The organism is Mycobacterium seoulense, assembly GCF_010731595.1.
GTDB classification, from domain to species: Bacteria; Actinomycetota; Actinomycetes; order Mycobacteriales; family Mycobacteriaceae; genus Mycobacterium; species Mycobacterium seoulense.
In genome coordinates, this window is sequence record NZ_AP022582.1 from 3,379,832 (window position 1) to 3,492,673 (window position 112,842).

Here is a 112,842-nt window from a genome sequence, read left to right on the forward strand (position 1 = left end):
TGTTGACCGGCATCGAGCCGTGAATCTCGGTCGCGCCGTCGGCCACCAACTTCTCCTGCTCGCCGTCGGCGCACAGGCCGGTCTCGGCCATGTGGATCACTTCGGCGCCGGCGTCGGTGTCCTGCAGTTGCGCGACGTCGACGTCCTCGGGCCCGATGCCCGCGGCCTCGTACGCGGCCCTGGCGGCGTACACCGTGGGTGAGGCGTCCTCGTCCAGCGGGGCCGACGTGGCATGCACCTCGTAGGCGCCGTACCGCCGGGTGCGGATCTCGCAGGCGCGCACGTAGACCGGCTTGTCGGTGAACTTGTGCGCCATGTCGGCGCGGCACATGATCACCGCCGCGGCGCCCTCGTCGGGGGCGCAGAACATGTACTGGGTGAGCGGGTAGTTCAGCACCGTCGAGTTGAGGATCTCGTCCTCGGGAATCGGCTTGCGCCGGAAGGCGTTCGGGTTCAGCGCACCGTTGCGGAAGTTCTTGGCCGCCACCTTGGCCAGCGTGGCCTGGGAGATGTGGTGGTCGTGCAGGTATTTGTTGGCCTTCATGCCGAAGAACTTGGTGGTGACGAACTGCCCGTTCTCGCCGTACCACCGCGGCAGGCCCAAGCAGGACGGTTCGTCGGTGAACGCACCGCGCGGATGCTTGTCCATGCCGATGGCGATGCCGAGGTCATACTTGCCCAGCCGGATGGTGTCGGCGGTCTGCTGGATGGCGCTGGCCGCGGTGGCGCAAGCGTTGAAGACGTTGGTGAAGGTGATGCCGGTCAGTCCGACCAGCCGCGTCACGGCGTCGGGGTTGGAGATCTCGTGGCTGCCGCCGAATCCGAACTGGATGTCCTTCCAGGACACGCCGGCGTCCTGCAGCGCGGACTGGACGGCCTCGGCGCCCATCTGCATGCAAGTTTTGTCGAACCGGCCGAAGGGGTGCAGGCCCACGCCGATGATGGCGACATCGTTGGTCATCGTTCTCTCCTTATGCGACCGGCCGGAACGCGAACGTCATGATTTCGGCGCCCTCTTCGTCGGTGGTGAGCGGCACCATGGTGAGCTCGACCTCCTGCCCGAATTGCAGCTTGGCGGGGTCGTTCTCGGTCAACCGGCCCTCGACCCGGATCACGTCGTCGAGCTGGACCAGCCCGACCCCGAACGGAACGAAGTCCTTGCCGGTCGGGCCGGCGTACGGCGCCCCGGGCGGAAAGCCCTGAGTCGTCCACGCGACGAGCGTTCCGCGGCGCGGCAGCAACACGTCGGTCATCTCACCGACGCTGCACCGCGGGCACCACTGCTGCACCGGGAAGGTGGTGGCGCCGCAGCCGCCGCATCGGCTGCCGATCAGCTGTGGGCTCTCATCGGGCCAGGTCGAGATCTCGGGGGCGAGTGCCTTTTGCATCGGGGATCCTCCAGAAGCGTCCACGGGCCGCCAACAGAATGTTGCTCACTGAACCGTATAACAGCTTTCCGGAAAGTGGAAACCGCATTCTCATTCGTTGCGCCCCGGCCGGTAGGGGCCCCAGGGGAGCGATATCTTGGGCGCTATGCCAGTCACCGTGATACTCGAATTGAAGTTCAAGCCCGACGCGGTGCCGCAGGCGCGCGACGTCATGGGCCGGGCGCTGCGGGACACCCGGGCGTTCGCCGGCAACCTCGGCACCGACGTGCTCGTCGACGAGGACGACGAAGCCCACTGGCTGATCTATGAACTGTGGGACACGGTCGAGCATGACGAGGCCTACCGCGCGTTTCGTGCCGGCGAGGGCCGACTGACCGAGTTGCCGCCGCTGTTGGCCGAGCCGCCCGTCAAGAAGAGGTACACCACCTCCGACATCTGACGGCTAGCTCAGGGCCGGAATGACCTCGCGCTCGAACAATTCGATGCCGGAGCGGTCGTATGCGGCCTCGGGGAAATAGCAGATGGCGTATTCGCACCCCAGGTCGCGGAGCCTGGCGATCCGTTCGACCACCTGTTCCGGTGTGCCCGTCGCCGAATCGGGACCGCTGCCGGCGGCGAGCATCGCATCGGCCGCCGCCTCGGGCACGTAGCGGACCACGCGGTCGCGGACGCGCCGTAGCCGGTCCTTGACGTCGGCGTCCGACGTTCCGACGACGGCGTTGAAGTTGGCCGACCGCACGATGGCATCGAAGTCGGTGCCCAGCCGCCGGCAGTGCTGCGCAAGCACTTCCGACTTGTGGGCAAAGGCCTCGGGTTCCGGCGTGAAGTTGGTGTATTGCGCGTATTTCGCGGCGATGCGCAGGGTCACCTTCTCGCCGCCGCCGGCGATCCACAACGGAATCCCGTTGTCCTGCAGCGGCTTAGGGGCAACGATGGCCCCGTCGACCTGGTAGTGCCTGCCGTCGAAGCTGACCATGCCGTCGCGCCAGGCGTCACGCATGATCTGCACGCCCTCGTCCAGCCGGCCCAGCCGCACGCCGGCCGACGGGAAACCGTAACCGTAAGCGCGCCATTCGTGTTCGTACCATCCGCCGCCGATGCCCATCTGGATCCGGCCACCGGAGATGATGTCGGCGGTCGCCGCGACCTTGGCCAGGTATACCGGATTCCGATAGCTCATCGCGGTGCACATCTGGCCGAGTTTGATCCGCGAGGTGACCGCCGCGTAGGCGGCCATCAGCGACCACGCCTCGTGGGTGGCTTCGCCCGTCGGCATCGGGACGGTGTGGAAATGGTCGTAGACCCACAGCGAGTCCCACGCGCCGTCGTCGGCGTAGACGGCCAGGTCGCGCATCACCGCCCAGTGCTTCTCCGGTTCGATGTCGACCAGATCCATTCGCCAGCCTTGCGGGATGAAGAGACCGAAGCGCATAGCAACGGACTCTAGCCCGATCGGTCGGCCAGGCCCCGCTAGGCTTACCAGTCGTCAAGCAAGCGGGAGGTCGCCGTGCGGGTCCTCGTCTCCGGCGCCAGCATCGCGGGCCCGGTGCTGGCCTACTGGCTGAGCCGTCGCGGCTTCGACGTCACCGTCGTCGAGCGCGCGCCCACACTGCGCAAGACCGGCGGCCACGCCGTCGACCTGTTCCGTCCCGCTATGGAAATTTCGGCGAGCATGGGCGTCCTGCCCCAAATCGAGGCGCGCGCCACCGGAACGAACCACATGACCATGCATCGGGAGGGCCGGTCGCGGCCCTTCGAGATCGACCTCACCAAGATCTACGCCGCCACGTCGGACCGGCATGTGGAAATCATGCGCGACGATCTCAGCGAGATCTACTACACCGCAGGGCGCGACGACGTCGAGTACCTGTTCGGCGACTCGATCACCGCGATCGAACACGACGGCGAGGTGACGTTCGAGCATGGCCCCGCCCGCCGGTTCGACGTCATCGTCGGCGCCGACGGGCTGCACTCCAACGTTCGGCAGCTGACCTTCGGCGCGGAAGCCGACCTCACGCGGTTCCTCGGCGGCTATCTGGCGGTGGTGTCGGTCCCCAAGGCGCTGGCCGCCCGCGGCGAGATGACCTGTCACGTCGGTGTGGGCCGCCTCGCGGCCATCTACACCGCCGAGCACCTGGACGACGCGCGCGCGGTCTTCCTGTTCCGCGCCAAACACGAACTCGATTTTGACCATCGGGATGCGTTGCGGCAGAAGGGCATTCTGCGCGATGCGTTCGCGAACATGCACGAGCAGGTGGACGGTTGGCTGGGCGAGATCGACGATACGCCCGCGTTCTACTTCGATTCGATCAGCCAGCTTCGGCTGGACAGATGGTCGCGGCGGCGGGTCACCCTCGTCGGTGACGCGGGATACTGCCCGGGCCCCGCGGTGGGCGGCAGCACCAGCCTTGCGGTGCTCGGCGCCTACGTGCTGGCCGGCGAGCTCGCTGGGGCCGACGGCGACCTCCTGCGCGCGTTCGCGGCCTACGAACTGCAGATGCGCGAACCGGTGCACCGCAGCCGGGCCTTCGCGCGCGGGGCCGCCAGGGGCATCATTCCCGGCTCGCGGCTCGGGGTGTGGGCGCTGACCCGTGGCGCCCAGCTAGTCTCACTGATGCCCGGCTCGCTGTCCCGGGCAGTGGCGAAGCTCAACACGAAGGGCGTGCGCATGCACGACTCGATGCCGGTGCCCGACTACAGCGCCACCGATCCCCACGCCGACGAAGGGAACTACCGCCGATGGAACTGACCGGCGTGGGGATCTGGAGCAGTCAACTGCGCTACGGCGATCCGTCCGAATCAGCCGAGGCGGCGGCGGAATTGGACGAACTGGGCTTCCCGGCGCTGTGGATACCCGACGTCGGCGGTCCGGTGTTCGACGCCGTCGGCAACCTGCTGGCCGCGACGCGGCGGACCGTGATCGCCACCGGAATCCTCAACCTGTGGATGCATGCGCCGGCGGCCGTCGCCGACTCCTACGCGACGTTGACCGCCGAGCACGGGGACCGCTTCCTGCTGGGCATCGGCGTCAGTCACGCACCGCTGATCGACGCCAGCCAACCCGGGCGATACCGCAAACCGCTGGCGGCGACGGCGGCATTCCTGGACGGGCTGGATGCCGCCCCACGGCCCGTACCCGCCGAAAACCGGGTGCTGGCCGCGCTCGGGCCGAAGATGCTGGCCCTGGCCGCGACCCGGTCCCGCGGGGCGCACCCGTACCTGGTCACGCCCGACCACACCGCCTCCGCCCGTGCGACTTTGGGTGACGGCCCCCTGCTGCTGCCGGAACAGACGGTGATACTGACCGACAGCGCCGACGAGGCACGGCGCATCGGAACCGACTGGCTGCGCGCGTACTTGGCGTTACCCAACTACGCCAACAACCTGCTGCGCAGCGGGTTCTCCGAAGAGGACGTGGCGCAGGTGAGCGATCGGCTCTTCGACGCCATCATCGCCTGGGGCGACGAAGAGGCGATCATGCGCAGGGTCGCCGAGCATCATTCGGCCGGCGCCGACCACGTGTGCATCCAGGTACTGCTGGCCGACCCGAAGGCCTTCCCGCGCGAACAATGGCGCCGCATCGCCGCCGCCACGCAGGGATGACCCGCCGCCTCACTCGCGCTTAGGGTGGGGTATGGCTTCCAAGCAGACCCTGTTTCGGATCTTCTACCGCATCGGCTTCACGCCGTGGGACGGCCATCCGCTCGCGCAGAGCGTGCGGGACCTGGTCGAGGGAACGGTCGACGCGCCGGCGCTTCCCGCGGGATCGGCCCTCGAGGTCGGCTGCGGGACCGGTGACTGCTCGATCTACCTCGCCCAACACGGCTGGAAGGTCACCGCGGTCGACTTCGTCGCCAAGCCGCTGGAGCGGGCGCGCACCAAGGCCCGGGGCTCCGGCGCCGCGGTCAAGTTCGTCCAGGCCGACGTCACGCAGCTGAGCCAGGCCGGCATCGGCGGGAACTTCGGCTTGATCGTCGACAACGGCTGCCTGCACAACATGAGCGACGACGACCGCGACGCCTACGTCCGGGAGATCAGCGCCGTGGCGGCTCCGGACGCGCGGCTACTGGTCGTCGCTTTCGTGCCCGGCGGCCGCATCGGCGTACGCGGCGTCGCCCGCGACGAGATGGAACGACGCTTCGCACCCGCCTGGAAGCTGCTGTCGGCCGGCGCGGAACGCGAACTGGACCGCGCCGAGAAGACCCCGGCGCGGTACTACCTCTTCCAGCGCCGCGACACATAACCGGCGCGACGACACGCCCGCGAAAGCCCCCGAAGACAAGCGCTTCGGGGGCTTTCGCGATTGGCGAACCTACGTCAGCGACGCCGGCGGCAGGAAACGGTCGCCGTACTTGGCGGCCAGCTCACGGGCCCGGGCCACGAAGGCTTCCTTGCCCGTACCGCCCGGACCGGAGTAGCCGACGATGAACTGCGCGCTACCACCGGTGTACGGCGGGAAGCCGATGCCCATGATCGACCCGATGTTGGCGTCGGCGGTCGACGTCAACACGCCCTCGTCGAGGCACTTCTGGGTCTCGAGCGCCTCCGCGAACAGCATCCGGTCGATCATGTCCTGCAGCGGGGGCTGCGACGAACCGGACTTGAACGTCTCCCGCAGCCCCGGCCACAGCCCGGCGCGCTTGCCGTCGACGTACTCGTAGAAGCCCGCGCCCTTCAACCGGGACGGCCGGCCGATCTCGATCATCTTGTCGACGACGGCCTCGGCCGGGTGCGGCTCGTAGGTGCCGCCGGCATCCTCGACACCCTTGCGGGTGGCGGCCGCGATCTTGTGCATCAGCTCGAGGTTGAGCTCGTCGGACAGCTGCAGCGGCGGCGCCGGGTAGCCGGCCTGCGAGCCGGCGTGCTCGATGCTCGCGGGCTCGACGCCCTCGCCGAGCATCGCCAAGGCCTCGTTGACGAACGTGCCGATGACGCGGCTGGTGAAGAAGCCGCGGCTGTCGTTGACCACGATCGGCGTCTTGCCGATGGCCAGCGTGTAGTCGAACACGCGGGCCAGTGCCTCGTCAGAAGTCTTCTCGCCCTTGATGATTTCGACCAGTGGCATCTTGTCCACCGGTGAGAAGAAGTGGATCCCGATGAAGTCCTCCTGCCGCTTGACGCCGGTCGCCAGACCGGTGATCGGCAGCGTCGAGGTGTTGGACCCGAGCAGCGCGTTGGGCTCGACGATGTCCTCGATCTCCTGGAACACCTTGTGCTTGAGTTCCTGGTTCTCGAACACCGCCTCGACGACGAAGTCGACGCCCTTGAAAGCGGCGGGGTCGGCAGTCGGCGTGATCCGGTCCAGCAGCGCCTTGCTCTTCTCCTCGGTGGTCTTGCCCCGCTGAAGCGCCTTGGCCTCAAGCTTTTCCGAGTAGCCCTTGCCCTTCTGCGCGGCCTCGAGGCTGACGTCCTTGAGCACCACGTCGAAGCCGGCCTTGGCGGACACATACGCGATACCGGCGCCCATCATGCCGGCACCCAGCACACCGATCTTGTTGATCTTGACCGGCTCGATGCCCTCGGGGCGGGAGCCTCCGCCGTTGATGTGCTGCAGGTCGAAGAAGAACGCCTGGATCATGTTCTTGGCGACCTGACCGGTGACCAGCTGGGTGAAATAGCGGCTCTCGATGCGGCTCGCGGTGTCGAAGTCGACCTGCGCGCCCTCGACGGCCGCGTCCAGGATGGCCCGCGGCGCCGGCATCGGCGCACCCTTGAGCTGCTTCTTCAGCAGCGCCGGGAACGACGGCAGGATGCCCGCCAGCGCCGGGCTGGACGGAGTCCCGCCAGGCATCTTGTAGCCCTTGGCATCCCACGGCTGGGTGTGCGCGTCGGGGTTGGCCTTGATCCAAGCCTTGGCGGCCGGGACCAGTTCCTCGACCGAGCCGACGAGCTCGTCGACCAGGCCCATCTCCTTGGCCTTGTCCGGCTTGAACCTGGTGCCCTGCGACAGGATGTTCATGAACGCGTTCTGGATGCCGAACATCCGCACGGTGCGGGTCACCCCGCCGCCGCCGGGCAGCAGGCCCAGCGTCACCTCGGGCAGACCCACGACGAGGCCCTTGACGTCCGCGGCGATGCGGTGATGACAGGCCAGCGCGATCTCCAGGCCGCCGCCGAGCGCGGCGCCGTTGATGGCGGCCACCACCGGCTTGCCCAGGGTCTCCAGGGCGCGCAGGTCGCGCTTGATGTCCTCGACCTCGGTGAAGACGTCCCCGGCGTTCTCCGGGCCGGCGGTGATCATGCTCTTCAGGTCGCCGCCGGCGAAGAACGTCTTCTTCGCGCTCGCGATCACCACGCCGGTGACCGAATCCTTCTCCACGACAAGGCGTTCAACCGCCTTGTGCATCGATTCCTTGTAGTGCTCGTTCATCACGTTCGCCGACCCGGTGGGGTCGTCGAGCGTCAGCGTGACGATGCCGTCGGCATCCTTGTCCCACGCAATGGTGTTCTCTGCCATGGTCTTAAACCCTCTCGATGATGGTGGCGACACCCATGCCGCCGCCGATGCACAGCGTGATCAGCGCGCGACGGGCGTTGCGGCGCTCGAGCTCGTCGACCATGGTGCCGGTGATCATGGCGCCGGTGGCGCCCAGCGGGTGGCCCATCGCGATGGCGCCACCGTTGACGTTGAGCTTCTCGTCGGGAATGTTGAGGTCCTTCTGGAACTTCAGCACCACCGACGCGAACGCCTCGTTCAGCTCGAACAGGTCGATGTCGTCGACGGTCAGCCCCGCGCGGTCGAGGACCTTGCGGGTGGCCGGGGTCGGGCCGGTCAGCATGATGACCGGGTCGGCGCCACTGGTCGCCGTGGCAACGATGCGGGCGCGCGGGGTCAGGCCCTGCGACGCGCCCGCCTTCTCCGAGCCGACCAGCACCAGCGCCGCCCCGTCCACGATGCCCGAGCTGTTGCCGCCGGTGTGGACGTGGTTGATCTTCTCGACGTAGTGGTACTTCTGCAGCGCCACGTCGTCGAAGCCGCCCATTTCGCCGATGCCGTCGAACGCGGTCTTCAGCTTGGCCAGACCCTCCATCGTGGTGTCGGGCCGCATGTGCTCGTCGTGGTCGAGGATGACCAGACCGTTCTGGTCGCGCACCGGCACGACCGACTTGGCGAAGTAGCCACCCGACCAGGCCTCGGCGGCCTTCTGCTGCGACCGCAGCGCGTAGGCGTCGACGTCCTCGCGGGAGAAGCCCTCGATGGTGGCGATCAGGTCGGCACCGATGCCCTGTGGCACGAAGCCGATCCGGTAGTTGGTCTCGGGGTCGGTCGCCCAGGCGCCGCCGTCGGAGCCCATCGGGACGCGGCTCATCGACTCGACACCACCGGCCAGCACCAGGTCATCCCAGCCGGAGCGCACCTTCTGCGCGGCGGTGTTGACGGCCTCGAGGCCCGAGGCGCAGAACCGGTTGAGCTGAAAACCACCGGTGGTCTCGGGCAGCCCCGCCACCAGCGCCGCCGTCCGGGCGATGTCGCCGCCCTGGTCACCGACGGGCGAGACGCACCCCAGGATCAGGTCGCTGATCAGGTTCTCGTCCAGGTCGGGGTTGCGCCGGCGCAGCTCGTCGACCAGCCCGACGACCAGGTTCACCGGCTTGACCTCGTTCAGCGAGCCGTTTCTTTGCTTGCCCCGCGGCGTGCGGATGGCCTCGTATATGAAGGCTTCTTCGGACATGTCGAGTTCCTCTTCGCGAGTGGGTTTCGGATCCGTATTAAAGGTAGGTCCGGATACCGCACCCTAACAAAGTGCCCGGCCAACCTGTTGGTTGGGCCGATCGCCGCTGCTCATCGGCAACGGTTCGGAGCGCCCCGTGGCATGTGGCCAGCCGCACACCCGCGGATCCGCGCACCCTAAGCTCGACCAGCATGACGGTGTCGCGACTGCGTCCGTACGCGACGACGGTGTTCGCCGAGATGTCGGCGCTGGCCGCGCGGGTCGGCGCGGTCAACCTCGGCCAGGGGTTCCCGGACGAGGACGGGCCCGCGGCCATGTTGAAGGCCGCCCAGGATGCCATCGCCGAGGGCAACAACCAGTACCCGCCAGGCATCGGCGTCGCGTCCCTGCGGCACGCCATCGCCGCCCAGCGGCAGCGGCACTTCGGCATCGAATACGACCCCGACACCGAGGTGCTGGTGACCGTCGGGGCGACCGAGGCCATCGCATCCGCGGTGCTCGGCCTCGTCGAGCCCGGCTCCGAGGTGCTGCTCATCGAGCCGTTCTACGACTCCTACTCGCCGGTGGTCGCGATGGCCGGCGCGCACCGGGTGGCCGTGCCCCTGGTCCCCCATGGCCGCGGGTTCGCCCTGGACGCCGACGCCCTGCGCCGCGCGGTGACGCCACGCACCCGCGCGCTCATCGTCAACTCACCGCACAACCCGACCGGCACGGTGCTCAGCGCGGCCGAGCTGACGGCCATCGCCGACGTCGCGGTCGCCGCCGACCTCTTGGTGATCACCGACGAGGTGTACGAGCACCTGGTGTACCCCTCCCCCGGGGACCACCGGCACCTGCCGCTGGCCGGCTTCGACGGCATGGCCGAGCGGACGATCACCATCTCCAGCGCCGCGAAGATGTTCAACTGCACCGGATGGAAGATCGGGTGGGCTTGCGGCCCAGCACAACTCATCGCCGGGGTGCGTGCGGCAAAGCAGTATCTGAGCTACGTCGGCGGCGCGCCGTTCCAGCCCGCGGTGGCTCTCGCCCTCGACACCGAGGACGCGTGGGTGGCCGAGCTGCGACGCTCGTTGGGGGCCCGCCGCGACCGGCTGGCCGCCGGGCTGGCAACGGTCGGCTTCGAGGTGCACGACAGCGCCGGCACCTACTTCCTGTGCGCCGACCCGCGTCCGCTGGGCTACGACGACAGCACCGCCTTCTGCGCGGCCCTGCCGGAAAGGGTGGGGGTGGCGGCCATTCCGCTGTCGCCCTTCTGCGACCCGGCCGCCCCCCACGCCTCGGCGCAGGCCGAAGTGTGGAATCACTTGGTGCGCTTCACATTCTGCAAACGCGAGGACACCCTCGACGAGGCGATCAGGAGGCTGGCCGCGCTGCGGTGACCGGCCGGCTCACCCGACCGGACCGAAGCCCTCGGTTACCCGCTTACGCAGACCCTCGAGCGCGGCCTGAAGGATCTTCTTGCGGGCCCGGTTCACCCAGAACTCCGGCAGCGGGGCCCACGGTTCGACCGTGATGGTGAATCGCACCAGGGTCTTGTCGTCGCTCACCCGGCTCAGGTTGTACTCCCCGTGTTGGCCGTGTTGCTGGGCGGTCTTGGCGGCGTCCCACACCATCCAGTCCGGGCCCCAGTGGTATTCGAGCAGTTCCGTGTCGTGGATGCCCGTCACCGCGATGGTGACCTTCACGTGGTGGGGTCGCCCATCGGGGTGCTTGTCGATGACCTCCAGCCGCTTGTGCACCGACGACCAGGTGGGCACGGCGTCCATATCGGCCAACGCCTCCATGATCACTTCCGGAGGCGCGTCAATCACGGTTTCCGACGATGCTTGAATGGCCACTGCTAATAAGTTAGCAACCGCTCAGCCACTGACGAAGCAGAAAAAAACGGGACTGCGGAACTATTCCGCGTCGGCCGAACCGTTGACGCGTTTTACCAATTCGCACAGCCCCTTTACCGCCGAGTCGAGGACGCTCTCGCTGGCCCGCCGGACGATGAACGCGGGCATGGGCCTGCCGGGCTCGACCGTGACATCGAAGCGCACTCGGGTCTTGTCGACGCCCTCGGGTCTGAGGTTGTACTCGACGTGCTGGCCGTGCTGCTGGGAAGTCCCTTTGGCGTCGTAGACGACCCAATCGGGACCCCAGTGATATTCCAGGATCTCCTTGTCGACCAGACCCAGAATCTTGATCGTGGTGGCGACGTGGTGGGGGCGACCGTCGGGGTAACGGTCGATCACTTCGATGTGTTTGTGCAGTGGTGACCACGAGGCCAGGACGGCGACATCTGTCAGCGCCTCCATGACCACTTCTGGCGGCGCGTCGACGACAAATTCACGTGATGCTTTTACGGCCACTGGTTTCAACCTAGCAATGCCGGCAGACCCGTGGCGTCGGTTCGGTGTAAAAGGCGGGCTACCAGTCGATTTCGCCGAGGGGGGTGGTGGCCGCCGGCGGCGGTCCGACCGGTGTGGCCGGGGTGCGCGAGAAGCGGGGGGCGGGTGCGGCCTGGTCGACGCCGTGGGCGGTGATCACCGTGCACCGGCGCCTCAGGTGCTCGTCGGCGGCCGCCTCGTTCCACGTCAGCACCGGAGTGACGCACGCATCGGTGCCGGCGAAAACGGTCGTCCACTCGTCACGGGTCCGGCTGGCGAACCGTTGGGCGAACACGTCGTGCATCTGCGGGTAGGACCCGGCGTCGAGCTGCGCGGGCACCTCGTCGGGGGACAGGCCGAGCCCGCTCAGCAATGCCGCGAAGAATTGCGGTTCGATCGCGCCGACGGCCATGTATTTGCCGTCGGCGGTTTCATAGCAGCGGTAGAACGGGGCGCCCCCGTCGAGCAGAAACGATTCACGCCGGTCGCGCAGCGCCCCCGTCGACTTCATGGTCCACATCATCTGCGCGAGCAGGCTGACGCCGTCCACCATCGCGGCGTCGATGACCTGCCCCCGGCCCGAACGTTCCCGCTCATACAGCGCGACGGCGATGCCGAGCAGCACCAGCATCGAGCCGCCGCCGAAGTCGGCGACCAGGTTCAGGGGCGGCATCGGGGGCCGGTCGGCGTAGCCCAGCGCGGAGAGCGCGCCGGTCCGCGACAGGTAGTTGATGTCGTGGCCCGCCGTCTGGGCCAGCGGCCCGTCCTGTCCCCAACCGGTGATCCGCGCGAAGATCAGCCGCGGATTGACGGCCTCGCATTCGTCGGGGCCGATGCCGAGTCGTTCACAGGTGCCGGGCCGGAAACAATCCAGCAGCACGTCGGCCTTGGCGGCGAGATCGAGCAGCGCCCCCGGCCGCGCCTTGACGTCCAGGTCGACGATCCGCTTCCCGCGATGCAGCAGATCGCGGTCCTCGGCCGGCATCGTCAGGCCGCCGGGCCGCCGCACCCGCACCACGTCCGCGCCGAGGTCGGCGAGCATCATCCCCGCGTGCGGCCCCGGGCCGATCCCGCCGAGCTCGATCACCTTCACCCCGGCCAGGGGCCCGCCGTCGCCCACCGCGATTAGTTGCCCTTCTTCACTTTCAGCACCCGCTCGCGCAGCGCCTTGGTCGCGGAATCGATCGTGCCCTTCACGGCGCGCTTCAGCACGAAACCGGGCAGCGGCACATTCGGGTCCGCGAGCAGCTCGAACTTGACCAGGGTCGCCTCCCCCTGCGGCACCAGGGTGTACTTGCCGTCCTGCGCCTTCTGCTGCGATGAACTCACCAGCTTCCAGCTCACCGAGTCGTCGGCCCAGGTGTAGGCCACCACCTGTTCGTCGGTGATGCCGGCCACCCTCACTTTCATCTTCACTTGGCTGGGCCGCCCGTCGTCCCCCGTCGAGAGGATCTCCGCGCTCTGATGCGGTTCGGACCACTCGGGCATCGCTTCGAAATCGGCGATGACGTCCAGAATCTCCTTCGGAGTGGCTTCGATGACGATGTCGCGGGATTCTTTGAGTGCCATGGCCCGCACGATACTGAAACGGCGTCCGGCCCGGTACTGATTCGGCCGAGGTACCGTCGTCCTTGTGACTGACGCCGCCAGCCAGCCCGTCTACACCGTCGGTGACTACCTGTTGGACCGCCTCGCCGAGCTCGGGGTCACCGAGATCTTCGGCGTTCCGGGTGACTACAACCTGGAATTCCTGGACCACATCGTCGCCCACCCCAGCATCCGCTGGGTGGGCAACGCCAACGAGCTCAACGCCGGATACGCCGCCGACGGGTATGGTCGGCTGCGCGGAATGTCAGCCGTGGTAACGACTTTCGGCGTGGGTGAGCTGTCGGCGGCCAACGCCATCGCGGGCAGCTATGCCGAGCAGGTGCCCGTGGTGCACATCGTCGGCGGACCCTCGAAAGACGCGCAGGGCACCCGGCGTGCGCTGCACCACTCGCTCGGCGACGGAGACTTCGAGCACTTCTTTCGGATCAGCCGCGAGATCACCTGTGCCCAAGCCAACCTCATGCCCGCGACCGCCCGCCGGGAGATCGACCGGGTGCTGTCCGAGGTGCGCGAGCAGAAGCGGCCCGGATACATCCTGCTCTCCACCGATGTGGCCCGCTTCCCCACCGAGCCGCCCGGCGGCCCGCTGCCCCGCTACACCGGCGGCACCAGCCCGCGCGCGCTGTCGCTGTTCGTCGAGGCCGCCTCCGAGCTCATCGGCGACCACCAGCTGACGGTGCTGGCGGACTTGCTGGTGCACCGGCTGCAGGTGGTCAAGGAACTCGAGGCGCTGCTGACGGCCGACGTGGTGCCCTACGCGACGCTGATGTGGGGCAAGAGCCTGCTCGACGAAAGCTCGCCCCACTACCTGGGCATCTACGCCGGGTCGGCCAGCGCCCCGGCGGTGCGTGCGGCGATCGAACAGGCGCCGGTGCTGGTGACCGCCGGGGTGGTGTTCACCGACATGGTCAGCGGCTTCTTCAGCCAGCGGATCGACCCGGCGCGGACCATCGACGTCGGGCAGTACCAGAGCTGCGTGGCCGGCGAGGTCTTCGCACCGCTGGAGATGGGCGCCGCGCTGGAGGCGCTGGCCTCCATCCTGACCCGGCGACCGGTCACGTCACCGGCGGTGGTGTCGCCGCCCGCCGACCCCCTGCCCCCACCCCCGCCGCGCGACCAACCGCTGACGCAAGAGATGTTGTGGGACCGGCTGTGCACAGCCCTCACGCCGGGCAACGTGGTCCTCGCCGATCAGGGCACCTCCTTCTACGGGATGGCCGACCACCGCTTACCCCAGGACGTGACCTTTATCGGCCAACCCCTTTGGGGCTCAATCGGTTACACGCTGCCCGCAGCGCTGGGGGCCGGGGTGGCACATCCGGACCGCCGAACCGTGTTGCTCATCGGCGACGGCGCAGCGCAGCTGACCATCCAAGAGCTCGGCAACTTCTCACGCGAAGGCCTGTCCCCGGTCATCGTGGTGGTGAACAACGACGGCTACACCGTCGAGCGGGCGATCCATGGCGCGACGGCGCCGTACAACGACATCGTCAATTGGCGGTGGACGGACGTCCCCAGCGCGCTGGGGGTCGCCGACCACCTGGCGTTCCGGGTGCAGACCTACGGTGAGCTCGATGACGCCCTGACCGCCGCCGCACAGCACCGGGACCGCATGGTGCTCGTCGAGGTGCTCTTGCCGCGGCTCGAAATCCCGCCGCTGCTGGTCGAACTCGTCCAGCCGGTGTCGCCGGACGGCAGCGTTCGCCGCTAGCGCCGCCCGCATCAGGATCGCGTGGGTGCGCCGGTCGGGCCCGCCGATCGCAGTATCGCCTGGACGGTGCGCCGGCAGCGGCCGCAGTCGGCGCCCGCGCCGCAGGCCTTGGCGACGTCCCTGGTCGTGCACGCCCCGGCCTCGACCGCCTCGGTCACCGTTTGGCTGGTGACCCCGTTGCACAGGCACACGAACATTCCAGGTGGCCGCTCAGTCCGCCTCGATGCGCATCATGTTGGTGAATCGGCCGACGAACACCGGCGGGTAGGGCCCCACCCCGGCGCCGGACATCCACTCGGCCGCGGCGTCGGGATGCTCGATCCATCGCCGCGCGCTCTCCTCGTCGGGCAACTCCGACATGATCAGCACCTCGTGCTCATCGTCGAAGGCCTGGAAGATCCACGTCTTGCGGATGCCGGCCGCGACGAATCTGTCGGTGGCCGAGGCGACTTCGGCGGTGAGGGCCGACACGTCGTGGACCGAGGCGATGGTGGCGACGACGACGCCCGGCGCCTCGGGGGCCGCGGTGGGTGCCGGGAGAAATCTGTCGACGATCTCACCGGCGAAGACCGCCGGGATGTCGTCGACGCCGGCCGCGTCGAACCAGTCGAAGAAGACCCGCGAGCGCAGCAGCTCCACGATCGGCTCGCGGCTGTGGACGCCGATCATCACCAGCACGCGGCCGTAATCATGCGTCGAGGTGTACACCAGGACGTGATGGGCGCCGATGTCGGCCAGGGCCGCCTTCCTGCGCTCGAGCAGCGGCCAGACCCGGCTGGGATCCGGAACGCGGTAGTCCGACGCGATCACCATCGAATGAATGTCGCCGTCACTCAACGGAGTTGATCCTTCATCACTTTCCCGGTGGCATTCAGCGGCAGCTCGTCGAGGAACTCGATGGACCTCGGCGCTTTGAAACCAGCCATCCGCTCTCGGCACCATATCAGCAGGTCATCCTCGGCCACCGGTGTTTTCGCCACGACGAAGGCCTTGCCCACCTGGCCGAGCCGGTCATCGGGGACACCGATGACGGCGGCTTGCGCCACCGCCGGATGCTCCAACAGATAGCCTTCGATCTCCGCGGGGTAGGCGTTGAACCCGCCCACGATGAACATGTCCTTCTTGCGCCCGTCGATGCGCAGCCGGCCCGCCGCATCGAGGCGGCCCAGATCGCCGGTGTGCAGCCAGCCGTCGGTGTCGATCGCGGCGGCGGTGCCCTCCGGGTCGTCGAGGTACCCCTGCATGACGCCGTAGCCGCGGACCAGCACCTCGCCGTCGTCGGCGATGCGCACCTCGACCCCGTCGCACGGCAGGCCCGCCGTGGTGGCGACGTCCTCGAACGAGTCGCCGGGCCGGGACAGGGTGACGTTGCCGGCCTCCGTGAGCCCGTATCCGGTCATCAGCGTCCGGAAGGGCAACTCGCCGTGTATGCGGCGGACCAGTTCGACGGGGATGTCGGCGGCGCCGGTCACCCCCGCCCGCAACGTCGCGAGCTTGGCTTTGTCACCGACCGTCAGCAACGAGTGATACAGGGTCGGAGGGCCCGGCAACATCGTGATGCGTTCGCGTTCAATGAGATCGACCACCGTGTCGACGTCGAAAACCGCGACCGGCAGCATCGTCGCACCGCGCAGAAACGACGTGACGAGCCCGGCTTTCAGGCCGAACGTGTGAAAGTACGGGTTGATCTGCAGGTAGCGGTCGCCCTCGCGCAGGTCCGCGAGCGTCGCCCACTCCTCATACATCCGCAGGGTCTGGCGATGGTTCATCATCGCGCCCTTCGGGCGGCCGGTCGTGCCCGAGGTGAAGATGACGTCGGCGATGTCGGTGCCGCTCACCGCGCGCTCGAACGGGGAGCCGCCGGAGAGGAAGTCGGATTTCACATCGATGACCGGTATCCCGGCGGGCGCGGTGTAGTCCTGCCCCAGGAAGCCCTTCTGCACCAGGACGGCCTTCGCGTTGCTGCGGGTGATGATGTCGCCCGCTTCGTCGGTCCTGAATCGCGTATTGACCGGAACCAGGACGCCGCCCGCGGTGAGCAGCCCGAAGGCCGCGATGATCCACTCCGCCGAGTTGGGTGCCCAGATGGCGACGCGGTCGCCCTTACCCACCCCGAGGTCGGCGAACGCGCCTGCGGCGCAGCGGATTTTGTCGACCACCTCGGAGAAGGTGAGGCGCAGCGGACCGTCGACGACCGCTTCCGCGTCGCCGAAGCGGTCCGCCGCGCTCAAGACCATCTCGGGGATGGTCTGCCATGCCGGTACTGACCGGTGCGTCACACCGTGACGAGCCGGCCGAGGTTGCCGCCCATGATCTTCGCCTGGTCGTCGACCGACAGGTGCGACAACGCGTTGACGTAGAACGTCGGCTCCGCCAGCCCCTCCGGGTGGGGCCAGTCGGAGCCGTACAGCACCTGGTCCACACCGACGAGGTTGATCAGGTCGTCGATGCCGTCCTCAAAGAAGGGGCTTACGTGAATCCGGTTCTTGACCATCTCGACCGGGTCGCTCGGGAACGCCTCCGGGGCCTTGCGGAAGACCTCGGCCAGGCCGTCGAGCAGCGGGGTCATCCACTTCGAACCGGCCTCGACGATCGCGACTTTCAGCTTCGGGTGGCGGTACAGCGCGCCGTGGATGACCCAGGAGCCCACCGCGTCCTGGATCGGCCGCCACTCGTTGAGGATGCCCATCGCATTGGTCTGGAACGGCAGCATCTCCTGCTCGGCGCCGTCCCACTCGGAGGTGTACCGGGAGTAGCCGCTGTCGCTGGAGTGCATGCCCACCAGCAGGTCGTGCTCGACGACCCGCTCCCAGAACGGGTCGAACTCGGGCAGCGCGAACGACCGGGGGCCGCGGAATCCGGGGACCGGAGCCGGCCGGATCAGGATGCAGCGCGCCCCGCGCTTGACCGCCCACTCCAGCTCCTCGATCGCCTTCTCGACGATCGGCAGGGTGATGACCGGGGTGGTGAAGATGCGGTTCTGGTAGTTGAAGCCCCAGACCTCGTCGAGCCACTCGTTCAGCGCGTGGATCAGGACGTGGATGGCGACCGGATCGTCGCGCAGCCGTTCCTCGAGCAGGCTGGCCAGCGTCGGGAACATCAGGGTGCGGTCCAGCCCCAGCTCGTTCATCTTCTCCAGGCGCGGGCCGGGCTCGAAGAACGCCGGGATCGCGCGCATCGGCTCGCCGAACAGCTCGCGCTTGGTCTTGCCGTCCGGGTTGCCGTACTTGAAGTACTCCTCCCAGGCGCCCGGCCGGGCGACGACCTCGAACGTCGGGTTGGGGATGTAGTTGCTGATGTGGCCGCGGATGGCGATCTTGGTGCGCCCGTTGATCTGCACGTACTGGACGTAGTCCTTGTAGGCCTTGGGCAGGAACTTGGTCAGCGCCTCCGGCGGCTCGTAGAGATGGTTGTCCGCGTCAAAGATCGGAAACGGGACATCCTCCCGATGTGACAACTGGCCCATGAGATCCTCCTTCGCAATTTACGAGAATACTATTCTCTCGGGGCGCCGAACCGCAACGGGGCCCCGGCATCGTCCGGGAAGCGGTCAGCAGGCGACGGTGACTTTGAAGGTGGCGGTGTCCGGTTCGTTGGGCTTGTCGGACTTATAGCCGTGCGCGGTGCCGGTGATGGTGAACCGATCGCCGCTCAGCCTCGCGTCCGCGTCGCCCTGTCCGCCCCGCGAGTACATGCCGGTGAAGCCGCTCACATTCCGGAGGCGTACCGATTCCGCGCTGACGGACTCCGCTTGCTCGTCGACGACGATCCTGGCTCCGGCGAAATCACCGCCTATGTCGATCGTCCGGGTCCATTGCACTTGACCGCATTTGACGACGTTGAACTTCGTTTCGTTCCCATTGACCGTCACGGAGGCGGTGCTGGCCAGCCGGGTAGGCGGCTGCGGAGTGCACGCCCCGACGACGGTGACGGCGAGCGCCGCAGCGACCGCGGCCGTGATTCGATCCCGCACGGGTGCCCCTGTCTTCGCTGACGGATAGCGCTTCGGCCTGCAGCGACGATGTTATTCTCGCACTTCAGACAATGCCAATATCGTCTGTTCTCGTTGTTCTCGTCCAAGGAGCGATGCCGCATGGTGGACCTGGAGATCGACGACGGGCTGGCGGTGCTGACCATCGATCGCCCGCACGCGCGCAATGCCATCGCGCTGGACACCATGCAGCAGCTGGAGAAGGCACTCGATGCGGCGGCGGGCGCCAAGACCCTCGTGATCAAGGGGGCGGGTGATCGGGCCTTCGTATCCGGCGGCGACCTCAAGGAGCTGCGCGCGCTGCGGACGGAGGAGGACGCCGCGGCGATGGCCAAGCGGATGCGGGCGATCTGCGATCAGCTTGCCGGCTTCCCCGCTCCGGTGATCGCCGCGCTGAACGGTCACGCCTTCGGCGGTGGCGCCGAGGTCGCCGTCGCCGCCGACATCAGGCTGGCCGCCGACGACGTCAAGATCGCGTTCAACCAGGTCGAGCTGGAGATCATGCCGGCCTGGGGCGGTGCCGAACGGCTGGCCGAGCTCGTCGGGAAAAGCCGGGCGCTGTTGCTGGCCGGCACCGGGACCGCCCTCACCGCGGACGAGGCCGAGCGAATCGGCTTGGTGGACCGGGTATTCCCACGCGCCTCGTTCGACGAGGGGTGGCTATCCGTCGCGAGGTCGCTGGCTCGCCACCCGGCGACCGAAATAAAGCGCGTAATCAGCGGAGTTTCGGCGGACGAGGCGATAGCATCCTTTGCGCGGCTGTGGGTTGCCGACGCGCACTGGCGGGCCGCGGAGCGGGTGATGAACCGCACCATGAGTGCGCGACGGGCCGGAGGAGCGAGATGACGGGCAGGCTGGCGGGCGCGGCGACATTGTCGGTGCTGCTGGTGGGTGCGACCGGTTCACTCGTGAGCGCCGGCCACGCCCAGGCGGACCCGGTCATGCATCACGTCAAGTACACCGTTACCGCGAACAACCCGATCTACACCGACATCTATTACCTCGACCATCAGCCGGAGAAATTCTCCGATTACAGCCACAACCCCTACTCGTTCACACCGCACGTCGATGTCGACCTCGGCCCGGGCACGCCGTGGAGCTTCGATCTGGACATGTCGAACCCCGACGATTACGCGATGGTCGTGGCGAGCACGGGGACAGAGCCCGGCACGCCGGGGCTTCACTGCGATCTGGCGGTCGACGGAGCCGTGGTCGTGTCCAAGGACGGCCCCAAGGGCGTGCTCTGTTCGCTGCGGAGTTGGTGAACGACCCAGGTCTGCGGCACATCATCGATCGGCTGCGGCTCGCCTTCCAGGCGACGCAAGTGTTCTTCGACTAATTGCACGGTTTCGGCATGACCGCTGGACATGCCGATCGCCCGCTCGAGCACCAAGAATCTCGACAAGCTGGACATCAGCACGGTGACCACGACCGGCGGCATCTCGTCTTTGGCCACCCCATACCGCTGCAGGGCGGTCGTCACCGCTTGCCGCTCCCCTTCACGCAAACGCTCTGCGTAATAAGCGATTTCGGCTCGCAATTCCTTGCGGTGGTTGGCCAGCGCCATGAATTCCATCGAAATGCGCGTAAATGCGGGATCGGTACCGAATCGCCACAGCGCCCACAGCGGCTGCGGCGACTTCATCAGCTGAGCGTGCACCGCGAGAGCTTCCTCACCGCGGCGGCGGAAGACCTCGAGGAATAGCTCCTCCATGGTGCGGAAGTAGTAGTGCACGAGTTGAGGCTTCAGCCCCGCCTTGTTCGCGAGGCGGCGCGACGTGACTGCGGCATAGCCCTCGTCGAGCATCAACTGCTCGGCCGCGTCGAGCAACAGACCGCGATTCTTCGCGTCCGGCGCCCCGATCCTGCGGACCGATGTCATACCGCTACTCCGTCCCTCCCGATCGCCTGCCGACCAGGGGAATCGTATCGCGGCACGGCGTTGCGACCTTGACCACGACATTACCGTCATGCTAAGCAGGTGCTCAGCAGATCGTGGAATTGGGGGGCGGTACCGCATGCCGCCGAACCCCGCCGGTACACCCAGCCCAGGGAGACGCACATCCGATGAGTAACTACGAGTCGATCGACTTTTTCACCGATCCGTCTCTGGTCCCCGATCCCCACCCCTACTTCGACTACCTGCGCGGTCAGAATCCGGTGCTGCGTCTGCCCCACTACGGCGTCGTCGCCGTCACCGGTTACGACGAAGCCTGCGAGATCTACAAGGACCCGGAGACGTTCTCCAACATCGTCGCCCTGGGCGGGCCGTTCCCCCCGTTGCCCTTCCGACCCGAGGGCGACGACATCAGCGCCCAGATCGAACAGCACCGCAGCTTTTTCCCGATGCACGAGCACATGGTCACCATGGATCCGCCGGACCACACCAAGGCACGATCGGTGCTGGCGAAGCTGCTGACCCCGAGCCGGCTGAAGCAGAACGAGGAATTCATGTGGCGCCTCGCCGACCGTCAGCTCGACGAGTTCCTGCGAAACGAGGAATGCGAATTCATCGCCGAGTACTCAAAGCCGTTCGCCACGTTGGTGATCGCCGATTTGCTGGGCGTCCCGGAAGAGGACCACAAGGAGTTCCGCAAGGTCTTGGGCGCCGACCGTCCCGAGGCGCGGGTGGGCGCCCTGGACCACGAGTCGGTCGGCATCAATCCGCTGGAGTGGCTCGACGAGAAGTTCTGCACCTACATCGAGGATCGGCGACGCGAGCCGCGTAACGACGTCCTGACCTCGCTGGCGTCGGCGAAGTACCCCGATGGTTCGACGCCGCCCGTCATCGAGGTCGTCCGTTCGGCGACGTTCCTGTTCGCCGCCGGCCAGGAGACCACGGCCAAGCTGCTCAGCGCGGCGCTGCAGGTACTGGGCGACCGGCCGGACATCCAGCAGCAGCTGCGCGAGGACCGCAGCCTGATTCCCGGGTTCATCGAGGAATCGCTGCGGATGGAGAGTCCGGTCAAGAGCGATTCACGGCTGGCCGTCAAGAAGACCACCATCGGTGGGGTTGAGATCCCCGCCGGCACCGTCGTGATGGTGCTGCCGGGCGCGGCGAATCGCGACCCGCGCCGGTTCGAGAATCCGCACGAATTCGACTTGCACCGACGCAACGTGCGCGAGCACATGGCTTTCGCCCGCGGCGTGCATTCCTGCCCCGGCGGCCCGCTGGCCCGCGTCGAGGGCCGGGTCTCGATCGAACGGCTGCTGGACCGGATGTCGCACATCGAGATCAACGAAACCCACCACGGGCCGAGCGCCGATCGTCGCTACACCTACGAGCCGACGTACATCCTGCGCGGCCTGAGCGAGCTGCACCTGAGGTTCACGACCGCGGACGCCGTCGCGGTCGCGGGCTGAATCAGAGGTTCATGCCGACGAAGTAGCAGCCGAGCAGGGCGGCGGCCATGACGACCACCCACGCGTCGGTGAGCCGGCATAACAGGACCGGAGCGTTCCGGACCTCCATGAACTCGCGAAAAATGATGCGCACCTTGACCAGTGCGATCACGATGACGCTCGACGTGACCACCGCGCTGGATCTCAGCGACCCACCGGCGGAATGGTCTATCCATAGGTAGGCCAGCGTCAGCGAGGCCAGGATCAGCCATACCACCGGCAACCGCTTGTTGAGCCTGATTCCGATCACCTCACCACATAGAGCAGCGCGAAGATGAGCACCCATAGGAAATCGACGGTGTGCCAATAGGTCGCACACGTTTCGACGAGCTCCTGCGAGCGTCGCGCCGGGCTGCGCAGTTGGTAGACGACGACACCGAGGGCGACGAATCCGATCAGCAGGTGCACGAAGTGGATGCCGGTGAGGAAGAAGTAGTAGGTGAAAAAGTCGTTGCTGTCCAACCCATGCCCCGCGTGCACCAGGCGGGCCCACTCGAACACCTTGAAACACAGGAACATTGCGGCGAATGCGGCCGTGACGAACACGTCGCGCAGTGCCGCACGGTAGGCGCCGGCGCGGGCAGACTGCACACACTGCGCCACCGACCAGGAGCTCAGCAGCAGGACAAGGGTGTTGAAAACCCCGATGCGCAGGTCGAGCTGCGCCTGCGAGTGCAGGAAAAGCTCGGGGCCACGAGCGCGGGAGAACAGGTAGAAGCCGAAATACGCGGTGAAGACCAGCGTCTCGAATAACACGAAGGCCCACATGTCGGGCTGGCCGGGCACGAATCTGGTCCGTTGACCCTCGTCTGCGACGCCGGTCATCACGCAGCCGCCTCCTTTCGCGGCAGATCGGGCAGTCGCCCGGTACCGAAGTCTTCGCGGCGGATCATGTGGAACAGCATGACGATGAAAGTGACTTGGTAGATCCCGAATACGACCATGTCCAGCCACCAGGCGATCTCGCCATCCCACGCGAACACGCCACGCCGGAAGATCCAGCAGGGTGCCACCACCACCTCGGTCAGCGCGTTGCACAGGTTCAGATAGCCGAACCACTTGGGGAACACGCGGTTCTTGTCGAGCAGGATCGCAACCATCCAGATCAGCGAGCCGATCAGGAACACCCCCATCGTGCCGTCGAAAGACAAGAAGGCGAAGTCGTACAGCCAACCGATCGCTTCGGGGTCACGCCCGGGTCGCAGCGTGCCGACGATCAGCGCGATATTGAGCAGCAGCATGCCGGGAACCGCACTGAGCGAATAGATGAGCAGATACGAATATCCGAAGGCGCGGCTGACCGACATGCGCCGCATCGAGTACGCGATCAGGGCGTTGTTGACCGCGATCATGCCGCTGATGGTGAAGATGACGCCGAAGCCAACAGGTATCCCGAGATGGCGCTCGGAGAACCAGTGCAGCTGCGTCGCGAGGTCCCAGCTGGGCTCCGGCGGGGGCTGGACTTGCGCGACGATGAAGAACATCGGGAAGAAGACGGTGTAGAACAACATGAGCGTCCCCCATGCGAACCACAGTTCTCGTTTGGGGTCGTGCCTTACATGCCAGCGGATTCGCCGATGCAGAGCCCCCGGGGGAGGGGGCTGCGGGGACGCCGGCGATGCGATCACCGCGCTCATGCGTTGACCAGTTCGTCTGGCTGCCCGTGGTTCTCGGCCCGCTCGCGATAAACGGCCCGCCCCAAGGCGACGCCCATCACGACGATCCAAACGGCAATCGCAACGTTTTTCACCCAGAACGACAGGAAGCCGTCCCATGCCAGCGGTCCGGTCAGCGAGACGCCGACGAACGCCGCGGGCACCAGCGCGGCGGCCACGAGAAGATTGAAGTAAGCCACCCACCGGCTGAACACCGGGCGCGGCTGATCATCGAAATAGATTGCCACGGCGAGGATCACGCTTTGCCCGATCAGAAACGGCACCAGGATCGTGAAGGTGATCCAGCCGAAATCGTTGAGCAGCTGAGTCAGCCCCGGACTGCGCTCCGGACGGAACGCGGCCAGCAACCAGCAGACGTTGGCGATGAGAAACAGGGTCGGACCGCCGGCCGCGCAGCCCAGCATCGCATAGGAGAAGATCGGCGTTCGGTGCGCCATCCTGCGGATCTGCAGCACGATCAAAGCCAGAATCGGGACCAGGCACACCCCGAACCAGTTGAACACGATCATGCTGTACCGGACCTCGGGAATATGCGCCGGATCGCGGTAGAACGCGGCGACCTGTTCCGCCGGCATCGTCGGAGACATCGGCGGGTTGAAGCCCGGGAAGAGAAAGAACGAGGCAATCCAAATGATCAGGGCGACGGGCAGACTCCACAGCAGGATCAGCTCACCGTCGGTCCGCCGCAGCGGCGGCCGCGTCACCCCCCGACCTTGTGTAACGCCACCGTCGACGTCGGACATCAGCACCCCTCCCCCTACCAGGTCGGCTACCCACACGCGGCTAGTCAGCGAAGCTAGCCGATCGGCTAGTTTGGGTCAAGAGCATCGTCTAGTCTCGGTGCGTGGGAACAGCACGGGAACAGGTCACCGGTGGGCAATTCCGGCTGATCGAGCACAGCGCGGCCCGGACGCGGGTTCTCGATGCCGCGTTGGAACTGTTCGCCGCACACGGAGTCAGCGGTACGTCGCTGCAGATGATCGCGGATGCCGTCGGGATAACGAAAGCTGCTGTCTACCATCAATTCCGGACTAAGGAGCAGATTGTCATCGCCGTGACCGAACGCGAACTCGGCCGGCTCGAGCCCGCCCTCGAGGAGGCCGAAGCATACGACGACGGGCCTCAGGCGCGAGATGCCCTATTGGTGCGGGTGGTTGAGATGGCCGTCCGCGACCGCCGGTTGGTGCGCACGCTGCAATTCGATCCCGTCGTCGTCCGATTGCTGGCCGAGCACAAGCCGTTTCAAGTTTTCATGGACCGTCTGTACCGGGTGCTGCTGAGCGATGCGGGCCTGGACGGGCGGATCGAGGCGGCCATGTTCTCCGGCGCGCTCAGCACAGCTGTCATGCATCCGCTGGTTGCCGACATCGATGACGACACACTGCTCGACCGCGTTACCGATTTGAGCCGGCGCCTGCTCGGTCTGCCTCGACAGGCCCGCAAGTGAGCGATATGTCAACCGGCTGAACAGTAACGGTGCGGCTAGGTATCGGCGCGGACCCAGGTCATGACGCCGTCGTGGGCGAAACAGATCAGGAACAGGCCGTCGGGCGCCTGCGCGACGTAGTTCTGGTAGTTCTGGCAGTCGGCGCCTTCCTCCTTGACGCCCGCCATCGGCGGTGACCGGAACCATCGCGGCTGGTATCTCCTCGGCGAGCCGCAGAACATCAGCCGTCCGGGCTCAGAGGCGAACGAAACATAACCGTCGGCCACACCGAAGGCGTAGTAAGTGGTGTTCTCACACGGCGCACCCAGAACCTGATGCGGCATGATGCCCGGCGTGCAGGCGGGGTAGTCGCAGACGGTCGGCCCAGCCGACGTCGGCGGGGCCACCAGCACACCGGCTCCGAGCAACGCGGCAACCATCGCCACGATGAATCGCACCCGATTACTTTGCCACATCTGAAAAGAAAATTCTCCTGGTCGGAGAAGATCACCCGACCACACCACCGTCGGTGCCGAGCCACACCGAACGCCACCCCGCCCCGTACTCCGGCAAGTGCGCATTTCCGCATGTAAGAGGCACGAATGCAGCTGCCCGATGGCGGCGTTGAGCCCCAACCCAAGTGATAAGCTCCTTCTCCGTGCACGAACCGGAGGGGCCCGACGCCGACCAGTCTGATGGGCCGGCGGACGTGACCGGTCCCGACGGACCACGGCCGCGCTCGAGGGCCGACGCCGACGCCATCGCGCCCGTCCCCGACGTAAGCGCGGAAGACGAAATCGCCGAGGCCGAAGCGCGCGCGGCGGCGGCCCGGGACCGCCTGGCAAGGCTGCGCGCGGCAGCCGAAGCCGGGGAGGGGCACGACGACACAGCTTCCCACGATGGCGAGCGGCGGCCCGCAAAGTCGATTCGGGCACGACTGCGGGCGCCTCGCCGTCCGAGGCGACCGGGGTGGCTCCGACGCCCGAGGCGGAGAACCATAGCCGCCGGCGTCGGCGTCGCGCTCGCCTCCGCTTCCCTCGCAGCGAGCGGTTACATGGTGTCGCTGCACCACACCACCGTGCACAAACAGCAGCTCGCGGTGGAGTTCGCTGCCGCGGCGAGGCAAGGGGTCACAGCGCTGATGTCAATTGACCCGGCGCATGCCAAGAGGGATGTCCAGCGCATGATCGATGCCTCGACGGGCGACCTCAACAGCCAGCTGTCGGCGATGTCACTCCTCATGGTGAAGAAGGCCGAGGACACGAAGGTTGGCAGCACGGTCACCGTGGAAGCCGTCGCCGTCGAGTCAGTGAGCGACACTTCGGGAGTCGTGCTTGTGGCGGCGAAAACCGTTGCCATCGGGCCGGATAACGCTAAGCCGCCACCGGCGTTATTTCGGCTCAGCGTCAATATGGACCGCGAACGCGGCCAGCTCAAGATGTCGAAAGTTGATTTCCTGCAATGACTGTCGAGCATGGCTCGTCACTGGACCGCGGGGAATCGACGCCGTCCGACGAGGGCGGGTCGCCAGCCGCTTCCCCGGGACCGGCCCGGACCAACGGACTGGCCACGATCAAGCGCTGGATCCGCCGGTGTGTGACGCGGTGGCGTTCGATAGTCGCGACACTGTTGGTCCTCACCGCGATGGGCGTCGCTGCCGGTCTCTACTTCGTTCTGTACCGGCCGGATCAGCAGGTCGGCGACGCGGCGGCGCACCGTGCGATCCAGGCGGCGTCAGAAGGTTCCGTAGCGGTGTTGTCGTACGCTCCCGACAACCTCAACCGTGATTTCGCTAAGGCCAAGTCATATCTCACCGGTAATTTTCTCGCCTACTACACCAAGTTCTCAGAACAGATCGCGGCGCTGGCACAGCAGAAACACGTCACGCAGACCGCCAAGGTGGTTCGGGCCGCCGTCTCGGAGTTGCACCGAGATTCAGCCGTGGTGCTGGTGTTCCTCAACCAGACCGCCACAAGCAAGGACAAGCCGGAACCGCAGTCAACCTCGAACAGCGCCCGGGTGACGTTGACGAAAGTCAAGGGTGCCTGGCTGATCTCGGAGTTGGATCCGCTGTCGTGACCGCTTTCCATTTTGGTTCAATCGCCATTTTGTCGGAGCCGAAGCGGTGTTAATCTCATTGCACGAAAAGCCGCAAGCAATGTCGATAGCGCATTAATAGCGTCGGCTAATTGAAGCGGGTCGAGGAGCACCTGATGCGATCAGTTCGAACACTCACCACCGCAACGCTGGTCGCTGCCACCGTATTCGGCGGTTTGGGCACGGCATCCATAGCGCGGGCAACAACCAAGGAAGAAGTGGCCGTCAACGGGACGTTCCGCGCCACGTCCATCGGCGATTGGGCCCAGAGGAATGATCAGTACTTCGGCGAGCCGACGGTCGTCCAGACATGGACGATCAGCTCGTCGTGCGTCACGTTTCAGGAATGCCACGGCACGGTGACCAGCGACCAGGGATGGAGCGCGCCCCTATACATGAATGACGGGGAAATGTGGAAGGTCAAGCGCGAGGTGCCCAACTGGGAGCGGTGCGAGGACGGCACCGCGTTCACCGGGCAGCAAACGTTCTATTTCTATCCGGTGAACCAATACGGCGGATATCAACTCGGGTCATCAACCTACGCCGGAAAGGACAAGACGATCGGACCGTCTGGTGCCTGCGGCCAAAATCAGTGGCTTGATATCACGATGCCGTTACGCCTGGACCAGCTGAGCTGACCGGGCGTTCACGCTCACTCTCCCACTAGCCACCGGACCGCTGCGCGGCCAACCGTCGCGGGGCCGCTTCAGGTGGGAAGCATGTCCTGCCACGTCTTGGGCGCCTTCGGGGCAACGAGATCCGACTGCTGGTACAACTTCCCGTCCGGACCGACATAACGACCCGTACGCGGGTCGTACCGGGCGATGGTGACCGACGGCACTGGCTTACCGACCCCACCCCCGAATGCGCTCGGCGCGGCCTGCGGCCCTGCGCCGCCGGCGGTGTCGGGCGGTGCGGCATCGGGAGGCGCGGGCGCCGCGGGCGCGGCGGGTGGCGGCGGAAGGTCCCCGGCCGCAGGGACGTCGAGCGGCGCGATGGGCGGAAGGTCAGCCGACATTCTCGACATGGGCGCCAGCGGAGGTGGTCCCGACGACGGCACGGGCGGTACGGCCGCTCCGACCGTGCCCGGTGGTGGATTTTCTCCCCGGGGCCCCGCCGGTGCGCCGCGCGGCACCGCCCCCGGCGGCAGCGGCGTTCCCTCCACCGGGCCGAAGATTCTGTCGTTGGAAGTAATCCGGTCGTCGGGCGGGACACCCTGGGAGAGCAGGTTCGGATCCAGTGGGTAGGGACCGAGGACGTGCTGGCGCATCGCCAACGGCATGTACGGCTTGTCGCTGTTGCAGATTTCGACGGTGGGCGCGCGCTTGCCCGGGTGGCCCATACAGGGATAGTTGCGGGCACCGCGAACCCCGATCGGCGAATCCTGCGGGAGTTTGCAGTACAGCCCGTCCGGGGTGTCGATGTCGGTGAGGTCGTCCGGGGATCGCCATGTGTTGGGTGGCATGAACCCGACCGTGCAAATCGGCGGATCGTCGATCGTGAGCGCGAAGTCGCCTTGGGCCGTGCCCTCGGGGTGGTTTGGCGCCGCGGCGGCCTGCTCGATGGCAACCGCCGACGGCAGCAAGACCAGCAGCTGCTCCAGCGAGGGGTGATAGGTGACGCCGATCTGACCGATGGTGGTGAGGTTGGCGAGCAGCACCGGCAACGTAGGTTTGATCTGTTGGAGAAGCCGGGACGCTTCGTTGGCAGCCTCGGGACCGTTTTGCAGGATGGTGCGGAAGTGGGAATCGTTGTTCGCCAGCACATCCGAGATGCCGGCGAAACTACGTGCCCACGTCCTGATCGAATCGGTGGTGCGTGCTTGCGTATCCAGAAGTGGCCCAGTGTCTTCCGTAAGGGCTCGGGTGCGATCGACGACGCCGTTGGCGTCGCGGGAAATCGTCTGTGACGAATCGATCAGTGACCCCAGGTCGTAGCCCGAACCGTTGAAGCCGTGGAAGGACTCGTCGAGCAACTGGCCGAGTTTGGTCTTCGGGATGCTTTGGACCAAGGCGTTGAGCTGGTCGAGCATCGGCCCGACCGGCTGCGGAATCGTCGCGTCGCGCACGGAGATGACCGAACCGTCGTGCAGGTAGGGCGGCGAATCGGTCTTGGGCTGCAAGTCCACGTACTGTTCACCCACCGCGGAGACACTGAGCACCTTCGCCGTCAGGTCCGCGGGGACTTTCGGTGAAGTGCTAAGCGACAGCGTCGCTTTCGCGCCGGTCGCCGTCAGGCCCACCGAGGTGACCTTGCCGAGCTGAACCCCTCGGTAGGTCACGTTGGAGAACCGGTACAGGCCGCCGGTGGCCGGCAGCTCTAGCGTCACCGTCATCCGACCGATGCCCAGCAGGGTCGGCGCCTGGATGTAGAAGAGGACCATCGCGATCACGCCGACGGTCCCGGCGATCGCGAAAACCGCCAGCTGGATCCGCACGAAGCGCGTCAGCATCTACCCGCCACCTTCCGTCGGTGCCGTTGCCGGCGGCGGTGTTTGACCAAGAGCCGCGTCGGACTGCGATGCCGCGGCGGGCGGCGGCCCGGGCAGCGGGGCCGCGGCGGGCGGCGGCCCGGGCAGCGGAGCCGTGCCCGGACGAGGCCCGGGGAGCGGCGGCAGCGCATTGGGGTCGACCCACGGTGGCCGCAGGGGGTCGTGCATCGGATCGTGGGTGTACTGCAGGTAATACGGGTCCCCGGGCAGCGGCACCAACGGCTGATCCAGCTGCCCCCAGTGCGTTCCCAGCATCAGTCCTCGCTTGAGCCGTGGAATCGACAGGTCCAGATCGACGTGCAGGTTGAAGTAGTCGCCCCGGACCGCGCGGTCGACGAAGTTCTGGGTGAACGGGAACACGAACGCGGCCGCGATCGCCGTGCCCAACTCCGGCCCGACGTCGGCGAGCGCCTTGATCGTCGGCTCCAGGTTTTGGAGATTCTTGACCAGGTCGGCCTGCGAGTCGTTGATCAACCGGGTGGCGGTGTTGCTGAAGACGCGGAGTTTGTCCAGGGCGGCGGTGAGCCGTGGGCGCTCCTTGACCAGCACATCGAGAGCGGGCGGAATCTTCTGCAGCGCCTGGGTGAGCACGTCGCGCTGGTCGGCGAACGTGGCCGCCAGCCGGTTCAGCGCCTGGATGGAGTCAACGAGGTTGTCCCGCTGATCGTCCAGCGTTCCCACGAACGTGTCGAGGCGAGTGATCAGATCACGTACCGCGCCCTCCCGCCCGGACAGGGCGGCGGAGAAATTGTGGATGATCTCCCCGATCTGCCCCAGCCCCCCGCCGTTGACGACCGCTCCCAGCGACGACAGCGTCTGCTCCGTCGACGGGTAGGCCGACGATCGGCTGAGCGGGATGGTGGCGCCCGGCTGAAGCCGACCGCTGCCCTGCTGGCCAAGCGGCGTATTGAGCTCCACATGCATCGACCCCAGCAGGCTGGTCTGGCCGACGGTGGCCACCACGTTGGCCGGGACGACGACATCGCGCTTCACCGAGATCTCGACGTCGGCGTGCCAGCCGCGCACCCTCATCGCGCCGACACTGCCGACGACGACATCGTCGATCATCACCGGCGAATTCGACTCCATCGTCCCGACATTCGGCAGCTCGACATGGTAGATGTTGGCCCCCGGCCCGCGTCCGACCGCGCCCGGCAGCGGCAGCGAGTTCAGGCCGTGGAAGGCACATCCCGTTGCCGTCAGCACCACGCAACAGCCGACGGCGAACACCCGCCGCGCCGCTACCCGGGCGATCATTGTTGTGGCCCGTCGGCCGGCAGCAGCATGTCTGACGTGCTCTGCGCTGGGGGTGGGGGCGGCGGCATCGGGGTGGACGGCGGGGGCGGCAGCGGCATCGCCGCGCCCGGTATCCGCGCCGGCGGCACTGCCCCCGGCGGTCCAACCGGATCACCGGGCAAGCCGGTGTAGGCCGATACCGCGGGCGGGATCTCGGGTGGTCCGGGTTTCGGGCCCTCGCCGCCGGGCGCCAGCCGCGGTTCGGTGTAGAGGATGTTGGAAGGATCTACCGACTTCTGCAGGAAGATATTGATCGGAATCGGCAGGTTGTTGAAGTTCAGTAGTCGCAGGCCGGGACCGAGGAACAGGGCACACAGCTTCCCCGATTCAACCGCGGTGACGTTCTCGATGGCGCCGATTTGGTCGCAGCCTGGGAAGGACAGCAGAAGCTGGCCCCCCCACGTCGGATTCGCGAAATTCATGATCCCGAACCCGCCCACGATGGTTCCGGTGTCGGCGTTGTAGTCATTGAAGAAGTTGCCGAGCGCGTTCGGCGCCGCGTGCAGGATGTTTTCCAGGTCCATGTGGTGATCGACCAGAGTCTGCGTGACGTCGGCCAGCCGGGCGATCTGCTCGCTGGTCTGGTTGCGCGTCCCGGCGATGAAACGCCGCACTTCGCCGACCGCCGTCGACAGGTCGGTGAGCGCCGCGTCCAGGTCGGACTTGCTGTCGTTGACCACGCTGGTCAGCGTGGCCAGGCGTTCGTTGAACTGCACGATCTGCACGTTGCTGTCGCGCAGCGCGCCGACGAAGGTCTGCAGGTTCTTGATGATGTCGACGATGTTGCCGCTACCGTTGGCGAGGATGCGGCCCACCCCCGACAGCTGACCGAGTGTCTGCCGCAGCTTGTCGCCGTTGCCGTCGAGCGCATTGGCGGCGCTGTCGATGAACCGGCCCACCGACGTGCCCGATACACCACTCTTGGGCCCCAAATCCGTTGCCAGCCGCATCAACTGGGCTTTGACCTCATCCCACTCGACCGGTACTGCGGTCCGTTCAACCGGGATAACTGCCCCGTCCGGCATGACCGGTCCACTATCTCGATAGGCCGGCGAGAGTTGGACGTAGCGGGCAGACACCAGATTCGAGGCGACGATCACCGCCTTCGCGTCCGCCGGAATCGGCACGTCGCGGTCGACCTTGAGGGTCATCTTGGCCTGGGTGCCCTGTGGCTGAATGGATTTGATGTTGCCGACTTTGACACCCGATACGCGCACCTCGTCATTGGGATAGATCGCGGTGGCGGTGGTGAAGTAGGCGGTGATCGTCTTCGGGCCGAAGACCGTATTGCGGACGAGCACGGCTGCGCCGGCAGCGATGAGGCAGACCAGGACAACCGCCCCGAGCGCGGCCACCCTTTTGCGGGGCATACCGGAAATCATTGCGACCCTCCGATCCTGCCGCCCAACGTGCAGGCGGGGCACACCGGAATGCCGTTGTACGGCCAGGGGGTCAGCGACCGAGGTACCGGCGACGGGTAGCCGGGACCGCGAGCCGGGTCGAAGGTGCGGAATCCCCAGAGGTAGTCGAAGATCGGTTGGAAGAGTTGTGGGGCAAGGAAGTTCGGAACGAACGCCTGATAGGCGTACATGCTGGAGATGCCCTCACCGACGGTGATCTGGAATTTCTTGAGACCCGGCAGCGCCTTGCTGATGTTGTCGCGGTTCTTCTCCAGCACCGCAGTCACCGAATTCAGCCTCTCCAGTGTCGGTGCCAGTTTGCTTTCGTTCTCGTGCACCAACGCCGTCAGCTGTTTGGCCACCGCCGACGTGTTGGCCAGGAGGTCCACGATCTCTTGCCGCCGCGCCACCAGCACTTGGAGCAGAGAGTCGGAATTGAGGATGAGCTTGTTGACCTGCTGGCTGCGCTCGGAAAGGATCCCCGTCACGTCGCCGGCGCTCTTGAACAGCTCGCCCAGGTTCTTGTTGCGGCTGTTGAGGGTGCGCGACAACCGGGTGAGTGCGTCGAAGGCCGGCCCCATTTGTGGCGCGATCTGGTCGAGCGTCGCCGCGAGCGTGTCCAACGACTGGTTCAGCGCCGTGGTGTTGGTTCCGGCGGTGTCGGTTGTCAAGTCGCTGACCGCTTCCGTCAGTGAGTACGGAGACGACGTGCGCGAGACGGGAATGAGGGCCATCGGGTGCAACGTGCCGCTGCCGGCGGACTCCACCGTCAGCATCCGTTCACCCAACAGCGTGCCGGTGCGAATGTGCGCGGAAGTCTCCGACCCCAGCAGGATGTTGCCCTTCATCGCGAACGTCACCAAAGCATCGCCGTGGTGCAGCTTCACATCCGACACCGTGCCGACCTTCACGCCCGACACGATCACGGGGTTGCCCGTCGCCAAGCCGCCGGCTTCCGTAAACAGCGCCTGGTACCTGACCATCGTCGCCCACGAGATGAACCGGTCGGGTGACAGGCCTACCAGGATGACCATCACTGCCAGGACGACGCCGATGAGTCCTGCCTTGACGAGCCCAGCTCCGCGATACTTGAGCATCAGGGTTCCGTGCACCTTCCAGCTTCTGACCTAAATATGGGGGCTCTTACCGTCCTGCCCTGAAGATCCGTGCCGCGAAGTGTCAACTGGCACAGGTAGTACGGGATGGTCGCGCCGGCTACGCCGAGTCGAACCAGCTTGCGGTAGTTCTTTGGCGCCTTTCCGAGTGCGGCGTCGAGGCGGTCCTTGTCGTTGTCCAGAATCGGCGCCAGCCGACTCAGCTGATCGATCGTGCCGGACAGCGACGGCCGGGCGCTGCTCAGCAGATCCGCCAGTGAGGCGGTTCCGCTGTCGAGGGCCTCGATGGCGGAGCCGATGGTGTTGCGGTCGTCCGACAGCCCGCTGACAAGCCGTTCGAGGCGATCGATTGCGCCGGAGAACTTGGTGCCGTCCTTGGAGATCGTGCCGATCACGATGTTGAGGTTGTCGATCAGTTGCTGCACGGTCTGATCGTTGTCGGCCAAGGCGTTTGAGAACGACGTCGTCTTGGCGAACAGCGACTCGAGAGTCCCGCCCTGCCCCTGGAAGACCTGTATCAATCCTGAGGTCAGCGCGTTGACGTCACGCGCATTCAGGCCCTGGGTAACGGGTTTCAGTCCGCCGAGTAGCAGATCGAGGTCGAGCGCCGGCGCTGTGCGGTTGACGGGGATCTGACCGCCGGCCGGCAGGTGCTTCGTCGGGCCCGGACCATCGACGAGCTCGAGGTAGCGATCGCCCACCAAGTTCAGGTAGCGCACCGCCGCCCTGGTCCCCTCGGTGAGGACGACGTTGCGGTCGGCGTCGAACTTCACGACAACTTTCTTGTCCGGCTGCAGCGAAACGCTGTTGACAGTGCCGACCCGGATACCGGCGACCCGCACCGACTGCCCCGCCTTGAGACGCGAAACGTCGGTGAACACCGCCGAATACCCGTTGGTCGCACCCGTCCGGTACTGGCCGAAGATGAAGAACAGGAAGGCGGTCAGCATGGCCATCACGACCGTGAAGATGGCGAACTTGATCAGCGTGGCGCGCGTTCTCATCCGGGCATTCCAACCATGGCGGAGTTGCGGGGCGGGCCGGCGATCGGCCCGTACAACAGCTGTTTGAGGAGATCGGAGTTGATCAGCAGCTGCGGGTTTCCGTAGCCCACCGGGTCGGCGCCGATATCTGCAATCAGCTGCTTCGGATGTGTGTTGAACGGCAGGTTCGGCAGACCCATGCACTGGGGGCCGCCCGTCGCCGCAACCTTGGGCAGGTTAGTCGGATACCGATAACGTTCGCCGCCCCACGTGAGGCTCGCCGAGATATTGATGCTCGGCTCCGACAACGGCGGGCCGTGCGCGATGTTGATCATCCCACCGAAACCGCAGGTGAACACCTCGTGGTACTCGTTGGTCAGATCGGTGGTCGGCACCAGCAGATGCAACACATCCGTCAGTGGTTGGCGGTTGGTCGACAACACGTCGTTGCCGATGTCGGCCAGGCCGATCGCGCTGATCAACAACGCATCCAGGTTGTGCTGCTCGTCGACGATCGTCTTGCTGATCCGGGTCGCATTGGCCGCGGTCTTCACCAGGTTCGGCGCCGCGTCGGCGTAGGCGTTGGCCACCACCGGTAGGACAGAGAGGTCATGCCTGAATGCGGGCAGGCTCGGCTCCAGCTTGGCCAGAAACGAATCCAGGTCGCTCAGCGACTGGCCGAGCTGTGGGCCCCGCCCACTGAACGCTTGGGCGAGCGCGCCCAGTGACTCGTTGAGCTTCGGCGGGTCGATGTGCTCGAGGACCGACACCAATTCCTGGAATACCGTGTTGATTTCGACCATGACGTGCTGGCCCTGCAGCGTCTGACCACCGTGCAGCCGCTGGGCCGACGGCTGGGCAGGTTCGACCAGCTGGACGGACTTCGCGCCGAATACCGTCGACGACGCGATGTCGACGAGCACGTTGCTGGGAATGAAGCGCAACTGCGACGGGTCCATCGCCAAGTGGATGGCCGCTTGGCCGTTGGGCAACGACTCGACCGAGGCGACCTTGCCCACCTGCACGCCGCGCATCTTGACCTTGGCTTCCGGGTTCATCACCAGGCCGGCGCGTTGCGAGATCACGGTCACCGGCACGGTTTCGGTGAAGGAGCCCTGAAAAAGACCCACCGCCACGGCGAAAATCAGGCCAATGATGGCGACGGTGAACAGCCCGAGCAGAGGCGGCAGGTAATTCCGTCCCGCCGGCGGCCGTGCGTGGCCGGCGCGCGGAGGACGGCCACCGACCGCACCGCGACCCGCTGGCACACTTTGCGTCACTGCCGTTCCACCTCCTCTGCTAACCGGACAGGTTGAAGTTGCCGTTCGTACCGTAGATAGATAGCGAGACCAACAGCGTTACGGACACCACGACGATGAGCGAGGTGCGCACCGCGTTGCCGGTCGCGTTGCCGACACCCGCCGGTCCCCCCGAAGCGAAATAGCCGTAGTACGTGTGGATCAGCAAGATGGTCAGCGCCATCAAAATGGCCTGCAGGAACGACCACAACAAGTCGATCGGGTTCAGGAACGTGTTGAAGTAGTGCTGGTACAAGCCCTGCGACTGTCCGAGCAAGAATGTCGTGGTGAACTGACTGGCCACGAACGACAGGATCACGGCGATGGCGTACAACGGCGTGATGGCCATCATTCCCGCCAGGATCCTGGTGCTCACCAGGTAGGCAACCGGCCGGATGGCCATGCTCTCCAATGCGTCGACTTCTTCGTTGATCCGCATCGCCCCCAGCTGAGCGGTGACACCGGCGCCGAAGGTGGCCGCCAGGCCGATCCCGGCGACCACCGGTGCCGCGATGCGCACATTGATGAACGCGGACAAAAAGCCCGTCAGCGCCTCGATGCCGATATTGCCCAGCGAGGTGTACCCCTGAATCGCCAGGGTGCCGCCGGCCGCCAGGGTCAGGAAGCCGACGATCACCACGGTTCCGCCGATCATCGCCAAAGTGCCCGCACCCATGCTGATCTCGGCGATCAGTCGAACGACTTCGCGCGTGTAATGCGTGGCCGCGAAGGGCACCCCCGCGAGCGCCTTACCGTAGAACAGGGTGTGGTCGCCGATCCGACCCAACGAGGCGACCGGCCTCTCGAATTGGCGGAATAATCGCGGATATGCGGCCCTCAGCGCCATTGGCAGCCCCTACTTCGCCGTCATCTTGATGCCGATCGCGGTGACGACCACGTTGACGACGAACAGGGACATGAACGCATAGACCACGGTTTCGTTCACCGCGTTGCCTACGGCCTTGGCGCCTCCACCGGTGATCGACAGGCCCCGATAGCAGGCGACCAAGCCGGCGATGAGGCCGAAAAGCGCCGCCTTGACGCACGAAATGATCACCTCGGGCACGCCGGTGAGCAGGGTGATACCCGCCGCGAAGGCGCCGGGATTGACGTCCTGCACAAACACCGAAAAGGCGTAACCGCCAAGGACGCCGATGATGACGACGAGGCTGTTGAGCAAGAAGGCGACCAGGCCCGAAGCCAGCATGCGCGGCGTGACCAACCGTTGCACCGGGTTGATGCCCAGCACCTCCATCGCGTCGATTTCTTCACGAATGGTTCGCGCGCCCAGGTCCGCACACATTGCCGTAGCGCCCGCGCCCGCCACGATCAACACCGTGACCAGCGGTCCGAGCTGGGTGACCGCACCGAAGGCGGCGCCCGCACCGGAGAGATCCGCCGCGCCCAGTTCGCGCAGGAGGATGTTGAGCGTGAAGCTGACGAGGACGGTAAACGGTATCGCCACCAACAAGGTGGGGGCCAGCGACACCCGCGCGACAAACCAGGATTGCTCGAGAAACTCGCGCCACTGGAACGGCCGGCGGAACAAGAACTTGACGGCATCGGCCGACATGGCGAAGAGGGCCCCGACGGCCTGCATGGATCCGGACAGATTCTTGAGTCTCAGCGAGGGCAATCCGGGTGACCAGCGGTCGTTGCTAATTGCCATCGGGCTCAAACCCTTTCCTGAGTTACGAGACCGACAGTCTTGTTCTCGCGTACTGACTGCTGTAGATTCGGTTGAATCGACGGCCATGACGGCGTGCTGACGACGACGAAACGCCCTGTGGGCGACCGGAATCCGGCATCCGCCTCGGGCATGACAGCGCTGTCCATCCTCACGCCAGGACCTCCGTTCTGTCGCGTGAGTTGACGCTCCAACACGTGGGGCCCCATGTGTTGAAGCGTCCGGCGATTATGACTCATGCCGAGTCCGGACGGAATGGAAAACGCATAACCGTTATCCGACAAGCAATCAGCACTCCGCTTAGCCGGGGCGAGTGCGTCGCCACCGCCGCGACGGTCGGCTCGAACATCGACGAGACCTCCGGTCCTAGGTGACGGCGCCGGCCGTCTTGAGCTCGATGATGCGGTCCCAGTCGAGTCCGAGTTCCATCAAGATCTCGTCCGTCTGTTCGGCGAATCCGGGCGCCGGCCCCGTTTGTGGCGCCGCGACGTCGAACTGAACCGGGTTGGCGACCAGGTCGAGCTCGCCGGCGTGCACCATGTATTCGTTCGCCCGAACCTGCGCGTCGTCGGCGGCCTGCAGGGTGTCCTGGACGGGCGCCCAGGGGCCGGCCAGGGTGGCGAAGCGTTCGCTCCACTCGGCCAGCGTGCGGGTTGCGATGGCCTTGGTCAGCATCTCCACTGCCTCCGCCGTGTTGGCGGCGATCTTCTCCACCGTTTCAAAGCGCGGGTCGTCCGCCAGTTCCGGTAGGTCGACGTGCCGGCACACGTCGGCCCAGAACTTGGTTGGCTGCATCATCACGAAGGAGATGTAGCGTCCGTCGGACGTCGTGTACAGCCCCACCAACGGGTTATTCGGGGCACCGTGCACGCCCGGTGGCGGCGACTCCATCCGTTGGCCCAAATGCTTGGTGAGCGCGACCGTGTGTCCCATCGACCACAGCCCGCTGCCCAGCAGCGACACGTCGACGATGGACGGTTCTCCGGTGCGCTCCCGTTTCAGCAGGGCCGCCGCGATGCCACCCGCAAGATTCGTGCCGGAGATGGTGTCGCCGTAAGCGGGTCCGGGCGGCGCGATCATCCCCGGCATTCCCGCCGGCGTGATGGTCGCGGCGGTTCCGGCCCGGCACCAGAAGGCGGTCATGTCGTAGCCGCCCTTGGTGGCCTCCTCGCCGCGCGGGCCGAGCGCGCTTCCGCGCGCGTAGACGATGTTCGGGTTCACCGCCCGGATGTCGTCGACGTCGATCCCGAACTTCTGGCGCGCGTCGGGCAGGAAGCTGGTGAGGAACACATCCGACCGGCGGGCCAGCTCGTAGAGCACTTCCTTGCCCTCGGGCACCGACATGTCCAGGCCGATGCTGCGCTTGCCGCGGTTCGCGTGTTCGATGTTGGGGTTGGGGTCGCCGTCGACGCGCAGCATGCCGGTCTGCCGGAGACCGCGTTGGGGGTCCCCGGTCACCGCGTGTTCGACCTTGACGACGTCGGCGCCCCACTCGGCGAGCACGGCACCCGCCGACGGGACGAACCCGTACATGGCGACTTCCAGGACGCGGATACCCTCGAGCGGCCTCACGCCGGGGCTCCCGGCGCCGGCACGGCAAACGTTTTGCGCTCCAGGAACTCCTCCAGCCCGGCCACACCCATCTCGCGCCCCACCCCCGATTGCTTGAAGCCCCCGAACGGGCTGTCCGCACCGAAGTAGTTGCCGCCGTTGATCGAGAAGGAGCCGGCCCGGATCCGGCGCGCCACCGCGAGCGCCCGGTCCTGGTCACGGCTGAAGACGGCACCCGCGAGTCCGTAGATCGAGTTGTTGGCGATGCGCACCGCGTCGTCGTCATCGTCGAACGCGATCACGACTAACACCGGCCCGAAGATCTCCTCCTGCGCGATCTCGCTGTCGGGATCGACGTTGGTGAGCAGCGTCGGCGCATAGAAGTAGCCCGGGTCCAGCCGCTTGCCACCGGTGACCAGGGTCGCGCCCGCGGCGACGGCCCGCTGGACCATGCCGTCGACCTTGTCGCGCTGGCGCTCGTTGATCAGCGGGCCCATATAGGTTTTCGGATCCGCCGGGTCGCCGTGGCGGACGTGGGCGAAGTTCTGCGCGATCAGTTCGACGATCTCGTCGTGGTGCGACCTCGGCACCAGCAGCCGCGATGTCAAAGCGCACCCCTGCCCCGCGTGGGTCACCATGCTGAACGCCGCGAACGTCGCCGCGCCGGCGAAGTCGGCGTCGTCGAGCATGATGGCCGCCGACTTGCCACCCAGCTCCAGGAAGACGCGCTTGACTGTCCCGCTCGCGGCGGCCATGATCTTGCGCCCGACGGCCGTTGATCCGGTGAAGGTGACGACGTCGACGTCGGGACTGGTGGTCAGCGCCTCGCCCGCCCCGGGACCCGAGGAGCTGAGCACGTTCACCACGCCGTCGGGCATGTCGGTGTGATTCGCGATCAGCTCACCGAGCGCCAGCGTGACCAGCGGCGTGTCCGGCGCGCCCTTGAGGACCACCGTGCACCCGGCGGCCAGCGCGGGGGCCAGCTTCGCCAACGCCAGCTGGTTCGGGTAGTTGTAGGCGATGATCGCCGCGACCACCCCGGCGGCCTCCTTTTCGACCCAGCGGTGATGCAGCATCCCCCGCGATTCCTTCTCGCCGAGGTCCTCGGAGAACCGGTAGCTGCGAAGCAGGTCCGCGTAGAAGCGCACGATGCCGATCGGCTCGTCGAGCTGAGCGCCCTGGGTGAGCGCGCGCGTGGCGCCGACTTCGGCGATGGTCAGCTCGCGCAATTCGTCGGCGTGGTCGACCAGCGCCCGATGCAATTGGTCGAGGCAGCGGATGCGCAACTCGACGTCGGTCGGCCAGTCGGTGGTGTCGAACGCATCGCGGGCCGCCGCGATCGCCGCTTCGGCCTCACCGACACCGGCATCCGGGGCATGCCCGATGACCGCGCCGTTGGCCGGATTGATCGAGGGGAAAGTGTTGCCGGTGGTGACCAGCCGGCCACCGATCAGCAGTCGGCGGTCGACGTGTGACTCAGGCGCGGCATCCGCGATGGTCACTGCGGTCGCAGTGGCGGCCTCCGCCGTGTCCTGGGCAGGCATTCCGAACTCCCTAACGTGGTGACGGTCACGATAATTTCATTCTCTTCCCCGGCGAATCTTACATTCGAGTCTCGATAATTCAAGAAACTCTCAGGAATGCGGGCGGGCCGCTGACCAGCGACGCAAACGCCGGCGGGGCGCCGCGCCGAGTAGTTTGACGCAGGCCGAACAGGGTTTCCAGAGCATCTTGCGACCCGCTCCGGCGTGAGAGTAAGGTTCTCATAATTGTAAGCGTGATTCTTTGTGACTGAGACGGTCACCCGTTGAGCAGAGGTCTGACGTGAAGACTGCGGTGGTCACCGGTGGCGGATCGGGCATCGGTCTTGCCGTCGCACAACGTCTGCGCGCAGACGGTCTCGACGTCGCCACGATCGACCTCCGGCCGTCGGACGACGACCACTCCTTCACCGCCGACGTCACCGATCGGCCGCAGGTGGATGCGGCCTTCGCGGCGATCCGCGCCGAGCTCGGGCCCGTCACGGTCCTCGTCAACGCGGCGGGCCTGGACGGATTCAAGCGCTTCAACAACATCACGTTCGAGGACTGGCAGCGGGTGATCGACGTCAACCTCAACGGGGTCTTCCACACGATTCAGGCGGTGTTGCCCGACATGATCGAGGCGAAGTGGGGACGGATCGTCAACATCTCTTCGTCGAGCACGCATTCCGGGGCGCCCTATATGAGCCACTACGTGGCGGCCAAGTCCGCGGTCAACGGGCTCACCAAATCGCTGGCACTCGAGTACGGCCCCGCCGGCATCACGGTCAACGCCGTTCCGCCGGGCTTCATCGACACCCCCATGTTGCGCGCCGCGGCGAAGAACGGCTTCCTGGGCGACATCGACGAGACCATCGCGCGGACCCCGGTGCGCCGGATGGGTAAGCCGGAAGACATCGCGGCGGCATGCGCCTTCCTGGTGTCCGACGAGGCCGGCTACATCACCGGTCAGCTATTGGGTGTCAACGGCGGTCGCAACACCTGAGACGTCGCGACGGCCTTCGGCGACCATTTGGAAGGAGAACCGGTGGGAGACGGCGCACACGTGCGCGTGCAGGGCAAGGTCGCCTTCGTGACCGGCGCGGCGCGCGGCCAGGGCCGCAGCCACGCGGTGCGATTGGCTGAGGAAGGCGCCGACATCATCGCCACCGGATCCACTGCGGCGCTGATGGATACCGGCAAGAAGGACGTCCCGGGTAACGATCCGGGCGGCATGGCCTACACGCACTCCAAGCGCGCGATCGCGCACTACGTGCACGACCTGGCAACCGAGCTGGCGCCGTTGGGAATTCGCGCCAACGTCGTTCACCCACGAACACGAACACCCCGATCCTGCAGAGCGACCCGATGTACCGCTCGTTCCGCCCGGACTTCGAACACCCGACCCGGGCGGATGCCGAGCCCGTCTTCGGCGTGCAACAGGCGACGAGGATTCCCTACGTCGAACCGGAAGACACCAGCAACGCCGTGCTGTGGCCGGCGTCCGACGAGGCCAGGTACGTCACCGGCATGCAGCTGCGAGTCGACGCCGGCGGCTATCTGAAGTAGCGCCCCAACTCGAGCCCCACAACGAACCACGCAAGGAGACACCGTGAAGGTCTGGGTTGATCCAGAGCGCTGCCAGGGTCATACCCTGTGCGCGATGATCGCGCCGGAGTCGTTTCAGCTCAGCGACATTGACGGAAGTTCGTCCGCAGTCGACGAAGTGGTGCCCGCCGATCGGCAGGACCAGGTTCGTGAAGCCGCCCAATCCTGCCCGGAGCAGGCCATCATCATCACCGAAGACGCCTGAACGGTGCCCGGGTTGACCGACGAAATATGCAGGGAGACAGAGCTTTGAGTGTCGACGACGTCGTCAGCGACAGCGACCGCAAAAAGAACCAGTACCACTTCGATCGGCATTCCGCGGAGTACCGGTCGCAGTTCACGGCAATCACCAAGGAGATGCACGCCAAGTGCCCGATGGCGTGGAGTGACACCTATGGCGGCCATTGGGTGGCGGCCGGCAGCCACGAGGTCTTCGAGCTGGCCCGCTGCCCCGCCGTGTCCAACGACCACGACCTCCACGGCGAACGCCGTGGCTACAAGGGCATTTCGATCCCCACCGCCAGCCGCGTCAGCGCGGTGCGCGGCGGCATCCTGGAGATGGATGACCCCGAGCACCGCATCTACCGCACCGTGCTCAACCCTTACCTGTCGCCGGCCGCGGTCAAGCGCTGGGAGCCGTTCATCGACGACGTGACACGCGCCTGCCTCGACGAAAAGATCGAGGGGGGCGGCATCGACTTCGTCGACGACTTGGCCAACATCGTTCCGGCCGTCCTGACTTTGGCGATGATGGGCATCCCGCTGAAGAAGTGGAACATGTACAGCGAGCCGGTCCATGCCGCGGTGTACACGCCCGAACACTCCCCCGACATCGAGCGCGTCACCGAAATGCACAAGCAGATGGGCCTCGACATGGTGAACAACATGCTCGAGATCCGCGAGAATCCGCGGCCGGGAATCGTGAATGCCCTGCTGCAGATGCGCATCGACGGGGAGCCGGCGCCGGACTTGGAAATCCTGGGCAACCTCGGCCTGGTGATCGGCGGCGGGTTCGACACCACGACCGCCCTGACCGCCCATTCGTTGGAGTGGCTCTCCGAGCATCCCGAACAACGGGACCTGCTCAGCAGGGAACGCAAAACGCTGCTCGACGCCGCGACCGAGGAGTTCTTGCGTTACTTCACACCGGCCCCTGGCGACGGTCGGACGTTCTCCGACGACGTCGAGCTCGACGGCACCCGGTTCAAAGAGGGCGAGCGGCTGTGGATCTCGTGGGCGATGGCCAACCGCGACCCCGCGGTGTTCCACGACCCTGACGAGATCGTCCTCGATCGTAAAGGCAACCGGCACTTCAGCTTCGGGCTCGGTGTGCACCGGTGCGCCGGGTCGAACGTGGCTCGCACCGTGTTCAAGTCCATGCTCACCGCGGTGCTCGACCGGATGCCGGACTATCGCTGCGACCCCGAGGGCACCATCCACTATGAGACCATCGGCGTCATCCAGGGCATGCGCAAGCTGCCGGCCACCTTCACCCCCGGCCGCAGGATCGGGGCAGGCCTGGACGAGACGCTGGAGAAGCTGCAGCGCATCGTTGACGAGCAGGAACTCGCCAGGCCGATCACCGAACGCAAGGAAGCCGCCGTCATCGACTGACATCCGGCGTCGCCAGGTGCGAGGAGGCTGTCGTTGACTGGGCCAATTTTTCCGAGTATGCCTGTTCAGCGCGGCCGCGCTCTATATTCAGGCCAGGCGCGTGCGCAGAGACGGGAGACTCATCGGTGAAGACTTTCGCAATAGGCCTTGCGCTTGCCACGGCCGCGCTGACTGCCACGCCGACCGCCCACGCGGACGTCCAGGTCGGCAACTACAGGGTGGACACCAACCGGGACCCGGGCCACAGCTGGATTTGGGCGATCCGGCCGTGCAGATATGATCAAGGGCCGGAATGCCTGACCGTCCAAGCGATTGCGCAACCCAACGGGCAGGCGGCGCCCTGGAAGGCGGACGCTCACCTGACCAACGGCCGCTACATCATGGCCGTTGACGTGCCCGACGGTGTGCGCTGCGTGGTCCAGTTCTTTCCCTCGCATGACGTTTACTCCTGGGATCCGGTCACGCTGGCGGGTCAGGTGGACTCGACGTTCGACACGGGTTGCGGTGGCGGACCCGGGGGTACCGCCAGTTACCCGTTCTCGCTCGTGCGATGGTAGCCGCGACCGGGAGTCAGTCGATCATGAAAGTGACGGACAGTAAGCGCGATGGCTGAGGCGAAGGAACCGCAAGATTCGGCCACCTCCAAAGCCGACGTGCAGGCGTTGCTCGAGGAGGCCGAGGCGGAAGCGGCCGAGGCCGAAGCCCTGGCGGCCGCGGCGCGTGCGCGCGCCCGTGCCGCCCGGCTCCGTCGTGAAGCGCAGGCCCAAACGGAGAAGGACGCCGAGGTCAAGACCGCCGAGGCGGCCCCGGATGCCGACGAGGACGCGACCGGCACCGCCGAAGCTGAAACCAAAGACGACGTCACCGACACCGTCGAGGCAACCGACGAGGAAGCGGAGACCGAGGAAGAAGTCCCCGAGGAGTCCACCGAGAACGCAGAGCCGGAATCCACGCCCGCCCGCTCCCGGCGACGCCTGCGGTTGCCGCCGTTGTCCGTGACATGGAAAGCGGCCGCCATCATCCTCATCTGTGCCTTCGCCGCGGCCAGCGGATACATGATCTGGGAACGCCACGAAACCACCGACCGCAACCAGCGCACCGCGAACTTCATCGCGGGCGCCAGACAGGGTGTCGTCAACATGTTTTCGATGGACTTCAACCGGGCCAAGGAGGACGTCCAGAGGGTGATCGACAGCTCGACCGGCCAGTTCAGGGACGACTTCCAGCAGCGCGCAAAAGATTTCACGACCGTTGTCGAGCAGTCCAAAGTGGTCACCCAGGGCACCGTGAACGCGGCGGCCGTCCAATCCATCGACGGGAATTCCGCGTTGGTACTCGTCGCGGCGTCATCGCGGATCAGCAACGCCGCGGGCGCCAAAGACGAACCGCGCAATTGGCGGCTCAAGGTGACCGTCACAGACGACGGCGGGCAATACAAGATGTCCAAGCTGGAGTTCGTTCCATGAGCGAGGACGACCGCGGCATCGACGTCGCCGACGACTCTCCCGAACAGACCGAACGCACTGGACCCCGCCCGGCTCGCGCGGGGCGCAAGGTGAAAGTCGTTCCCGTCGCCCTGATTTTGCTCCTGCTGATCTCCGGTGGCGCGGCGACGTGGCTGTACTTCACGCAGTACCGGCCAGACAAGCAAACCGACGCCGGCGTCGCGAACTCGGTGATCACTGCGGCGTCCGACGGAACCGTCGCGTTGCTGTCCTACTCGCCGGATTCACTCGACAAAGACTTCGCAGCCGCAAAGTCGCACTTGTCGGGAGATTTCCTGTCGTACTACAACCAGTTCACCGAGCAGATCGTCGCACCCGCGGCCAAACAGAAGTCACTGAAAACCAGCGCTCGGGTGTTGGGGGCCGCGGTTTCGGAACTCCACCCGAATTCGGCCGTCGTGCTGGTGCTGGTCGACCAGAGCACCACGAGCAAGGACAACCCGGAACCCGCGATGGCTTCCAGCAGCGTGCTGGTGAGTTTGACCCGCGTCAACGGCGCTTGGCTGATCTCCAAATTCGACCCGGTATAGCGACTCGGTTCACCCGCCGGGCGTGAAGCCGGCCGGCACTCGACAGGGAGCTAACCCCGCGGCAAGCCGAGCACGCGTTGGGCGATGATGTTGCGCTGGATCTCGGAGGTGCCCCCGGCGATCGTCCCCGAAAAGCTGCGGGCATAACGCTCGAACCAACTCGCGAAATAATGGTCGAGGTTCATGTGCGCATAGGGGCCGGTCAGGCCCGGCTGAATGAGCCCGTCGGCTCCCGCCGATGTCAGCGCGATCTCCATCGCACGCAGCTCGGCCTCGGACCCGAGCAGTTTGAGCACCGAGATCGCCGCCACGTCGTCTTCGCCGCGCGCCGCGCGGGCCAAGGCCACCGAGCCCAGCAGGCGCAGCGCCTGCTTGTCCATGATGGTGGTCGCGTACTGGTCGCGCTCGACCTCGGTGCCGGGATGGAAGTCGTCGATCATGTTGTCGAGTCGATCGGCGAAGCCCAGCCACATCATCGTGCGTTCGTGCCCCAGCGACCCGTTGGCGACCCGCCATCCCTGGTCGAGCTCGCCGACCAGATTCTCCGCCGGCACCCGGGCGTCGGTGAAGAACACCTCGTTGAAGTCCAGGTCGTCGGCGCCGCAGATCGACGGAAACGGCCGGCGCACGACTCCCGGGGTGTCGGTGGGGATGATCAGCACGCTGATTCCCTTGTGCTTGGGCGCATCCGGATTGGTGCGCACAAAAGTCAGCAAGACGTCGGCGTCGTGGGCGCCCGACGTCCACACCTTCTGCCCGTTGACCACGAAGTGATCCCCGTCGAGCACGGCGCGGGTGCGTAACGACGCCAGGTCCGAACCCGCGCTGGGTTCACTCATTCCCAGCGATGCGGTGATCTCAGCCCGCAGGATCGGCACCGCCCAGCGCCACTTCTGTTCCTCGCTGCCGAACGACAACAGCGACGCCGCAACGATGTTCACGCCCTGCGGATTGAAGCTGTGGTAGATCCGGCGGCGGCTGAGCTCCTCTAGATAGACGAACTGCTGAATGACCGACGCGTTGCGGCCGCCGAATTCCGGTGGCTGGCTCGGCAGCAGCCAGCCGTTGTCGAACAGCAGCCGTTGCCAGTCGCGCGCCCACTGCGGCATGTGGGAGACCGACCGGGGGCGCTCCAGCGTTTCGCTTGCGTCAGGCAGGTTTTCGTCGAGGAATGCCGCGAACTCCGCGCGGAACGCCTCGACGTCGGAATCAAAAGTCAGCTGCACGGTATTCCTCCGCGATGCGCGCCCGGTGCTCGGCCGCGCCGCCGAGCATCAACTCACCGGCCTTGGCGCGCTTCAGCGCGAACTGCAGATCGTTCTCCCACGTGAACCCCATTGCGCCATGGAGCTGTAACCCGTGCCGGAATACCAGCGACTGGCATTCCCCCGCCGAAGCCTTGGCCATCGCCGCGGCGAGCCGGCGACGGGGATCGTCGGCGGCGATCGTCAGCGCAGCGAAATACGCCAGGGCCCGGGCCCGTTCGACCGCGACGTGCATGTCCGCGGCCTTGTGCTGGACGGCCTGGAACGAGCCGATCGGCACACCGAATTGCTGACGGCTGCGGACGTGTTCGAGCGCCAGATCAAGGATGCGCTGGCACGCGCCGACCATGGTGATCGCCATGCCCGTCAATGCCATGTGGTGCGCGCGCTCCCGGTCGACGGTGAGCCGGGCGCTGTCGGGCACCCGGACTTCGCAGAACGACAGGTCGGCCACGTGCAAGACGGGATCGAAGACCGCCGTGCGCCGCGCCGACACCAGGTTCGCCGCGATGGCGAACACCCCGGCGTCGGTCACCACCGCCAGGCGATCGACGCGGTCGCCGTCGAGCACGTGCCGTGCGGTGCCGTCCAACACCCAGCCCTCGGCGTCCCGGTGTGCCGCCACCCGCCGTAAACGGCGGTACCCGATTCGTGCGGGTCGAACTGGTCACCCACCAGCGGGGCGAACTGGCTCATCGTGGCAAGAAAGGGGGTGGGGTCGGTCGCGTGGCCCAGTTCTTCGAGCACGATGCCCAATTCGACGGCGCTGGCGGGATCGTTCAGCTCGGTCCAGCCCTGGTCCACATACGACTTCCACAAGGGGCTGGGGTCGACGCCGTCTTCGGCCACGCTGCGCACCAACGCCGGTGGGCACTGCTTGGCGACGGCGTCGCGTACGGTCTTCTGCCACAGCCGCTGATCGGCATCGAACTCCAACAGCATGAAGGGCCGCCTCCTGTCGTCACCGCCTTTGCGAGAATAACATTCTCCAACACGGAAGCGATAATCTCGAAAACCGGTTATGGGGTACCCAAGCGCTAGATCGTGGCCACCAGCTCGTCGGCCGGCTCGCCCCAGCGATCGAGGTTGACGAACTGGGCAAGCGGCCGTCGGCGCAGCGGCCCGTGCCTGCCCTTGGGCCACCCGACCACGACGTGCCCGGCGATCAGCCAGTCGTCCGGTACGCCGATCGCCTCCCGCAGCAGCCGCTCACCGCCATAAGACGCCCAGCTGGTGAGGCATGCCCCGAGCCCCTGGGCGCGCGCGGCCAGCAGAAAGTTCTGCATGGCGGGAAAGATCGACCCGCCGAGCAAGAGCTCGGACGCCGTCGGATAGTGCTGCTGGGCAAACAAGACGGAGGTGAACTCGCCGGCGCGGTCGTGCAATTCGTAGGTCGCGCGGTAGGTGCGGGCACGCCGACTGCTGTCTTCGGCGGCGGGGCGGGCCATGCCGTAGACGGGTTCGATCACTTGCAGCGCCTGGGCCGCCGCCTTGGCCACCACCGCGCGCTGCTCGGGCGACCGCAGCACGACAAAACGCCAGCCCTGTGCGTTGGCGCCGGACGGCGCCCACCTGGCCGCGTCCAGGCACCGCGCCAGCGAAGCGTCGTCGACCGGCTGGTCGGTGAAGCGCCGGATCGTCCGCGCGGTCGACATCACTTCCCACACGTCGCTGCTCGCTCGGGTCATGGCTGCTCCTTGGCAATTTTCGTTGCGGCACAGACTGATTCGGCGCCAGCGGAGTCGGATGGGCGTCCGGCGCGAGCCAGGGGAACGATCTTCAGAGCCCGCGTCGAGTGTCGACTGTAGACCGCGCGGATCGGTCGCGATGCGAGACTGCGCTCAGGACACCGCGGGGCCCGCGGCCCCGGAACGAAGGAGAAGGCCTTGGATCGCGAAACCTATCAGCGGGGGCTACACATCCGCTCCGCCGTGCTGGGCGAGGAGTATGTCGACCGCGCCCTGGCCGACGCGGACGATTTCACCGGGCCCCTGCAGGACCTCGTCACCGAGTACTGCTGGGGGGCGGTGTGGGGCCGCGAGGAGCTGTCCCGGAAAACGCGCAGCATGCTCAACCTGGCGATGATCTCCGTGCTGAACCGGCCGAACGAACTGCGCACGCACGTCAAGGCGGCACTGACCAACGGCGTCACCCGCGAGGAGATTCGCGAGATCTTCCTGCAGGTCGCCATTTACGCGGGCGTGCCGGCCGCGGTCGACAGCTTCCGCGTCGCCCGCGAGGCATTCGCCGAACTAGAGCGGGACTAGGGGATGGTCGTGCCAGTCGGGTTCGTCGGGCTCGGGAACATGGGTTTTCCCATGGCGCGCCGGCTGATTCAGGAAAACCATGAGGTCGTCGCCTTCGACACGCGCGAAACAGCGCTCGAACGCATCGTCGCCTTGGGCGCACGCCCCGCGTCCTCACCGAAAGACGTCGCCGACCGTACCGCAACGGTGCTGGCCAGCCTGCCGACGCAGGGCGCCTCGCTCGACGTGGCGACCGGTGCGGCGGGCGTGATCGAGGGCGGGCGGATCGAGCGCTATGTCGACCTGTCCACGGTCGGCAGCCGCACCGCGAATCAGATCCATGACCGGCTCGCCGAGCGGGACATCATGGCGATCGACAGCCCGGTCAGCGGCGGCGCCGGCGGCGCCGAGCAGGGGGCCCTCGCGATCATGGTGTCCGGTCCGCGCGCCGGTTTCGAGGCCGTCCGACCCGTGCTCGAGGCGCTCGGCCGGCCCATCTACGTCGGACCCAAACCCGGTTCGGCGCAGACGATGAAGCTGGCCAACAACATCCTGGCGGCCAATGTCCTGGCCGCGACGGCCGAGGTCGTGGTGATGGGCGTCAAGGCCGGGCTCGACCCGGGGGTGATGATCGAGGTGCTCAACGCCGGCTCGGGCGCGACGAGCGCGAGCCGGGACAAGTTCCCCCGCGCGATCCTCCCCCGGACATTCGATTACGGGTTCGCCACCGGGCTGATGGTCAAGGACGTGCACCTCTATCTGGACGAAGCGGAAGCACTCGGCGTGCCGACGGACGTCGCCGCAACCATCTGCCGGTTGTGGGAGAACACCGCGGACGACCAAGGCCCCGAGTCCGACTTCACCACGGTGATCAAACCGCTCGAGAAGGCCGCCGGCGTGACCGTCGGCCCGCATCCCGCTTAGCCAGTCGCCTTCTTCTGCATGAGGCGGATGGCCCGTATCCATCGGTCGGAGAATGGTATTATCCGGATTTAAGAACGATACTTGCAGCGACTTCCGAAAAACGGCCCTTACCAGGGGCGATGACTAAACGAAACGCTTACCGAAAACCCGTTGATCGACCGTTGAGAAGAATGTTAGGTTATCTATCATATGACCCGACTGGGCTCGCGTTGGTCGCCCGAGTCGAAGGATGGCTTTCGTGATCGAACACGCTGACGGAACCCGCACCCCGCTCATCGATGCGAGCGTGCACATTTTCTTCCCGTCCAACAAAGCGCTGCGCAAGACCCTGCGTGAGCCGTTCAAGAGTCGCGGCTTCCCCGATTACGAGATGGACTGGTACGGCGCCCCGGGCGGTGAGTACGCGCCCGGCACCGAGGGCCCAGACCGCCAGTACCCCGGATCCGATCCGGAATTCGTTGCCAAAGAACTCTTTTCGAAGCGCGGGGTCGACATCGCGGTCCTGCATCCGATGGGCCGCGGCATCATGCCGGACCGGCACCTGGGCACTGCGCTGCATGCCGCCCATAATGAGATGATGGTGTCGGACTGGCTGGAGTCCAGCGAGTTCGGCGACCGGTTCCGCGGCACCATCCGGGTTAATCCCGACGACATCGCCGGCGCGTTGCGGGAGATCGAGAAATGGCGTGGGCATCCGCGCGTGGTCCAGATCGGCGTCCCGCTGCAATCCCGCGAGCTGTACGGCAAACCGCAGTTCTGGCCGCTGTGGGAGGCCGCGGTCGACGCGGGTCTTCCGGTTGCCGCGCACATCGAAGTGGGAAACGGAATCATGTTTCCGCCGACGCCGTCCGGCAACACCCGCACCTACGAGCAATACGTCAGCTTCATGGCGCTGAATTACATCTACCACCTGATGAACATGATCGCCGAGGGAGTGTTCGAGCGCTTCGCCGGACTCAAGTTCGTCTGGGCCGACGGCGCCGGCGACTTCTTGACCCCGTTCATCTGGCGGATGGACACATTCGGGCGGCCGCACCTGGAGCAGACACCGTGGGCGCCGCGCATTCCCAGCGACTACCTCCCCGGCCACGTGTATTTCGTGCAGGGCAGCCTCGACGGCCCCGGCGACGTCGAGTTCGCCGGTGAATGGTTCGGCTTCACCGGCAAGGAAGACATGGTGATGTTCGGCTCCAGCTACCCGCACTGGCAGTTCGGCGACGCCACCAAGCTGCCCGGCGCGCTCTCCGCCGAACAGCGCGAGAAGGTGTGCTGGCGCAACGCGGCGCAGCTCTACGGCATAGACATGCCCGCCGGGGTGGGCGCACAGTATGAGTAAGACGCAAGACCGAGGAGTTCGAAGATGACGTTGACACATTCGCAGGAGCGGGTACCCGCTGCCGAGCGCATAGCCGTCCGGTGCGTCGACTCGGATGTCCACCCGGCGCCCAAGCGGGGCGAGCTGCTTCCGTACATCCCCGAGCCGTGGCGCAGCAAGTACTTCCTCAACCGCAACGTCGGTGAGCTGATCTTCTACGACGCCCCCGACTATGCGCACTCCTACGCGATGCGCGTGGACACGTTCCCGCCCAACGGCGAGTTCCCCTGCAGCGACCCCGACTTGGCGTTCCGCCAGCTGATCATGGAGGCGGGCTCCGACATCGCGATCCTGGAACCCGCCGCCTACCCGGCCCGCCTGCCCGAAGCGCAACACGCGATGTCGTACGCGCTGAACGACTGGCAGGCCAATCACTGGCTGGACAGCCACAACAACTGGCACGAGCGGTGGCGTGGTTCGATTTGCATCGCCATCGAGGAGCCGCAAGAGTCCGTGCGCGAAATCGAGCGCTGGGCGGGGCATCCCTACATGGCGCAGATCCTGATCAAGGCGGAACCCAAGCCGTCGTGGGGCCATCCCAAGTACGACCCGATCTGGGCGGCGGCGACCAAGCACGACATCACCGTGAGCTGCCACCTGTCGCGTAGCCAGTTCGACGAATTACCGATTCCGCCGGTGGGATTCCCCAGCTACAACCACGACTTCATGGTGACCTATTCGCTGTTGGCGGCCAACCAGGTGATGAGCCTGATCTTCGACGGCGTCTTCGACCGCTTCCCGACCCTGCGGATCGTCTTCGTCGAGCACGCGTTCACCTGGATCCTGCCGCTGATGTGGCGGATGGACGCGATCTACGAAGCACGCAAGTCGTGGGTGGACATCAAGCGCAAGCCGTCCGAATACGTCAAGGACCACATCAAGTTCACCACCCAGCCGCTGGACTACCCCGAAGACAAGACCGAGCTGACCCGCGCGCTGGAATGGATGGAGTGCGAGAAGATCCTGCTCTTCTCCTCGGACTATCCGCACTGGACGTTCGACGACCCCCGCTGGTTGGTCAAGCACCTCCCCAAAGCGGCCCGCGACGCGGTGATGTACAAGAACGGCATCGCGACCTATCACCTGCCCGAGACCGTTCCGGTCCTCGAGGGTCAGACCCGGGTGCTCTGAGTTGACCGTTGAACAAGAAGGGGCGACCAAACGGCCCGAGCCCCGCCTCGCCCAGGGCCGGGAGCATGTCGTCGCGACCGTAGACGAGATCCCACCGGGCAAGCACAAGCTGGTACCCATCGGGCGACACGGCGTCGGTGTCTACAACGTCAACGGCAGCTTCTATGCGATCGCGAATTACTGCCCCCACCAAGGCGGTCCGCTGTGTTCGGGACGTCCCCGGGGACGGACGATCGTCGACGAGACCGCTCCGGGTGACTCGGTCATGGTGCGCGACCTGGAATACATCTATTGCCCCTGGCACCAATGGGGTTTCGAGCTCGCGACCGGCACGACCGCGGTCAAACCGGAATGGAGCATCCGCACCTACCCGGTGCGCGTCGTGGGCAACGACGTTCTGGTGCAGGCCTAACCACAGGAGAATTGCGTGCCTTCTATCGAGATCAACGGGGGAAACGTCGTCTACGAAATCCTCGGTGACTCAGGTGATCTCATTGCGCTGACGCCGGGTGGGCGGTTCAGCAAGGAGATCGAGGGCCTGCGTCCGCTTGCCGACGCACTCGCCGACGGCGGCTATCGCGTGTTGCTGTGGGACCGGCCGAACTGCGGCGCTTCCGACGTGCAGTTCTACGGGCAGAGCGAGTCGCACATGCGCGCCGAGACGCTGCACAAGCTGGTGACCGGGCTGGGCTTCGAGCGCTGCATCCTCGCCGGGGGATCCGGCGGCGCAAGGGATTCCATGCTGACCACGATGCTCTACCCCGAGATGGTCACCAAGCTCGTGGTGTGGAACATCGTCGGCGGTATCTACGGCAGCTTCGTGCTGGGCTCCTTCTACATCATCCCGAGCATTCTCGCGGTGCGCGGCACCGGAATGGACGGCGTGATCAAGGTGCAGGAATGGCGCGATCGCATCGAGGAGAACCCCGACAACAAACAGCGGTTCCTCGACTTCGACAAAGACGAGTTCCTCAAGGTCATGCTGCGCTGGCTCAACGCGTTCGTGTCCAAACCCGGGCAGACGATTCCGGGTGTCGAGGACGAGATGTTCGACCGAATCAAGGTTCCCACGTTGATCATTCGCGGCGGCGAGAACGACATGGATCACCCCAAGCGAACGTCGCTCGAGGTCAGTTGCTTGATCAAGGGGTCCAAGCTCATCGATCCGCCGTGGCCGGAGGACGCGTGGGAACGTGCGTCCGAGGACCGCGCGGCCGGGCGGGTGCAGCACTTCAACATGTTCGACACGTGGGTGCAGGCCGCGCCCGCGATCCTCGAGTTCCTGGGCTCGTGATGTTCCTACACCGTGCGAATGTGAACCTCGCAGTTGAGCGACGCCTCCAGCGCCGTGTGGATTCGGCTTTCCGGGAGGCGTTCGAGATCCTCCTCGCGCAGCGTCACGTACACGATGTCGAAACCGTCGTCACCCGGGGTCCGCTCGATGTCACCGGTGAGCCCGAAACCGGACAGCACACCGTGCGCGTCAGCGTCGGTGCCCCGGCTGATGAAGGTGACCACTCCGGGAACCGGGGAGCCGCCGAACACATTGGCGCACAACTCGATCGCCGCTTTCTTGGCGTCGTCACCGTGTTCGGCCGCGATCAGCACTTCGACCTCCCGGCGGCCCACCGGCATCGCCGCAAGGTCGTTCGCGACCACGTCGGCACCCGCCTCACGCGCAACCCGAAGGAGCGCTGCCATGCCGCCTCGTAGCTGCGCGGGCGTGTATGCGCTTTCCGGGTCAACATTGACGCGCACCACCGCAGTTCGCATGGACGCAAGCCTAACCAAGACGATGGCGGGCCAGCCGTGAACACCGCGCAATCCACCAGCATCACCACCGCCACCTGGCCCGGCTGTGAACCCCGGTTGTTGGTCGAACGGACAGGTAAGTCCGGCGAAGACCTCACGGCGTATCGACGGCTCGGCGGATACCGGCCGCTCGTCGACGCGGATGCCTTGCTGCGCGAGGTCGAAGCCGGCGGGCTGGTCGGCCGCGGCGGCGCGGCCTTTCCACTCGCGACCAAGTTGCGCGCGGTACGCGACAATGGTCGCAGCGCCGGTGGCTCGGTCGTCGTCGCGAATGGCGAAGAGGGAGAACCGGCTTCGGTCAAAGACCGCTGGTTGCTGCGCAACCGCCCCCACCTGATCCTGGACGGGCTCCGGCTGGCGGCCGCGGTCATCGACGCGGACCGCGCCTATGTCTACGTGTCCGACCCGGAATCGGCGCACAGCGTCGAGGCCGCGCTTCACGAGCTCGATCCCGACGCGTTCGGTGGCGTCACGGTCGACATGTTGACCGTGCAGCCCGGGTACGTGGCCGGCGAGGAGACGGCCGCCGTCCGCGCGATCAACGGCGGCCCCGCCAAGCCGACGGACAAGCCCCCACGCCCCTTCGAGACCGGCGTCGGTGATCGGCCCACACTGGTGAGCAACGTCGAGACTCTGGCCAACCTGCCGTACCTGCAGGGCCACGGCGCTGCGGCGTTCCGTTCGCAGGGCACATCGCTCTCCCCGGGCACCTTCCTGGCCACCATCACCGGGGCCGGCCGGCCGGCCGTCCTCTACGAGCTTCCGCACGGTATGCCGTTCACCGAACTTCTCGCGCTGCACGGCGTTCCGGTGGATCAGGTGCGCGGGGCATTGATGGGCGGTTACTTCGCCGGTTTGCTCAACCGCACCGTGCTGGAAACGACGTTGGACCACGAGACGATGCGGCGGCTCGGCAGCGGGCTGGGTTGCGGCGCGATCTCGGTGATCACCGACGACTGTCCCGTCGCGATCGCGGCGTCGGTGCTGGCCTACTTCGACCGGGAGAACGCCGGGCAGTGCGGATCGTGCTTCAACGGTACGGCCGCGATGGCCGCCGCCGCCGGCGCGCTGCGCGACGGCGCCGCGACGACAGAAGACGTCGAACGACTGCGCCGCTGGTCGGTGCTGCTGCGCGGACGCGGCGCGTGCGCAACACTGGACGCCGCTACCAACGTCGCCGCCAGCCTGCTCGGTCAATTCCCCGGCGAAGTCGCCGCCCATCTCGCCGGCACCTGCCCGGACTGCACCCGTGGCGCGTTCCGCGCCGACCGTCCCTACGAGGCGGAAGCTGTGAGGCTCGCATGAAGATCCGCTTGGACCGCACCGTGTGCGACGGCTTCGGGATCTGCGCGAAATTCGCGCCGGGATACTTCTCGCTGGACGACTGGGGCTACGCGTCCCTCATCGGCGACGGCACCGTGGCGGAGTCGGATCGCGATGCGGTCATGCGCGCCCTGATGGACTGCCCGGTGCACGCCATCGCCGAGATCGGGGAACGCACCTCGCCCGCCCCGCACCCACCCCTCACCGATGCCGAAGATCCGGCCGCGTACCTCAAGACCGAAGAGAACGAGGCGGAATGGGGATTCACCCGCTGAGCCGTGGCTCCCGAAGAGCCGTGCTGTCGCCCCCGAATGCGCTCGACCTGGTCGCGGCGGTCTCGACGGAATAAGCTGACAGCAGCCAAAGTCAGGACGGCCCCGAATGGGAGGCCCACCATGAGATGGTTCGTTCGTCGTCTGACCGCCCTCACAGCGGCCGCCTTCGCGGCGATGGCAGTCGCGGTGATCGCGACGCCGGCAATCAGCTCGGCGGAGTGCGATCACAACATGTCGTTCAATCCGGCGACCCGCGAGTGCAAGCCGCCGCCGGCAGCGCCGGCGTGGTACACGCCCCCGCCGCCATACGCCCCGTCATTCGCCGGGCAAGACGTGCCGCCGCCTCCGCCACAGCCGTGGTGGACATCGGAGCCCCCGATGTGGAGTGTCGGGTTTCACCAGTGGGGCATTTACTTGGGCGGCGCCTGGGTGCCGCTGTGACGGGTCGGCCGGCGCCTCACCTGGCGTGCACGACGAGCCCCGCCAACACCGTCCCGATCGCGCCGGCCCGCAGGTGATAACGTAATTCTCCGATTCGTATAACGGCCCTACCGAGTTTGCACTCGGAGGACCGTTCGACGCGCGGAGGTGACGTGCCAGCAGCACCGGGACGACCGTTGCCCCTGATCACGCAGGACAACGAATTCTTCTGGACCTCGGGCGCCGACGGCGCGCTGCGGCTGCAGCAATGCAATAGCTGCGAATCGCTGATCCATCCGCCGGCGCCGGTGTGCCGGTACTGCCGCTCACTCGACGTCGGGGTGCGAGCGGTCTCCGGCCGGGCGACGCTCGCCGGGTTCACCATCAACGAACGGTTCAGTTTGCCCGGGCTGGTCGCGCCCTACGTGATCGCGCAGGTGGCGATCGCCGAAGATCCGCGGGTTCGGTTGACCACCAACATCATCGAGTGCGAGCCGGATCGGCTCGAACTCGGCCAACAGGTCGAGGTCGTCTTCGAGCAGGTCGAGGACGTGTGGTTTCCGCTGTTCCGGCCGGTACCAGACGCCGGGCCCGGTCCACTGCCCATCGACGAAATAGCGCCGGAGCGCTTCGGCGAGCACGTACGCCCGATGCTGACCCAGGAGAAGTTCGAAGACAAGGTCGCGCTGACCGGGATCGGCATGTCGCCGATCGGTCGCCGGCTGATGCAGCCGCCGTTGGCGCTGACTGTGCAGGCGTGCGAAGCGGCCATCGCCGACGCCGGTCTGACGTACGCGGACATCGACGGCCTGTCGACCTACCCCGGCGCGATCAACGTCGGCGGCTTCGGGGAAGGCGGGGTGACCGCGCTGGAAGCGGCGCTCGGCATCCGGCCCACGTGGCACAACGGCGCCATGGAGACATTCGGCCCGGGCGGATCGCTGATCGCGGCCATGCAGGCGGTCGCCTGCGGCCTGGCCCGTCATGTGCTGTGCTTCCGCACGCTGTGGGAAGCCACCAATGGCGAGCTGATGAAGCAGGGAAAGATCAGCCCGTCGATGGGCCGGATGTCGGGCTGGCAAATGCCATTCGGCGCAACATCTGCGGCCCACACCTTGGCGATGAACGCGCAGCGGCACTTTCACCGCTACGGCACCACCAAAGAGACTCTCGGCTGGATCGCATTGAACCAGCGGGCGAACGCCGAACTCAACCCCACCGCCATCTACCGGTCACCGCTGACAATGGACGACTACCTGAACGCGCGGCCTATCACCACGCCGTTCGGCCTCTACGACTGCGACGTGCCGTGCGACGGCGCGATAGCGGTCATCGTCTCGGCCGTCGACGCCGCCCGTGACCTCGCGAAGCCGCCCGTCCTGGTGGAGGCGGTGGGCACGCAGATCATCGAGCGAATCGACTGGGACCAAAGCACTTTGACTCACGAGCCGCAGGTGCTGGGCCAGGCCGCACACGTGTGGACCCGCACCTCGCTGCGGCCCGCCGACGTCGACGTCGCCGAACTCTACGACGGCTTCACCATGAACTGTCTGTCGTGGATCGAGGCGCTGGGCTTCTGCGGCATCGGCGAGGCCAAAGAGTTCCTCGACGGCGGCAAGAACATCGCCCGCGACGGCCAGCTGCCACTCAACACACATGGCGGCCAGCTCTCGCACGGCCGCACCCACGGCATGGGCCTCGTCCACGAGGCGGTCACCCAGCTGCGCGGGGAGGCCGGGGCCCGCCAGGTCGCCGGCGCCCGCGTCGGCGTGGTCAGCAGCGGCGGCCTCACCCCCAGCGGTGTGTTGTTGCTCCGGGCCGATACATGAGTACGCCCCGGCCCAGGCTGGTGATCGTCGACGGCGTGCCGATGTCGGCGCTGATCGCCGAATCCGCAGAGCCCAAGGCCGTGATCGTCGCCATCCACGGCGGAGGCACCACCGCGGTGTATTTCGATTGCCCGGGCCACCCGTCGTTGTCGCTGTTACGGACCGGCGCGGCAGCCGGATTCACCGTGGTGGCGCTCGACCGGCCCGGCTACGGCAGCTCCGCGCCCTATCCGGAGGCGATGGCCCTGCCAGAGCAGCGGGTCAATCTCGCCTACGGGGCGGTGGACCGCATCCTCGGTGATCGGCCACGCGGCGCGGGGTTGTTCCTGATGGCCCATTCCGGCGGGTGCGAACTCGTGATGCGGATGGGCGCCGACGAGCGCGGTGCCGAGCTGCTGGGCATCGAACTGGCCGGGACGGGCCGGCGCTACCACCCGGCGGCCCGGGACATCCTGAAAACCGCGACACGCGAACGCCGCCCGGCCGGCCTGCGTGAGCTGCTGTGGCACCCCGAAAACCTTTACCCGCCCGAGGTTCTCACCGGCGCCACGGTGTCTCCGACCGCGCCGTCCTATGAGGACCAGATGGTCTCCAACTGGGCCCGCCAGGATTTTCCGGCGCTCGCGCCCGCGGTGCGCGTCCCGGTGCAATTCAGCATCGCCGAACACGAAAAGGTCTGGCAGAACGATCCTTCCGCGGTGGCCGAGATCGAGGAGCTGTTCTCCGGCTCGCCGCGATTCACCGTGCATCGGCAGCCCGACGCGGGACACAACATGAGCCTGGGTCACACCGCGGCCGACTACCACGCGAAGGTTTTCGCGTTCGCCGACGACTGTGTGGCGGCGAAGGTGAATCCCGTTGATAAAGAAGGCGACCTGGAGGCCGGATGAGGGTCGGGTTCATCGGTCTGGGCAGTCAGGGCGCCCCCATGGCGCGACGGATCGTCGAGGGCGGCTACCCGACGACGCTGTGGGCGCGCAGGCGCGCGACCCTGGATCCGTTCGCCGACACCACGGCGAAGGTCGCCGAGTCACCGGCCGGGCTCGCGGCGGCCAGCGATCTGGTGTGTCTCTGCGTCGTGGGCGACGCGGACGTCAACGAGCTCGTGGACGGCGAGTTGTTGGCGGCGATGAAGCCGGGCGGTGTGATCGCGGTGCACAGCACCGTTCACCCCAACACCTGCCGCGAACTCGCGAAGAAGGCGGCGACCAAAGGCATTTCGGTCATCGACGCGCCGGTGAGTGGCGGCGCACCGGCGGCCTCCGAAGGGCGCCTGATGGTGATGGTCGGCGGCGACGCCGACGTCGTCGAACGGTGCCGCCCGGTCTTCGCAACCTACGCCGACCCGATCGTCCATCTCGGGGAGCTGGGTTCCGGTCAAACCACCAAGCTGCTCAACAACCTGCTGTTCACCGCCCACCTGGGCACCGCGGCCAGCGCGCTGTCGCTGGCCGGCGCCCTCGGCGTCGACCCGGACCGCCTCACCGAAGTCGTCTCACGCAGCAGCGGGAACAGCTTCGCGCTCAACGCCCTTGGCGGGATCGGCGGATTGGACCGGCTCGCCGGCGTGGCCGGGACACTGCTGCAAAAGGACGTCCGCCTGGTGGTCGACTTGGCCGACCGGGCCGGGGTGAGCGGTGGCGCCGTGCTGGAGGCGGCCGATGCCGCCCTGGCCCGCATGGGCCATCCACGGTGAGGGTCGGGGTCGTCGGCGCCGGCCGAATGGGCCGGCCCATGGTGGCCCGCCTGGTAGCAGCCGGGCACGAGGTCCGGGCCCTGGGCCGGACGTCCGGAAATCGGACCGACCTCGAGCGGCTCGGCGCGCGTGCGGTCCGCGACGTCGCCGATGCCGCCGCGCAGGCCGACGTCGTGCTGCTCTGCGTGTTCACCGATCAGCAGGTGCGAGAGGTATGCCTGGACGGCGGGTTGCTGTCCGCCATGCCGCCCGGCGCGGCGCTGGTGGTGCACACCACGGCCAGCCCGAAAACGATCGACGCCCTCGCCGCATTCGTCGACGGGATCGACGTCATCGATGCCGCGGTCAGCGGTGGCCCACACGACGCCGCCGCCGGCCGGCTCACGCTCTTCGTGGGCGGCGCCGACGACGCGATCACACGGGTGCGGCCGGTGCTGAGCAGCTACGGCGATCCCGTCTTGCACGTCGGCCCGCGGGGCTCCGGCCAGAAAGTGAAGCTCGTGAACAACGCCCTGTTCGCGGGTCAGATCGGGCTGCTCGCGGAGGCCACGCGATTGGGCGGGCGGCTCGGCGTGCCCGAGTCGACGCTGCTGACCGCGCTCGCGCACGGCAGCGCGGCCAGCCGCGTCCTGGACCTGGTGGCGGCGGGAGGTTCCGTCGCGTCGTTCATCGACGTTGCCGGTGAATTCGTGAACAAGGACGTCGCCGTCGTGCGCGGCATCAGCGCAGAACTCGGCGGCGATCTGGGTGCCCTCGAGGGGCTCATCCAGTCCATCGACGTCGCGAAGAGGGTTTGAGAAGCTGGCGTTTCGCTCTTTCCGGTTCGTCACGAAGGTATTACCGTTACCGTTACAGTCAACGACTCGGCTGTAACGGTTCAGCCCACCCTCGCCGCTGAGGAGGAATCAGTGACAAAACCGAAGGTCGTCTTCGATCCGTACTCCGAGGACTACTTCAACAACCCGTTCGACATCTATCGACAGATGCGCGAGGAAGCACCGCTGTATTACGACGAAAAAGAGGACTTCTACGCGCTGACCCGCCACGAGGACGTCGCGGCCGCCTTCAAGGACTTCGAGACATACTCCTCGGCGCGCGGCTGCGACCTGGCGATGGTGCGCAGGGGCATCGCCCCGGAGCAGAAGTCGATCATCTTCATGGATCCGCCGGAGCACCGCCACATGCGCAGCCTGCTCAACAAGGCGTTCACCCCCCGCGCGATCCAGTCGCAGCGCGAGACCATCATCGAGGTGATCGACAAATACCTGGGTGCCGCCGACCCCGAGAACTTCGATGTCGTGCAGGACTTCTCCGGGCCGTTCCCGGTGGAGGTCATCACCCGGATGGCCGGGGTGCCGGAGGAGTACCGACAGCAGGTGCGCCACTGGATCGACACCAGCCTGTCCCACGAACCGGGCCAGATCGAGATCAGCGAAGCCGGCATGCAGGCCAACATCGATACGGCGATGTACTACTTCAGCCTGGTGCAGGAGCGGCGCCAAGAACCGCAGGACGACATGATCAGCCGGCTGATCGCGGCCGAGATCCCCGGCCAAGACGGCCAGCTGCGCAAGCTCGACGACATCGAGATCTGCGGATTCGCAACCCTTCTGGGCGGGGCGGGCGCCGAGACCGTCACCAAGCTGATGGGCAACGCGGCGGTGATCTTCGCCCGTCACCCCGACCAGTGGCAGAAGCTGCAGGAGGACCGCGACAAGATCCCCGGGGCGGTGGAAGAGCTACTGCGCTACGAGGGTCCGGTGCAGTACAACGTCCGCTACACCCTCAGGGAGGCACACGTCAGCGGCGGCGTCATTCCTGCCGGCAAGCCGGTGTTCCTGTGCGGCGCCGCGGCGAACCGCGACCCGGAGGCCTTCACCGACGCCGACACCTTCGACATCGAGCGGGACCAGACCGAGGCGCAACACCTCGGGCTCGGGTATGGGATCCACAGCTGCCTGGGCGCCGCGCTCGCCCGCCTGGAAAGCAGGATCGCGCTGGAGAGGCTGCTCGACTTCATGCCCCGCTACGAGGTGGACTGGGCCGGGTGCAAGCGGGTGAACATGCAAAACGTCGCGGGCTGGAAGAACGTGCCCGTCAAGGTCCTTCGATAAGGGGGTTGCCGTGACGAAGAAAATCGAAGTCGATTGGGGACTGTGCGAGAGCAACGGCGTCTGCATGGGCATCAATCCGGAGATCTTTCTCCTCGGCGACGACGACATGCTGACCGTCTTGCAGGAGGAAGTCACCCCCGAGAACGAACATGACGTGCGCGAGGCCGTTCGTCAGTGCCCCCGGCAGGCCATCTCCATCGTGGGCGAGTAGCGATCAGAACCCGGAGAGGATGACGGCGTTGCAGTCGGCCGCGGCCTGCCGCAGTTTTGCCGCTTCTTGATAGGCCTCGGACTCGTACCACGCGCGGGCCGCGTCCACCGATTCGAATTCCAGCACGACGGTCTGGTCGCCGTGCCAGGTGCCTTCGATCACCCTGGGGGTGGCGTCCACCGCCAGAATCGTGGCGCCGGCCATGGCCGAACCGGCGGCCCGGGCATAGGCTTTCATGCCCTCCGGATCCTTGATGGCCTCCGTCAAAATGACGTATCCCTTAGCCACTTCGTGAATCTCCTTGTTTCCCTGCGGTGCTGATCAGATCTCGCCGATGGCCTGCTCGGGACACGACTCGATCGCCTCGCGAGTGGCCGCCTCGAATTGCGGTGGGACGTCCGACGGTATCGCCTCGGCGTATCCGTCGTCGGTGAGGCTGAACACCTCCGGGCACAGCGTCGTGCAGACGCCGTGGCCGCGGCAGCGCTGGTCGTCGACTGTGACTTTCATGCCGGGGTGAACTCCAGGTGCAGCTCCGTCAGTCCGCGCAGGATGTACGTCGGAACGTATTGGTAGCGGCGGTCATCCGCGGGACCGTGCCTGCGCTCGTCGATCCGGATCTCGGAGGTCCGGTCGAGCAGGCGCTCGATCGCCACCCGGGTTTCGGCACGCGCCAGCGGCGCGCCGGGGCAGCTGTGGATTCCGCGCCCGAACGAGATGTGCTGGCGGGCGTTCTTGCGGGCCGGGTCGAACGTGGTGGGGTCGTCGAACCGGCGGGGATCACGGTTGGCGGCCGCCTGCACGACCATCACGGTGGTTCCCGCGGGCAGGTCGACGCCGCCGACGTTGACGGGCACCCGATTCAGCCGGAAGTCGCCCTTGACCGGGCTCTCGTGGCGCAGCGACTCCTCGATGAAGTTGGGGATCAGGCTGCGGTCCTTGCGCAGCTGCGCCTGGATGTCGGGCCGCTCCCCGAGCGTCTGCAGGGCCGCACCCAGCAACCGCACCGTGGTCTCCTGCCCCGCCGAGAAGACGTTGCTGGCGACACGCGCCACGTCCTCGACCTCGGGGACGGAGCCGTCCGGGTACGTTGCGGTCGCCAGGCCGGTCAGCACGTCGTCGCGGGGGTCGCGGCGGCGGTCCCGGACGTAGTCGGAGAAAAGACCGTAGAGGAACTCCAGCGGGCTGTGCGCCAGCGAGCCCTTGGTCCCCCCGACGCCGCCGCCCGAGTGGTCGCGGATGCCCTTGACGAACTTGTCGCGATCCTCCTCGGGCACGCCGAGCAGGTCGGCGATGACGAGCAGCGTGAACGGGCCGGCGAAGCCCTTGATGAAGTCGCCGTGGCCGGGCGCCAGGAACGCGTCGAGCACCTGGTCGGCGAGCACCCACATGGCGTCCTCGTTCTCCTTGAGGCGCTTGGGGGTGATGAGCCGCATCAACAGCGAGCGGTGGTTGGTGTGGGTCGGCGGATCGAGCGTCGGCAGTTGGTCGCTGAACGGCAATTCGTCGCGGTGTTTCTCGATCAACTCGGTGACGTCGTCGCCCTCCAGCGGCACCGGAAAGCCGGGGAACGGGCCGGTCACCGAGATGCACGAGGACCAGGTCTCGGCGTCGTTGAGCACGGCGCAGGCCTCGTCCCAACCGGTGATCATCGTGACGTCGTGATGGGGCTCCCGCGTAACGGGACACTGCCGGCGCAGCGCCTCGTAGTAGGGGTACGGGTCGTCGATCAGCTCGCTGCCGCGGAAGAAGTCCAATTCGGAGAATTCGTTCGCCATCTCCCGCTCCTTGAATTTCAGCCAGTGAGAACGTGCCTCTCGCAGATGAGTATTACATTTCCACAAGGCGCGGTGGTCGTCAACGAGGGGCCGTCGCCCCGCATGCCGGTATGCCGCGTCAGCCGGCGGGAATCAGATCGGCGGCGACCGATGGCCAGGCCAGCAGCCCGCTGCGGAAGGTCTCGACATGGCCGAGCGGGGCGGCCGGCAGGGCCGCGGCGGCCAGGGCCTGGGCTTTGAACGTGCGTGCGGCCATGCTGAGCCGGTGCTGCACCAGGCCGACGCTGTCGTCGAGTTCGGCGGGCCAGGTCTCACCCCAGAGCGTGACCTCGGTAACCCCACGGTCGAGGGCCTGCAACACCCCTTGCCGCACGCGCGAGTCGCACCCGAACAGGTCGGACGCGGCCGCCAGGGCCTGGGGGCGAGGGCGTGTCTGCACCGACGCCAACGCGTCTTCGAGGTCGACCACTTGGGCGCCCAGGATGTGCAGCGGCCGATCGTCCGGGCGGTCAGCCAGGTCAGCCAGGTCGGCCAGGAGAACGGTGACGTCCCACCCCGCCATCGCGCGGTCGAAGAGCCAGCCGCCGGCGAACCGCACCACGTCGACGACGGTGGCGGCGACCACGTCGAGCCGGTATCTCATGTCCTCGCGCGGCTCGTCTATGGGGCGAAGTCTCGCGCCAGCGTCTCGGCGTACTGCTTGAACACCTCGGTCAGGGGTATCGATGGATCGAGCAACCATGTGGTTTCCATTCCGTGGACGAAGGCGAGAATTTCCACTGCCTTGACGGCGGGGTCTATGTCCGTGCGGTACCGGCCGTCGGCCTGCCCGCGCCGGATGAGATCGGCGACGATGTCGGTCGCGGCGCGATGCCGGGCCAGCATCCGGTCGTGCAGCGGAGCCTCGGGCAGGATGTTCTCGACCAGCAGCACCGTGAACGTCCCGACCAGTTCGGGCGCGCGGTTGAACCGGTCGGCGACCTGGGCGATCTGGGCGAAAAGATCGCCGGTCCGGTCGGCGTGGAGGTCGTCGTCGAGGTCGCGCGCGTCGAGGACGGCGTGCAGCAGCTGCTCCTTGGATTCGAAGTGGTGCAGCAGCCCGGCGGGGGTGACGCCGGCCTCGCCGGCGATCTGGGCGAGGGTGGTGCTGCGCCAGCCATTGCGCGTGAGCAGCCGCTGGGCGACCTCGAGGATCCGCTGCTTGCGGTCCTCGCCTTTGGCGAGCAGCGTGTCGTACGGCCGCGCGTCGGGCACCGGACTCCTTCGAGGAATTGGCGGGCTGAACCAACCTAGTGAACACACAGTAGGTTAGTTTGCGGCCTGTGACAAGGGTCACCCGGGGGTGCCGTTTTCCGGCCTGGGTTGTGCCGGCGCTACGGCACGAGCTCGACGAGGGTGGCATTGGCGGTGCCGCCCCCCTCGCACATGGTCTGCAGCCCGAATCGAATTCCGTTGTCGCGCATATGGTGCAGCATGCGCGTCATCAGCACCGCCCCCGAACCACCCAGCGGGTGCCCGAGCGCGATGGCACCGCCGAGCGGGTTGACCCGCTCGGGGTCCGCCCCGGTTTCGGCAAGCCATGCCAGCGGCACCGGCGCGAAGGCCTCGTTCACTTCGAATGCGCCCACCTCCGACAGCGGCACACCGGCCTTCCTGAGCACCTTCTCGGTCGCCGGGATGGGACCCGTGAGCATGAGCACCGGGTCGGCCCCGGTCACCGCGCCCGCCAGGTAGCGCGCCAACGGGGTCAGCCCCAGCTCGACCGCCATCTCCGCCGTCATCACCAGCAGGGCCGCCGCGCCGTCGGAGATCTGCGAGGAGTTGCCGGCATGGATCACACCGTCCTCGGTGAACGCCGGCTTGAGCCCGCTGAGCTTCTCGACCGTGGTCCCCCGCCGCACGCCCTCGTCGGCGGCGACGACCGATCCGTCGTCGGTGAACACCGGGACGATCTGGCCGGTGAACGCGCCGGCGTCCTGGGCCGCGGCGGCCCGTTCGTGGGACTGGACGGAGTATTCATCCAGCTGGGTGCGGGAGAACCCCCACTTCGTGGCGATCATCTCCGCCGACAGCCCCTGGTTGAAGGAGAAGTCGTCATAGCGGGCGAGGACCTTCGGGCCGTACGGCATGCCGGTCGCCCTGGCCGAACCGAGCGGAACCCGGCTCATCACCTCGACACCGCCGGCTACCACGACGTCTTGCTGGCCGGACATCACCGCCTGCACGGCGAAGTCGAGCGCTTGCTGGCTCGACCCGCACGCGCGGTTGACGGTGGTGCCGGGGATGGTCTCGGGCCAGCCGGCGGCCAGGACCGCGTAGCGGCCGATGTTGCTGGACTGGTCGCCGACCTGCGACACGCATCCCCAGATCACGTCGTCGACGAGCTCCGGGCCCACGCCGGCGCGTTCCAGCAGTTCGTTGAGGACCACGGCGGACAGGTCGGCGGCGTGCATCCCGGACAGGCCGCCGTTGCGCTTCCCCACCGCGGTGCGCACGGCTTCGACGATGACTGTTTCCCGCATATCCCTACTCCGCTTCCCTGGATCTTGTTGACGCCCACCGGCCAGTAAACGACGGCTCCCGGCGCTCCGCGAAAGCGGCATAGGCAGCGGCGGCGTCGGCCGTTGCGAAATTACCCACCTGGGCGCGGGCCTCGTTGGCCAGCGCCCCCCGCAGGGTGCTCCCGGCCCCCTCGTTCAGCAGGGCCTTGGTGTGGGCCAGGGCGATCGGAGGACCGGCCGCCAGCCGGTCGGCGAGATCGTCGACGAAGGCGTCGATCTCCGCGCCGGACACCACCCACGTCACCAGGTTCAGGGCGTACGCCTCCTCGGCGTCGATCATCTCGGCGAGCAGCGCCAGCCGCTTGGCTTGTTGCAGGCCAACGAGTTTGGGCAGCAGCCAGGAACCGCCGAGGTCGATCGACAGACCACGCTTGGAAAAGATCTGACAGAACTTGGATTCCGGTGTGGCGACGACCAAGTCGCATCCCAGCGCGAGGTTCCAGCCCGCCCCGACGGCCACTCCGGTCACCTTGGCTATCGTCGGTACCGCCAGCTCGTGCAGCGCCAGCGCGACATCGGTCAGCCGCTGCAGCTTGTGGTTCGGATGAACATCGTCGGGAACCGAGATGTCGGCGCCCGAACAGAAGCTGCCGCCGGAGCCGGTGAGCACGAGCGCGCGCACGCTGCGGTCGCGGCCGGCGGCGTGCAGTGCGTCGCGCAACGCGATCCACAGTTCGGGGTTGATGGCGTTCTTACGGCGCGGACGGTTGAGGGTCAGCGTGCGCACTCCGTCGCGGTCTTCCGACAGGAGCACCGGACCGTCAGTGGCCGTCACATCACCAAGCCGCCGCCGAACGGCGTACGGGTCATCAGTAGCTCCTCGGCAATTTCAAGACGTTCGATCCCAGGAAATTCAGGATCATCTCCTGGCTCACCGGCGCGATCTTCATCAGCCGGGCCTCGCGGAAGTAGCGCGTGATGTGGTACTCCTCCGCGTAGCCCATGCCGCCGTGGGTCTGCAACGCCCGGTCGGCGGCGGTGAACCCGGCGTCGGCGCACAGGTATTTCGCCGTATTCGCCTCGCGGCCACAGGGTTTGCCGTTGTCGTACAGCCAGGTGGCCTTGCGCAGCATCAGCTCGGCGGCGTCGAGGCGTGCCAGCGAGTCCGCGAGGGGGAACTGCAGCCCCTGGTTCATTCCGATGGGCCGGCCGAAGACCTCACGCTCGTTGCCGTACTTCACCGCCCGGTCCAGCGCCACCCGGCCGATGCCGAGCGCCTCGGCGGCGATCAGCATCCGCTCGGGGTTCAGACCGTCCAGGATGTACTGAAACCCCCTGCCTTCCTCGCCGATCCGGTCCTCGACCGGGACCTCGAGGTTGTCGATGAACAACTCGTTGGAGCTGACGGCGTTGCGGCCCATCTTGCGGATCGGCCGGACGTCGATGCGGCTGCGGTCCAGATCGGTGATGAACAGGGTCATCCCGTCGGTCTTCTTGGTGACTTCCTCATATGACTGGGTGCGGGTGAGCAACAGGATCTTGTCGGACTCCATGGCTTTGGAGATCCACACCTTGCGGCCGTTGACGATGTACCGGTCGCCGTCGCGCTTCGCGAACGTGGTGATACGCGAGGTGTCCAGTCCCGCACCGGGTTCGGTCACGCCGAAGCAGACGTGCACTTCGCCCGTCGCGACCTTGGGCAGCGTGCGCGCCTTGAGCTCGTCGGAACCGTGCACCACCACGGGCTGCATGCCGAAGATGGACAGGTGGATCGAGCTGGCGGCGTTCATGGCGCCGCCGGACTTCGCCACCTCCTCGAGCAGGATGGTGGCTTCGGTGATGCCGAGGCCGTGCCCGCCGTACTCGGTGGGGATCGTCATGCCCAGCCAGCCGCCGTCGGCGATCGCCTTGTAGAACTCGGTGGGAAACTCGTGCGCCTGGTCTTTTTCCATCCAGTACTGGTCGTCGAATTTCCCGGCCAGTTCGGCGACCGACCGGCGGATCAGCTCCTGGTCATCGGTCAGCTCGAAGTTCATTCCTGCGCCGGGCACAGCTGGATCTCCTTCAATCGGTTACAGGCGCCGGCGCACAAGCTAGTCCGACGATGCGGTCAGTCCGTGTTGCCGGTAAGGGCTTTCGCGTTGGCCGCGAAATCTGCGAAGGACGAGCCGCCTCGGGAGTCCTTTTCGTGGCCCTGCGCCCTGATGGACACGTCGTGCCCCTCGGCGGCTTTGCGAAGTGCACCGACCGTCGCCTGTTCGCGCGAGATGTGCGTGAACGGGTCGAACGAGTACCAACGCATGGCATTCTCGTACGTCATCTTGTTGATTTCGTCGTCGGGAACGTCATTGATGGACAACACGTCCCACAGTTCTTCGGGCGCACCCGGCCACATCGAGTCGCTGTGCGGATAGTCGGCCTCCCAGGCGATGTTGTCGATGCCGATCATGTTGCGCAGCGCGACGCCCACCTTGTCGCTGATGAAGCACGTCAGGAAGTGCTCGCGGAAGACGTCGCTGGGCAGCTTGCCGCCGAAGTTCTGGTGGGTCCACGCGGAATGCATTTCGAACGTGCGGTCGGCCCGCTCGAGGAAGTAGGGGATCCACCCGGTCCCGCCCTCGGACAGGGCGATCTTCAGGTCCGGGTATTCCTTGATGGGCCGCGACCACAGCAGATCGGCGGCGGCCTGCACGATGTTCATCGGCTGCAGCGTGATCATCACGTCCATGGGCGCGTCGGGCGCCGTGATAGCGAGCCGGCCCGACGAGCCGATGTGCACGTTCATCACGGTGTCGGTGTCGCACAACGCCTTCCACAGCGGGCTCCAGTACTCGTCATGGAAGCTGGGGTAGCCCATCGCGGCCGGGTTCTCGGTGAAGGTCAGCGCGTGCACGCCCTTCTTCGACACCCGGCGCACCTCGGCGGCGCACGCCTCGGCATCCCAGATCACCGGGATGGCCATCGGGATGAACCGCGCGGGGTAGGCCCCGCACCACTCATCGATGTGCCAGTCGTTGTAGGCCTGCACCAGCGAGATCGAGAAGTCGTGGTCCTCGGTGGCGAACAGCCGCCCGGCGAAACCGGGGAACGACGGGAAGCAGATCGAGGCCAGGATGCCGCCGGCATTCATGTCCTTGACCCGCTCGTCCACGTTGTAGCAACCCGGCCGGATCTCGTCGAGCCCGGTCGGTTCGATCCCGTACTCCTCCTTGGGCCGGCCGGCGACCGCGTTGAGTGCCACGTTCGGGATCACCGTGTCGCGGAACTTCCACATGTCGGAGCCGTCGGGGTTGTGCACCAACCGGGGCGCGTCGTCGATGTACTTCTTCGCCAGGTGGTTCTTGAACATGTCGGGCGGCTCGACGGTGTGGTCGTCGACGCTGATCAGGATCATCTCTTCTTTGTTCATGGCCGTTGCCCTTCCGTCGGGTCCGTCTATTCGATTCCGCTCCCACGCAGCCTCGGCGAATCGCTGTCCCGCGCCAAGATCACTAAAATGAAAACTATCTTCTCGCCAAGCGAGAATCAACATCCAGCGGGTGCCGCGGCCGGCGTTCACCGGCCGACCAGGGGCGGAATGGATCGGTGAATCGCCCGCCCGTGGGCGGCGGTGCGCGACGGTGAACGGCCGCGTCGACCGGCGGAGCGGCGCGGTCGCCGACGTTCTCGCAGGACGGCGGGCATATCGGCTCCCCGGGGCGGGCGACGGGCTCTGGTCGGGCCCGCCGCCATTGACCGGCCGCCCGATTCATGCAACTCTATTAGTTGGAAATGAGAATCTGATTCTCCTTCACCGAGAGGTGGCTGGGGGGATAGCGAGAGGAGTGCGCGGATGCGGTTGGCGCCGCTGCCCGCTGACCAGTGGGACGACACTGCCCGCAAGGCGCTCTCGGCGATGCGTGACGCGGACACCAACCACGCGCTCAGCACCCTCGCCCACCACCCGGCGCTGGCCAAGGCGTTTCTCCGCTTCAACATCCACCTGTTGACCTCGTCCACGCTGCCGCCGCGCATCCGTGAGCTCGCCATCCTGCGGGTCGCGCACCGCCGCAACTGCGCCTACGAGTGGTCCCATCACGTCTCGATGGCCAAGGCCGAAGGGATCACCGAGGACGAGATCGCCGCGGTGCGGAGTTTTGCCGGCGAGGACGCCGGCGGCTTGGACGAGTTTGACCGCGCGGTGATCGCCGGCGTCGACGAGCTCGAGGAGAATTCCCAGCTGTCCGACGAGACCTGGGCCGCGCTCGGCGAGCGCCTCAACGACCAGCAGCGCATGGATTTCGTCTTCACGGTCGGCTGTTACGCCCTACTGGCCATGGCCTTCAACACTTTTGGCGTACAGCTCGAGAACGCCGATCAGGAACACTAAGAGAGGTAGAAAGGTGCCCCACTTCCCCAAGCCGGCCGCCGGTAGCTGGACAGAGAACTATCCCGAACTCGGCACGGCACCGGTCGACTACACCGACTCGATCGATCCCGCATTCTTCGAGGCCGAGCGGGAGGCGGTCTTCAGGCGCACGTGGCTCAACGTCGGCCGCGTCGACCGTCTCCCCCGCGCGGGCAGCTACTTCACCAGGGAGCTGCCATCGGCGGGCAAGGGCACGTCGGTGATCATCGTCAAGACGAAGGACGGATCGGTCAAGGCGTATCACAATGTCTGCCGCCACCGGGGAAACAAGTTGGTGTGGAACGACTTCCCCAACGAGGAGACCTCCGGCACCTGCCGGCAGTTCACCTGCAAGTACCACGCCTGGCGCTACAGCCTCGACGGTGACCTGACCTTCGTTCAACAGGAAGAGGAGTTCTTCAATCTCGACAAGGGCAACTTCGGCCTGGCGCCCATCCGGTGCGAGGTGTGGGAAGGCTTCATCTTCATCAACTTCGACCAGAACGCGGCGCCGCTCGTCGATTACCTCGGGCCACTGGCCAAGAGCATCGAAGGCTACCCCTTCGGCGAGATGACCGAGACCTATTCCTATCGCGCCGAGGTCGGCAGTAACTGGAAGCTGTTCATCGACGCGTTCGTCGAGTTCTACCACGCGCCGATCCTGCACCAGGGGCAGTACACCAAGGAAGAAGCCGCCAAGATCCAAAAGTACGGCTACGAGGCGCTGCACTACGAGGTGGCCGGGCCGCACAGCCTGCAGTCGACGTGGGGTGGTCAGGCCCCGCCCCCGGACATGTCCATGGTCAAGCCGATGGACCAGGTGTTGCGCAGCGGTTTGTTCGGCCCGTGGGACAAGCCGGAGCTCATCGAGAAGCTGGAGCTGCCACCGGGTGTCAACGTGAAGAGGGTGCCGCAGTGGGGCATCGACTCGTGGCTCTTCTACCCGAACTTCATGCTGTTGATCTGGGAGCCGGGTTGGTACCTGACCTACCACTACTGGCCGACGGCCGTGGACAAGCACCTCTTCGAATGCACGCTGTATTTCGTCCCGCCGCGCAATGCGCGGGAACGCCTTGCCCAGGAGTTGGCCGCCGTGACCTTCAAGGAGTACGCGCTGCAGGACGCCAACACGCTGGAAGCGACCCAGACCATGATCGGCACCCGGGCCGTCACGGAGTTCCTGCTGTGCGACCAGGAAGTCTTGATCCGTCACCTGCACAAGACGACCGGTGACTACGTGAAGGAGTACCAGAACAATGGCCACGTCGCTGCTGCCCGCTGAATTCGCCGATCTCGAGCCCTTTTTGGACTGGGACCTGGCCACCGAACCCGAGCGCTACGCCAAGCGGCTGTCTTCGACGATGGCCGAGATGCAGGCGTTCTACGACGTGGCTTTCCCCCGGCTCAACGACGTGATCGCCTACTGTGACAAATACCCGCTCGACGATCTCCCCGAGGACGCAAAGGCTCTCATGCACATGATGCAGTCGCTCGTCATGGTGTCGTTTCCGATCGAGGCGTGGAAACAGCCGAGGGTGCCGGACAGCGGCGCGGCCTGGGTGGAGTGCATTCGGGAGCCGGTGATCTAACCGGTGTTGACGCTCAAGGCCGCCGGGCTGCTCGATGTCGACGCCGGCGAGATCGTCTCCCCCGGTGTGCTGCAGATCGAGGGCGACCGGATCGTGAGGGTCGGCGGCGAGCCGGAGGGCGAGCTCATCGACCTCGGTGACCAGATCCTGTTGCCGGGGTTGATGGACATGGAGGTCAACCTGTTGATGGGCGGCCGCGGCGAAAAGCCCGGGCTGTCCCAGGTTCAGGACGACCCGCCGACGCGGGTGCTGCGCGCGGTCGGGAACGCGCGGCGCACGCTGCGCGCCGGATTCACCACCGTGCGCAACCTCGGCCTGTTCGTCAAGACCGGCGGCTACCTGTTGGACGTCGCGCTGGGCAAGGCCATCGACGCGGGTTGGATCGACGGGCCGCGCGTGGTGCCGGCCGGGCATGCCATCACGCCCACCGGCGGGCACCTGGACCCGACGATGTTTGCGGCGTTCGCGCCCCACGCGCTGGAGCTGACCGTCGAGGAGGGCATCGCCAACGGCGTCGACGAGATCCGCAAGGCGGTGCGCTACCAGATCAAACACGGCGCCGAGCTGATCAAGGTCTGCTGCTCGGGCGGGGTGATGTCGCTGACAGGTCCGCCCGGCGCGCAACACTATTCGGATGAGGAGCTGCGGGCGATCGTCGACGAGGCGCATCGGCGAGGGCTGCGTGTCGCCGCGCACACGCATGGCGCCGAGGCGGTCATGCATGCCGTCGACGCCGGCATCGACTGCATCGAGCATGGCTTCTTGATCGACGACGAAGCGATCGCTTCGATGGTCGAGCACGGCACCTTCCTGGTGAGCACGCGGCGGTTGGCCGACGGTAACGCGATGGACGTCTCGCACGCTCCGCCGGAGTTGCAGGCCAAGGCGGCCGAGATGTTCCCGAAGGCGAGGACCTCCATATTGGCCGCCCACGAGGCCGGGGTGAAGATCGCGGTCGGCACCGACGCGCCGGCGATACCGCACGGGCGCAACGCCGACGAGTTGGTCACCCTGGTGAATTGGGGGCTGCCGCCGTTGGCCGTGTTGCGGGCGGCGACGGTGACCGCGGCCGAGCTGATCAACTCGACCGACCGTGGCCGGCTCGCGGCGGGCCAGCTCGCCGACATCATCGCGGTGCCGGGAAACCCCTTGGAAGACATCACCGTTACCCAGAACGTGAGCTTTGTCATGAAAGGCGGCAAGGTCTATGTCGACAAGACAGCCAACGCGAACTGACGACCTGGTCGAGATCCAGCAGCTGCTCGCCCGCTACGCGGTCACCATCACCCAGGAAGACATCGACGGGCTCATCGGCGTCTTCACGCCGGACGGGACCTACAGCGCCTTCGGCGACACCTACCGCTTGGACAGATTCCCCGAGTTGGTGGCGGCAGCCCCAAAGGGCTTGTTCCTCACCGGAACAGCGCTCGTCGACATCGACGGTGATTCCGCCAGCGGCACCCAGCCGCTGTGCTTCATCGACCACGCCACCCATGACATGCGGATCGGCTACTACCGCGACACCTATGCCCGCACCCCCGACGGATGGCGGCTGAAAACCCGTGCCATGACGTTCATCCGCCGCAGCGGCGTGCACGACTCCGGGCGCCCGCACGCCGTCGGCCGCCCCACGCCGTGAATGTCGAGGAGTTCCGGGCGGGTTTGCGCGCCTGGCTCGACGACAATGACCTGACCCCCGGCCCCGACCACTCCCTGCAGGGCCATATGCGGCAGTTCGCCCGGGTGAGCCGCGCGCTGTATGACGCCGACTGGATGCGCTACGGCTGGCCCGCCGAAGTCGGCGGTCTGGGCGGTCCCGCGGTGCTGCGCGCGATCGTCGGCGAAGAGGTGGTTGGTCGCCGCCTCGCCGAACCCGGGCCCTATTCGATGCTCGAGGTGCTCGCGCCCACGATGATCGACTACGCGCCGGCGGCGCTTGCCGCCGAGATGGTGCCGCGGCTGCTGAGCGGCGAAGAGCACTGGTGTCAGGGCTTTTCCGAACCGGGTTCCGGTAGCGACCTGGCGTCGCTGACCACCCGCGCAACGCAGCGGGGCGATGACTGGATCGTCAACGGGCAGAAAGTCTGGACCAGCTTCGCGCAGTTCTCGACACGCTGCGTCCTGCTCACCCGCACCGCGCCGGGACACGACGGGATCACCGCCTTCTTCGTCGATCTCGACACCCCGGGCATCACCGTACGGCCGCTCCGGACGATGCACGGGGTCGACGAATTCTGCGAGGTCTACTACGACGATGTGGCGATCCCGGGCACCCGGATGCTCGGCCGACCGGGAGACGGCTGGCGACTCGCCATGGACCTGCTCCCTTACGAGCGGTCCACGTGCTTCTGGCAGCGAATCGCCTATCTGTACTCACGCTTCGACGACCTCATCGCCCAGGCGTGCGACGCCGGTGAGCCGGACGAATCCGCGCTCGGGGCGGCCTATCTGGCGTTGCACACGCTGCGCTGCCGATCCCGCGACACCCAGCACCGGCTGCGCGACGGAGCACGGCTGGGACCGGACACCTCGATCGACAAGGTGCTGCTCGCCGGCGCCGAGCAACGGCTCTACGACACCGTCCGCGACCTGCTGCCCGGAACGCTCGAGCTCGACGACACGCCGTGGCGCCCCGAATACCTGTACTCGCGGGCGGCGACCATCTACGGCGGCACCGCCGAGATCCAACGCAACATCATCGCGCGCCGGCTCCTCGACCTCGGGAAGGAGTGAACCGTGGACACCACCGACGCCGAGTCGTTGCGCCTGCTGGAAGGTTCGTTGCGAACAACGATGGTGGCCGCATCGGGCGACGAGCTCGACGCGGCGCTGATCGAGCTGGGCTGGCGCGACATGTTGGACGAAATGCCCGACTTTGCTGTCCCTTTGGTGTTCCGTCTGCTTGGCGAGACGGGCGCTCATGCCCCGGTGCTCAACGACGTGGTGTCGCGCGAGATCGGCGCCGCGCCGGGAGGCACCCCGCCGCTACCGTTCGCCGGCGGATCCTGGGTGAGATGGGAGCGCGGCGCCGGCGCCGAATCGGCGATCGACGAGTCGCTGCCGATATACCGTGTGCCTCAAGGTGATTCGTTATCGTCGTCCGCGCTGGATGCCGGCCGGCGCGCACTGGGTTGGTGGTTGGTCGGCACCGGCCGGGCCATGTTGTCGCTGGCGCGCCAGCACGCGCTGGACCGCGTTCAGTTCGGGCGGCACATCAGTTCCTTCCAGGCGATCCGGCACCGGCTGGCTGAGACGCTCGTCGCGATCGAGGGTGCCGAAGCGGCGCTGCATGTCGCCGCGCAGTCCCACGATCACGACGGGCTGGCCTCGCTGCTGGCCAAGGCCGCCGCCGGCCAGGCCGCGCTGACCGCCGCCCGCCACTGCCAGCAGGTGCTCGGCGGCATCGGCTTCACCGCCGAGCACTCGCTACACCACCACGTCAAGCGGTCGCTGATCCTGGACGGGCTGTTGGGAAACACCCGCGAGCTGACCCGCCAGGCCGGAAAGACACTGGTGGACAAGCGGTTCGCGCCCCGGCTTGCGCAGCTGTAGCCTCGCGCGCCACGTCCGGAGTTTCTGTGACGGATGGCGCCGGAAACCCGGCGCGTAGACTGCGTCTGGCCGCCAACAGGATGGGACGCGATGAGTCAGCCCGAGCCGATCCGAAACGAGATGGGCGTCGCTTCGCTGCTCGTGGGCCTGGTCGCCCTCCTCACGTGCTGGATGCTGGTCGGGGTGCCCTTCGGCATCGCGGCGGTGATAACGGGTGACATCGCGCGCAGAAGGGTCCAGCGAGGAGAAGCGAACAATCTCCGAATCGCTTTGGCGGGCATGATATTAGGCGCGGTTTCGATCGCGGCTGGGCTGGTCGCAATCGGCTACTACGCCTGGCTGGACGCCCGCTAGTTCCGCGGCAGCCCCAGCACACGCTCGGCGATGATGTTCCGCTGAATCTCCGACGTGCCGCCCGCGATCGTCGCGGCGAAAGTGCGCGCGTAGCGGTCGAACCAGCTGCGGTAATGGCTGTCCAGGTTCAGCGGAGCGAACGGGGCGGTCATCGCGCGGTGCACGAGCCCGTCGCCATGCTCGGCGTCCAGGGCATCCTGGGCTGCCCGCTGCAGCGCCTCAGAACCCAGCAGCTTGAGTACCGATTGGGCGGGCACGTCCTCCTCCCCGCGAGCGGCCCGCGACAATGCCGCTGACCCCATCAGCCGCAGCGCGTGGGCGTCCATCACCAGGGTCGCGTAGCGATCGCGCTCCAGCGCGCCCGATGGACGGAAATCGACGCTCAGTTCGTGCAACAGGTCGACGTATCCCATCCACAGCATGACGCGCTCGTGCCCCAGCGACCCGGTGGCCACCCGCCATCCCCCGTTCAGCTCGCCCACCAGATTTTCGGCCGGGACGCGCGCGTCGGTGAAAAACACCTCGTTGAAGTCGACTTCATCGCTGTCACACATCGACGCGAACGGGCGGCGCACCACACCGGGTGTGTCGGTCGGGATCAGCAACACGCTAATGCCCTTGTGCTTGGGCGCCTTTGGATCGGTGCGCACGAAGGTCAGCAGCACGTCGGCGTCGTGGGCGCCCGATGTCCACACCTTCTGGCCGTTGACGACGAAGTGGTCACCGTCAAGCACCGCCCGGGTTTTCAGCGACGCCAGGTCCGAGCCCGCGCCGGGTTCACTCATCCCCAGCGACGCGGTGATCTCGGCCCGCAGGATCGGCACCGCCCACTTCCGCTGTTGTTCGGGCGTTCCGAAGGTCAACAGGGAGGCCGCAATGATGCCCACGCCCTGCGGGTTGAAACTTTGATAGATGCGCCGCCGGCCCAGCTCCTCCAGGTACACGTACTGCTGCAACAGCGTGGCGTTGCGTCCGCCGAACTCGGGCGGGTTGCCCGGCAGCAGCCAACCGCTGTCGAACAGCAACCGCTGCCAGCGCCGGGCCCAATCCGGCACGTGCGAGCTGGAGCGCGGCCGTTCGGACGCCTCGGCGTCGGAGGGCAGATGCGTGTCCAGGAAGGCGACGAATTCTGCGCGGAACGCCTCCACGTCGGCGTCAAAGGTGAGCTGCACGCGACTCCCCGCAACGGTCGTGAGCACTCCCGTGCGTCGGTAGATCACGATTTCCGCCGACGGCGCGGTTCGCTCTTATGATTACGCTTCCATACACACGTCTAAGAGAATAGTATTCTCGTGACAAGAAAGTTACAATCTCCGACACATGATCCGTGAGGGGGTCGAGCGCAGCGATGTCACGGCGTTCTCCGGTAGAGTCCAATCATGTTCTCCCCTCGCGGCAATCAGCTGAGCCGGCCGTGACCAGCCCGAGCGAAGAGCCCGCCTGGAAGCAGCGCGCCGTCGAGAGGTCCATCAAGACGGCGAAACTGCGCGCCGCGCAACGGGTTCAGCGCTTCCTCGACGCGGCGCAGGCCATCATCATCGAGAAGGGCTCCACGGACTTCACCGTGCAGGAGGTCGTCGACCGGTCCCGCCAGTCGCTACGCAGCTTCTACCTGCAATTCGACGGCAAGCACGAGTTGTTGCTGGCGCTGTTCGAAGACGCCCTGAGCCGGTCCGCCGACCAGATTCGCGCCGCCACCGAAAGCCAGTCCGACCCCCTGGAGCGGCTGAAGGTCGCCGTCCAGCTCCTGTATGAGGCCTCCCGACCGGACCCGACGGCCCAGCGGCCACTGTTCACCGACTTCGCGCCGCGGTTGCTGGTGACGCACCCGGCCGAGGTCAAAGTGGCGCACGCCCCGCTGTTGGCGTTGCTGACCGAACTGATGGAAGCGGCCTGCGACGCGGGTAAATTGCGGGCGGGCGTCAATCCGAAGCGAATGGCCGCCATGACCATGCAAACGGTCATGTTCATCGCGCAATCCAGCGGCGGCTCCGACGACGCGACCGTCCACCCCATCACCAGCGACGAGGTATGGGATTTCTGCTCGCGCGGCTTCGTCGGCTAGCGCAAGCGCAGCGTCCCCGCCCCTCGCTCGGGCTGACCAAATAGCGCACGCCATTTGCTGACGAGAATGCGATTCTCTAATATTTAGAATCGTAACTAACTAAAACGGATTTGCCGTTGACACCCGCGACGGGGTGGTGACAGAGTGCAGAAGCGGCGAGGTCGGCGATCCCGGGGGACCGTTGGGCGCCGAGGCGTGCGATCACTAGTCAGGAGTAGGGGTAGCCATGACCGGACGTGTTGAGGGCAAAGTCGCCTTCGTCACCGGAGCGGCGCGCGGTCAGGGCCGCAGCCACGCGGTGCGGCTGGCGCAGGAGGGCGCCGACATCATCGCCATCGACATCTGCAAGCCGATCCGCGAGGGCGTCACCGACACCGCGATACCCGCGTCGACGCCCGAGGACCTCGCCGAGACGGCCGATCTGGTGAAGGGGCACAATCGCCGGATCGTCACCGCCGAAGTCGACGTGCGCGACTACCAGGCGCTCAAGGCCGCGGTGGACAGCGGCGTCGAACAACTGGGCCGGCTCGACATCATCGTGGCCAATGCCGGAATCGGCAACGGGGGCGACACTCTGGACAAGACCAGCGAAGAAGACTGGACGGAGATGATCGACATCAACCTGGCCGGGGTGTGGAAGACGGTGAAAGCCGGTGTCCCGCACCTCTTGTCGGGTGGCCGGGGCGGTTCCATCATCCTGACCAGCTCGGTCGGCGGGCTAAAGGCCTACCCCCACACCGGTCACTACGTCGCCGCCAAGCACGGTGTCGTCGGGTTGATGCGCGCGTTCGGAGTCGAGTTGGGGCAACACATGATTCGGGTGAACTCGGTCCACCCGACCCACGTCAAGACGCCGATGCTGCACAACGAGGGAACGTTCAAGATGTTCCGCCCAGACCTGGAGAACCCGGGACCCGACGACATGGCGCCCATCTGTCAGCTGTTCCACACCCTGCCGATCCCGTGGGTGGAACCGATCGACGTCAGCAATGCGGTGCTGTTCTTCGCCTCCGACGAATCCCGCTACATCACCGGAGTGACCCTGCCCATCGATGCGGGTAGCTGCTTGAAATAGAGTTCGTCCTATGGACGGATTCGAAGGTCGCGGAACGGTCGTCACCGGCGGCGCGAGTGGTATCGGTTTGGCGACGGCCACCGAATTCGCCCGCCGGGGCGCCCGCGTGGTGCTCTCCGACGTCGATCAGCCCGGCCTGGAGGAGGCGGTAAACCACCTGCGCGCCCAGGGATTCGACGCGAACGGCGTGGTGTGCGACGTCCGGCATCTCCACGAAATGGTTCACCTCGCGAAAGAATCTTTCCGCCTCCTCGGCCGCGTCGACGTCGTCTTCAGCAATGCCGGCATCGTGGTCGCGGGTCCGATCGCGCAGATGACCCACGACGACTGGCGCTGGGTCATCGACATCGACCTGTGGGGCAACATCCACGCCGTCGAGGCGTTCCTGCCGAGGCTGCTCGAACAGGGCGCGGGCGGGCACATGGCGTTCACCGCGTCCTTCGCCGGCCTCGTTCCCAACGCCGGCCTCGGGGCGTACGGCGTCGCCAAATACGGTGTGGTCGGCCTGGCCGAGACGCTCGCCCGCGAGGTAAAGGACAACGGCATCGGTGTTTCGGTGCTGTGCCCGATGGTCGTTGAGACCAAGCTGGTCTCCAACTCGGAACGGATCCGGGGTGCGGACTACGGGCTGTCGTCTTCGCCGAAGGCGGCGGACGGGACGCTACCGACGCAGGACGAGGGCGTCGGTGTGAAAGATGTCGCCCGGTTGACGGCGGACGCGATCCTGGCCAACCGCCTCTACGTGCTGCCGCACGAGGCCGCACGCGCGTCGATCCGCCGCAGGTTCGAACGCATCGACGGCACCTTCTCGGACCAGGCCGCCGAAGGGTGGAGCCACTAGTCGGACGGGCCGAGCCGGTATTCGCCCGTTTTCGGGTCGTGATACCAACCGCTCGCCGCGTGGGTGCCGCCGTCGACGTGCAGCGTCTGCCCAGTCAGGTACGCCGACATGTTGGATGCCAGAAAGACTGCGACGCTGGCGATTTCGTCGACGTGACCAGGACGTCCCAGCGGCACCACGTGACCGATCCCGGTCAGCGCGGCGTCGCCGCCCAGTTGCGCCAGCCCTTCGGTGAGCGTGATGTCGGGGGCGATCGCGTTGACCCGGATGGCGTGCGGCGCCAGTTCCAGCGCGGCGGTCTGGGTGTAGTTGATGACTCCCGCCTTGGCCGCCGCGTACGCGGCGTAGCCCGGCGCCGCGCGCACGCCCTCGATCGAGGTCACCGAGACGATGCTGCCGCCGATGCCGGCCGACACCATCTGCCTCGCGACGCGCTGGGTGCACAGCAGCACGTGGCGCAGATTGGCCCGATAGAGCGCATCCCAACCGTTCTCACTGGTTTCCAGCAGCGGTGAGGAAAACACCCCTCCGGCGTTGTTGACCAGTATCGTCGGGGTGCCGAGTTCGCCGGTAGTGCGCTGCAGCGCGTCGTCGACCTGGCCGCTGTCCCGCACATCGGCGACGATGCCCAGGGCGCCAATGGATTCCGCGGCCTGCGCGCAGGTCTGCGGGTCGCGCTCCCAGATCGCCACCGACGCGCCGAAGGCGGCCATTCCGGCGGCGACGCCGCGGCCGATGCCCGCTCCCCCACCGGTCACCACCGCCACGCGACCGGTGAGCAGGATGTCGGAGGGATCGATCGCCATCGTCGGTCACATCGCCGGCGCGCGGCCGATGACGCCTTCGGCTTCCAGGTCGGCGATTTCGGAGGCGCTCAGCCCGAGCGTGGCCAGCAACTCGTCGTTGTGCTGGCCCAGCAGCGGCGCGTGTCGGGTGTGGAACTTCGACGGCCCGGTGGACATTCTCATCGGCACGGTGCTGAGCCTAGCGGGACCGTTCACCGGGTGGTCGACTTCCTCGAAGAAGCCGCGGAACGCCAGTTGTTCCAATTCCGTCTGGCGGTGCGGTTGCATCACCTTGGCCACCGGGACGCCGGCGTCCCACAGCGTTGCGACTATCTGCTCGCCGCCGCGCCGCGCGCACCATGCGGCCAACCGTTCGTCGATGGCGTCGTGGTGTTCGGTTCTACCGGTCGCGGTGGCCAGCTTGGGATCCGTTGCCCACGAGGGCGATCCGATCGCCGCACATAGAGCACGCCACTGCTCGTCGGTGCTCACGGCTATCGCGACCCAGCAGTCGGTCCGGCCGAACTCGTCGATGCCGGCGCTGCGGTAGAGGTTTTGCGGCGCCGCCGTGGGACCCCGGTTGCCCGCGCGCTCCAGCAGCGTCCCGTACGCGGAGTACTCGATGATCTGTTCGGCGGCGATGCTGAGCGCGGCGTCGACCATCGCCGCTTCGACGAAGACGCCCTGGCCGGTGCGACGCCGGTGCTCCAGCGCCAGCAGCAACGCATTGACGGCGTGCATGCCCGCGTTGGGGTCACCGATCGAGTAGGGGTCATACGGCGTGCGGTCGGCGTATCCGGTCAGCCACGTCAGTCCGGACGCGGCCTCGATGACGTAGGCGAACGCCGGGTTGTCGCGCCAAGGGCCGTCGAGGCCGAAGCCGGGCATTCGCACCAGCACGACGTCGGGCTTGATGGCTTGCACCGCAGCGAAATCCAATCCCATCTGGTCGAGCACCCGCGGTGTGAAGTTCTCCACGAGCACGTCGCAAGTCGCGATGAGCCGGCGCAGGAGCTCCCGGCCGCGCGGGCTCTGCAGGTCCAGCGTCAGGCCCTTCTTGTTGGTGTTGAGCGCCGCGAAGATCGGGGACTTCTCCCACCACTGGTCTTCGGTGACGGGCACGCCGGCGATGAGCCGCGTCCCGTCGGGACGGCGGGTGGATTCGACGTGGATGACCTCTGCACCCAGCATCGCCAGGAAGTGGGTGCAGCAGGGGCCCGCCCAGAACGTTGTCATGTCCAGCACGCGAACCCCATCGAGCGGCAATCGATTTGCGGGCCCGGTAGCGGTTGGCCGCGGGACGAGCTCTGCGGTGCGGTAGCGCTCGGTGTGCTCTCCGAGCCGCGGCGCCCGTTGCGGCGGTCGGAGCCGCGCGGGTGTCATCCGGTAGGGGTGGCCGGGCTGCTGGAACCCGCCGCCCGGGTTGCGAACCAACGAACCGCGCTCGCGGAAGTGGTCCAGCGATGCGATGTTGGCGCCGTTGGCCACCGGGGCGTTGGGGATCCGGAATGCCGTGGCGAGGTCGCGGATCTCGTCAACCGTGTTGCTTTCGAACCACGCGTAGATCTCGTCGGCCTTGATGGTGGCCCGTTCGGTGATCGTGAGCGATGAATCCTCGTCGATCCATTCCGGGTGGCCGATCATCGCGCACAGGTCGAACCACTGTTGCGCGGTCCCGCAGCCGACATCGACCAGTCCATCCTTGGCGCGCGCCACCCCTGGCACCGTGACGCGGCGCGCGTCCCGCCAGGGGCGCCCCAGCATCTCGAAATAGGTGACCGGATAGTAGGTCAGCGACAGGATCTGTGTTTCCAGCATCGACAGGTCCAGCAGTTCGCCCTGGCCATCGCCGTTGTGGCCGTATCGCGATGCCAGCATGGCCGCGCTCGCGTAGACCCCGGCCAGGTACTCGCCGGCTTGGCCGCCCACGAATACCGGCGCGCGGTCGGCCTGGCCACGTCCGAGGCCGACGATCCCGCCGGACCACGCCTGCAACGTGAATTCGGAGGCCGGGCGGTCGCGCCAGGGACCGTGAAGCCCGAAGGGCGTGATCGACATGACGGTGAGATGCGGATGACGGCGGTGCATCGTCGCGGGCGCGAAGTCCGGGCGCTCACCGACTTCCGAACCGCCGGACCACACCACCGCATTGGCGGCCGCCAGCAGCCGGTCGACCAGGTCCATATCGTCATCGATGCGGCGATCCGCGACGACGCTGCGTTTCGACCCGGCCAGAAAAGTGAACAACGCCCCGTCACTGCCGGGCGCTATGACGGTGCCCGAGGCCGACCAGGAACGCAAGGGATCGCCTTCGGGCGGCTCGACTTTGATGACGTCCGCCCCGCCGTCGGCCAGCAACTTGGTGCAGTAGGCACCCGCGATTCCGGTGGACAGGTCGACTACGGTGTAGCCGGCCAGGGGCGGTTCGACGGTCGACTCCGCCACTAGCGCTTCCGCTTCCGACTGGGCTCCTTCTTGGTTCCCCCGCTCTTGCGCGCCTTCTTGCTCAGGCGCCATTCCGGGGGAAACCGGTCGTCGTTGTGTTTCACGGCTTTACCCAGACCCCGTTCGACGGCATCGCCGAGGGTGAAATCGTCGGGCCCGTCGAGCCGGACGCGGCCGCCCAGCGACTCGAAGAACCCGCTCAGCATGCTGCCCAGGTACTCGCCCTGGAACTGTTTCATGATCTCGAAGAACACCTTCTGCATGAACACCGTGTCGGTGGGACGGTTTCGTGCGCAGGCCAGCGCGTACCTGTCCACCTCCGCTTCGAGTTCTTCCCTGGGCACCACACTGTTGAGGAAGTTGCAGTCGTACATCTCCGCCGCGGTGAAAGCCCTTCCGGTGAACACCATTTCCTGAAACTTCCGGATGCCCATCGTCTGTGCCCACCACCACATCCGCGGACCCCAGCCGTAGTAGCGGAACGACGGGTGCCCGAAGAGCGCGTCGTCGCTGGAGATCACCAGATCCGCGTCGGCCGCCTGGTAGAAATGCCAGCCGTAGCAGTAGCCCTTGGCCTCCAGGATGCTGATCTTCTTGAAGTCCTGCAGGCCCCGTATCCCCGAGTTCGGGTTGGCATACCACTGGCCCAGGGTGGCGCCATGGCGAAATGATCCCTCGGGGGGAAAGCTGACGTCCTCGTCGCCGATCCGGTACTCGGCGAGGCGGTCATGCTGATCCGCCGAGTTCTGCGCCGCCATTTCCTCGGTGAGATCCGCACCGGAACCCAGGTCCTCACCGGCCCCGCGGACCACCAGCACCTTGACCTCGTCGTCAATGGAGGCCCGGTGCAACAGGTCGGCGTAGCGCAGCCGCGCGCCGATGGTGGGAGCGTTGAGTTGCCCGGGCCGATCGAAGGTGATGGTGGCGATGCGGGTCTTCGGGTCCTTGTGGTACCTGATGATCTCCTCAGCCGGCGGACCGGACTTGCCGGACATGGCTATTCGTGCCAGAAGGGGCTGGAGGTCAGCACCTCGGGTCCATCGGCGGAGATCAACACGGCTTCGCGTCCGAAGACGGCGCCGATACCCTGCTCCCAGACGTAGCCGGTGACCGCCAGCACCATGCCCGGCTCCAACCGTTCCTGTGCCGCGGTCGCGGGCAGATGCTTGGAGATCACGGGCGGGTCGAAGCCCATGCCCAGGCCGCGGGCCACCGGCATCGGCGGCGCCGCTTCCCCCGCGGCCTGGTAGGCACCCAGCAATTCGCCGGCCCCCGCCCCGGGCCGGCACGCGGCTAGCAGCTTGTCCCACAGTCGTTCCCAGCGGCGATACAGGGCGGCCGCGCCGCGCGACTCGCCCGCCGGCCAGGTGCGCCCGACCTCACCGACGTAGCCACCGGCGAGCACCCCGGCCGAGAACGCGACCAGATCGCCGTCTTTCACCCGTCCCTCACCATCCGCCCGCCGCCACGGATGATCGGGTGAGGTCACCCACGCCACATCCTGGTTCGACGGGGTGCTCACCCCGCCGGCGGCGACGGCCTCCAGCAGGGCACCGGCCAGCGCCTGCTCGCTCACTCCGGGCCGCAATTCGGACACGGCGGCGGCCAAACCCTTTTCGGCCACCGAGATCGCGTCGCGCAACGCCACCACTTCTTCGGCCGTTTTGATGCGCCGTGCGGCGCGCATCGCCAGTTCGCCGTCCACGAGTTCCGCATGGGGGAACGCTGTCGGTAGCAGCTGGGCGAAAACCGGTGATATCGCATCGGTTCCGACGCGGCGGGCGGTCGCGGCGCCGTCGATGCGCTGCAGCGCCGACATGGTGTTCATGGGATTCCACGAGATGCCGTAGAGGTTCTCGTGTGGAATGTCGTCGGGGACACCTTCATCCCACGTGCTGAGCAGGTGAATAGCGCCGGTGGCGCGCACGAGCACACACGTCGGACCGAACGGCCGAGTGCCGGCGACCCACAATTGCGGTGCGCCCGTGACGTAGCGGACGTTGGCTTGGCGGCCGAGGACCAGGACGTCGAGGTCGTGCGCCGCCATCTGATCCAGCACCCGATGACGGCGGCCCGAGCGCAGCGCGCGGTCGTCAGGGCAAACTTCAACTGACATGGGAGCCATAGGGGTCATAGGGGTAGTCGGTCAATCGGATCCAGCCTTCCTCGGTGATCACCAGGACTTCCTCGCTCCGGTAGCCGCCGGTGCCGTCCTCCCACACCACGGGCTCCAAGACCAAGACCATGCCGGCTTGGAGAACGAAGTTCTCGTCGAAGTCCTGGCCCAGATCTGTTCCGATCATGGGCATTTCGGCCGCGTTCACGCCGATGCCATGGCCCAGGTAGAAGTGCGGCAGCCAGGGCTTGCTGCCGCCGTTGGCGTTGGTGGCGGCCCGCCCCAGGTCGGCGGCCGTGGCGCCGGCCTTGGCGACGCCCAGGACGGCGGACATGATCTCGAACCATTTGTCGAACTGCGCCCGCTGACGCGGCGACGGATCCCGGCCGACGATCCAGGTGCGTCCGAAATCCGAGCAGTAACCGTGGTAGGTGATGCTGACGTCGGTCCACAGCACGTCGCCTTCGGCCAGTTCGCGCTCGGTGCTCAGCAGGGGCAACGCCAGGTCGCCGTGCGTGGTCCACACACCGTCGGCCTTGGTCTGCGGCATCACCTGCCAGATCGGCTCGAGCATGCTGGCCGTGGCACCCAACTCGAACGCGCGCCGCAAAAAGCTTGCGGACAGGTCGACCTGACGGATCCCCGGGGCCAACCGCTTCTGGACCTCGACCATAGCCTCGTCGGTGATCCGGATCGCGGTGCGCATGCACGATAGTTCGTCCGGTGTCTTGACCGCCTTGGCGGCGCTGACCACGGCCGCAGCGTCGACGGGCCCACCCTTGGGGAACAACGACTTTGCGGCGCGCGACATGGCGCCGGTGCACTCGTCGACCGCGATCACCGCCTCGGCCGGAATGAGCTCCGCCAGCAGGCGCGCGAAATCTTGTACGCCCTCGTCGAACTCGAGATACACCGGCCCGTGCACATGATCGGCGGGCAGGCCCGACTCCTGGGCGGCGCCCTCGCGAAACGGCAGGAACAAATGCGGCGACTCGTCTCCGGCGAGCACCACGGCCACCGGCCGCTCCACGTAGGACAGACCCGCATCACCCAACGGCCAACTGGTGCCGGTGGCATAGACCACCGCGCTGTTGCCCAGCAGGATCATTGCGTCGACGCCGCGTTCGGCCATCGCCGCACGCAGCCGCGTACCGGTCTCCCGGCGCATGCGCCCCAGGTCGGGCGTCTCGGGGATCACCAGGCTGCTGGTGCCCGCGCCCGCTTGCGCGAACGTTGTCATCGGCCCGCCCCTACAGGCCCAGGAACTTCGTGACGTTGCCGCTCACGATTTTCGCGGCGTCCGCGGGACCGACCGCGTCGACGACGGCGGCGAGTGACTTTTCCGAGTAGCCGTAGGTGCTTTCGTTGTGCGGGTAATCACTGGACCACATGACCTTGTCCACCCCGATCTTGTCGATCAACTGCAGGCCGAGCGGGTCGACCATGAACGACGCGCTCATGTGGGTGTCCCAGTAGTACCGCACGTCGTGCTCTAGCGGCCGGTTGAACATGTGCTGGTAGGAGGCGACCAGGTGCTCGGCGTCCTGCAGCGCCCACGGCACCCAGGCGATGCCGCCCTCGAACCAGCCGAGGCGCAGCGCCGGGTGCCGATCAAGGATGCCGCCGAAGATGTACTTGGCGAACGTTTCCCGGAACCCGTCGATGTTGATCATCATGCCGACCACCACGCTGTTGAACTCAGTCGGGCTTTTCGGGGGGGTCTCCCCGATGTGGTGGGTGATCGGAAGTCCTGCGGCCTCGATCTCGTCCCAGACGGCATTCATCGACGTGCTCGAATAGTCGATCGGGTTACCCTCATCGTCCTTGCCGGGATTCAGCGGTAGGAGGAACGTCTTGAGCCCCAACGATTTCAGCTCTTCGAGCGTTTTCCTGGTGCCCTGCGGCTCCCACCAGTTGATCAGCCCGGCGCCGTAGAAATGACCGTTCGAGCGTTCCTGGAGTTCCGCGATGTATTCGTTGTAGATGCGGAAGGCCAGCTCGCGCAGGTTCTTGTCCGGGTAGTGGAACAGCGCCAAAATCGCATTGGGGAAAGCCAATTCTTTATCGACGCCGTCGTCATGCAGTTCCTGAATGCGGGCCTCGATGTTGGTGCTCGCCGCGCCGGGCAGGTCGTCGTACTGCATCAGGACCGCGCTGAAGTCCCCCGGCAGGAACGATTGGCCCTTGCGGCCGACCTGGTAGGCGCCGTCCTCGTACCAGATCCGCGGCGCCTTGTCTTTGAGGTCATCCGGAAAGCGTTGGTAGAAAATGTCGTCCGCCAGCGAGATGTGGTTGTCGGCGGAGAACACCACGGTCCCCGCCGGCAGGCCGACATCGGCGCCGGAGGCGTGACCCCGGCGATCCTTGGGGGCGCCGAAGCCTCCGGGCGGGTAAAGCGAAACGGTGCTTGTTCGAGTCGTCATCATTGACCCTCCATTCGGATCGGCATTGGGATGTTGCGTCCCGGGGGCTACCAGGTCACCGGAAGTTCGTAGACGCCGTAGGCAAGTCGGTCGTCTTTGAAGGGCACATCCTCGGCGGGGATGGCCAGTTCGAGCGTGGGGATACGGCGAAACAGGGTGCGGTAGACGATCTGAAGCTCGGCGCGGGCGAGCTGCTGCCCCACGCACTGGTGCCGGCCGTAGCCGAAGGCGACGTTGCGGTCGGCCCCGGAGCGGTGCAGGTACAGGCGTTCTGGTTCGGGGAAGGCGTGCGGATCCCAGTTGGCCGGGGCCAGATCGATGATGATGCCCTCGCCGGCGCGAATGGTCTCCCCGGCGATGTGGATGTCTTCGAGCGCGACGCGGCGCTGCCCGTTCTGAATGATGCTCAGGTAACGCAACAGTTCCTCGACGGCGCTGGCGATGACCTTGGGGTCTTCGGCGTCGCGGATGACGGCCAACTGGTCCGGGTTCATCAGCAGGGCGAGCACCCCGAGGCCGATCATGTTCGACGTGGTCTCGTGCCCGGCGATCAGCAGGCCGGTGCCCAACTGGGCCGCTTCTTTCACGCTGAGTTCGCCGGCCTTGACCCGCTCGGCGAGGTCGGAAACCGCGTCCTCCGCCGGGTTCTCCATTTTCGCCTCGACCAGCTGCGCGAGGTACTTGTTGAGGCTCATGGCGCCTTTGACGGTGTCTTCGCCCGTCGCGTACCGCGCCAGTCCGACGTTGGCGTGGTGCTGGAACATGTCCGCGTCCTCGTACGGCACCCCGAGCAGCTGGCTGATCACCAGCGACGGAACCGGCAATGCCAACGCGGTGACCACGTCGGCGGGCCGGGGTCCGGCCAGCATCGCGTCGATGTGATCGTCGGTGATCCGCTGGATGGTCGGGCGCAGCCCCTCGACGCGCTTGAACGTGAAGGGTTTCGACAACATCCGCCGGAACCTGGTGTGCTCTTCCCCGTCGGCGGTGAAGACCGACCGTGGGCGCTTGTGCACCGTGGACAACATGCCCTCGTTCCAGTGCGGAAACCCCGGCAGCCGGTCGTCGACGCTGACCCGCGAATCCGAGAACAGTTCCCGCACTTGCTCGTAGCCCGTGATGAGCCACGGGGTGCTGCCGTCCCAGATCCGGACTCTGGACAACGGCCGGGCTTGGGCCAGCGCCATGACACCAGGTGGTGGAGCGAAGGGGCAGCCCGCCTGCCTCGGCATCGGATAGTCCGGGATCTCGGCGGCCGCCTCGGTCGCAGCGCTGTTCGTCATCGTCTCTGACATGTCATTCCTCGATGTGAATGGCCAGCGCGGGGCACGCCGCGGCCGCTCGCCGCGCGCCCTCGACCTGCTCGGCGGACGGATTGGGGTTCAGCAGAACGACGACGCCGTCGTCGTCGCGTTGGTCGAACACGTCCGGGGCATTCAAAACGCAGTTCCCCGACGAGGCGCATACGTCTTGGTCGACAGTCACTTTCATCTGCAGACCTTTCACTCGTACGGCGTCACGGGCGCCAGCCACAGGCCCACGATGGCGTCGATGAGACCCGATGCGGCGGCCCGCCAGGACCGCTGCAGCGGCGAGGCACCGGCGGCAAGCGCACGCTCCCGGTCGGCGCAGGTATGCATCAACAGATTGCGGGCCATGATGTTTCGTTCGAAGTGGACGTCGGCGGGCAGGTCCGGCAGGCACCGGTTGATGCCGTCGACCACCTGGACCAGGGAGGGCGAGCTCAGAGCGCCCTTGACGATGATGTTGTAGTACGCGGGATCGGTCATCGCCTGCGCCGCGAACCGCGCGTACCAGGTGGGATTGCCGAGCTCGTCGAGGTGATCGGTGAGCGGCCGCACCAGACAGGCCACCCAGTCCCGCATCTCCGTGGAACCACCCGATTCGAGTAGCTCGGCCACCATCCGCTCGCGCAGCTGCTCGACCGGCCTGCGGTGCTTGTGTTCGATCGCGCGCACCAGGTCGGCCTTCGTGCCGAAGTGGTAGCCCACCGCGGCGTTATTGCCTTGGCCCGCCGCCTCACTCACCTGGCGATTCGATACGGCGAACATGCCGTGCTCGGCGTACAGCCGCTCGGCCGCCACCAAGATCGCTTCCTGGGTGGAACTGGCCCGCTCGGTGCGTACGGTCCGGCCGATGGTGGTCACCCGGCTAGTCAACCGCGCCCCCTTGATTAAGTCAAGCGATTGATTTAAATCGGCGCCGCGGAGTCCGGCGACCTTCGCTTCGATGCCGGATAGCGGGCGACGGGTGACAAAGGGCCCTCGTCCGGATCGGCCCCGCTGGGTCACGATGGCTTCTTGCGCGGCGACGACGTGGCGGTGTCGAGGCGGTGAACCATCGGTTGGGGGGTAGTTATGTTGTCAGCCAGCCGGGTCTCGGCGATCGAGGATTCGGCGTGGTTTCAGTCGAAGTGGGCGCCATACCTGGTGTCCGATGCGGACATGCGGATCCGTGCGGTGAACGCGGCCTGCGAACGCGTGTCGGGGCACCCGCGGGACAGCCTGCTCGGGCGCCCACTGTTCGACGCCTTTCCGGATAACCCGGCCGATCCGGAAGCCGACGGCGTGGCCAACGTCTCGGCGTCACTCGAGTTGGTCTTTCGCCGCGGGGTCCGGCATTGGCTGGGCGTGCAGCGCTACGACATTCCTGACCGACGGAATCCCGGCGAGTTCGTCTACAGAGTCTGGACGCCGACGAATTCGCCGCTCAAAGACGGCAAGAAGACGGTCGCCGTGCTGCAGCACGCCCAGGACGTCACCCGCGTCGTACCGCCGACACCCGCGGAGCGCGCGTATCCCAAACTGTTCGAGTTGAGGAGGGCGGCCGAGGCGCTGGGGCGCCAGTTCCCCGACCTGCCCTACGAGGCGGTGCTGAGCGTGCTGACACATTCCCACAGCGTGATCGTGGAAAGCGCTGGCATCGAAGACCTTACGCGCGCCGAGGCGCTGGCCAAGCTGCGGCTGGAAACCCATGCGGGACATGCCGCGGAAGGGCCCTGACGCCGGCTCCTTAATCGCTCTTGCGCGACTCGTTGCGGGGTCGGATCACCTTGCCGGCGGACGTCCCCCCGTCGACCGGCAGCACGGCCCCGGTCACATACCGTGACCTATCGGTGGCGAAGTACAACGCCGCCTCGGCGACGTCGTCGGGCGTGCCCTCCCGCTTCAGTGGCCGGTCGTCACGCATCCCCTGGCGAATCCGCGCCTCGAACCGCGCCAGCTCGTCAGGGTCGACGTCAACAGCCGACGACGCCAAGATCGGAGTCGGAATGCTGCCCGGCGCAATGGCGTTGACCCGGATTTCGTAGCGCGCCAGCTCAATTGCGGCGGATTTGGTGAACTGGATGACCGCCGCTTTCGATGCCCGGTAGACCATCACCCCGCCGCCGGCCTGGATCCCGCCGATCGACGTCAGGTTGATGATCGATCCCCCGCCGCATTCGGCCATGTGGCGGGCGGCGTCTCGGGTACCGGCCATCACACCCAGCACGTTGACGCCCATCACCCGGTGGAAATCGGCAAGGTCGTCGTCGAGCAGTCGCCGCAGCGGGCTGGAAATTCCGGCGTTGTTCACCATGACGTGCAGGCGGCCGAATTTCTCGACGGTGGTCTCGACCAGCGCCCCGACCTGTGCGGGATCGGACACGTCCGTCTGGCAGAACAGGGCGGCTGCGCCCATTGTGGCGGCCAGCTCCTCGCCCCGGTCCGTCTCGACGTCGGCGATGACGACCCGCGACCCCTCGGCCACGAACCGTTCCACTATCCCGCGACCGATGCCGGACGCCCCGCCGGTGACGATGGCAACCTTGCCATCCAATTCGTTGACCACCCGACGAGTTAATCCGCGCCGACCGGGTTAAGTCAAGCAGTTGATTTAAGCCGCCGGAGCGGATCGGTACGGCCCTAGGGTTCCCCTCGCGCGGCCCGCAGGCCATGCTGGGAGGGCCAGTTCATCGAGACACTCGGGAGGATTTCTCATGAAGGTTCTGGTCGTCGGTGGGAGCGGACTCATCGGATCGCAGGTCGTCGCTCAGCTCAACGAGCTGGGACACCAGGCCGTTCCCGCCTCGCCGAGTTCGGGGGTCAACACCATCACCGGCGAAGGCCTCGCCGATGCTCTCGTCGGTGTCGACACCGTAGTGGACGTCTCCAACTCGCCGTCCTGGGCCGACGACGATGTCTTGAACTTCTTCACCACCTCCACCCGCAACCTTCTCGATGCGGAGCGGACCGCCGGCGCGCAGCACCACGTCGCACTCTCGATCGTGGGAGCCGACCGGACGGCCGAAAGTGGCTACATGCGGGCAAAGACCGCCCAGGAAAAAGAGATAGTGGAATCGGGATTCCCGTATTCGATCGTGCGGGCGACTCAGTTCTTCGAATTCGTTGACGGCATTGCCGATTCGATGGCCGACGGCGCCGCGGTCCGCGCCCCGCATGGCGCGTTCCAGCCCATTGCCGCCGCGGACGTCGCCACGGCGGTGACCCGCGCGGCGAGCGGCGACCCGCTCAACGGCGTCATCAACATCGCCGGCCCAGAGAAGCAGGGGATGGACGACTTCATCCGGACCCGGTTCGCCGCGACCGGCGATGATCGCCAAGTGATCACCGACGATGGCGCCCGCTATTACGGCGCCGTGATCGACGATCGCAGCATCGTCCCCACCGACGGTGAAGACGTGGTCGTCTACCCCACCACATTCCGCGACTGGATGGCTTCCCCGGGCGACTAGCGACGCCCATGAGGAAAACCAAGCGCTTCGAGATCGCCGTGCGGGGGGTGCCTGCCATGACGGCACGACCCTGGCGGCAATCTCGACATCAACCGCGTAGGTAGTTGCGCTGAGCCCCGCGGCCGAGCACGGTATAAGACGCCGGAGATCGATGACGACGAGGAGCGCTCAATGCCTGTGCAACCCACACGCGACGCCTCCTCCGCGGAAACCCGGCTCACCAGGCGCGGATTCATGGTCGCCGGCATCGCCGGCGGATTCGCACTGGCAGCGTGCAGTCAATCCAAGCCCGCGCAGTCGGGCAACGCCCAGCTGGCCGCCGCCATCGCCGCGGCCGAAGCCGCCAGGCCACATAGCGGCCGCACCGTCACCGCCAGCCTGACCGCCCAGCAGGTCGAGGTCGATCTCGGCGGACCGGTCGTCCGCACGCTGGCCTACGGCAACACCATCCCGGGCACGCCGATCCGGGCCCGAATCGGCGACGAGTTGGTGGTGACGGTGTCGAACCGGCTCGACCAACCGACGTCGGTGCACTGGCACGGCATCGCGTTGCGCAACGACATGGACGGCGCCGCGCCCGCCACCCCGAATATCCCCGCCGGCCAGGAGTTCACCTACCGCTTCTCCGTCCCGAACGCCGGCACCTACTGGGCCCATCCGCACACCGGCCTCGACGCCGACATGGGCCTGTACCTGCCGGTCATCGTCGACGATCCGACCGAGGGCAACTACGACACCGAATGGATTGTGGTCCTTGATGATTGGACAGATGGCATCGGAAAGTCACCCCAGCAGCTCTACACCGAACTGACCAGCCCGAACAAGCCGGCCCCACCAAGCACCACCGAGACCACGCCGCCCACCACCTCGACGACCTCAACAACCAGCGAGACACCGACGACGACGTCGAGCAGCGAGACTTCGACAACGTCGACCAGCCCGACCACCTCGAGCAGTCCGGCGCCCGCTCCACCCGCACCCGCGGGAAGCGTCGGCAGAAGCGATCTGCTCGGCGGCGACGCCGGGGACATCGCCTACCCCTACTATCTGATCAACGGCCGAATCCCGGCCGCTCCCATGACATTCAACGCAAAGCCGGGTCAGCGCATCCGGATCCGTTTCATCAACGCCGCCTCCGACACCACGTTTCGCGTCGCCCTGGCCGGTCATTCGATGACGGTCACCCACACCGACGGTTACCCCGTGGTCCCGGCCCAAGTCGACGCCCTGCTCATCGGCATGGCCGAGCGCTACGACGTCGTTGTGACCGCCGCCGACGGTGTCTTCCCGCTGGTCGCGCTCGCGGAAGGAAAGAACGCTTTGGCGCGGACGCTGCTGTCCACCGGGTCGGGCAGCGCACCCGACCCCGGATTTCAACCGGCCGAACTGAACCAGCGGGTGGGCACGGTAGAAATGTTCACGGCGACCACGCCGGTCAACCTGGGGCGGCCCCAGCCCGGCCTGAATCTGCCGGTCGTACTCGGCGGCAACATGACCCAGTACAACTGGACGATCAACGGAAAACCCTACAGCGACACCGAACCGTTGCACGTCCGGCAGGGCGAGCGGCCCACCATCACGTTCGACAACCCCACGATGATGTATCACCCGATGCACCTGCACGGCCACACGTTCCAGCTGATCAAGGCCGACGGCAGCCCCGGCGCCCGCAAGGACACCCTCATGGTGCTGCCCAAGCAGAGGTTGCTCGCCGTGCTGGTGGCCGACAACCCGGGCCTGTGGCAGTTGCACTGCCACAACACGTATCACCAAGAGGCGGGCATGCAGACCCGGCTGGACTACGTCTTCTAGACGCTCGCGGCGAGGAAGTCCAGCAGCAGCCGGTTCACCGTCGTCGCCTGCTCGATTTGAGGGCAGTGGCCGGCCTTGTCGACGACTGCCGAGCGGGCGCCGTCGATCGCCTTGGCGATCTGGGCCGCCCAGCCGGGCGGAAGGAGCTTGTCGTCTCCGCCCTCCACGACGAGCGTCGGCACCGTGATGCGTTCGTAGGGCCGCGTGCTCGAAGGCGTGCCGGACGGTGTGGCGCCCGGCCGACGAAACCGGGCCGCGGCGACGGCTTCCCACGCTCCGGGCGCGGTGCTCGACTCGTAGCGGCGCCGCACGTAGCCGTCATCGGCCGGATAGCCAGGGTCGTGAAACAGGGCCTCGACGATGCGACGCATGCCCGGCAGCGTTGCGTCGTAGCGCTGTAGCGCCTCGAAATGCTGATTCTGTTGAATCTCGCCGCCACCGCAGATGATCGCCAGACTGCGGGCGGGCAACAGCGGCGCGTCCGAGGTGGCGTCGGTGAGCAGGTTGATCGCGCCCATCGAGTTGCCCACGAAGTGCGCGGAGTCCACGCCGAGCAGCTCGCAGAACCGCGCCACGTGCCGAATCCGCATCCCACGCCCGTCGACGAAGTCAATGACCTTCGCCGACTGGCCGAACCCCAGCTGGTCGGGCGCCAGCACCCGGTACCGCGCGGCGAGCGCGGCGATGTTGCGTTCCCAGCCCAGTTCGGCGCCGGCACCGAACTCGCCGCCGTGCAGCAGTACCACCGGGTCGCCGGCGCCCGCCTCCAGATAGCTGGTGACCAGTCCGTCGACCAGCGTCGTCTTGCGATGAATCTCCATCACTTGATCGCGATCGGGTTCACCGGTGAGCCCACAGCTCCAACAACTCTCAGGGGCGGGGCGACGAGCTGGAACTCGTACACGCCGTCGGCGGCGCAGTCCTCGGCCAGCGCGGTGAGATCCCAGTATTCGCCGAAAATCATCCCCATGTCGCGCAAGCAGAGCAGGTGCAGGGGAAAGGTGATTCCGTCGATACCGGACACCAGGTCTTCCACTTGAAGGTTGTCGGCGGCCACGGCCGCGATCTCGTGATCGTGGAGCCATTGTGCGCATCGCCAGTCCAGCCCGGAGTAGCCTTCTGTCTTGTTCCCCGTCATGAGAAACCTTGTCCACCAGCCTGTCCGGATGAGCACGATGTCGCCTCGCCCAATCGTCACCCCCTGAGCGCGAACCACGTCGTCGAGTTCCTCCGGTGAGATCGGGTTCCCGGCTTCGAGGAAGACCTCTGCCCGTCGATGGCGAACCAAGTCCAGCAGCACACCGCGGGACGTGATGCCCTTGACGTCAACCTTGTCGATTCCGCAGTGGTAGGCGCCCATGCTGGTGACCGAATCGGCCGCGAAGCCGTTGTAGAGGTGATCGTCGTAGTAGACGTGGGACAGCGCATCCCACTGGCTTGCCGCCTGCAACGGCATGATGATGATGTCGTCGTTGAAACGAAACGGGTTGTCGGCCGTCATGTAGCTACTGAGCTGCTGCGCCAACGGGTTACGTGGCCAGCTGGGTCCATACTTGGCCAGCGTGTTCACATCGCCGCCATCAACGGTCATGATGTGGACCGGGTTGTGGCGGAACTCGAAGGCACCCTGCGGACCCGAGGCGCCGAAATCGACGCCGAGCGGAAACACCTTGCCGTGCCTGACCAAACTCGCGGCGTGGGCGACCTTGTCCGCGGTGATGAAATTCAGCGTGCCGAGCTCGTCGTCGTCGCCCCACCGTCCCCAATTAGAGACGTCGCGCGCGACCCGCCGGAAATCAGTCAAGTCGGCCACGGGGCTCCTTCCTCGAGTTCACGAGCGATCGCCGCGCCCACGTTTCCACCGTCTACCCAGATGATCTGCCCGGTGATGTAGCTGGCCGCACCACTATTCAAGAAGAGCAATACCGCGGCCTGCTCGGCGGGGTCGGAAACCCGGCCCAAGGGCTTGGGGATGTCGTCGAGGAAGCCCTGGCCGTAGGCCGTGCGCAGCTGGTCCAGGATCGGGGTCTCGGTGACCCCGGGGCCCGTGCAGTTGATGCGGATGCCCTCGGCGCCCAGCGGCGTGGCGCTTCGCATGGTGTAGAAAACGATCGCTTCTTTGGACAGTTGGTAGCCGTTGCCCAACGCGTCGGGGTTGCGGTGGCACCAGTCGACGCCCTCCTGCAAAGTCGCGGTGTTCAGCAGAGGTGCCACTGCAGCCGCATGCTCGCGATAGGCGGCTGCCGCGAGCGAGGAAACGCTCACGATCGACGACCCCGGGGGCATCTTCGGAATCAGCGCCTCGGTGAGATGCCGCAGCCCGAGGAAGTTGATGGTGACGACGAGGAGTGGGTTGCCGATCCCCGACGAGACGCCGGCGACGTTGAACAGGGCATGCACCGGACCTTCGACCGACGCCACCGCGCCGTCGATCGAAGCCGGATCGGCGAGATCGGTCTCGTGAAACTCCTTGAGCCCGACGCTCGGCCGGCGCTTGTCCAGCCCGACGACGTCGGCGCCGAGCTCGGTGAGCTGCCGCACGACATGTTCGCCGATGCCGGACGCACATCCGGTCACCACCGCGCGGCGGCCGTCGTATCGCCACAGCCCGTCGATCTCGCCCAACGCTCAATCCGCTTCCGGTATCACTTGCCCTGCTCTGTTGCCTGCTGCTCCTTCAGGCGCTTGGCGGCCTGCACCCGGCCTTCGTTGATCTCCGCCATCGCCTCGGGAATCTCACTGGCCGTGAACTTGTCTCGGCCGGTGGGCAGGCCACCGAAAGCGTACGTTTCGTCGAACAGCGGCACGGTCGACTTCGGCCGGCGCGCCTCGACCTTCTCGATGACCGGCGCAAGCCGCTTGGCTTTGGCGGCGACCGCCTTTTCGTCACGTTCGATGAACTCGGGCAGCACCTCTTTGCCCATCAGCTCGATGGATTCCATGGTGCCCTCGTGGCTACGCGGGTTGAGCAGCAGGATGATCTCGTCGACCCCGCTGTCCTCGTAGCCGCGCAGGAATTCGCGAACGGTGGCCGGAGTCCCGATTGCACCGCGCCCGGGGCCGTACGCCAGCGTCGGGTCCTTCTCGACCTCTTCGAGGTACCGCTTCCACACCCCGGTCCGGCCCGGAGTGTGCATCCCGGTCAGGTAGTAGTGCATGATCCCGAACGAAAAGAACCCGCCACCCTGTCCGAGCCGTTCTAGCGCTTCCTCCTCGGTCTTGGCGACCATCATCGACAGGTCCCCCCCGATGGCGAGGATGTTCGGGTTGATTTGCGGCGTGATCGGGACGCCGTTCTCCTCGAACTCCTTGTAGTAGCCGTTGACCCGCTCGGTGAGCGGCCCGGGACCCGTGTAGGCGAAACTCAGTGCGCCGATGCATTTTTGGGCGGCCATCTGTACGCTGGCCGGCCGCGTGCAGGCGACCCAGACCGGCGGATGCGGCTTTTGCAGCGGCTTGGGGATGACGTTGCGGGGCGGCATCTGGATTTGATCGCCTTTGAACCCCGTGAACGGCTCCTCGATCATGCAGCGGATGGCCACCTCGAGCGATTCCTCCCACTGTGCCCGCTTGTCAGCGGGATCGACATCGAATCCGCCGAGTTCTCCGACGGAGGAACCTTCGCCGGTGCCGAACTCGACACGCCCGTTCGAGAGCAGGTCGATGGTGGCGACGCGTTCGGCGACCCGGGCTGGGTGATTGACCGCGGGCAGCAGGTGCATGATGCCGAAGCCCAGCCGGATGTTCTTGGTCCGCTGGCTGGCCGCCGCCAGGAAAATCTCCGGCGCCGTCGAGTGGCAGTATTCCTCGAGGAAGTGGTGCTCGGTCAGCCATACCGTGGAGAAGCCCGCCTTGTCAGCGGCCTCGACCTCGTCGAGGCACTCCTGCAGCAGGACGTGTTCATCATCGGGGGCCCAGGGTCGCGGTAGGGCGAATTCGTAGAACAGCGATATTTTCATCGTTACCTCCTATGAGAATTAAGGGTTCGGTTGGCTGCATGTGCGGCAATGTGATTCGCCGCGACAAACCCGAAGGTCATCGCGGGGCCGATGGTCGCCCCCGCGCCGGCGTAGCTGCGTCCCATCACCGGCGCGGAGGTGTTACCCACCGCGTACAGCCCCGGGATCACCGTGTCGTCTTCCCGTAGCACGCGCGCGTATTCGTCGGTGCGCAGGCCGCCCGACGTGCCGAGGTCGCCGAGGACGATCCGGAACGCGTAATACGGCGGATCGCCCAACGGATACAGGTTCGGGTTCGGCAGTGTCGGATCGCCGTAGTAGTTGTCGTAGACGCTGTCGCCGCGATTGAAGTCGTCATCGTGACCCTTGCGCGCGAGTTCGTTGAAGCGCCATGCTGTTTCGCAAAGATTGTCCGCCGGCACGCCGATCTTGGTCGCCATCTCCTCCCACGTCGTCGCCGCCTTGACCACGCCCGATTCGAGCCACGCCGAGGGGACCTTGCGGCCGGTGGGTACCGGCGCTCCCGGGATTTTGGGGAGCGGTAGGTGACCACCGATGACGTAGCGATTCCACGACCTGTGGTCGGTGATCAGCCAACAGGGGATATGGGTCACCCCGGATTTCTGGCCGTCGATCATGGCATGGCCGAAGTCCATGTAGGGCGCCGCCTCGTTGATGAAACGCTTGCCGTCGCCGTTGACGATGAACTGCGCCGGCATCATGCGTTCGTTGAGCATGAATTGCATGCGGCCATCCGGCCACTGGATGGCGGGAAACCACCACGCCTCGTCGAGCAGGTCGGTTGCCGCGCCGAGCTTTTGGGCCGCACGGATACCATCGCCCATGGCGGACGGGTTGCCGAAGCTCCAGTCCTGGTCCACAACGGGTAACAGTTCCTTGCGCCAGGCCAGATCGTGATCGAAGCCGCCGGATGCCAGGATGACCCCGAGGCGCGCACCGATCCGCTGCGTTTTGCCGTCCCGCACCACCGACACACCGGTCACCGAGCCGTCGGCGTCGGCGATCAGCTCGGTCATCGGCGAGTCCAGCCACAGCGGAATGCCGCGTTCCCTCATGGTCAATCGGAGGCGGGCGGCCAGTGATTGACCGATGGCCGCCATCCGCTCGCCGAACACCCGCGCGCGGATCATCCGCGATATCAGCTTGAGCAACACGCCCTTGCCTGCCCACGATTGCCGGATTCGGTAGAACGTGCGGAGTTCCTTGGGGCCCAGCCAGATTCCTCTCGGCGCCAGCGCCAGGGGCTGCAGCAGTCGCTGCTCGTCGGGGCCGAGCTTGCGCAGGTCGATGGGTGGCACGTTGATCGTGCTGCCGAGTTCGGATCCGCCGGGAAGCTCCGGATAGTAGTCGGCGTAGCCGGGTTTCCAGACGAACTCACACCATCCGGAGAGCCGTTCGAGGAATGCGAGCATTTGCGGCGCGGACTCGACGTACTGGCGTATCCGCGCCTCGCTGACCAGTCCGTCGGTGATCTGGAGCAGGTATTCGACGACGCGGTCGGGTTCCGGGGCGTAGCCCTCCCTGCGCTGTGCGGGCGCCCCGGGCACCCAGATGCCGCCGCCGGACAACGCGGTGGAACCGCCGAAGAAGGAGGACTTCTCCACGACCACGACGTCCAGCCCGGCAGCCTGGGCGGTCAGGGCGGCCGTCATCCCGCCGCCGCCCGATCCCACGACAAGTACGTCGACAACGTGGCCGAAGTCGTTTACCGCAGCGGTCATTTCGGCACTGCCGTTCTGATGGCGAAGCCGGCGATCAGCTCGGCGGCCGGCTTGTAGTAGCGCCCGGTGGTTTCGTAGGGCCCGACGCTCGCCAGCGCCGCGAATGCGGCCACCCACGTTCTGATTTCCTGGGCTGAGCTGCCGCCCTCGTGGGCCACGAACGAATTCGACCACTTGTCGAGTTCGTCCAGCCGACCGCCGTCGACGATCTCGAGAAACCGCTGATCCCAGGCCGGGTTTAGCGGCTGCAGGTCGCTCTCGCCGGCGGCGAAGCTCTTGGCCGCATCGATCACGGCTGCCTGCCGGGCCTGCCGCTGTTCGGGTGTCATCGGCCGGCCGTGGACGATGCGCTCCAGCACCGGCGGCGGTGCGGTCGCCAACGTGGGCACCGGCGGGCTGTGCGACAGCCCACCGGATCCCAGTACCAGGACCCGCTTGTCCAGTGTGGCCAAGTAACCGCCGACGGCCGCGCCGAGCGCCCGGCACCGATGTAAAGGTCCCAACGGCACGCCGATTGCGTTGATGAAGATCGGTATCACCGGGCGCGACGTGGCGTCGCCGAACAATTTCTCGAGAGGCTGAACAGTGCCGTGATCCACATCCATGCACGCGGAAACCGCGATGTCGACCCCCGCGTCGAGCACGGCTTTCGCGCACTCGGTCGCGAGTTTCTCCGGAACGTCGAGCGGACCGGCATGGGTGCCGTAATCCCCGACGCCGTTGGCGCTCGTGCCGATGCAGAAGGGCGGCATCATCTTGTAGAAGAACCCGTTGTAATGGTCCGGGGAGAAGATGACGACGAGCTCGGGGTCGTAGTCGGCGACGAATCGTCGCGCATCGGCGATCGCGCCTTCGATGTCGTCACGCAGGTCCTGCGACGGCCCCGGAAGATTCAGGAGCGGGCTGTGCGACATACAGCACAGAGTCAGTGCCACTTTGTAAATCACCCCCTCGCGGCGTGAGCGAGAGCGCATCCAGCAGTGCGGCGCTCAGGTCGGGAGCGCGCTGAGCGATGCAGGCACCGGCGATGCAGCGATCGGGGCGCAGGAACAACACCGATTCCTGATGGGTGTCGAACCAGGATTTGACGGCGCCGCCCCGGTCGCCCACGACCACGACGTCGGGATCGTCGTGTCCGGTCCAGTGCAGCTGAGTCACCGGCCGCAGCGCAACGAACCTCGCGCCCAGCGCTTTCCAATTCGCGAAGGCGACGTCACCGAGAATCCTGCGGGGATTGTTGTTCCAACACAGCACGGCGAACCAGTCACCGAGCACGTCGTCCAACAGCACATTCTGCCGGTCGCGGGTGTCGACCCGAGGCTGAATGAACAGCGTGCCCACCGGCGAGTCCGCCCCGCCGTAAGTGGGGCTGTGTACAACGGCACCGTGCTCGTAACGCGGCATCGGCTTGAATCGCATCTCCAGGACATATCGCTTGAGCGACGGCACAATTGACGCCGAACGCACGAGGAGGTCGCGCGCGCCGGCCACCCGGCGGTTGGTGGGCGAGATCACTCGGCCCACCATGGTGGAAAGGTCGATCATCGCCCGCGCGTGCTTGCGGCGCTCCACGTCATAGGTGTCCAGGAGCTTCTCGTCGGCGCGGCCGCTCACCACGGCGGCGAGCTTCCAACCCAGATTGGCCGCGTCCCGGATTCCGCTGTTGTAGCCCTGGCCCTGCCATACCGGCATGAGATGGGCGGCGTCCCCGGCCAACAACAGCCGGCCCTTGCGGAACGCGCCGGCGATCCGCGAGTGGTGGGTGTAGACCCGCCGCCGGATCACGTCGACGCGGTCCGGGTGCGGCACCATCCGGGCCAGCATCTGCGTCAGGAACGCCGGATCTTCGGCCTGCTCGTCGGTCTCGTCTACGTGAATCATGAACTCGAACCGTCGAATTCCGTGCGCGATCGAGATCGAGGCGTACGGGCGTTCCGGGTCGGCGCCGACCTCGCTGTTGGGGTGGCCGAGCGGGTCGTTGGCGACGTCGACGACCAGCCAGCGCGTCGATGACGTCGTCCCGTCGAAGGACACGCCCATCATGCGGCGAGTCATGCTGCGGCCGCCGTCGCAGCCGACGACGTAACGCGCTCGTAGGCTGGATGTTTCGTCGTCGTGCCCACCCGCCAATTCGACGGTCACCCCGTCGGCGTCTTCCTGACACGCCGCCATCGGACGTCCCCACCACACCTCGACGTGCTTGAATCGGTCCAGACCGGCCAGCAATTCGGCGTCGACGAGCGGTTGCACGAAGCCGTTGCGCTTCGGCCACCCGAAACGCGCGTCGGGCGGGGCCATTTCGGCCAGCACGCGCCGCTTGGCGTCGACGAAACGCAGAATCTGGTTGGGCACCGTATGCGGTACGACCCGGTCGGCCAGCCCGATCGACTGGAACGTCCGCAACGCCTCGTCGTCGAGCCCGACCCCGCGCGGGTAGTCGATCAGTGTGTCGCGTTCTTCGACCACCACCGTGTGGATGCCCTGCAGGCCAAGGATATTGGCCAGCGTCAGACCGACCGGACCGGCCCCGACCACGAGAACGTCGGCCTCGATTCCTGCCGGCTCGCGCCCCGCCTCGGCCATCACCGCCCCAGCAGGAAGTCGAGATGCAGGCGATTGAACGTCTTGGCGTCCTCGTACTGGGGCCAGTGACCGCAGCCGGGCATCACCTCGAAGCGCGCACCCGGGATCATCGACGCGATGCGGCGGCCCTCCGTCACGTCCGCGGTGGGGTCGTCGCTGGTCCACAGCACCAGCGTCGGCGCCGTGATCGCACCGTACTCGTCCGGGCTGATGATGTTGCGCGCCCGGATCTCGGGGTCCTGCAAAGCCATGATGTCGCGCATCGCGTCGACGAATCCCGGTTGGCGATAGACACGTTGGCGGCTGGCCACCAAGTCGTCGTAGTCCTTGGACTTGTCGGCCATCAACCACTTGATCCGCGCTTGCACCGTTTCCCAGGTCGGGTCCTCGGCGGCCGCCATCGACAGGGTGACGATCCGCTTCATCACGACCGGGTCGGCCTGCGAGCCGCCCGCGGTGTTGAGGACGAGCCGGTCGACCACGTCGGGATGGTCGATGGCGGCGCGGGCGGCCACCCATCCGCCCAGCGATTCACCGCTGATGCTCGCGCGATCGACGCCGATGGTGCGCAGGACGGCCATCAGGTGCTCGACGTAGTGGCGGACTTCCAGCGGGTGGCCCGGCTTGCCGGTGTAGCCGTGGCCCAGCATGTCGATCGACCAGGTCCAGAAGTGCTCGGCGTGCGCCGCCAGGTTCCGGACGTATGCCTCGGCGTGGCCACCGGATCCATGCAGGAGCGCCAGCACCGGCTTGCCCGGGTCGCCGGCGCGGAGATAGCGGGTCCGCACTCCCCCGGCGTCCAGGTAGCCCTGCTCAAATGCGACGCCCTGGAGATCGCTCCAGATGCTCTCGAACTCCGCCACGGTTCCTCTCTGGCCTTCAGATCGTGGAAATCGTATTCTCGTTCTTGGCGTACTTGGTGTGCTAATATCGCACACTGGCGTGCGTTATTAATAGAGCTTCGCTCTCGCAAGGAGGTCTGTCAAGGCTGTGGCAGGTTCGGCGACAGGTTCACAGACGCTGGCCCGGGGTCTGACCGCGCTGCAGATGGTGGCGGATTCCCCCAGCGGGCTTACCGTTCAACAGCTGGCCGACCAGGTCGGGGTGCATCGGACCATCGCCTATCGACTGCTTTCCACGCTCGCCGAATTTCGACTGGTGGGCAAGGGCGAGGACGGGCGCTACCGGCCGGCGTCCGGGCTCGCCGCGCTGGGCGCGTCCTTCGACCGCAATGTGCGCCAAGTCAGCCTGCCGACACTGCGCGCACTGGCCGACGAGCTCGGCACCACGGTGTCATTGCTCATCGCCGAGGGTGACCAGCAGGTAGCGATCGCGGTCATCGTGCCTAGCCATGTCGCCTACCAACTGTCCTTTCACGAAGGAAGTCGATACCCGCTCGAACGGGGTGCCGCCGGAATCGCCCTGCTCGCAAGCATGCCCCCGCGCCCGGGCGAACGAGACTTGGTCACCCGCGCACGCGAACGCGGCTGGGTGACCACCTACGGGGAGATCGAACCGAACACCTACGGCCTCGCGGTGGCGGTGCGCCGCCACCCGCCGTCCCCACCGACTTGCATCAACCTGATCTCCCACCGGGAGGACGTGGTGATGCGCGGAAAAGACGCGGTCGTCAAAGCCGCAAAGCAGTTGTCCGAGCTGCTGAGCTGAAGGGATGACAGTCCATGTCCTGGGACAATGAAGTCGATGTCGTCGTGCTCGGCAGCGGTGGGGCCGGGCTCACCGCCGCACTCGCTGCGGCCGCCTCCGGTGCCTCGGTGGAGGTCTTCGAGAAGGCGCCGACCGTCGGTGGGACGACCGCGGTGTCGGGTGGTGTCGTGTGGATCCCGGCCCATACGCGTTCTCCCGACGGGGAATTGACGCCTGCTGACGCGTTGCAATACCTGCGCGCACAGTCCCTGGGCTCGATGGACGACGAGTTGGTCGAAACCTTCGTGCACACCGGCCCGGCGATGCTCGACTTCGTCGAGGCACACAGCGGTTTGCGCTTCGAGATCGCCACTGGCTTCCCCGACTACCGCCCCGAATTGCCGGGAGGACGACCCACCGGCGGCCGCTCGCTGAGCGCCGCGCCATTCGATCTGGCCCAGTTGGGCGAATGGGCCACACGGATCACGTCGTTCCCCGCCGACTGGTCCAACGTCGGTTTCGATGCCGAGACGAGGGCCCGGCTACACGCGGCGATCGACGAACGAACCAGCCACCTGTGCGTTGCCGGCACCGCGCTGATCGCGGGACTTCTCAAGGGACTCTTGGATGCCGGCGTGACACCGCACGTCAACGCGCGCGCCGAACAACTCATCGGCGAGGGCGGAGAAATCACCGGGGTGCGGATCAGGCTTCAGGGACGCAGCGTCAGCGTTCGCGCCCGGCACGGCGTCATCCTGGGCACCGGCGGCTTCGAATGGGATCCCGCTCTGACGCAGGCGTTTCTGCGTGGCCCGATGCACGGCGCGGTCTCTCCGCCCATCAACACCGGGGACGGCCTGCGCATGGCGATGGCGCACGGTGCGGATCTGGCCAACATGGGCGAAGCCTGGTGGGTCCCGATCGTCCAAATTCCCGGCGACACCATCGAGGGCAAGCCACGCAGCCGCAGCGTACGGCTGGAACGAACCCGGCCCAGGAGCATCATCGTCAATGCGGCGGGGCGTCGCTTCGTCAACGAGGCGTCCGACTACAACTCCATGGCCGGCGCCTTCCACTACCTCGATCCCCGCGGTGGGTACGTCAACGACCGCGGTTGGATGGTTTTCGATTCAATTCACTTGCAGCGCTATGGATTCCTGGGAATCGAGCCAGGGCAGCCCGTTCCGGACTGGTTCTGCGAGTCGGCGGACCTCGCCGAGTTGGCCGGCAAGACCGGCATCGACGCGGATGGGCTGATCCAGACCGTCGAGGACTGGAACCGCCACGTGGCCGCCGGCGCCGATCCCGACTTCGGACGCGGCTCCAGCGCCTACGACGGCTACTGGGGCGACAACAGTGCGACCACCCTCGCGGGAAAGACCCTCGGCCCCATCGACACCGCCCCCTTCTACGCGGTGCCGCTACGCATCGGCGCAATGGGCACCAAGGGCGGCCCGCGCACCGACCGCGATGGGCGGGTGCTGCACGTGGGCGGTGAGCCGATACCGGGCCTTTTCGCCGCCGGCAACGCGATGGGTGGGGTCACCGGACGCGCCTACGGTGGCGCTGGCGGAACACTGGGCCCCGCAATGGTTTTCGGTTATCGAGCCGGCCACGCGGCCGCCACCGGAAAGTCCGTCGACCTGAAATAACAGCTACCTGGCGATTGGCAGCTCGACGCAGATGTGGGTGCCGACGGGCACGTCGAGGAAGGTGAACCTTCCCCCGGCGGCTTCCACGCGGGCCCGGTGCGACGCCAACCCGATGTGTCCTTCCCCCAGCCGGCGCGCGACAGTCTGGTCATTGAATCCCACGCCGTCGTCGGCCACATGCAATACGCACGTGTCGTCGGTGATCCCGAGCATCACCGACGCGCTGCGGGCCCGCGAATGTTGCACGACGTTGGACATCAATTCGCGCACCACACCAAACACGACGGGGTCGACGGCGCTGCGAATGGGGTAATCGATGTCGGTCTGAATCTCGATTCCCGACCGTTGGGCGGTGAAGGTGGCCAGCTGCTGGACCGCGGCCGCCAACCCGACCTGCTCGAGGACGGCCGGGTGCAACTCAAACGTCGCCTGCCGCAGTCGCTCCGAGGCCGTCTGCAGACCGCTGAGCGCTCGCGCGATGCGGTCATCACCAGGTAGGGCCGTGTCCAATTCGACGAGCTCCTGGCGGACCGCCAAGATGTCTTGCAGCGGCCCGTCGTGTATGGACTCCGAGATCCGGCGCTGCTCGATGTCGGACGCCGTCATCGTCTGAGCGAGCAATTCTTCGCGCAGGGTGCTGAGTCCGGCGACCGAGCGGGTATGCCGCTCCTCGATGCGGACGGCCACAAACGCCGTGACACACAAGAATCCGTAGAGGAGGAACCGAAACGTGGCCTCGGTGACGCCGATCGAACCGACCATCTCCGGGTCCTCGAGCACCGCGACCGCGAAACCCAGCATCGAGAAAATCAACACCACCGCCGCCCGCCGGGACGAGATGTCGAGCCCGATCAGGATCGGCAGTGCCGTCATGATGAGCAACGGATGGAGTCCGTTGGTCGACAACACTTGGAAGACCGTCAGCACGACGACATCGACGACGGTGAACACGAACGGCTCCAGCCGGCCGACCTGGACCAGCCGGCCCCGTCCGAGCCATAGTCGGCTCCGCGGGAAGGCAAGTGCCAGAGCACACACCGCGACGACCGCGTACGCGGCAATGAGCACAGTTTGCTGAACCCACTCGGACCGGCGCGTGCCGCTGAGCATCGCAGCGATCATCAGGCCCACCACACCGAGCCGAAGGACTGACGCGATTCGATAGGAGCGCAGCTGGTGAAGCCTGCGCACCCGGCCCAGTTCCGCGTCACTGGCGACCGCCACGCGAACACAGTACTCATCCACGCGGGCCGCCTCACCGCAAATCACGCCTAGATGCATCAGAGTTTTCTCCGATTGTCTTCGCCGCTTTGCGGGCTACACTCATCGCCATGGCCCGCCCGGCGACGCCCGAAAAGGTGCGGGTGGTTGTTGGCGACGATCACCCGCTCTTTCGTGAGGGCGTGGTGCGTGCGCTTTCGTCGAGCGGTTCGGTGAACGTCGTCGGCGAGGCAGAGGACGGCTCGGCGGCACTTGAATTGATCAAGGAGCATCTGCCCGACGTCGCCCTGCTCGATTACCGGATGCCCGGGATGGATGGCGGGCAGGTGGCGGCGGCGGTGCGCAATCAGGAGTTGCCGACCCGCGTGCTGCTCATTTCCGCGCACGACGAGCCCGCCATCGTCTACCAGGCGCTGCAGCAGGGCGCCGCCGGGTTCGTGCTGAAGGACTCGACACGCAGCGAGATCGTCAAGGCCGTGCTCGACTGCGCGCTGGGCCGGGACGTGGTGGCGCCCGCGCTTGTCGGCGGCCTCACCGCAGAGATCCGGCACCGGGCGGAACCGACGGGTCCCGTCCTCAGCGCGCGTGAACGCGAGGTGCTCAACCGGATTGCGCGCGGCCAGAGCATCCCCGTGATCGCGGCTGAGCTGTACGTGGCTCCGTCCACGGTCAAGACCCACGTCCAGCGCCTGTACGAGAAGCTCGGCGTCAGCGATCGCGCGGCCGCCGTTGCCGAGGCGATGCGGCAAGGTCTGCTCAGCTAGCGGGCGACCAGTGGTCCGGTTCGCTCACCGCCGGACGCTCGTCGCGCAGTTGAGTGTTCGCAAACGCCGCTGCCTCGGCCACCAGGTGGCGAGCCCGTCGCTCCACCTCGTAGAGGTGGCCGGCGCTGACGCCCGCACGGGTCAGCTGGCGTCGGGCGTAAACCAACGGATCGACCCCGGCTGGGTGGTTGGTCCGGTAGGTGACCGCCTCGACCATCGTGGGCCCGCTGCCCGCACCGGCTCGTCGCACCGCATTCGCGACCGAATCATACACCGCCACAACGTTCTTGCCGTCGACCGACGTCACGGGCAATCCGTGGCGCTCGCGCGGACCCCGGCGCACACCGGACCCGTCGCGGATGTTTTCGACGACGAACACCACAGGAAGGCGCCACGACAGCGCGATCGTCGCCGCCGACTTGAACTCGGGGGAGTTCACGGCGTCGTCACCGATGACGCACAGCGTGACCTTGCCCCCACCGGCCACCTGCTGCGCATAGGCGTCGCCGAGCGCGAACAGGATCGATTGCCGCAGTGGGTTGGAAGTGGCGAAGATCTGCTTCCATTCGGTCGCGAACGGGCCTTCCTGCACACGGCCGGCCGCAGCTCGGCTGGGGGCGATCATCTCGGCGATGGCCGGGCCCAACGGTAGGGCGCTACCGACCCGCTCAGCGTGCTCGAAATGGCGGATCGCGGTGTTCATGATGTCGCCCGGTCGCAACGCCGCGATGGTGCCGACGGCGACGGCCTCTTGGCCGAATGCGGCCACCATGGGTCCGTTGAGCAGACCGTCGATGCGGGATTCCTCCAATGCCATGTCCAGCAGGCGCAGAACCCACATCCGCCGGTACAGCTCCAGCTGTTCACCGAGGTGTGCGGCCGACCGTTCGGGTGTGCGAGCCATGTGCCGGGTCTCCTAACTCATCGCGGATCGTGCCGTCGGGCACAAGATCAACGTAGGGAGATCGGCGCGGCCGGGCCTCCGCCGATCGGTCCGCAATCGGGATGAATCCCCGTTCCCCCGATCGGGGGACACGCGAAACCGGTTAGTCCTGCTCCCGAGGGGTCGGGGACAGCAGCCGCTCGGCCGCCGAATAGGGGTCCCGGTCGCCGTCGACGACCGCCTCGGCGAGCCGGTCGAGGTCCGGCCGGCTGCGCAACCGCGTCTGCGCCAAGGACAGGATCTGCGCTCGGGCGCGGGCCAGGCGGCGCGCACGGCTGTCGGTGCGGTGGTGGTCCTCGATGGCGGCCATCAACTCCGCGATGCCCTCCCCGCGATCGGCGACGAGGCTGATGATCGGGGCACCGGTCTCGGCCCGCAGGTCCCGCACGGTCTGCTCGGCACCGTCGCGGTCGGCCTTGTTGACGACGACGATGTCGGCGACTTCGAGCACCCCCGCCTTGGCCGCCTGGATCGCATCGCCCGCACCGGGATTGAGGATGACGACGGTGGGGTCGGCGACGGCGGCGATCTCGATCTCGGACTGCCCCACCCCCACCGTCTCCAGCAGGACCACGTGATAACCGATCGCCCCCAGCAGGCGGATGGCGGCGGGGACCGCCGCGGCCAGCCCGCCGAGGTGGCCCCGCGTCGCCACCGACCTGATCAACACGTCGGAGTCGTTGATATGCGCGGCCATTCGTATCCGGTCGCCCAACAGCGCCCCACCGCTGAACGGCGACGACGGGTCCACCGCCAGCACTGCCACGCGGTCCCCCCGTTCCCGGTAGGCGCCGACCAGAGCGGCGATCGTCGTGGACTTGCCCGCGCCCGGCGGGCCGGTGATGCCGATGACGCTGACCGATGACGGCTCGATAATCGCCAGCACCTCGTCGCGGCGCTCGCCCTCGACCAGGGAAAGGAGCCGACCCACCGCGCGCGGAGATCCGTTGCGCGCGCCTGCGATCAAGTCGGCGATCTCCATTTACGGTGCTGGTACCTCGATGACGGTCGCGGACCCCATTCCGCCGCCCGCGCACATCGCCGCGACCGCGATTCCGCCGCCGCGACGGCGCAATTCGTAGATGAGCGTGACCAGCATCCTGGCGCCCGTCGCCGCCACCGGGTGCCCCAGCGAGCATCCGCTGCCACTGACGTTGACCTTGTCCGGGTCGAGATCGAGCAGCTTGACGGTGGCCACGCACATCGCGGCGAAGGCCTCGTTGATCTCGAACAGGTCCACGTCCGAGACCGAAAGTCCCGCGCGGGCAAGAGCTTTCGGAATCGCTTCGACGGGCGCCAGCCCGGTGATCGCGGGGTCGACTCCGACCGATGCCCAGGACCGCACGGTCGCCAGGGACGGCAGGCCGAGCTCATCGCTCGCGATCGTCAGCACGGCCGCACCGTCGTTGGCGCCGCAGGCGTTGCCGGCGGTGATGGAAAAGTCCTCGATTTCGGGATGCAGCGGCTTGAGCGCGGCCAGCTTCTCCATGGTGGTGTCGCGGCGCGGGTGTTCATCGACGGCGAACAGCCCGTGCGGCGTCTCGATGGGGACGATCTCCTCTTTGAAGCGACCCTCGTCGATCGCGGCGATGGCGTTGCGATGCGAACGCAGCGCCCATGCGTCCATCTCTTCCCGGCTCACGCCGGCTTTCACCGCGGCGTTCCAGCCCACGGTGATCGACATGTCGAGGTTCGGCGCGTCGGGACGGTCAGGATGGGTCGGAGGGAACCAGTCGACCCATTCGCCGTCCACCTGCATCCGGGACCGCGGGGACGTGGAGGCGGAGTTCACGCCACCGGCGATGACGAGCCGATCCATGCCGGCGCGCACGCTCGCCGCCGCGCTCTGCACCGCCGCCTGGCCTGCCGCGCAGTGGCGATTGTTGGCCAGGCCGGGCACCTGGGTCAGCCCGGCGGTGATGGCCGCGTGGCGCGCGACCACGCCGCCGCCGTACAGCCCCTCCCCCAGGATCACGTCGTCGACCTGCGCCGGGTCCAATTCCTTCGCCGCTTCCGAGACCACGTGGTTCGCGAGGTCGAAGGCGCTGGTGTCGCGCAGCGTGCCCTTCCGGGCCGTGCCGATGGGGGTGCGCAGTGCGGACACGATGACGGCTTCAGGCACGTGGTCTTCTCCAATTCGGCGAACGTCGCGAGGGCGCGGCAGCCCCCACGGCCTATGAGAACACTATTCTCTCATTCTGAGAGTCAGCGTTGCAAGGAGACTTGAGCTCGCGAACTGACGCAGAATCGCAGGCACCGGCATCGATACGGTGCGACTCCGCTTCGCAAGCAACCCAGGAGGCATCCTCGGCATGGAGGGAAAGATCGGGGTCCCGGGCGGCGACGTGTGGTTCAAGCGCGTCGGCGGCGGGGACGGCCTGCCCCTGCTCGTTGTTCACGGCGGGCCCGGCTTACCCCACACCTACCTGCGGTCGCTCGAGCGGTTGACCGACGAGCGAGAAGTCATTTACTGGGATCAGCTCGGCTGCGGCAAATCCGACCGCCCATCGAACCGCGAGCTGTGGACCATGCAGCGCTCGGTGGCCGAAATGGAAGCCGTCGTAAAGGCTCTCGGCCTGCACCGTTTCCACGTCTTCGGCAACTCGTGGGGCGGAATGCTGGCGCAGCAGTACACGCTCGACGTCACATCGGGCGCCGTCAGCCTCACCATCTCCAACAGCATCGCGTCCATACCGCAGTTCTCCGAGGTGGTGGCCCGGCTGAAAACCGAGCTCGATCCGGCGACGCAATCGGCCATCGAACGTCACGAGGCCGCCGGGACGACGTACACGGCCGAATACCAGAACGCGATCCGCACCTGGAACGAAACCTACCTTTGCCGCGCACGCCCGTGGCCCCCGGAGCTCTTGGCGGCCTTCGCCGACATGGGCACCGAGATCTTCGAGACGATGTTCGGGCCGAGCGACTTTCGCATCGTCGGGACCATCCGGGACTGGGACGTGCTCGATCGGTTGGCCGAAATCACGTTGCCCACCCTCATCCTTGCCGGCAGGTTCGACGAATGCGTGCCCGAGCACATGTGGGACATGCACCGGCGCATACCGGGATCGAGCTTCGAGTTGTTCGAGAAGAGCTCCCACATGCCCTTCGTCGAGGAGCCGAACAAGTTCGACCGGGTGATGCGTGGCTTCCTGCGGCGACACGACTCGTCGCCGGCGTAACGCGCTCAGTTCTTGCCGGCGGCCAGCTTGGTGACGATCGACCGGAAATCTTCGGTTGTGAACGACTGGTGCTCGGCCGAGAGGGCATAGTCCAAGCTGGCCAGCAC

Annotated in this window: 119 protein-coding genes and 3 pseudogenes (2 of these 122 only partly in view); 54 read left to right on the forward strand and 68 right to left on the reverse strand. The window is 66.6% G+C overall.

Features of this window, described 5'->3' with window-relative positions; genetic code table 11:
- Positions 1–961, reverse strand: partial view of a thiolase family protein gene (locus G6N37_RS15475; protein ID WP_163681618.1) — the 5' portion only. The gene continues 185 nt to the left of window position 1, outside the view; the window shows 961 of its 1,146 coding nt (coding positions 1–961); its start codon is at positions 959–961; its stop codon lies off the left edge, out of view.
- Between the two features lie 10 nt (positions 962–971).
- The gene (locus G6N37_RS15480; RefSeq protein WP_163681620.1) at positions 972–1,388 is read right to left on the reverse strand and encodes a Zn-ribbon domain-containing OB-fold protein; all 417 of its coding nucleotides are present in this window, start codon (positions 1,386–1,388) and stop codon (positions 972–974) included.
- A gap of 145 nt (positions 1,389–1,533) precedes the next feature.
- Between G6N37_RS15480 and G6N37_RS15485 the strand changes: the two genes are divergently transcribed.
- The gene (locus tag G6N37_RS15485) at positions 1,534–1,827 is read left to right on the forward strand and encodes a putative quinol monooxygenase (protein ID WP_163681622.1); all 294 of its coding nucleotides are present in this window, start codon (positions 1,534–1,536) and stop codon (positions 1,825–1,827) included.
- 3 nt (positions 1,828–1,830) lie between these two features.
- On the opposite strand, the gene G6N37_RS15490 is transcribed toward G6N37_RS15485, so the two are convergent.
- Positions 1,831–2,820 carry an LLM class F420-dependent oxidoreductase gene (locus G6N37_RS15490; protein ID WP_163681624.1) on the reverse strand — a complete coding sequence of 330 codons (990 nt, stop codon included), beginning with the start codon at positions 2,818–2,820 and terminating at the stop codon, positions 1,831–1,833.
- 75 nt (positions 2,821–2,895) lie between these two features.
- On the opposite strand from G6N37_RS15490, the gene G6N37_RS15495 reads away from it, so the two are divergent.
- From G6N37_RS15495 to G6N37_RS15505, 3 genes are read left to right on the forward strand one after another with little or no spacing between them, the layout of a single operon-like run.
- Positions 2,896–4,137, forward strand: coding sequence for an FAD-dependent monooxygenase (locus G6N37_RS15495; RefSeq protein ID WP_163681626.1), 1,242 nt, complete (start codon positions 2,896–2,898; stop codon positions 4,135–4,137).
- Complete coding sequence (locus G6N37_RS15500) at positions 4,128–4,991, forward strand: LLM class F420-dependent oxidoreductase (protein WP_163681629.1); 864 nt, start codon at positions 4,128–4,130, stop codon at positions 4,989–4,991. The genes G6N37_RS15495 and G6N37_RS15500 overlap by 10 nt, the downstream gene beginning before the upstream one ends.
- A 31-nt stretch (positions 4,992–5,022) precedes the next feature.
- On the forward strand, positions 5,023–5,631 hold the full coding sequence (locus G6N37_RS15505) for a class I SAM-dependent methyltransferase (RefSeq protein ID WP_163681631.1): 609 nt from the start codon (positions 5,023–5,025) through the stop codon (positions 5,629–5,631).
- 69 nt (positions 5,632–5,700) lie between these two features.
- On the opposite strand, the gene G6N37_RS15510 is transcribed toward G6N37_RS15505, so the two are convergent.
- Both G6N37_RS15510 and G6N37_RS15515 read right to left on the reverse strand, forming a co-directional pair.
- Entirely contained in the window at positions 5,701–7,845 is a 2,145-nt protein-coding gene (locus tag G6N37_RS15510) for a 3-hydroxyacyl-CoA dehydrogenase NAD-binding domain-containing protein (protein WP_163681633.1), read from the reverse strand.
- Between the two features lie 4 nt (positions 7,846–7,849).
- On the reverse strand, positions 7,850–9,061 hold the full coding sequence (locus tag G6N37_RS15515; RefSeq protein WP_163681635.1) for an acetyl-CoA C-acetyltransferase: 1,212 nt from the start codon (positions 9,059–9,061) through the stop codon (positions 7,850–7,852).
- A 191-nt stretch (positions 9,062–9,252) separates the two neighbouring features.
- Here G6N37_RS15515 and G6N37_RS15520 point away from each other — a divergent pair, with 191 nt between their 5' ends.
- Positions 9,253–10,440: a pyridoxal phosphate-dependent aminotransferase gene (locus tag G6N37_RS15520; protein WP_163681636.1), complete on the forward strand. Its 1,188-nt coding sequence runs from the start codon at positions 9,253–9,255 to the stop codon at positions 10,438–10,440.
- 9 nt (positions 10,441–10,449) lie between these two features.
- On the opposite strand, the gene G6N37_RS15525 is transcribed toward G6N37_RS15520, so the two are convergent.
- The 4 genes from G6N37_RS15525 to G6N37_RS15540 are packed head-to-tail and all read right to left on the reverse strand — an operon-like array spanning position 10,450 to position 13,002.
- Entirely contained in the window at positions 10,450–10,899 is a 450-nt protein-coding gene (locus G6N37_RS15525) for an SRPBCC family protein (RefSeq protein ID WP_163681638.1), read from the reverse strand.
- A 60-nt stretch (positions 10,900–10,959) separates the two neighbouring features.
- Positions 10,960–11,415 carry an SRPBCC family protein gene (locus G6N37_RS15530; protein ID WP_163681640.1) on the reverse strand — a complete coding sequence of 152 codons (456 nt, stop codon included), beginning with the start codon at positions 11,413–11,415 and terminating at the stop codon, positions 10,960–10,962.
- 58 nt (positions 11,416–11,473) lie between these two features.
- Positions 11,474–12,553, reverse strand: a complete 1,080-nt coding sequence (locus G6N37_RS15535) for a CaiB/BaiF CoA transferase family protein (RefSeq protein WP_163681642.1) — start codon at positions 12,551–12,553, stop codon at positions 11,474–11,476.
- Positions 12,554–12,558: 5 nt separating this feature from the next.
- Positions 12,559–13,002, reverse strand: a complete 444-nt coding sequence (locus G6N37_RS15540) for an SRPBCC family protein (RefSeq protein WP_163681644.1) — start codon at positions 13,000–13,002, stop codon at positions 12,559–12,561.
- Positions 13,003–13,066: 64 nt separating this feature from the next.
- On the opposite strand from G6N37_RS15540, the gene G6N37_RS15545 reads away from it, so the two are divergent.
- Positions 13,067–14,752 carry an alpha-keto acid decarboxylase family protein gene (locus G6N37_RS15545; RefSeq protein ID WP_163681646.1) on the forward strand — a complete coding sequence of 562 codons (1,686 nt, stop codon included), beginning with the start codon at positions 13,067–13,069 and terminating at the stop codon, positions 14,750–14,752.
- Between the two features lie 11 nt (positions 14,753–14,763).
- On the opposite strand, the gene G6N37_RS15550 is transcribed toward G6N37_RS15545, so the two are convergent.
- From G6N37_RS15550 to G6N37_RS15570, 5 genes are all read right to left on the reverse strand, one after another.
- Positions 14,764–14,949 (reverse strand): (2Fe-2S)-binding protein, encoded by a 186-nt coding sequence (locus tag G6N37_RS15550; RefSeq protein ID WP_163681648.1) that lies wholly within the window; start codon positions 14,947–14,949, stop codon positions 14,764–14,766.
- A gap of 13 nt (positions 14,950–14,962) precedes the next feature.
- Positions 14,963–15,589 (reverse strand): fatty-acid--CoA ligase, encoded by a 627-nt coding sequence (locus tag G6N37_RS15555; RefSeq protein ID WP_163681650.1) that lies wholly within the window; start codon positions 15,587–15,589, stop codon positions 14,963–14,965.
- Positions 15,586–16,989 (reverse strand): FadD3 family acyl-CoA ligase, encoded by a 1,404-nt coding sequence (locus tag G6N37_RS15560; protein ID WP_232075034.1) that lies wholly within the window; start codon positions 16,987–16,989, stop codon positions 15,586–15,588. The genes G6N37_RS15555 and G6N37_RS15560 overlap by 4 nt, the downstream gene beginning before the upstream one ends.
- Before the next feature lie 38 nt (positions 16,990–17,027).
- On the reverse strand, positions 17,028–18,218 hold the full coding sequence (locus G6N37_RS15565) for an amidohydrolase family protein (RefSeq protein ID WP_163681655.1): 1,191 nt from the start codon (positions 18,216–18,218) through the stop codon (positions 17,028–17,030).
- Positions 18,219–18,302: 84 nt separating this feature from the next.
- The gene (locus G6N37_RS15570; RefSeq protein WP_163681656.1) at positions 18,303–18,725 is read right to left on the reverse strand and encodes a lipoprotein LpqH; all 423 of its coding nucleotides are present in this window, start codon (positions 18,723–18,725) and stop codon (positions 18,303–18,305) included.
- Positions 18,726–18,845: 120 nt separating this feature from the next.
- Between G6N37_RS15570 and G6N37_RS15575 the strand changes: the two genes are divergently transcribed.
- Both G6N37_RS15575 and G6N37_RS15580 read left to right on the forward strand, forming a co-directional pair.
- Entirely contained in the window at positions 18,846–19,589 is a 744-nt protein-coding gene (locus G6N37_RS15575; RefSeq protein ID WP_163681657.1) for an enoyl-CoA hydratase/isomerase family protein, read from the forward strand.
- A gap of 95 nt (positions 19,590–19,684) precedes the next feature.
- Complete coding sequence (locus G6N37_RS15580; RefSeq protein WP_163685084.1) at positions 19,685–20,008, forward strand: hypothetical protein; 324 nt, start codon at positions 19,685–19,687, stop codon at positions 20,006–20,008.
- On the opposite strand, the gene G6N37_RS15585 is transcribed toward G6N37_RS15580, so the two are convergent.
- Positions 19,924–20,625: a TetR/AcrR family transcriptional regulator gene (locus G6N37_RS15585; RefSeq protein ID WP_163681658.1), complete on the reverse strand. Its 702-nt coding sequence runs from the start codon at positions 20,623–20,625 to the stop codon at positions 19,924–19,926. The two genes, G6N37_RS15580 and G6N37_RS15585, sit on opposite strands and share 85 nt — an antisense overlap.
- Before the next feature lie 185 nt (positions 20,626–20,810).
- On the opposite strand from G6N37_RS15585, the gene G6N37_RS15590 reads away from it, so the two are divergent.
- Positions 20,811–22,106, forward strand: coding sequence for a cytochrome P450 (locus G6N37_RS15590; RefSeq protein ID WP_163681659.1), 1,296 nt, complete (start codon positions 20,811–20,813; stop codon positions 22,104–22,106).
- A 1-nt stretch (position 22,107) separates the two neighbouring features.
- On the opposite strand, the gene G6N37_RS15595 is transcribed toward G6N37_RS15590, so the two are convergent.
- From G6N37_RS15595 to G6N37_RS15610, 4 genes are read right to left on the reverse strand one after another with little or no spacing between them, the layout of a single operon-like run.
- Positions 22,108–22,431, reverse strand: coding sequence for a cytochrome C oxidase subunit IV family protein (locus G6N37_RS15595; RefSeq protein ID WP_167527388.1), 324 nt, complete (start codon positions 22,429–22,431; stop codon positions 22,108–22,110).
- Complete coding sequence (locus tag G6N37_RS15600) at positions 22,392–22,970, reverse strand: cytochrome c oxidase subunit 3 family protein (protein ID WP_163681661.1); 579 nt, start codon at positions 22,968–22,970, stop codon at positions 22,392–22,394. Before G6N37_RS15600 ends, G6N37_RS15595 begins: the two co-directional genes overlap by 40 nt.
- Positions 22,970–23,782: a hypothetical protein gene (locus tag G6N37_RS15605; protein WP_163681663.1), complete on the reverse strand. Its 813-nt coding sequence runs from the start codon at positions 23,780–23,782 to the stop codon at positions 22,970–22,972. Before G6N37_RS15605 ends, G6N37_RS15600 begins: the two co-directional genes overlap by 1 nt.
- On the reverse strand, positions 23,779–24,564 hold the full coding sequence (locus G6N37_RS15610; RefSeq protein ID WP_163681665.1) for a hypothetical protein: 786 nt from the start codon (positions 24,562–24,564) through the stop codon (positions 23,779–23,781). Before G6N37_RS15610 ends, G6N37_RS15605 begins: the two co-directional genes overlap by 4 nt.
- A gap of 101 nt (positions 24,565–24,665) precedes the next feature.
- Between G6N37_RS15610 and G6N37_RS15615 the strand changes: the two genes are divergently transcribed.
- Positions 24,666–25,268: a TetR/AcrR family transcriptional regulator gene (locus tag G6N37_RS15615; protein ID WP_163681668.1), complete on the forward strand. Its 603-nt coding sequence runs from the start codon at positions 24,666–24,668 to the stop codon at positions 25,266–25,268.
- Positions 25,269–25,303: 35 nt separating this feature from the next.
- Here the strand turns inward: G6N37_RS15615 and G6N37_RS15620 are convergent, their stop codons facing one another.
- Positions 25,304–25,723 (reverse strand): hypothetical protein, encoded by a 420-nt coding sequence (locus G6N37_RS15620; RefSeq protein ID WP_174813839.1) that lies wholly within the window; start codon positions 25,721–25,723, stop codon positions 25,304–25,306.
- Positions 25,724–25,905: 182 nt separating this feature from the next.
- Here G6N37_RS15620 and G6N37_RS15625 point away from each other — a divergent pair, with 182 nt between their 5' ends.
- From G6N37_RS15625 to G6N37_RS15635, 3 genes are all read left to right on the forward strand, one after another.
- Entirely contained in the window at positions 25,906–26,712 is an 807-nt protein-coding gene (locus tag G6N37_RS15625) for a hypothetical protein (protein ID WP_163681669.1), read from the forward strand.
- Positions 26,709–27,326, forward strand: a complete 618-nt coding sequence (locus G6N37_RS15630) for a hypothetical protein (protein ID WP_163681671.1) — start codon at positions 26,709–26,711, stop codon at positions 27,324–27,326. The genes G6N37_RS15625 and G6N37_RS15630 overlap by 4 nt, the downstream gene beginning before the upstream one ends.
- Before the next feature lie 134 nt (positions 27,327–27,460).
- Positions 27,461–27,982, forward strand: a complete 522-nt coding sequence (locus G6N37_RS15635; protein ID WP_163685089.1) for an Rv2253/PknI dimerization domain-containing protein — start codon at positions 27,461–27,463, stop codon at positions 27,980–27,982.
- Between the two features lie 68 nt (positions 27,983–28,050).
- On the opposite strand, the gene G6N37_RS15640 is transcribed toward G6N37_RS15635, so the two are convergent.
- The 10 genes from G6N37_RS15640 to G6N37_RS15685 form a co-directional block, all read right to left on the reverse strand.
- Entirely contained in the window at positions 28,051–29,796 is a 1,746-nt protein-coding gene (locus tag G6N37_RS15640) for an MCE family protein (RefSeq protein WP_163681673.1), read from the reverse strand.
- Positions 29,797–31,092 (reverse strand): MCE family protein, encoded by a 1,296-nt coding sequence (locus tag G6N37_RS15645; protein WP_163681675.1) that lies wholly within the window; start codon positions 31,090–31,092, stop codon positions 29,797–29,799.
- Positions 31,089–32,513: an MCE family protein gene (locus G6N37_RS15650; RefSeq protein ID WP_163681676.1), complete on the reverse strand. Its 1,425-nt coding sequence runs from the start codon at positions 32,511–32,513 to the stop codon at positions 31,089–31,091. Before G6N37_RS15650 ends, G6N37_RS15645 begins: the two co-directional genes overlap by 4 nt.
- Complete coding sequence (locus G6N37_RS15655; RefSeq protein ID WP_163681679.1) at positions 32,510–33,628, reverse strand: MCE family protein; 1,119 nt, start codon at positions 33,626–33,628, stop codon at positions 32,510–32,512. Before G6N37_RS15655 ends, G6N37_RS15650 begins: the two co-directional genes overlap by 4 nt.
- The gene (locus G6N37_RS15660) at positions 33,628–34,650 is read right to left on the reverse strand and encodes an MCE family protein (RefSeq protein WP_163681681.1); all 1,023 of its coding nucleotides are present in this window, start codon (positions 34,648–34,650) and stop codon (positions 33,628–33,630) included. The genes G6N37_RS15655 and G6N37_RS15660 overlap by 1 nt, the downstream gene beginning before the upstream one ends.
- A complete protein-coding gene (locus tag G6N37_RS15665) occupies positions 34,647–35,909 on the reverse strand; it encodes an MCE family protein (protein WP_163681683.1) in 1,263 nt (420 codons plus the stop codon). The genes G6N37_RS15660 and G6N37_RS15665 overlap by 4 nt, the downstream gene beginning before the upstream one ends.
- Positions 35,910–35,928: 19 nt before the next feature.
- Positions 35,929–36,774, reverse strand: a complete 846-nt coding sequence (locus G6N37_RS15670; protein ID WP_163681684.1) for an ABC transporter permease — start codon at positions 36,772–36,774, stop codon at positions 35,929–35,931.
- A gap of 9 nt (positions 36,775–36,783) precedes the next feature.
- A complete protein-coding gene (locus G6N37_RS15675) occupies positions 36,784–37,596 on the reverse strand; it encodes an MlaE family ABC transporter permease (protein WP_163685091.1) in 813 nt (270 codons plus the stop codon).
- A 384-nt stretch (positions 37,597–37,980) separates the two neighbouring features.
- The gene (locus G6N37_RS15680) at positions 37,981–39,186 is read right to left on the reverse strand and encodes a CaiB/BaiF CoA transferase family protein (RefSeq protein ID WP_163681687.1); all 1,206 of its coding nucleotides are present in this window, start codon (positions 39,184–39,186) and stop codon (positions 37,981–37,983) included.
- Positions 39,183–40,709 (reverse strand): aldehyde dehydrogenase family protein, encoded by a 1,527-nt coding sequence (locus G6N37_RS15685; RefSeq protein ID WP_167527389.1) that lies wholly within the window; start codon positions 40,707–40,709, stop codon positions 39,183–39,185. The genes G6N37_RS15680 and G6N37_RS15685 overlap by 4 nt, the downstream gene beginning before the upstream one ends.
- A gap of 280 nt (positions 40,710–40,989) precedes the next feature.
- Between G6N37_RS15685 and G6N37_RS15690 the strand changes: the two genes are divergently transcribed.
- The 8 genes and pseudogenes from G6N37_RS15690 to G6N37_RS15720 all read left to right on the forward strand — a co-directional run bounded on the left by G6N37_RS15690 (position 40,990) and on the right by G6N37_RS15720 (position 45,942).
- A complete protein-coding gene (locus G6N37_RS15690; RefSeq protein ID WP_163681689.1) occupies positions 40,990–41,691 on the forward strand; it encodes an SDR family NAD(P)-dependent oxidoreductase in 702 nt (233 codons plus the stop codon).
- A 60-nt stretch (positions 41,692–41,751) separates the two neighbouring features.
- Positions 41,752–41,853, forward strand: a pseudogene (locus tag G6N37_RS26280) (SDR family mycofactocin-dependent oxidoreductase); the annotation flags it as partial.
- A 200-nt stretch (positions 41,854–42,053) separates the two neighbouring features.
- Entirely contained in the window at positions 42,054–42,254 is a 201-nt protein-coding gene (locus G6N37_RS26285) for a hypothetical protein (RefSeq protein ID WP_232075626.1), read from the forward strand.
- 43 nt (positions 42,255–42,297) lie between these two features.
- Positions 42,298–42,498 (forward strand): ferredoxin, encoded by a 201-nt coding sequence (locus G6N37_RS15700; protein WP_085242381.1) that lies wholly within the window; start codon positions 42,298–42,300, stop codon positions 42,496–42,498.
- A gap of 44 nt (positions 42,499–42,542) precedes the next feature.
- Positions 42,543–43,907: a cytochrome P450 gene (locus G6N37_RS15705; protein ID WP_163681691.1), complete on the forward strand. Its 1,365-nt coding sequence runs from the start codon at positions 42,543–42,545 to the stop codon at positions 43,905–43,907.
- Positions 43,908–44,047: 140 nt separating this feature from the next.
- The gene (locus tag G6N37_RS15710; protein ID WP_163685095.1) at positions 44,048–44,464 is read left to right on the forward strand and encodes a hypothetical protein; all 417 of its coding nucleotides are present in this window, start codon (positions 44,048–44,050) and stop codon (positions 44,462–44,464) included.
- A 48-nt stretch (positions 44,465–44,512) separates the two neighbouring features.
- Positions 44,513–45,373 carry a hypothetical protein gene (locus G6N37_RS15715; RefSeq protein WP_163681693.1) on the forward strand — a complete coding sequence of 287 codons (861 nt, stop codon included), beginning with the start codon at positions 44,513–44,515 and terminating at the stop codon, positions 45,371–45,373.
- Entirely contained in the window at positions 45,370–45,942 is a 573-nt protein-coding gene (locus G6N37_RS15720; protein ID WP_163681696.1) for a hypothetical protein, read from the forward strand. The genes G6N37_RS15715 and G6N37_RS15720 overlap by 4 nt, the downstream gene beginning before the upstream one ends.
- A gap of 50 nt (positions 45,943–45,992) precedes the next feature.
- Here the strand turns inward: G6N37_RS15720 and G6N37_RS15725 are convergent, their stop codons facing one another.
- From G6N37_RS15725 to G6N37_RS15735, 3 genes and pseudogenes are all read right to left on the reverse strand, one after another.
- Positions 45,993–47,168 (reverse strand): acyl-CoA dehydrogenase family protein, encoded by a 1,176-nt coding sequence (locus G6N37_RS15725; protein WP_163681699.1) that lies wholly within the window; start codon positions 47,166–47,168, stop codon positions 45,993–45,995.
- Positions 47,152–48,149: pseudogene (locus G6N37_RS15730) on the reverse strand (acyl-CoA dehydrogenase family protein). The gene G6N37_RS15725 and the pseudogene G6N37_RS15730 overlap by 17 nt, the downstream one beginning before the upstream one ends.
- A 95-nt stretch (positions 48,150–48,244) precedes the next feature.
- On the reverse strand, positions 48,245–48,895 hold the full coding sequence (locus G6N37_RS15735; protein ID WP_163681701.1) for a nitroreductase family protein: 651 nt from the start codon (positions 48,893–48,895) through the stop codon (positions 48,245–48,247).
- 198 nt (positions 48,896–49,093) lie between these two features.
- Here G6N37_RS15735 and G6N37_RS15740 point away from each other — a divergent pair, with 198 nt between their 5' ends.
- From G6N37_RS15740 to G6N37_RS15765, 6 genes are all read left to right on the forward strand, one after another.
- Complete coding sequence (locus G6N37_RS15740; protein WP_083168522.1) at positions 49,094–49,474, forward strand: carboxymuconolactone decarboxylase family protein; 381 nt, start codon at positions 49,094–49,096, stop codon at positions 49,472–49,474.
- A 9-nt stretch (positions 49,475–49,483) separates the two neighbouring features.
- Positions 49,484–50,377 carry an NAD(P)-dependent oxidoreductase gene (locus tag G6N37_RS15745; protein WP_163681703.1) on the forward strand — a complete coding sequence of 298 codons (894 nt, stop codon included), beginning with the start codon at positions 49,484–49,486 and terminating at the stop codon, positions 50,375–50,377.
- Between the two features lie 238 nt (positions 50,378–50,615).
- Entirely contained in the window at positions 50,616–51,713 is a 1,098-nt protein-coding gene (locus tag G6N37_RS15750; protein ID WP_163681705.1) for an amidohydrolase family protein, read from the forward strand.
- Positions 51,714–51,737: 24 nt separating this feature from the next.
- Entirely contained in the window at positions 51,738–52,883 is a 1,146-nt protein-coding gene (locus tag G6N37_RS15755; protein WP_163681708.1) for an amidohydrolase family protein, read from the forward strand.
- 1 nt (position 52,884) lies between these two features.
- Positions 52,885–53,295, forward strand: a complete 411-nt coding sequence (locus G6N37_RS15760) for a Rieske (2Fe-2S) protein (protein ID WP_163681710.1) — start codon at positions 52,885–52,887, stop codon at positions 53,293–53,295.
- Positions 53,296–53,310: 15 nt separating this feature from the next.
- Complete coding sequence (locus tag G6N37_RS15765) at positions 53,311–54,177, forward strand: alpha/beta fold hydrolase (protein WP_163681712.1); 867 nt, start codon at positions 53,311–53,313, stop codon at positions 54,175–54,177.
- Positions 54,178–54,182: 5 nt separating this feature from the next.
- Here the strand turns inward: G6N37_RS15765 and G6N37_RS15770 are convergent, their stop codons facing one another.
- Positions 54,183–54,656: a hypothetical protein gene (locus G6N37_RS15770; protein ID WP_163681714.1), complete on the reverse strand. Its 474-nt coding sequence runs from the start codon at positions 54,654–54,656 to the stop codon at positions 54,183–54,185.
- Positions 54,657–54,692: 36 nt separating this feature from the next.
- Between G6N37_RS15770 and G6N37_RS15775 the strand changes: the two genes are divergently transcribed.
- The 9 genes from G6N37_RS15775 to G6N37_RS15815 all read left to right on the forward strand — a co-directional run bounded on the left by G6N37_RS15775 (position 54,693) and on the right by G6N37_RS15815 (position 62,563).
- On the forward strand, positions 54,693–56,000 hold the full coding sequence (locus G6N37_RS15775; protein WP_163681716.1) for an NADH-ubiquinone oxidoreductase-F iron-sulfur binding region domain-containing protein: 1,308 nt from the start codon (positions 54,693–54,695) through the stop codon (positions 55,998–56,000).
- Positions 55,997–56,293, forward strand: coding sequence for a ferredoxin (locus G6N37_RS15780; protein ID WP_163681718.1), 297 nt, complete (start codon positions 55,997–55,999; stop codon positions 56,291–56,293). Before G6N37_RS15775 ends, G6N37_RS15780 begins: the two co-directional genes overlap by 4 nt.
- A 120-nt stretch (positions 56,294–56,413) precedes the next feature.
- Entirely contained in the window at positions 56,414–56,734 is a 321-nt protein-coding gene (locus tag G6N37_RS15785) for a hypothetical protein (RefSeq protein WP_163681720.1), read from the forward strand.
- Positions 56,735–56,886: 152 nt separating this feature from the next.
- A complete protein-coding gene (locus G6N37_RS15790) occupies positions 56,887–58,542 on the forward strand; it encodes a thiolase C-terminal domain-containing protein (protein WP_163681722.1) in 1,656 nt (551 codons plus the stop codon).
- Positions 58,539–59,432 carry an alpha/beta hydrolase gene (locus G6N37_RS15795; protein WP_174813840.1) on the forward strand — a complete coding sequence of 298 codons (894 nt, stop codon included), beginning with the start codon at positions 58,539–58,541 and terminating at the stop codon, positions 59,430–59,432. The genes G6N37_RS15790 and G6N37_RS15795 overlap by 4 nt, the downstream gene beginning before the upstream one ends.
- Entirely contained in the window at positions 59,429–60,238 is an 810-nt protein-coding gene (locus G6N37_RS15800; protein WP_163681724.1) for an NAD(P)-dependent oxidoreductase, read from the forward strand. The genes G6N37_RS15795 and G6N37_RS15800 overlap by 4 nt, the downstream gene beginning before the upstream one ends.
- On the forward strand, positions 60,235–61,035 hold the full coding sequence (locus tag G6N37_RS15805; protein ID WP_163681726.1) for an NAD(P)-dependent oxidoreductase: 801 nt from the start codon (positions 60,235–60,237) through the stop codon (positions 61,033–61,035). Before G6N37_RS15800 ends, G6N37_RS15805 begins: the two co-directional genes overlap by 4 nt.
- 111 nt (positions 61,036–61,146) lie before the next feature.
- Positions 61,147–62,352: a cytochrome P450 gene (locus tag G6N37_RS15810; protein WP_163681728.1), complete on the forward strand. Its 1,206-nt coding sequence runs from the start codon at positions 61,147–61,149 to the stop codon at positions 62,350–62,352.
- A 10-nt stretch (positions 62,353–62,362) separates the two neighbouring features.
- Entirely contained in the window at positions 62,363–62,563 is a 201-nt protein-coding gene (locus G6N37_RS15815; RefSeq protein ID WP_007168596.1) for a ferredoxin, read from the forward strand.
- 3 nt (positions 62,564–62,566) lie between these two features.
- Here G6N37_RS15815 and G6N37_RS15820 read toward each other — a convergent pair whose 3' ends face one another.
- The 9 genes from G6N37_RS15820 to G6N37_RS15860 form a co-directional block, all read right to left on the reverse strand.
- A complete protein-coding gene (locus tag G6N37_RS15820) occupies positions 62,567–62,851 on the reverse strand; it encodes a DUF1330 domain-containing protein (RefSeq protein ID WP_163681731.1) in 285 nt (94 codons plus the stop codon).
- Positions 62,852–62,884: 33 nt separating this feature from the next.
- Complete coding sequence (locus tag G6N37_RS15825) at positions 62,885–63,073, reverse strand: ferredoxin (RefSeq protein ID WP_163681733.1); 189 nt, start codon at positions 63,071–63,073, stop codon at positions 62,885–62,887.
- Positions 63,070–64,341 carry a cytochrome P450 gene (locus G6N37_RS15830; RefSeq protein ID WP_163681735.1) on the reverse strand — a complete coding sequence of 424 codons (1,272 nt, stop codon included), beginning with the start codon at positions 64,339–64,341 and terminating at the stop codon, positions 63,070–63,072. Before G6N37_RS15830 ends, G6N37_RS15825 begins: the two co-directional genes overlap by 4 nt.
- A gap of 118 nt (positions 64,342–64,459) precedes the next feature.
- On the reverse strand, positions 64,460–64,984 hold the full coding sequence (locus G6N37_RS15835; protein ID WP_163681737.1) for a hypothetical protein: 525 nt from the start codon (positions 64,982–64,984) through the stop codon (positions 64,460–64,462).
- 17 nt (positions 64,985–65,001) lie between these two features.
- Positions 65,002–65,595, reverse strand: coding sequence for a TetR/AcrR family transcriptional regulator (locus G6N37_RS15840; RefSeq protein ID WP_163681739.1), 594 nt, complete (start codon positions 65,593–65,595; stop codon positions 65,002–65,004).
- Positions 65,596–65,714: 119 nt separating this feature from the next.
- On the reverse strand, positions 65,715–66,863 hold the full coding sequence (locus G6N37_RS15845; RefSeq protein WP_163681741.1) for a thiolase family protein: 1,149 nt from the start codon (positions 66,861–66,863) through the stop codon (positions 65,715–65,717).
- Positions 66,864–66,867: 4 nt separating this feature from the next.
- On the reverse strand, positions 66,868–67,677 hold the full coding sequence (locus tag G6N37_RS15850; RefSeq protein WP_163681743.1) for an enoyl-CoA hydratase/isomerase family protein: 810 nt from the start codon (positions 67,675–67,677) through the stop codon (positions 66,868–66,870).
- Positions 67,678–67,711: 34 nt separating this feature from the next.
- Entirely contained in the window at positions 67,712–68,878 is a 1,167-nt protein-coding gene (locus tag G6N37_RS15855; protein ID WP_163685099.1) for an acyl-CoA dehydrogenase family protein, read from the reverse strand.
- Between the two features lie 74 nt (positions 68,879–68,952).
- Positions 68,953–70,251: an amidohydrolase family protein gene (locus G6N37_RS15860; RefSeq protein ID WP_163681745.1), complete on the reverse strand. Its 1,299-nt coding sequence runs from the start codon at positions 70,249–70,251 to the stop codon at positions 68,953–68,955.
- A 423-nt stretch (positions 70,252–70,674) separates the two neighbouring features.
- On the opposite strand from G6N37_RS15860, the gene G6N37_RS15865 reads away from it, so the two are divergent.
- From G6N37_RS15865 to G6N37_RS15900, 8 genes are all read left to right on the forward strand, one after another.
- Positions 70,675–71,211: a carboxymuconolactone decarboxylase family protein gene (locus tag G6N37_RS15865; protein ID WP_163681746.1), complete on the forward strand. Its 537-nt coding sequence runs from the start codon at positions 70,675–70,677 to the stop codon at positions 71,209–71,211.
- Between the two features lie 13 nt (positions 71,212–71,224).
- Positions 71,225–72,511 carry an aromatic ring-hydroxylating oxygenase subunit alpha gene (locus tag G6N37_RS15870; protein ID WP_163681749.1) on the forward strand — a complete coding sequence of 429 codons (1,287 nt, stop codon included), beginning with the start codon at positions 71,225–71,227 and terminating at the stop codon, positions 72,509–72,511.
- Positions 72,486–72,818 (forward strand): hypothetical protein, encoded by a 333-nt coding sequence (locus tag G6N37_RS15875; protein WP_073876722.1) that lies wholly within the window; start codon positions 72,486–72,488, stop codon positions 72,816–72,818. The genes G6N37_RS15870 and G6N37_RS15875 overlap by 26 nt, the downstream gene beginning before the upstream one ends.
- Before the next feature lie 3 nt (positions 72,819–72,821).
- Entirely contained in the window at positions 72,822–74,054 is a 1,233-nt protein-coding gene (locus tag G6N37_RS15880) for a metal-dependent hydrolase family protein (RefSeq protein WP_163681750.1), read from the forward strand.
- Positions 74,026–74,457, forward strand: coding sequence for a nuclear transport factor 2 family protein (locus G6N37_RS15885; protein ID WP_067921276.1), 432 nt, complete (start codon positions 74,026–74,028; stop codon positions 74,455–74,457). The genes G6N37_RS15880 and G6N37_RS15885 overlap by 29 nt, the downstream gene beginning before the upstream one ends.
- Positions 74,454–75,551 (forward strand): acyl-CoA dehydrogenase family protein, encoded by a 1,098-nt coding sequence (locus G6N37_RS15890; RefSeq protein ID WP_163681752.1) that lies wholly within the window; start codon positions 74,454–74,456, stop codon positions 75,549–75,551. Before G6N37_RS15885 ends, G6N37_RS15890 begins: the two co-directional genes overlap by 4 nt.
- A gap of 60 nt (positions 75,552–75,611) precedes the next feature.
- Entirely contained in the window at positions 75,612–76,370 is a 759-nt protein-coding gene (locus G6N37_RS15895; protein WP_163685102.1) for an acyl-CoA dehydrogenase family protein, read from the forward strand.
- A 90-nt stretch (positions 76,371–76,460) separates the two neighbouring features.
- Entirely contained in the window at positions 76,461–76,724 is a 264-nt protein-coding gene (locus G6N37_RS15900) for a DUF4190 domain-containing protein (protein WP_163681754.1), read from the forward strand.
- On the opposite strand, the gene G6N37_RS26640 is transcribed toward G6N37_RS15900, so the two are convergent.
- Positions 76,721–77,278 carry an acyl-CoA dehydrogenase family protein gene (locus G6N37_RS26640; protein ID WP_408632885.1) on the reverse strand — a complete coding sequence of 186 codons (558 nt, stop codon included), beginning with the start codon at positions 77,276–77,278 and terminating at the stop codon, positions 76,721–76,723. The two genes, G6N37_RS15900 and G6N37_RS26640, sit on opposite strands and share 4 nt — an antisense overlap.
- A 12-nt stretch (positions 77,279–77,290) precedes the next feature.
- Positions 77,291–77,944 (reverse strand): annotated as a pseudogene (locus G6N37_RS26645) (acyl-CoA dehydrogenase family protein); the annotation flags it as partial.
- A gap of 194 nt (positions 77,945–78,138) precedes the next feature.
- Between G6N37_RS26645 and G6N37_RS15910 the strand changes: the two are divergent.
- The 3 genes from G6N37_RS15910 (at position 78,139) to G6N37_RS15920 (ending at position 80,705) form a co-directional block, all read left to right on the forward strand.
- Entirely contained in the window at positions 78,139–78,789 is a 651-nt protein-coding gene (locus G6N37_RS15910) for a TetR/AcrR family transcriptional regulator (protein WP_163681758.1), read from the forward strand.
- Positions 78,790–79,015: 226 nt separating this feature from the next.
- Positions 79,016–79,864: a mycofactocin-coupled SDR family oxidoreductase gene (locus G6N37_RS15915; protein WP_163681760.1), complete on the forward strand. Its 849-nt coding sequence runs from the start codon at positions 79,016–79,018 to the stop codon at positions 79,862–79,864.
- 10 nt (positions 79,865–79,874) lie between these two features.
- Positions 79,875–80,705 (forward strand): SDR family NAD(P)-dependent oxidoreductase, encoded by an 831-nt coding sequence (locus G6N37_RS15920; protein WP_163681762.1) that lies wholly within the window; start codon positions 79,875–79,877, stop codon positions 80,703–80,705.
- Here G6N37_RS15920 and G6N37_RS15925 read toward each other — a convergent pair.
- The 9 genes from G6N37_RS15925 to G6N37_RS15965 form a co-directional block, all read right to left on the reverse strand.
- On the reverse strand, positions 80,702–81,511 hold the full coding sequence (locus tag G6N37_RS15925; protein ID WP_163681765.1) for an SDR family NAD(P)-dependent oxidoreductase: 810 nt from the start codon (positions 81,509–81,511) through the stop codon (positions 80,702–80,704). The two genes, G6N37_RS15920 and G6N37_RS15925, sit on opposite strands and share 4 nt — an antisense overlap.
- A gap of 6 nt (positions 81,512–81,517) precedes the next feature.
- On the reverse strand, positions 81,518–83,935 hold the full coding sequence (locus tag G6N37_RS15930; RefSeq protein ID WP_232075036.1) for a CaiB/BaiF CoA transferase family protein: 2,418 nt from the start codon (positions 83,933–83,935) through the stop codon (positions 81,518–81,520).
- Positions 83,935–84,930, reverse strand: coding sequence for an enoyl-CoA hydratase/isomerase family protein (locus G6N37_RS15935; protein ID WP_163681769.1), 996 nt, complete (start codon positions 84,928–84,930; stop codon positions 83,935–83,937). Before G6N37_RS15935 ends, G6N37_RS15930 begins: the two co-directional genes overlap by 1 nt.
- 2 nt (positions 84,931–84,932) lie before the next feature.
- On the reverse strand, positions 84,933–86,051 hold the full coding sequence (locus G6N37_RS15940) for a M24 family metallopeptidase (protein WP_163681772.1): 1,119 nt from the start codon (positions 86,049–86,051) through the stop codon (positions 84,933–84,935).
- Positions 86,041–87,291 carry a M24 family metallopeptidase gene (locus tag G6N37_RS15945; RefSeq protein WP_163681774.1) on the reverse strand — a complete coding sequence of 417 codons (1,251 nt, stop codon included), beginning with the start codon at positions 87,289–87,291 and terminating at the stop codon, positions 86,041–86,043. Before G6N37_RS15945 ends, G6N37_RS15940 begins: the two co-directional genes overlap by 11 nt.
- 10 nt (positions 87,292–87,301) lie before the next feature.
- Positions 87,302–88,363: an amidohydrolase family protein gene (locus G6N37_RS15950; RefSeq protein ID WP_174813952.1), complete on the reverse strand. Its 1,062-nt coding sequence runs from the start codon at positions 88,361–88,363 to the stop codon at positions 87,302–87,304.
- Between the two features lie 158 nt (positions 88,364–88,521).
- Entirely contained in the window at positions 88,522–89,769 is a 1,248-nt protein-coding gene (locus G6N37_RS15955) for a cytochrome P450 (protein WP_163681778.1), read from the reverse strand.
- Between the two features lies 1 nt (position 89,770).
- Positions 89,771–89,965: a ferredoxin gene (locus tag G6N37_RS15960; RefSeq protein ID WP_163681780.1), complete on the reverse strand. Its 195-nt coding sequence runs from the start codon at positions 89,963–89,965 to the stop codon at positions 89,771–89,773.
- An 11-nt stretch (positions 89,966–89,976) separates the two neighbouring features.
- Entirely contained in the window at positions 89,977–90,642 is a 666-nt protein-coding gene (locus tag G6N37_RS15965) for a TetR family transcriptional regulator (protein WP_163681782.1), read from the reverse strand.
- Between the two features lie 210 nt (positions 90,643–90,852).
- On the opposite strand from G6N37_RS15965, the gene G6N37_RS15970 reads away from it, so the two are divergent.
- Positions 90,853–91,497: a PAS domain-containing protein gene (locus G6N37_RS15970; protein ID WP_163681784.1), complete on the forward strand. Its 645-nt coding sequence runs from the start codon at positions 90,853–90,855 to the stop codon at positions 91,495–91,497.
- Positions 91,498–91,507: 10 nt separating this feature from the next.
- On the opposite strand, the gene G6N37_RS15975 is transcribed toward G6N37_RS15970, so the two are convergent.
- A complete protein-coding gene (locus G6N37_RS15975; RefSeq protein ID WP_163681786.1) occupies positions 91,508–92,326 on the reverse strand; it encodes an SDR family NAD(P)-dependent oxidoreductase in 819 nt (272 codons plus the stop codon).
- 148 nt (positions 92,327–92,474) lie between these two features.
- On the opposite strand from G6N37_RS15975, the gene G6N37_RS15980 reads away from it, so the two are divergent.
- Positions 92,475–93,230 carry an SDR family oxidoreductase gene (locus G6N37_RS15980; protein ID WP_163681788.1) on the forward strand — a complete coding sequence of 252 codons (756 nt, stop codon included), beginning with the start codon at positions 92,475–92,477 and terminating at the stop codon, positions 93,228–93,230.
- Between the two features lie 171 nt (positions 93,231–93,401).
- Positions 93,402–95,042 (forward strand): multicopper oxidase family protein, encoded by a 1,641-nt coding sequence (locus G6N37_RS15985; protein WP_163681790.1) that lies wholly within the window; start codon positions 93,402–93,404, stop codon positions 95,040–95,042.
- Here the strand turns inward: G6N37_RS15985 and G6N37_RS15990 are convergent.
- From G6N37_RS15990 to G6N37_RS16025, 8 genes are read right to left on the reverse strand one after another with little or no spacing between them, the layout of a single operon-like run.
- Entirely contained in the window at positions 95,039–95,863 is an 825-nt protein-coding gene (locus G6N37_RS15990) for an alpha/beta fold hydrolase (RefSeq protein ID WP_163681791.1), read from the reverse strand. The two genes, G6N37_RS15985 and G6N37_RS15990, sit on opposite strands and share 4 nt — an antisense overlap.
- A complete protein-coding gene (locus G6N37_RS15995) occupies positions 95,863–96,855 on the reverse strand; it encodes a cyclase family protein (RefSeq protein ID WP_163681793.1) in 993 nt (330 codons plus the stop codon). Before G6N37_RS15995 ends, G6N37_RS15990 begins: the two co-directional genes overlap by 1 nt.
- Positions 96,843–97,667, reverse strand: a complete 825-nt coding sequence (locus G6N37_RS16000) for a coniferyl-alcohol dehydrogenase (RefSeq protein ID WP_163681796.1) — start codon at positions 97,665–97,667, stop codon at positions 96,843–96,845. The genes G6N37_RS15995 and G6N37_RS16000 overlap by 13 nt, the downstream gene beginning before the upstream one ends.
- Before the next feature lie 20 nt (positions 97,668–97,687).
- Positions 97,688–99,001 carry an LLM class flavin-dependent oxidoreductase gene (locus G6N37_RS16005; protein ID WP_163681798.1) on the reverse strand — a complete coding sequence of 438 codons (1,314 nt, stop codon included), beginning with the start codon at positions 98,999–99,001 and terminating at the stop codon, positions 97,688–97,690.
- A 2-nt stretch (positions 99,002–99,003) separates the two neighbouring features.
- Positions 99,004–100,743, reverse strand: coding sequence for an FAD-binding protein (locus G6N37_RS16010; RefSeq protein ID WP_163681800.1), 1,740 nt, complete (start codon positions 100,741–100,743; stop codon positions 99,004–99,006).
- A complete protein-coding gene (locus G6N37_RS16015; protein WP_232075038.1) occupies positions 100,740–101,657 on the reverse strand; it encodes a 3-carboxyethylcatechol 2,3-dioxygenase in 918 nt (305 codons plus the stop codon). The genes G6N37_RS16010 and G6N37_RS16015 overlap by 4 nt, the downstream gene beginning before the upstream one ends.
- Positions 101,605–103,326 carry a bifunctional 3-(3-hydroxy-phenyl)propionate/3-hydroxycinnamic acid hydroxylase gene (locus G6N37_RS16020; protein WP_163681804.1) on the reverse strand — a complete coding sequence of 574 codons (1,722 nt, stop codon included), beginning with the start codon at positions 103,324–103,326 and terminating at the stop codon, positions 101,605–101,607. Before G6N37_RS16020 ends, G6N37_RS16015 begins: the two co-directional genes overlap by 53 nt.
- A complete protein-coding gene (locus G6N37_RS16025) occupies positions 103,326–104,189 on the reverse strand; it encodes an alpha/beta fold hydrolase (RefSeq protein WP_163681806.1) in 864 nt (287 codons plus the stop codon). The genes G6N37_RS16020 and G6N37_RS16025 overlap by 1 nt, the downstream gene beginning before the upstream one ends.
- Positions 104,190–104,316: 127 nt before the next feature.
- On the opposite strand from G6N37_RS16025, the gene G6N37_RS16030 reads away from it, so the two are divergent.
- Together G6N37_RS16030 and G6N37_RS16035 are read left to right on the forward strand one after the other, a co-directional pair.
- Complete coding sequence (locus G6N37_RS16030; RefSeq protein ID WP_163681808.1) at positions 104,317–104,994, forward strand: IclR family transcriptional regulator; 678 nt, start codon at positions 104,317–104,319, stop codon at positions 104,992–104,994.
- A 14-nt stretch (positions 104,995–105,008) separates the two neighbouring features.
- Positions 105,009–106,625, forward strand: coding sequence for an FAD-dependent oxidoreductase (locus G6N37_RS16035; protein WP_163681811.1), 1,617 nt, complete (start codon positions 105,009–105,011; stop codon positions 106,623–106,625).
- Between the two features lie 3 nt (positions 106,626–106,628).
- On the opposite strand, the gene G6N37_RS16040 is transcribed toward G6N37_RS16035, so the two are convergent.
- Entirely contained in the window at positions 106,629–107,849 is a 1,221-nt protein-coding gene (locus tag G6N37_RS16040; RefSeq protein WP_163681813.1) for a sensor histidine kinase, read from the reverse strand.
- Positions 107,850–107,956: 107 nt separating this feature from the next.
- Between G6N37_RS16040 and G6N37_RS16045 the strand changes: the two genes are divergently transcribed.
- On the forward strand, positions 107,957–108,610 hold the full coding sequence (locus G6N37_RS16045; RefSeq protein WP_163681815.1) for a response regulator: 654 nt from the start codon (positions 107,957–107,959) through the stop codon (positions 108,608–108,610).
- On the opposite strand, the gene G6N37_RS16050 is transcribed toward G6N37_RS16045, so the two are convergent.
- From G6N37_RS16050 to G6N37_RS16060, 3 genes are all read right to left on the reverse strand, one after another.
- Positions 108,603–109,514: a thiamine pyrophosphate-dependent enzyme gene (locus tag G6N37_RS16050; protein ID WP_174813841.1), complete on the reverse strand. Its 912-nt coding sequence runs from the start codon at positions 109,512–109,514 to the stop codon at positions 108,603–108,605. The two genes, G6N37_RS16045 and G6N37_RS16050, sit on opposite strands and share 8 nt — an antisense overlap.
- 142 nt (positions 109,515–109,656) lie before the next feature.
- Positions 109,657–110,535 (reverse strand): methylmalonyl Co-A mutase-associated GTPase MeaB, encoded by an 879-nt coding sequence (gene meaB, locus G6N37_RS16055; RefSeq protein WP_163681816.1) that lies wholly within the window; start codon positions 110,533–110,535, stop codon positions 109,657–109,659.
- Entirely contained in the window at positions 110,536–111,675 is a 1,140-nt protein-coding gene (locus G6N37_RS16060) for a thiolase family protein (protein WP_163681818.1), read from the reverse strand.
- A 190-nt stretch (positions 111,676–111,865) separates the two neighbouring features.
- Between G6N37_RS16060 and G6N37_RS16065 the strand changes: the two genes are divergently transcribed.
- Positions 111,866–112,735, forward strand: coding sequence for a proline iminopeptidase-family hydrolase (locus G6N37_RS16065; protein ID WP_163681820.1), 870 nt, complete (start codon positions 111,866–111,868; stop codon positions 112,733–112,735).
- A gap of 5 nt (positions 112,736–112,740) precedes the next feature.
- Here G6N37_RS16065 and G6N37_RS16070 read toward each other — a convergent pair whose 3' ends face one another.
- A protein-coding gene (locus G6N37_RS16070) for an enoyl-CoA hydratase/isomerase family protein (protein WP_163681822.1) crosses the window boundary here: on the reverse strand, positions 112,741–112,842 show its 3' end. Its footprint extends 666 nt past the window's final position; the window shows 102 of its 768 coding nt (coding positions 667–768); its start codon lies off the right edge, out of view; its stop codon occupies positions 112,741–112,743.

Excerpts from the sequence above, each read along its gene's own strand:
- G6N37_RS15780 (WP_163681718.1), top strand. The coding sequence starts at position 55,997 with ATGAAGATCCGCTTGGACCGCACCGTGTGCGACGGCTTCGGGATCTGC.
- G6N37_RS15945 (WP_163681774.1), bottom strand. The coding sequence starts at position 87,291 with ATGACAACGTTCGCGCAAGCGGGCGCGGGCACCAGCAGCCTGGTGATC.
- G6N37_RS15515 (WP_163681635.1), bottom strand. The coding sequence starts at position 9,061 with ATGTCCGAAGAAGCCTTCATATACGAGGCCATCCGCACGCCGCGGGGC.
- G6N37_RS15645 (WP_163681675.1), bottom strand. The coding sequence starts at position 31,092 with ATGATCGCCCGGGTAGCGGCGCGGCGGGTGTTCGCCGTCGGCTGTTGC.
- G6N37_RS15630 (WP_163681671.1), top strand. The coding sequence starts at position 26,709 with ATGACTGTCGAGCATGGCTCGTCACTGGACCGCGGGGAATCGACGCCG.
- G6N37_RS15580 (WP_163685084.1), top strand. The coding sequence starts at position 19,685 with ATGCATCACGTCAAGTACACCGTTACCGCGAACAACCCGATCTACACC.
- G6N37_RS15485 (WP_163681622.1), top strand. The coding sequence starts at position 1,534 with ATGCCAGTCACCGTGATACTCGAATTGAAGTTCAAGCCCGACGCGGTG.
- G6N37_RS26640 (WP_408632885.1), bottom strand. The coding sequence starts at position 77,278 with ATGTGTGACAGCGATGAAGTCGACTTCAACGAGGTGTTTTTCACCGAC.
- G6N37_RS15980 (WP_163681788.1), top strand. The coding sequence starts at position 92,475 with ATGAAGGTTCTGGTCGTCGGTGGGAGCGGACTCATCGGATCGCAGGTC.
- G6N37_RS15785 (WP_163681720.1), top strand. The coding sequence starts at position 56,414 with ATGAGATGGTTCGTTCGTCGTCTGACCGCCCTCACAGCGGCCGCCTTC.
- G6N37_RS16020 (WP_163681804.1), bottom strand. The coding sequence starts at position 103,326 with ATGGCCGAGGCGGGGCGCGAGCCGGCAGGAATCGAGGCCGACGTTCTC.
- G6N37_RS15755 (WP_163681708.1), top strand. The coding sequence starts at position 51,738 with ATGACGTTGACACATTCGCAGGAGCGGGTACCCGCTGCCGAGCGCATA.
- G6N37_RS15855 (WP_163685099.1), bottom strand. The coding sequence starts at position 68,878 with ATGAACTTCGAGCTGACCGATGACCAGGAGCTGATCCGCCGGTCGGTC.
- G6N37_RS15510 (WP_163681633.1), bottom strand. The coding sequence starts at position 7,845 with ATGGCAGAGAACACCATTGCGTGGGACAAGGATGCCGACGGCATCGTC.
- meaB (WP_163681816.1), bottom strand. The coding sequence starts at position 110,535 with ATGGAGATCGCCGACTTGATCGCAGGCGCGCGCAACGGATCTCCGCGC.
- G6N37_RS15770 (WP_163681714.1), bottom strand. The coding sequence starts at position 54,656 with ATGCGAACTGCGGTGGTGCGCGTCAATGTTGACCCGGAAAGCGCATAC.
- G6N37_RS16035 (WP_163681811.1), top strand. The coding sequence starts at position 105,009 with ATGTCCTGGGACAATGAAGTCGATGTCGTCGTGCTCGGCAGCGGTGGG.
- G6N37_RS15550 (WP_163681648.1), bottom strand. The coding sequence starts at position 14,949 with ATGTTCGTGTGCCTGTGCAACGGGGTCACCAGCCAAACGGTGACCGAG.
- G6N37_RS15565 (WP_163681655.1), bottom strand. The coding sequence starts at position 18,218 with ATGGGCCAGTTGTCACATCGGGAGGATGTCCCGTTTCCGATCTTTGAC.
- G6N37_RS15940 (WP_163681772.1), bottom strand. The coding sequence starts at position 86,051 with ATGTCAGTTGAAGTTTGCCCTGACGACCGCGCGCTGCGCTCGGGCCGC.
- G6N37_RS15585 (WP_163681658.1), bottom strand. The coding sequence starts at position 20,625 with ATGACATCGGTCCGCAGGATCGGGGCGCCGGACGCGAAGAATCGCGGT.
- G6N37_RS15640 (WP_163681673.1), bottom strand. The coding sequence starts at position 29,796 with ATGCTGACGCGCTTCGTGCGGATCCAGCTGGCGGTTTTCGCGATCGCC.
- G6N37_RS15610 (WP_163681665.1), bottom strand. The coding sequence starts at position 24,564 with ATGTCCGACGTCGACGGTGGCGTTACACAAGGTCGGGGGGTGACGCGG.
- G6N37_RS15575 (WP_163681657.1), top strand. The coding sequence starts at position 18,846 with ATGGTGGACCTGGAGATCGACGACGGGCTGGCGGTGCTGACCATCGAT.
- G6N37_RS15960 (WP_163681780.1), bottom strand. The coding sequence starts at position 89,965 with ATGAAAGTGACTGTCGACCAAGACGTATGCGCCTCGTCGGGGAACTGC.
- G6N37_RS15660 (WP_163681681.1), bottom strand. The coding sequence starts at position 34,650 with ATGAGAACGCGCGCCACGCTGATCAAGTTCGCCATCTTCACGGTCGTG.
- G6N37_RS15520 (WP_163681636.1), top strand. The coding sequence starts at position 9,253 with ATGACGGTGTCGCGACTGCGTCCGTACGCGACGACGGTGTTCGCCGAG.
- G6N37_RS15720 (WP_163681696.1), top strand. The coding sequence starts at position 45,370 with ATGAGCGAGGACGACCGCGGCATCGACGTCGCCGACGACTCTCCCGAA.
- G6N37_RS15955 (WP_163681778.1), bottom strand. The coding sequence starts at position 89,769 with ATGTCAGAGACGATGACGAACAGCGCTGCGACCGAGGCGGCCGCCGAG.
- G6N37_RS15505 (WP_163681631.1), top strand. The coding sequence starts at position 5,023 with ATGGCTTCCAAGCAGACCCTGTTTCGGATCTTCTACCGCATCGGCTTC.
- G6N37_RS15560 (WP_232075034.1), bottom strand. The coding sequence starts at position 16,989 with ATGGTCTTGAGCGCGGCGGACCGCTTCGGCGACGCGGAAGCGGTCGTC.
- G6N37_RS15935 (WP_163681769.1), bottom strand. The coding sequence starts at position 84,930 with ATGTCCGGCAAGTCCGGTCCGCCGGCTGAGGAGATCATCAGGTACCAC.
- G6N37_RS15685 (WP_167527389.1), bottom strand. The coding sequence starts at position 40,709 with ATGCCTGCCCAGGACACGGCGGAGGCCGCCACTGCGACCGCAGTGACC.
- G6N37_RS15735 (WP_163681701.1), bottom strand. The coding sequence starts at position 48,895 with ATGACCCGAGCGAGCAGCGACGTGTGGGAAGTGATGTCGACCGCGCGG.
- G6N37_RS15915 (WP_163681760.1), top strand. The coding sequence starts at position 79,016 with ATGACCGGACGTGTTGAGGGCAAAGTCGCCTTCGTCACCGGAGCGGCG.
- G6N37_RS15825 (WP_163681733.1), bottom strand. The coding sequence starts at position 63,073 with ATGAAAGTCACAGTCGACGACCAGCGCTGCCGCGGCCACGGCGTCTGC.
- G6N37_RS15595 (WP_167527388.1), bottom strand. The coding sequence starts at position 22,431 with ATGGGTGCTCATCTTCGCGCTGCTCTATGTGGTGAGGTGATCGGAATC.
- G6N37_RS15835 (WP_163681737.1), bottom strand. The coding sequence starts at position 64,984 with ATGAGATACCGGCTCGACGTGGTCGCCGCCACCGTCGTCGACGTGGTG.
- G6N37_RS15605 (WP_163681663.1), bottom strand. The coding sequence starts at position 23,782 with ATGAGCGCGGTGATCGCATCGCCGGCGTCCCCGCAGCCCCCTCCCCCG.
- G6N37_RS16015 (WP_232075038.1), bottom strand. The coding sequence starts at position 101,657 with ATGTCGCACAGCCCGCTCCTGAATCTTCCGGGGCCGTCGCAGGACCTG.
- G6N37_RS16005 (WP_163681798.1), bottom strand. The coding sequence starts at position 99,001 with ATGAAAATATCGCTGTTCTACGAATTCGCCCTACCGCGACCCTGGGCC.
- G6N37_RS15670 (WP_163681684.1), bottom strand. The coding sequence starts at position 36,774 with ATGGCGCTGAGGGCCGCATATCCGCGATTATTCCGCCAATTCGAGAGG.
- G6N37_RS16050 (WP_174813841.1), bottom strand. The coding sequence starts at position 109,514 with ATGGCTCGCACACCCGAACGGTCGGCCGCACACCTCGGTGAACAGCTG.
- G6N37_RS15795 (WP_174813840.1), top strand. The coding sequence starts at position 58,539 with ATGAGTACGCCCCGGCCCAGGCTGGTGATCGTCGACGGCGTGCCGATG.
- G6N37_RS15590 (WP_163681659.1), top strand. The coding sequence starts at position 20,811 with ATGAGTAACTACGAGTCGATCGACTTTTTCACCGATCCGTCTCTGGTC.
- G6N37_RS15635 (WP_163685089.1), top strand. The coding sequence starts at position 27,461 with ATGCGATCAGTTCGAACACTCACCACCGCAACGCTGGTCGCTGCCACC.
- G6N37_RS15845 (WP_163681741.1), bottom strand. The coding sequence starts at position 66,863 with ATGCGGGAAACAGTCATCGTCGAAGCCGTGCGCACCGCGGTGGGGAAG.
- G6N37_RS15620 (WP_174813839.1), bottom strand. The coding sequence starts at position 25,723 with ATGTGGCAAAGTAATCGGGTGCGATTCATCGTGGCGATGGTTGCCGCG.
- G6N37_RS15875 (WP_073876722.1), top strand. The coding sequence starts at position 72,486 with ATGGCCACGTCGCTGCTGCCCGCTGAATTCGCCGATCTCGAGCCCTTT.
- G6N37_RS15900 (WP_163681754.1), top strand. The coding sequence starts at position 76,461 with ATGAGTCAGCCCGAGCCGATCCGAAACGAGATGGGCGTCGCTTCGCTG.
- G6N37_RS15895 (WP_163685102.1), top strand. The coding sequence starts at position 75,612 with ATGGTGGCCGCATCGGGCGACGAGCTCGACGCGGCGCTGATCGAGCTG.
- G6N37_RS15830 (WP_163681735.1), bottom strand. The coding sequence starts at position 64,341 with ATGGCGAACGAATTCTCCGAATTGGACTTCTTCCGCGGCAGCGAGCTG.
- G6N37_RS16010 (WP_163681800.1), bottom strand. The coding sequence starts at position 100,743 with ATGACCGCTGCGGTAAACGACTTCGGCCACGTTGTCGACGTACTTGTC.
- G6N37_RS15540 (WP_163681644.1), bottom strand. The coding sequence starts at position 13,002 with ATGGCACTCAAAGAATCCCGCGACATCGTCATCGAAGCCACTCCGAAG.
- G6N37_RS15970 (WP_163681784.1), top strand. The coding sequence starts at position 90,853 with ATGTTGTCAGCCAGCCGGGTCTCGGCGATCGAGGATTCGGCGTGGTTT.
- G6N37_RS15715 (WP_163681693.1), top strand. The coding sequence starts at position 44,513 with ATGGCTGAGGCGAAGGAACCGCAAGATTCGGCCACCTCCAAAGCCGAC.
- G6N37_RS15885 (WP_067921276.1), top strand. The coding sequence starts at position 74,026 with ATGTCGACAAGACAGCCAACGCGAACTGACGACCTGGTCGAGATCCAG.
- G6N37_RS16065 (WP_163681820.1), top strand. The coding sequence starts at position 111,866 with ATGGAGGGAAAGATCGGGGTCCCGGGCGGCGACGTGTGGTTCAAGCGC.
- G6N37_RS15800 (WP_163681724.1), top strand. The coding sequence starts at position 59,429 with ATGAGGGTCGGGTTCATCGGTCTGGGCAGTCAGGGCGCCCCCATGGCG.
- G6N37_RS26285 (WP_232075626.1), top strand. The coding sequence starts at position 42,054 with ATGTACCGCTCGTTCCGCCCGGACTTCGAACACCCGACCCGGGCGGAT.
- G6N37_RS15675 (WP_163685091.1), bottom strand. The coding sequence starts at position 37,596 with ATGGCAATTAGCAACGACCGCTGGTCACCCGGATTGCCCTCGCTGAGA.
- G6N37_RS15860 (WP_163681745.1), bottom strand. The coding sequence starts at position 70,251 with ATGAACAAAGAAGAGATGATCCTGATCAGCGTCGACGACCACACCGTC.
- G6N37_RS15650 (WP_163681676.1), bottom strand. The coding sequence starts at position 32,513 with ATGATTTCCGGTATGCCCCGCAAAAGGGTGGCCGCGCTCGGGGCGGTT.
- G6N37_RS16045 (WP_163681815.1), top strand. The coding sequence starts at position 107,957 with ATGGCCCGCCCGGCGACGCCCGAAAAGGTGCGGGTGGTTGTTGGCGAC.
- G6N37_RS15500 (WP_163681629.1), top strand. The coding sequence starts at position 4,128 with ATGGAACTGACCGGCGTGGGGATCTGGAGCAGTCAACTGCGCTACGGC.
- G6N37_RS15925 (WP_163681765.1), bottom strand. The coding sequence starts at position 81,511 with ATGGCGATCGATCCCTCCGACATCCTGCTCACCGGTCGCGTGGCGGTG.
- G6N37_RS15480 (WP_163681620.1), bottom strand. The coding sequence starts at position 1,388 with ATGCAAAAGGCACTCGCCCCCGAGATCTCGACCTGGCCCGATGAGAGC.
- G6N37_RS15985 (WP_163681790.1), top strand. The coding sequence starts at position 93,402 with ATGCCTGTGCAACCCACACGCGACGCCTCCTCCGCGGAAACCCGGCTC.
- G6N37_RS15990 (WP_163681791.1), bottom strand. The coding sequence starts at position 95,863 with ATGGAGATTCATCGCAAGACGACGCTGGTCGACGGACTGGTCACCAGC.
- G6N37_RS15865 (WP_163681746.1), top strand. The coding sequence starts at position 70,675 with ATGCGGTTGGCGCCGCTGCCCGCTGACCAGTGGGACGACACTGCCCGC.
- G6N37_RS15600 (WP_163681661.1), bottom strand. The coding sequence starts at position 22,970 with ATGACCGGCGTCGCAGACGAGGGTCAACGGACCAGATTCGTGCCCGGC.
- G6N37_RS15490 (WP_163681624.1), bottom strand. The coding sequence starts at position 2,820 with ATGCGCTTCGGTCTCTTCATCCCGCAAGGCTGGCGAATGGATCTGGTC.
- G6N37_RS15655 (WP_163681679.1), bottom strand. The coding sequence starts at position 33,628 with ATGCTCAAGTATCGCGGAGCTGGGCTCGTCAAGGCAGGACTCATCGGC.
- G6N37_RS15920 (WP_163681762.1), top strand. The coding sequence starts at position 79,875 with ATGGACGGATTCGAAGGTCGCGGAACGGTCGTCACCGGCGGCGCGAGT.